The following is a 113,045-nucleotide window of genomic DNA, read 5'->3' on the forward strand; positions in this document are numbered from 1 at the left end:
AAGGCCGGGGTCCACCGCCTGACCGAGGCCCTGGCCGAGGAACTGAAGTCGACTTCGGTGACAGTCAACGCCGTCCTGCCCTCCATCATCGACACGGCGGCCAACCGCGCCGACATGCCGGACGCCGATCCGTCGAAATGGGTCGCGCCCGCCGATCTGGCCGCCGTCATCCTGTTCCTGGCCTCGCCCGAGGCGCGGGCGGTGACCGGCGCCCTGATCCCCGTCACGGGCAAGGTCTGATGCGCGCGCGCAGCGTCCTCTACCTGCCCGCCTCGAACGCGCGAGCCGTCGAGAAGGCCCGCACCCTGCCCTGCGACGTGGCGGTGCTTGATCTGGAAGACGCCGTCGCGCCCGAAATGAAGGCCGAGGCCCGCGCAGCCGCCGTCGCGGCGGCGCATGAGGGCGGCTTCGGCCCGCGTCTCGGCGTGCGGATCAACGGTCTGGACACGCCGTGGGGCGCCGACGACCTGAAGGCCCTGAAGAGCGCCCCCGTCGACCTGATCGTCGCGCCCAAGGTCGAGAGCGCGGCCATGGTCCAAGCCCTGTCGGCGGCGCTGCGCCCCGGCGTCGATCTGTGGGCCATGATCGAGACGCCGCGCGCCTTGGTGGAGCTTGGCGACATCGCCGGGGCGGACGGCGCGCTGAGCGGCCTGATGCTGGGCGTCAACGATCTGGCCAAGGATCTGAAGACCGGCCCCGCGCCGGATCGCGAACCGCTGAAACCGTGGCTGGCGGCCGTCGTGGCCCATGCCCGCGCCAACAGTTTGAGCGCCATCGACGGCGTGTTCAACCGCATCAAGGACGAGGCCGGTTTCGCCGCCGAGTGCGCGCAGGGGCGGCTGTACGGCTTCGACGGCAAAAGCCTGATCCATCCCTCGCAAATCGAGGGAGCCAACGCCGCCTTCGGCCCGTCTCCCGCCGAGATCGAATGGGCGCGCAAGGTCGTGGCCGCCTTCGCCGCGCCCGAAGCTGCCAGTCTGGGCGTCATCCGCGTCGAGGGCGAGATGGTGGAGCGGCTGCATCTGCACGCAGCCGAAACGCTTCTGGCCGACCTCACTATCCGCTCATCCCGGCGGAGGCCGGGACCCAGTGAGAGCAACGCGCTCCGCATCCAGCCATAAGGGGGCGCTGGATCAAACCTGTGCGTTTGAAGCCAAAGCACTGGGTCCCGGCCTCCGCCGGGATGAGCGGTCGTGGGGGTGGCGCCTTGTCACCGCAGACCTTAGACAACCCTCATGACCGCACCGCTTCCGCCCCTGTCGAAAATCCGCGCCTGGGTCTGTGCGCCGGGGGTGCTGAAGGTGCCGTTCCTGTCCGCCTTCCTGCCCGATTACGACCTGTCCGCCCTGCCGGGATCGTCGATCGAGGCCGTCCTCGGCTGGGGCATGAAGCCGACGGCGGAAGCCGGGCGACGCTGGGCGGCCAAGCACGGCAAACCCTACATCGCGCTGGAGGACGGCTTCCTGCGCTCGGTCGGGATCGGCGAGAGCGGGGCGACCAGCCTGAGCCTGATCGTCGATGATCTGGGCGTCTATTACGACGCCACCCGGCCCAGTCGGCTGGAGCAACTGATCCAGACCGCCCCAGACTGGTGCGACGCCGCCATGAAGGCCCGCGCGCGCGGTCTGATCGACCGCATCGTCGCCTCCGGCGTGTCCAAGACCAATATGGGCGGGCCGCTCGACGCCGCCCTGCTGAAGCCCGGCCGCCGGGTGCTGATCGTGGACCAGACCTTGGGCGACGCCTCCATCGGCTATGGACTGGCCAGCGAGCAGAGCTTCTCCGACATGCTGGCCACCGCCCGGCGCGACGAGCCGGACGCCCAGCTGATCGTCAAACGCCACCCCGCCGTGGCCGCAGGGCGCAAGCAGGGCTGCATCCCGGCGGACCAGCTTCAGGGCGTCACCCTGATCGACACCGACGTGCGGCCCGCCGATCTGCTGGCGGCGGTGGATGCGGTCTATGTCGTGACCTCGGCGCTGGGGTTCGAGGCCCTGCTGCGCGGCCTGCCGGTACGTTGCTTCGGCGCCCCCTTCTATTCGGGCTGGGGGCTGACGACGGACGCCGTCCAGACCGGCCGGCGCGGCGCCCTGCGTGATCTGGAGCAGGTCGCGGCGGCGGCGCTGATCGCCTACACCCGCTATGTCGATCCCGTCACCGGCCAGCGATGCGAGGCGGAACAGGCGCTGGAACGGCTGATCGCCCTGCGCGACCGCGCCGACCGGCTGGCGGGCGACTGGGCCGCCGTCGGCTTCGCCCCGGCCAAGCGGCCGCCGGTGCGCCGCCTGCTGAACTCGCCCAAGGGCCGCGTCCGCTACTTCTGGCGCTCATCCGCCGCCGTCGCCCATGCACGGGCTACGGGCGGCAGACTGATCTGGTGGGCCGGCAAGGAGACGCCGCAGATCCGCGCCGCCGCCGACGCCTTCGAGGGGCCGGTCGTGCGCATGGAGGACGGCTTCATCCGCTCGCGCGGGCTGGGGTCCGACTTCTTCGGCGCCCTGTCGGTCGCGCTGGACGATCAGGGCGTCTACTACGATCCGACCCGGCCCAGCCGTCTGGAAAGCCTGATCGAGGCGGGCGAGCCTTCGCCGGATCAGGCCGCGCGGGCGGAAGCCCTGCGCGCCCGCGTGGTCGAGGCGGGCCTGTCGAAATACAATCTGAAGGGGGCGGGCGTCCCGGCGCACTGGCAGACCGACAGGCCGATCCTGCTGGTCGTCGGTCAGGTGGAGAACGACCGCTCGATCCTGATGGGCTGCGGGCCAGACTTGCGCACCAACTCCGGCCTGGTGAAGGCGGCGCGGGCGGATCATCCGGATGCCTTCCTCATCTATCGCAACCACCCGGACGTGACGGCGGGCAACCGGCCCGGCCTGCTGGACCATGCGGCGATGGAGGAGGTCGACGCCTCGGCCGACGATCTGGACATCGTGGACTGCCTGAACGCCTGCGACCGGCTGGCGACCCTGACTTCCCTGACCGGATTCGAGGCCCTGATGCGGGGCAAGCCGGTCAGCGTCTATGGCCGTCCCTTCTATGCCGGATGGGGCCTGACCGACGACCGGCTGGCGTTTGATCGCCGCACCCGTCGCGCCAGTCTGCAAAGCCTGATCCACGCCGCCCTGATCGGCTATCCGGTCTATGTCACGCCGGATGGCTGGCCGTGCGAGGCCGAGGATCTGGTCGAGGCCCTGATCGCCGCGCGCGACCATCCCCTGCCCGCCCCGCCGCGCGGCCGCATCAATCGGTGGTGGCGCGGCATAAAGGCCAGTCTCGACCGCAGCCTTCCCCCGGCCTATTGAGGGCGTTCGTCATCGCTACGGACCGAGTCCGGCTCGCGAGGCGCCCGAACTTCGCCGCGAGGCGCTGACATAAGGCTTGTCGAGCGCCGGGGACTCCCTGTTCCCTCATGCAGCGAGGCGCCGCGCGCCGAGCGTTAGGGAACTATACAGTGCAAAAAGCCGTCATCTCCGCCACCAGCCTGTTCACGCCGGAACAGTCGATCTCGAACGAGGAGCTGGTCGGCGCCTACAACGCCTGGGCGGAGAGCTGGAACGCCGCCAACGCCGCGGCCATCGCCGCCGGAGAGGTCGAGGCCAAGACGCCCTCGTCCGAAGCCTTCATCGAAAAGGCCTCGGGCATCAAGGCGCGCTATGTCATGGACAAGTCGGGCATTCTCGACCCCGAGCGGATGCTGCCGCACCTGGCGGCGCGCGGCGACGACGAACTGTCCATCCTGGCCGAAATGGCGGTGAAAGCCGCCGAGGACGCCATCCGGGCCTGGGGCAAGCCGGTCAGCGAGATCGGCGCCGTCATCTGCGCCGCGTCGAACATGCAGCGCCCCTACCCCGCCATGGCCATCGAGGTGCAGCAGGCGCTGGGGATCGAGGGCTTCGCCTTCGACATGAACGTGGCGTGCAGCTCGGCCACCTTCGGCATCAAGACGGCGGCGGACTTCGTGGCCTCCGGCTCGGTCAAGGCCGTGCTGATGGTGAACCCGGAAATCTGCTCGGCGCACCTGAACTTCAAGGATCGCGACAGCCACTTCATCTTCGGCGACGTCGCCACCGCCGTCATCATCGAGGCCGAGGATCAGGCCGGGCCCGGCGGCTGGGATATTCTGGGCACGAAGCTGCAGACCAGCTTCTCCAACAACATCCGCAACAATTTCGGCTTCCTGAACCGCGCCGCCCTGCCTACCGACGGGCATGAGCCGGTGTCGTCGGACGGCCTGACCGACAAGATGTTCGTCCAGCATGGCCGCAAGGTGTTCAAGGAGGTGGTGCCGATGGTCTCGACCATGATCCTGGACCACGCCGCCGAGCTGAAGCTGGACACCCACGGGCTGAAGCGGCTGTGGCTGCACCAGGCCAACATCAACATGAACACCCTGATCGCGCGCAAGGTGCTGGACCGCGAACCGGCGCCCGAAGAGAACGTCATCATCCTGGACGATTACGCCAACACGTCCTCGGCCGGCTCGATCATCGCCTTCCACCTGCACCATGACGGGTTCGCGCCCGGAGAGGCTGGTCTGATCTGCAGTTTCGGTGCAGGTTATTCAGCGGGAACGGTTTTTGTCCGCAAACGCGCCTGAAAAAGGTTAATGCATACCTTTGTTCCGGGACCCCCTTGCACTGTTCGCGTTTTTTTGCAAATCGTATCGCCTTGTCGGGAACCAGGGGGAGGATATGCCCGCATGATTCAGACAGACTTCACATCGCCCTGGGCTGAAAAGCTGAAAGATCCGCTGGCGCACGACGTGGCCACGGTGCTGCAACGCATGGGCGGCGCGGCCCATCAGGATATCGTGGTCGACTGCGTCGCCGCCCTGAAACGCCAGCGCGGCGAGTCCGTGACGCAGGACCTGAAGACCCGCGTCATCGAGGTGTTCGAGCGTTATCGCGACTTCTTCTTCCGCCCCTTCGGCGAAGGCTCGATGCGCTGGGCGCTGAAGGCGGAACCGGCCTGATCCAGCCCTGACGGCAGGACAGCCAACGAAAAGGCCCGCTCTGTCGCCAGAGCGGGCCTTCGTCGTTTCAGGGCGCCAGACCCTGAGGTCGCGACGCCTTAGAAGCGGCGGATGTAGCTGAGCGAGTAGGCGTCAGCTTCGCCGCGATCGTCGCGGAAGTCGCGGCGGGTCCAGTCGGCGCGCACGCCGTTGACGCCGTCCAGGTAGTAGTTGGCGCCGACGCCATAGTTCCAGCTGTCGCCGCCGACCTTGGTGTTGGCGTTGACCAGGTCCTGCTTCAGCTCGGTGTGGCCGTAGCCGCCGCGAGCGAACAGCTCCAGCTTGTCGCCGACCGGGTATTTGCCGACGACGTAACCGGCGGCGTCCCACTCATGCTTGATCTTGCCGTCGACGCCGCCGACGGTGATGTCCTTGTTCTTCACGCCGACACCGACTTCGGTTTCCAGCGCGAAATAGCGGTTCAGGTTGACGCCAAGGCGGCCGCTGACGGCGCCGGTCTGGGCGGCGTCGCCCTCCATATGAGTATAGCCCAGCGAGCCATAGCCACGCGATTCAGGATTCGATTGAGCAAAGGCCGGTGCAGCCAGAACAGACATAGCGGCGGCGGCGAGAAGAACGTTACGCATTATTTCAAACTCCTTGGATGATGTGACTTCTTTGGTCACATGCCCCATCTGACACAGGGATAAATGGCGACGACTGCCTGTGCGTTCCATAGGTCAGATGCGGAACCATCATGAATGTTGCGGAAAATCCACACACACTGTTACATGAACGCCTCAGTAAAGAAGGGCGCGCCCCACAGGAGCGCGCCCTGACAGGCTTTCGTCCGTTTCCGGATCAGAAGCGGCGGACGTAGTTCACCGAATAGACGTCGACCTTGCCTGCATCGTCGCGGAACTCACGGCGGGTCCAGTCGCCGCGCAGGCCGTTCTGGGCGTCGAAGAAATAGTTGGCGCCCGCGCCATAGTTCCAGCTTTCGCCGTCAGCCTTGCGCTCGACGCCGGCCAGTTCAGCCTTCATGCGGGTGGTGCCGTAACCGCCGCGCGCGAACAGTTCGAAGTTCGGCGTCACCGGCACCGTGCCGACCACATAGGCGGCCAGATCATAGTCGTGCTCGATCTTGCCCTTGGCCCCGGCGATGGTGAATTTGTCATCGCGAACGCCGATCGAGCCTTCGCCCTCGACGCCGAGGTAGGGATTGAACCTGGCGCCCAGACGGCCGGTGATCGCGCCCAGGTCGCCATCGGAATGGTCCAGCTGCGAATAACCGAGCGTGCCGTAATAGGTCGGGCCGCCCGGCTGCATCACCTGCGCCGCAGCCGGCAGGGCGAAAGCAGAAAGGGCGGCGGCGGCGAGAATAACTTTACGCATGAGCTTCACTCACTCCTTGTTGCGATGAACAGGACAGGCCTGACCACCTTGCGGAGAAACAAAGCATGGGCGCGAAGCGGCGTTCCCTGTGCTTGATGAAGCTTTCAATGACTGTGCGAGCGGAAGCACACACCGCGTTCCGTCAAGAATGACTATTCCATGACATGAAAAAGGCGGATGATTTCTTGGCCGTCATTTCGTGAGGGACGGCGAAGGGCAGGAAAGAAGCGCGCCCGCCTCACCCTCCCCGTCCCGGGGAGGGTGGCTGAGCCCGACAGGGCGAAGTCGGGTGGGGGCGGCAAGGCTGATCAAGCGCCGAGGGCCGATCACCTGGCCCTCCCCACCCGGTTGCTTCGTAACCACCCTCCCCGGGACGGGGAGGGAAAGGTTGAGCCTCAGCGGTCTTTTTCGCGTTCTTCGCCGGAGCGGGCGGCCAGCGCCGCCTGCGCCGCCGCGAGGCGCGCGATCGGCACGCGGTAGGGCGAGCAGGAGACGTAATCCAGCCCGACCTCTTCGCAGAAGGCGATCGACGAGGGGTCGCCGCCGTGCTCGCCGCAGATGCCCATCTTCATGCCCGGCTTGGCGCCGCGGCCGCGTTCCTCGGCGATGCGGATCAGGTCGCCCACGCCGCTCTGGTCCAGACGGACGAAGGGGTCGTTCTCGAAGATGCCCTTGTCCAGATAGGCCTGCAGGAAGTGGCCGGAATCGTCGCGGCTGATGCCGAAGGTCGTTTGGGTCAGGTCGTTGGTGCCGAAGCTGAAGAACTCGGCGTGTTCGGCCAGATCGGCGGCGCGCAGGGCGGCGCGCGGCAGTTCGACCATGGTGCCGACCAGATATTCCACGCTGTCCCCGGCGTCCGCAAAGACGGCTTTGGCCGTGCGGTCGGTCAGTTCGCGCAGATACTTCATCTCCAGCCCAAGGGCGACCAGCGGGTGCATGATCTCCGGGATCGGGGCGACGCCGGTGGCGGCCTTGACCTGCAGCGCCGCCTCAAGGATGGCGCGGACCTGCATCTCATAGATTTCCGGATAGGCCACGCCCAGACGGCAGCCCCGGTGGCCCAGCATCGGGTTGGTTTCGTGCAGTTCGCGGGCGCGGCGCTTCAGCTTGGCCGCGTCCAGCCCCTGCGTCGTCGCCAGGGCGTCGATGTCGGTGTCGGTGTGCGGGATGAACTCGTGCAGCGGCGGATCCAGCAGGCGGACCGTCACCGGCAGGCCGCTCATGATGGTAAACAGCTCGACGAAGTCGGCCTTCTGGAACGGGGCGATCTTGGCCAGGGCCACGCGGCGGCCCGCCTCGTCGTCGGCCAGGATCATCTCGCGCACGGCGGCGATGCGAGCGTCGTCGAAGAACATGTGCTCGGTGCGCGACAGGCCGATGCCCTCGGCCCCGAAGCCGCGCGCGGTCTTGGCGTCCAACGGGGTTTCAGCGTTGGCGCGGACCTTCAGGCGGCGGATGCCGTCGGCCCAGCCCATCAGGGTCTGGAAGTCGCCCGTCAGTTCCGGCTCGATCATGGCCACGGCGCCGTCCAGCACCTCGCCCTTGCCGCCGTCGATGGTGATGACCTCGCCCGCCTTGAAGGTACGGCCGCGCGCGGTGAAGGTTCCGGCCTTCTCGTCGATCGAGATTTCGCCCGCGCCCGAGACGCAGGGGCGCCCCATGCCGCGCGCCACCACCGCCGCGTGGCTGGTCATGCCGCCGCGCGCCGTGACGATGCCGCGCGCCGCGTGCATGCCGTGGATGTCCTCGGGGCTGGTCTCGTCGCGGACCAGGATGACGGCGTCGCCATTCTGACCCAGACGCTCGGCCTCATCGGCGTCGAAGACGATCTTGCCGGTCGCCGCGCCCGGCGAGGCGGGCAGGCCCGCCGCGACGACAGTGCGCGCCGCCTTGGGGTCCAGCGTCGGGTGCAGCAGTTGGTCCAGCGCCGCCGGTTCGACGCGGCTGACCGCCTCGTCCTGAGAGATAACGCCTTCAGAGGCCAGATCCACGGCGATCTTCAGCGCCGACTTGGCCGTGCGCTTGCCGTTGCGGGTCTGCAGCATCCACAGACGGCCCTGCTCGACCGTGAACTCGATGTCCTGCATGTCGCGGTAGTGGCTTTCCAGCCGCCCCACCACGTCGACGAACTGGGTGAAAACCTCGGGCATGGCCTCTTCCATCGAAGGCGCCGTCTCGCCCATCTCCTCGCGGCCCGCCTTGGTCAGGGACTGCGGCGTGCGGATGCCCGCCACCACGTCCTCGCCCTGAGCGTTGATCAGGAACTCGCCGTACAGCTTGTTCTCGCCGGTCGAGGGGTTGCGGGTGAAGGCGACGCCCGTGGCGCTCGTCTCGCCCATATTGCCGAACACCATCGACTGGACGTTGACGGCCGTACCCCAGCTTTCGGGAATGTCGTGCATGCGGCGATAGAATTTCGCCCGGTCGTTCATCCAGCTTTCGAACACGGCGCCGACCGCGCCCCACAGCTGGGCCTGCGGGTCCTGCGGGAAGGGCTGGCCCAGTTCACGCTCGACCAGAGCCTTATAGTCCGCGACCACCTTCTCCCAGTTCTCGGCGGTCAGTTCGGTGTCGACCGAGACGCCCAGACGATCCTTATGGTCGTCCAGCACCTCTTCAAAATAGTCGTGGCCCAGACCCAGCACCACGTTGGAATACATGGTGATGAAGCGGCGATAGGAATCGAAGGCGAAGCGGCGGTCGCCCGACAGCTTGGCCAGCCCCTCGACCGTCTGGTCGTTCAGGCCCAGGTTCAGGACGGTGTCCATCATGCCCGGCATGGAGGCGCGGGCGCCCGAGCGCACCGACACCAGCAGGGGGTTGGCCGCGTCGCCGAAGGTCTTGCCCACCACGCCCTCGACGTGGGCAAGGGCCGCCTTGACCTGATCGGTCAGGTCGGTCGGATAGGTTTCCTGATTGGCGTAATACCAGGTGCAGACCTCGGTGGTGATGGTGAAGCCGGGGGGCACCGGCAGGCCGAGGGACGACATCTCGGCCAGGTTCGCGCCCTTGCCGCCGAGAAGGTTCTTCATCGACGCGTCGCCGTCAGCGGACCCGCCGCCGAAGCCATACACCCACTTGGTCATTTCGCAGTTCCTGAACCGTGGTCTGTCTGCAGGCTTTGACGCCCGCATGAATGTGGAAGCGCGCGGGGCCTGCTGAGTCCCGCCCGATGCGGGCTTTCACTAGCGCGCTGCACCTGCGAAGGCGAGGCCGCAGGCGTAACAATCCGTGAGAGGATGTATCGATTTGCGCCCCCTGCCCGCCCAACCGCCGCCCAAACCCCGGAGCGGGCGAAGGAAAATGCCCGCTCCTTAATCAGATGCGGGTCTTGCCCTTTTCATCTCCGCTCATCCCGGCGGACGCCGGGACCCAGTGAGTAAGCCAAGCTGAGGCCTGACAGTGGAGCCCGGAGCCTGAAGCCAAAGCACTGGATCCCGGCGTCCGCCGGGAGGAGCGGTTGAAGGGGGCGCGCCCGCGCACACGGCCAGTCTGGCCAAAGAAAAACGCCCGCCGGTTTCCCGACGGGCGTTTTTTCCGACAGCCCTGAGTGGAGGCTCAGGACGGATCTTTTCAGGCGGCGACGGTGATCGCGCCCTCGGCGGGGTCGCGCAAGACATAGCCGCGGCCCCAGACGGTTTCGATGTAGTGCTTGCCGCCGGCGGCCGTCGCCAGCTTCTTGCGCAGCTTGCAGATGAAGACGTCGATGATCTTCAGTTCCGGCTCGTCCATGCCGCCGTACAGGTGGTTCAGGAACATTTCCTTGGTCAGGGTCGTGCCCTTACGCAGGGAGAGCAGCTCCAGCATCTGATATTCCTTGCCGGTCAGATGCACGCGGTGGCCGTTCACCTCGACCGTCTTGGCGTCCAGGTTCACCGCGATCTCGCCGGTGTGGATGATGGCCTGGGCGTGGCCCTTGGAGCGACGGACCACGGCGTGGGTGCGCGCGATCAGCTCGTCCTTGTGGAAGGGCTTGGTCAGATAGTCGTCGGCGCCGCCGCCGAAGGTCTTGACCTTGGTGTCGATCTCATGGCTGCCCGAGAGGATCATCACCGGGGTGTTGATCTTGCCGTTGCGCAGCTGGCGCAGAACCTCAAGCCCGCTCATGTCCGGCAGGTTCAGGTCCAGCAGAATGAGGTCGTAGTCATAGATCTTGCCCAGATCGATGCCTTCCTCACCCAGATCGGTCGTATAGACGTTGAAGCCTTCCGACTTGAGCATCAGTTCGATGCTTTGGGCCGTCGCGTGGTCATCTTCGATCAACAGGACGCGCATTCATGCCCCTCCAGGCAAAGCTTGGGATGGCCGCGTTTGAAAAACGGCCGGGTAACCTTGTTCCAACGTTAACGGGCCAAAACCTTAAGAAGGGTTAACGCATCCCGATATGGAACGCCTAAGCTGATTTGCGAATCGCCGTCCAGAGTCCCGAGTCAAGGATTCGTTAATTTCTGCGGCGGCGCCCTCTCATTCCCCTGTTGACCCCTGACGCGTCTTCCACAGGCGCCGTGCATATGTGGCCGGATCAATGCCGGTCCCGGCCTGGGGAAGCGACCGTTTCTGACGTTTGATAGGACAACATTCCTAACCCGGTCGCCGAACAACGTCATGATGGCGACATCCACAGGATTAACGGGAGGAAGCGCATATCATGGAACCCTATCGCGTGCCGGTGACGGAGGGCGACCGCATCCGGGCGGACGCCGCCCTGGCGCTGGCGGCCCTGGCGCTGGGCGTGCCCATCGCCGAAATGACCCGGCGCGAGCGGGTGCGGCCGCGGGCCTGTCGGGCGCGCTGGTCGGCCATGTATGTGGCGCACGTCTCCTATGGCTGGCCGCTGGAGCGGGTGGCCCACGCCTTCGGCCTGAACCGGGCGACGGCGGGCGCCGCCTGCCGCTGGGCCGAGGATGAGCGCGACCGGCCCGACTACGACGTGCTGATGGACGGGCTGGAGGGGTCGCTGCGGGCGGTGATGGAACTGCCGCTGGTCGATCTGGCGCCCGAGACCGGAGCCCGCCGATGAGCCGCCAGCTGGAACGTGCGCGCAGTCTGCTGCAACGACCCGGCGCCTGGCTGGATCAGGCGGGCGGCGCCTACACCTTGCGCCTCGGCGGCGACCGGCGCAGCCGGGTGGTGCTGACGCTGGACGAGGCCGTCTTCCGCGCCGTGATCGAACAGCCCGGGCTGAAGCGGCGTCAGGGCGGCGGCTGGCTGCCCCGCGCGGCCAACGACCATGCTCCCTCTGCGCTCCCGCCCGGCCGCCCCGGCGTCATCGACGGCGAGCGCGCGGTGATGGAGGCCGACGGCCGCCTGACCACCCGCCGCGCCAATCTGGGCGAGAGCCCGGTTCTGTGGCTGGCCCGGCGCAAGGACCAGTCGGGCCGCCCGTGGCTGACCCCGGCCGAGGTCGCGGCGGGCGAGCGCCTGCGCGCCGAGGCCGAGATCGCGGCCGCCGGTCCGTCGCTGACCATGCGCTGGGACGCCCTGCCGCGCACGGACTCAGGCGGCGGCGCGGCGCGGGTCGAGCCGGGCGACCGCGCCCTGTCGGCCTCTGCGCGGGTCAAGGCGGCGCTGGACGCCTGTGGTCCGCGCCTGCGCGCCATGGTCGAACAGGTCTGCATCCACGGCACCTCGCTGCAACTGGCCGAACAGGCGCTGTGCCTACGCCGCCGACAGGGCAAGACCCTCTTGAAACAGGGACTTCAGGCGCTGGCCGAACACTATGGCCTGATGTGAGGGGGCGGCCGGACGGTTGCGCCCCGGCCGAAAAAGCGCGCCGTCAGGTTTCTGATCCACGATTACTTAAGTATGGCTGACCTATGTCAAAGACGACCCTCCAAGGCCGACGAGAGTATATCTGCATGACGTTCCTCCGCCCCGCCTCGCTTCTTTCTGCTCTGGCGCCCGCCGCCCTGATCGCCGCCTTCGCCGGCGCCGCGACCGCCCAGACCAGCGCCGACGACAAGTGGAGCGTCACGGTCAGCCCCTATGTCTGGGCGACCTCGCTGGACGGCAACATCACCATGGCGGGCCACAAGGCGCCGGTGGACGTGTCCGCCTCGGACGCCTTCGACCAGCTGGAAAGCGTCGTCATGGGCGACATCGAGGTGCGTCGCGGCCGCTGGGCCGGTTTCGTCGACTATCAGTATTCCCGAACCAATGAGGGCGTGTCCCTGATGGGCGTCCCGGCCGAGCTGGGCACCCGTTCGACCACGGTTTCGGCGGGCGTCCTCTATCGCATGGTGGACGATCCGCTGGGCGGCAGCACCGCCTTCGGCGACGCCCGCAGCTTCCGCGTCGAGCCGCTGGTCGGCGCCCGCTGGAGCAAGCTGCGCGCCGATCTGAACACGCCGCTGGGCGCCACGCAGAAGGGCGCCGAATGGACCGACCTGCTGCTGGGCCTGCGGGTCGAGGGCGATGTCTCCGAACACTGGACCCTGCGCGCCCAGGCCGAGGCCGGGGGTCTGGGCGACGACGATCGCCACAGCCTGTCGTGGCAGGCGCTGGCATCATACCGCACGCCGCTGGCGGGGGGCGCCGTCTCGATCAACGCCGGTTATCGCCTGCTGCACCAGAACTATGAGCAGGACGACTTCACTGGCCAGCGCTTCGACTGGAAGGTGACGCGCCACGGCCCGGTGCTGGGCCTGTCGCTGACCTACTGATCCCTTTCCTGACGATCCCCCCATCCCAAGGAGACGACATGCGTAACGGAATGAAGAAGGGCGTCGCCGCCCTGGCCGCCGCCTTCATGATGGCCGTTCCGGCGGCCGAGGCGTGCACGCGCCTTGTCTACCACGGCCACGACGGCGCGGTGATCACGGCCCGGTCGATGGACTGGAAGGACGAGATCATGACCAACCTCTGGATCTTTCCGCGCGGCATGGCGCGGGACGGGTCCGGCGGTCCCAACTCCCTGACCTGGACGTCCAAATACGGCAGCGTCATCGCCAGCGGCTATGACATCTCGACCGTCGACGGCGTGAACGAAATGGGTCTGGTCGCCAACGTCCTGTGGCTGGTCGAGTCGCAATACCCGACCTATGACCCGAACAAGCCCGCCCTCAGCATCGCCGCCTGGGCGCAGTACGCGCTGGACAACTACGCCACCGTGGCCGAGGCCGTCGAAGGTCTGCGCGACGAGCCCTTCGTTCTGGTCAGCGACAATGTCCCGGGTCAGGAACGCCTGACCACCCTGCACCTGTCCCTGTCGGACAGCAGCGGCGACAGCGCCATCTTCGAATACATCGACGGCAAGCTGGTCGTGCACCACAGCCGCGACTATCAGGTGATGACCAACTCGCCGACCTTCGACCAGCAGCTGGCGCTGAACACCTATTGGCAGGGCATCGGCGGCACGGTCATGCTGCCGGGCACCAACCGGGCGGCCGACCGCTATGCGCGGGCCTCCTTCTACGCCAACGCCATTCCCAAGTTCGAAGATCAGAACATGGCCGTGGCCAGCGTGTTCAGCGTGATCCGCAACGTCTCGGTGCCGTTCGGCATTTCGACCCCGGACCAGCCGAACATCTCCTCGACCCGCTGGCGGACGGTCGTGGATCACAAGCGCAAGCTGTACTTCTTCGAGTCGGCCCTGACGCCGAACACCTTCTGGGTGGACCTGAAGAAGATCGACTTCTCGGCGCGCGCCCCGGTCAAGCGGCTGGAGCTGGGCGAAAACCAGATCAACACCCACGCCGGCGACGCCACCGCCAAATTCACCAACGCGCGGGCCTTCCCCTTCCTGGGCCCGCAGGAATAGGCCGAACGCAGCGCCTCTCCCTCCCCGTCCCGGGGAGGGTGGTCGCGATAGCGACCGGGTGGGGAGGGCTTGACCCGAGGATCCAGCCTTGCAGTCCGCGCAACGGTGCGTGAATAGCCTGGCCGCCCCCACCCGGCCTCGCCTTTCAGGCTCAGCCACCCTCCCCGGGACGGGGAGGGAGAGGCGTGCCGTTCTTTTCTCGCGTCAGCCTGCGGCCAGCGCGGCGGCCTCGCGGATGCGGCCGACCATGCTGTTCAAACCGTTGGCGCGCTGGCGCGTCAGGGCCGAGGGCAGGCCCAGCCGATCCAGAGCGGCCTTGGCGTCGAACGCCAGAATCTCATCCGGCAGACGCCCCGAATAGAGCCGCAGCAACAGGGCGATATTGCCCTTCGACAGGGCGCTGTCGCTGTCGGCGTCGAAGAACAGCCGCCCGCCCTCGGGCCGCAGGGACAGCCACACCTGAGCGGCGCAGCCCGGCACCTTGTTCGCCTCGATCCGCGCCGGTTCCGGCAGGGGCGGCAGGTCCTTGCCCAGATCGATGACGTATTCGATCCGGCCTTCCCAGTCGCCCAGCAGGTCGAATTCCTCGACCAGTTCGGCCAGTGTCTCGTCGATGGAGCGGTCGGGGATGGCGTGCGCTGCGGTCATGGCGGGCGACATAGGCCCCCGCAGCCGCGATCACAACCGCCGCCGCGCAAGGCCCCACGCTCGCCCCACACGCCCCCCGCACTCCCCTCACAGGCGAGCGGTCTAGGGCGGACGGGCGACGCAGCCTAGATTGAAGTCTCCGATCCACCCCTTGCCGAACAGGCAGCCTTGAAGCCTCGCGCCGCCCTGCTTGACCCCATCCGCCGCCCCGAGGCCCACGACGCCGGGGACGGCGCCGCCGTGGCCGCATGGCACGCGGCCTGGGCGGCGGCGGTCGGCGCGACCGCCCTGACGGCCGCCTTCAGCGCGGGCGGCGGCCTGTTGCTGGCGCTGGCGGTCATGGCGGCGCCGGGGCTGGCGGGACTGGCGCTGCTGCGGCGCGACGACGATGAGGCGCGCTCGGCCCTGATGGTGATGTGGGCGCTGTCGGCCCTGACGGCGGCGACGCTCAGCGGCGGCGCGGGCGGCCCCCTGCCCGGCTTCATCTTTGCGCCGCTGGCCGCCGGTCTGGCGCTGGGCGGACGGCGCCGGGTGCAGGTTTCGGCCGTCGCCGTCGTCGGCGCGGCGGCGGCGGGCCTGTTGTCCGGCTGGCTGCTGGGCCCGCCCGCATCCGCGCCCCTGACCGCCGGCGTCTCCATGCTGGCCAGTGCAGCGGCGGCCTGTCTCGCCCTGATGCTGGGCGCGCGGCGCGCGGCGCGGCGGCTGAACGCGGCGCAGGTCGATGTCGCAGGCATAGAGACTTTGCTGGCCGGACAGCCCGGCCTGACGCTGCTGCTGGATGCAGACGGCGCGGCGCCCGGCTATCGCGCCCGGGCCGCCTATGGCGCGGCGCCCGCCGCCCTGCCCGTCGACCTTCTGTTCGGCGAAGGCCTGCTGGCGGCGGTGGACGAGGCCGACCACGCCGCCGTCCTGACCGCCCTGACGCGCGCCCGCAACGGCGCCGAGGCGCAGGTCCGCTTCACCCCGCGTCTGGCGCTGGACCGGCGCATCCTGCTGGTCGCGCGCAGGCTGGACGGCCCCGGGACGGCCGACGGGTCGCGCCTGATCGTTCAGGCGCTGGACGCCACCCTGCAACACGCGCGCGAGGCCGAACTGGACGCCGCCCGCGCCGAGGCCGAGGCCCAGAGCGCCGGCAAGACCCGTTTTCTGGCCCATATGAGCCATGAGCTGCGCACGCCCCTGAACGCCGTCATCGGCTTCTCGGACGCCATGCGGCAGGAGCTGTTCGGCCCCGTCCCGCCGCGCTACGCCGACTACGCCCGCTCGATCCATGAGGCGGGCGGGCATCTGCTGGACCTGATCAACGACGTGCTGGACGTCAGCCGCATCGAGGCCGACCGCTATCAACTGTCGCTGGAGCGTTTCGACGCGCGCGAGCCGGTGCTGGCGGCGCTGGCGCTGGTGCGCATTCAGGCCGACGACAAGGGCGTCGAACTGGCCGCCGTCCTGCCGCCCGAGGCCCTGAGCGTCCGCGCCGACCGCCGCGCGCTTAAGCAGATGACGCTGAACCTGCTGGCCAATGCGGTGAAGTTCACCCCGTCCGGCGGAACCGTCACCGTCTCGGTGCAGGCGGCCGACGACGCGCTGGAGGTGACGGTGGCCGACACCGGCGTCGGCATCCCGGCCGAGGATCTGGCCCGTCTGGGCCGCCCCTATGAGCAGGCGGGCGACGCCGAACAGCGGGCGCAGGGGTCGGGGCTGGGGCTGGCGCTGGTCCGCGCCCTGGCCGGACTGCACGGCGGGACGCTGACGCTGGACAGCACCCCGGGCGTCGGCACAGCGGCGACGGTGCGCCTGCCGCTTGAGACGCTGGACGCCTGACGCCTCAGACCTTCGAGGCGGCCAGCTTCAGCCCGAAGCCGATGAAGACCACGCCCACCACCCGGTCCATCGTCCGCACCACGGCCGGACGGCGCAGGAACCGGCCCAGCGGCGCCGTCGCCAGAATCAGCCCTGCGAACCAGACGATGGTCAGCGCCACATGCACCCCGACCAGAAAGAAGGTGAAGGCCGCGACGTTGGCCCCGTGCGGCACGAACTGGGGCAGGAAGGTCACGTAGAAGACGCCGACCTTGGGGTTCAGCAGATTGGTCAGCAGGCCGCGCCGAAAGGCGACCGGACCGCTGGGCGGCAAGGCGGCGCCCGCCTCGCCCAGGCTCCTGCGCGGCTTGAACAGCATCTGCGCGCCCAGCCAGACCAGATAGGCCGCCCCCGCCCACTTCACCACCGTATAGGCCAGCTCCGACACCCGCAGCAGCGCCCCGAATCCCAGCGACACCGCCGCGCCCCAGACCAGACAGCCCAGCAGGATGCCCGCCCCGGCGAAGACGGCCGAACGCCCGCCCTCGGCCGCCGCCGATCTCAGCACCATGGCGGTGTCCACCCCCGGCGTGATGGTCAGCAGGGTGATGGCGACCAGAAAGGCGGCGAACAGGGTGGGATCAAACATGGGCGAGGCGCTGGGATACTGTGGCGAAACAGCCGGCACTGGAACACGCCGCCCGCCCCTGCCGCAACCGCCAAACTGGACGGCGGCGCCGCGCCCGGCATAGGAAAGACGCCTCCGGCCCAACGAGGATGCTCATGGACGAAACCGCCTATCGCACCGCCCTGCGCGCCACGCTCGACGCCCACGACGGCCCGGCGCTGGAGCGTATCGGCGCCCTGCTGACCGCCCTGCCCGAGGCGGCGCGCGAAATCCACGTCGTCGTCTTTCCCGATCAGGACGGCGAAGGCGCCTTCAGCGTCCACGTCAGTCTGGACGGTCCCGACCTCTACGTTCTGAACAAGGCGATCGAGCCGCACCGCACCCTGTTCGAGGTCATCCACGGCGAGGAAGGCTTCGAGCCCGACCTGCCCATGTTCGGACGCGATCCCGGCTTCAGCGTTCAGGACGCCATCGTCGATACGGCCGCCGACTGGATCGAGGCCCTGTGGCCCCGCGCCGGACGCGCGCCCGTCCCCGTCATGATCTACGGCGACGAGGATTACGGCCCCTCTACCCCGCGTCGGCTGGAGCCCTAGACCGGCCCCATCGCCAGAAAGGCGCGGGCGGCGGCGAAGTCGCCCGCCTCGAACCGGGCGGTCGCCACGCTGTCGTCGCGGAACAGGAACTCGATCAGAAAGGGCTCGCGCGGGTCCAGCGCCGCCAGAGCCTCGGCCGCGCTGTCGGGAAAGCGCCAGACCTCGCCCGCCCGCGCCCCGGACGCCAGAAGGTCGCGCGGCGCCAGATCGGACCCGGCGGCGAAGACGGCCCGGCGCGCAGCCTCGGGCGGCAGGCCGTCCCCCGCCAGCCACGGCCGGGGCGAGCGCGCCGCATCGCGCATGACGATGCGCGCGGCATAGGGTCGGGGCTTGCCGACGAAGGAGACGACCGCCGCCGGATGCGCGTCCTGCGGCGCCCGGCCAGTCAGGCCGAACCGCACGGGCGAGGCGCCGGTCGCCCCGTCCTGAAACAGGCGCCAGCCGTCGCGGGCGCTCTCGAAACGGTCGGCGCTCCAGTCGGCCTTGTCGCCGGGGAAGTTGATCCGCGCCGCCCGCGACCAGCCGGCGAAGGCGTGGCGCACCCGCGTCTTGACCTGATTCAGCTCGGCGTCGTTGCAGGGAGTGGCCTCGGCCCGCGCCGTGGCCCGCGCGGCCGTGGCGGCCAGTTCGGTCGCCGGGCGTCCGGCGCGCAGGGCCGCGCCGCGCGCCTGAAGGGTCGCCGCCTCCAGCGCCTGGGTCAGGCGCGGCTCGAACAGGCGGCACTTGTCCTGCGCCGCCCGCACGAAGGCGCGCTCATAATAGACGTCGCCAGCAGCGGTCGCCGTCCCCGCCGCGAGGGTCAGGGCGACGATCGCGGCCAGCGTTCTGCTGACTATGCGGGGCGACGGCGCTATCTTCATGGCTCCACCCTAGCCGCCGCCGGTTCCGGGTCCGTGTCCAAACAGGGTGAACCAATTGCTTCTTTCCACTGACGTCTGGGTCGGCGCCCTGATCCGCCGCGCCGAGCTTGAGGGCGCCAACGCCGTGGTGGTGAAGAAGGGCGACGCCCGCGCCGGGGCCGTCATCGTCAAGGCCTATGACACCGCTGCCCGCACCGCCCGCCTGTGGACCGAGGCGACCGGCCAGGACGGCGAGCCCTTATGGATCCAGCCCGTCGCCAGCGAGTTCGAGAGCGAACTGGACGCCTATCTGGACCGCCAGCGCCGCTACGACCCCGACCTCTGGATCATCGAGATCGAGGACCGGCAGGGACGGCATTTCCTGACCGAAAAAACACAGGGCTGATCGTTCAACCCTCTCCCGATGGGAGAGGGCTTGAGGCTCGGAGAGCGGCATTGGGTAGCAAACACACCTAAAGCCCAAAACAGATAAGGGCACCGTCTTGGAGGTCGCATCTATGGGGCGGTCTGAAGTTTTGACACAGCCATTTTCAGCTTGAGCGGACCCTTCATCGGGCCTAGCGACGAGCACCATGAAGGAACAATGGCTGAAGAAAGCGCTGATCAGCGAGTACGCGAAGCTGCTGGGTGAACTGCAGCGTATTGAGAAGCCACCGAAGTATGAAACGCGCCTCAAGCCGGATAGGGACCGGTTTCTAGCCGAGGCGCCTCAGAGAGAGGCTAGGCGGCAACAAATCCACGAAGGCTTGCCTCACATCGCCTACGTGATCCGCATGTTCGAGCCGGAGTGGGATGACACGACGGTGAAGCCGATTAGGCCGCGTGCAGCCAACACCGGCTTGCCGCCTGAGGGTATCGGCGGCGCGGCGATGGATATCTTAAGAGAGGCATCTGGACCGCTTACCATCGCCGAAATTGTGGACCTGATAGCGGACAAGAACGGTTTCGTTCTCGATACCGTCGATCTCCGTCAAAAGTATCACACGGCCGTCAACAACCAGATCAAGAAGACATACCAGCCCTTCGTCCGTCGGATTCCCGGCAAACCGGATCAGTTCATCGCGCACATAGATTAGTGGCGCACTCGCTTCAACGTACGCGTCGGCAGAGGCTCCCAGCGCGCGATCACCTCGTTCCGAAGTCGTTCACGCAACGCCTTCAGTTCGGTAGCCGAGGGAGTGGCGACGCGCCGCGCGATATTCAACGGACTGGCGGTCCAACTGAGAATGTCAGCCTCATAGTCGCGCACGTAGGCGCTTTGTTTATAGCCGATCACGACCTCGCGCTTCAGCCACTCAGAAAGGCTATCCTCGGTCCGCCCACGATCGTCAGTCACAACAAAGTCCGCGCTGCCCCAGGCCTTGGCGAAGTGCAATGCGAGCAGCGATTGTCGCAAACTGGTGCCTTCTGAACTGCCGGTCATGTGCTCGGTCAGACGAGTTCGAAGGCCGTAGGTCTCACCCGTATAAACATGTTGGCAGCCGCCGCGCGTCCAAAGAGGGCGCCCAGGGCTCTCTATGAAGCCAATTTGGCTGAGCATCCGTTCTGTGTCCTTCAACAGGACCACGTACACTCCGGGTCGATCCGGAACGGTCGCAGGCGTCTCGATAAAAGTGGCTGCATCGATGAAGTGGAAGTCGTCTTGCCAGTTCTTGCTATTGCGAGACGAGCGCAGAGGCCCGCTGTGAACCTGCTTTCCATTTGCCAGCCTGGCGTTGTCCCGCTCCTCGCGCGTAGGAGGGCGCCATCCTGCAATGTCACCTTCTTTGGTGACATAGGAGCACAGTCGCTTTCGTCCCTGAAAGTAGCCAGCCAACTCTGACCGCCCAGGTCGGCTCATAGCCGACATCAGACTGCCCGCACGCTGTTTCTTCTTCCCCTTCGCCCGGCCAAACTCGACGCGCCATCCGGCCTCGGCCGTGTAAAAATCGAAGTAGTTCTGGGTGATATGACGGTAATTGTTCTCGGCGGACCGGATCGTTCGGATCAGGCTTTCAGCGCCATTCGTGCAGGCCTCCGGTGTCGCGTAGGAGACGGAATGGTTCACTTGGAACAGCTTCCATTTCCCGCGAAATCGATTCCAGCTGGCTGCCTTGTCAGTGAACAAGACGGCGTCGTTCGCAAGCACTTTTTCGATTTGGGTGCGCGGATGGCTTTCGTGTTTTGCCACCCAAGTCAGGATAGGGCCGTCACGGGACTTACAGACAACGGCGTGCATCGTTCTATCAGCAGCCCGGTAGGGAAATTTCCGATGGTCTTCCCGTTCCTTTTTCAGGTTCTTCGGACGGATGAAGCCACCGAATTCTCCACCGTCGATCTCGACCTCGCCCGTCAGGATACGTGACTGGGCAAACTTAGAAATCGCATCACGGAACTTGTGAAACCATGTGAAAACTGTCTTGTAATGTACTCCCATGCAGTCGGCCATACTTGTCGCGCTGAGACCGTCTGCCTCTTCACAAAAGCGCGCAATCATGAAGATGATTTTATCGTACGGAAGTTTTCTGTACGCCCAGAACGTTCCAGACGTCGGTGAGAACTGGTGACTGCACCTCTTGCACTTATAGAGATCGCGGGTCTTGAACGTATATACTGCATCGCAGCTGCATTTGGGGCACGCGGGACGGCCATTCGTATCGGAAAAGCGCATCCGCACGAACAGTTCTCGCGCCGCCACGGGGTCGCGCGGCGCGTTGAACGGCGTCAAGGCTTTCGCCTGGCCAATCTCCGACACCGCCTGAGACAATCACCTTCCCGCTACAAAAGTCGCATATGTGCGATTTTGTAGCTTCTCGATGATGGTGCCGGTCAAGACTTTTATCGCATATATGCGATATCAACCTCTGACATGTGGCGCAAAAGTCGCATTTTCGATGCGTTTAGAGGTGGTTTGTCTTGTCAGATGATGAGGATTGACTAGGCTACCGACATGCCGGTTCAGACGCTGACGCCCTCGTCCAACACTCCATTGACCGACGCTCAATGGCGCGATCTCGCCAAGGGCATGTTGAAAGCGGAATTGAAGCGACAGAATTTGACGTACGCAGAACTGTCCGATCGCCTAGCCGCTCTGGGTGTAGATGAGAGCGAAGCCAGCATCCGAAACAAGATCAGTCGCGGGTCCTTCTCTTTTGTTTTTGCGCTTCAGGCCACCAAAGCCATAGGCCTCGATCTAATCGCGTTCCGGCCTGACGTCAGCTATGTGGTTCAGCCGCCCTCTGAGCTGTTTCATCAAAGATAAAGCCGTAGCGCTTGATCATCTCACGATGGAGGACCTTTCCGGTCCTGCTTCGCAGCCTCTCCTGAAAGCCAACATCTATTCGGCCTGCGCTGGCCCCAGGGCCTCGATGATCAGACAGGTCGAGATTGTGCCCTGCCAGCATCGCGACAGCAGGTTGTCGGTTCCACGACGCGGGCCCTCTAGGTCGGCGATCTTGCGCTCGACCTCGGTCAGATGCGCGCGCGTCAGTTCGTCCACTGTGGCGCACGACTGATCGCGGCGGTCCGCCAAGGCCAGCAGATCGCGCACCTGTTCGATGGCGAAGTGCAGATCGCGGACGCGGCACCCTGCGTACGCGCCCCTCCTGACGTGGAATATCCAGGGTTGCGCCTGAGTAGGCGAGGGGTACATGTCCCAACGCACGGCTTTCATTGATTCGCGTTCTTCCAGGGGGATTTGTGGCGGACCTCGTTCTTAGATCATCCAACCTCGATAATCTCGTCGCCGGTCCCCTCACCGCGCGCTGGAACGCCGCCGGCACGCGGATCCTTCGCTACTACATCGACCTGCGCCATTCGAAGATGAACCTGCATCGGGAGCTCAGCGCGCCGGAGAGGTTCATTCTCCAGAGCAAGGTCGACGCCCTCCTCGCCGCCTGGGACGAGAAGTGGGAGCAGCATCAGATCAAGGCCCTGCTGCAGTCCGGCAAGGAGTCGGCGGACGAGATGACGGCGGACGCCCTTCAGCGGCTCGACAGCCTGGGCCTCATCCTGGCCCACACTCTCTCGGTCAATGACGCTGTCGACTGGGAGGCGCTGAAGGACCGTAGCGCCTATCCCATGCCTCTGCGCTTCCCGCAGGCCAAGCCCGTCTTCACCCCTTTCCCCGCCCCGACCTTCACGGCGCCGACCATCTCTTTCTGGAGCCGTTTGATCGGCAAGGCAGAGCGCATCCGCGAAGAGGCAGCCGGCAAGCATCGCGAAGCTGTGGCCGCCTGGGAGGCCCAGGAAGCGCTCGGCCGCGCCCGCCACGCCGCCGAGGTCGGTCACTGGCAGAAGGCCGAGAAGGACTTCTGGGACGAGCACGAGGTCGCCAACAACGCCTTCCTCGCCGAACAGGCCGAAGCCAACGCCAAGGTCGACGCCCTGCGCATGTCGGTGTCAGCGGGCGACCCCGAAGCGGTGGTCGAACACGCCAGCCTCGTTCTGGAGGCCTCCGACTACGACGGTCTTTTCGAGAAGTCCTACGAAGTCCAGTACCGGCCTGAGGATCGCCTGCTGCTCGTCAGCTACGATCTGCCCGCGCCGGACGCCCTGCCGGGCGTGAAAAACGTGCGGTTCGTCAAGGCCACCGGAGAAATGAAGGAGACCCTGATCTCCGAACGCGATCGCAAGGGCAATTTCGAAAGCGTCGCCTATCAGATCTGCCTGCGCACGCTGCACGAGCTGTTCGAAGCGGACGTCGACCACAATATCGATCGCATCCTCTTCAACGGCCAGGTCGAGTACGTCGACCCCCGCACCGGTCAGGAAGCCCGCGCCTGCCTGCTGTCGGTCCTGGTCGATCGCGCCAGCCTCGAGGCGATCGATCTCGCCCGTGTCGATCCCAAGGCCTGCTTCAAGAGCCTCAAGGGCGTATCCGCGGCCAGCCTGGCCTCGCTGACCGCCGTGCCGCCTGTCATGGAGATGGACCGCGAAGACCGTCGCTTCATCGAGGGCCGGGACGTCGCGCAGACCCTTGATGAAGGCACGAACCTCGCCAGCATGTCGTGGGAGGACTTCGAGCATCTGGTCCGCGAACTCTTCGAGGAGGAATTCCGCTCGCGCGGCGGCGAGGTCAAGGTCACGCGCTCCAGCAGCGACGGCGGCGTGGACGCCGTCGCCTTCGATCCCGACCCCATCAGCGGCGGCAAGATCGTTATCCAGGCCAAACGCTATACCCGCACGGTCGGCGTCGCGGCGGTGCGCGATCTCTATGGCACGGTCATGAACGAAGGCGCCTCCAAGGGGATTCTAGTCACGACCGCGGACTATGGGCCCGACGCCTATCAGTTCGCCAACGGCAAGCCTCTCACCCTGCTGAACGGGGCCAACCTCCTGCACCTGATGGACAAGCACGGCCGCCGCGCCCGGATCGACCTTCGCGAAGCCAGACAGGCGGCGTCCTGAGGCGCGGCAACACCCTGCTAAGCAGCCGCCCCTGTTGATGACAACTGGAAGGACGAAAAGGCCTGATCGAATTGGTGCGATTTGATTGAACGCCGAACGGATAGAGCCCTGGCCGAAGGCGGATATTGGATGCTCCCTGTAGTCCTAGCGCGGCAACGCCTTCAGGAGACTGGCCTTCAGCATCGCATCGGGCCCCAAAAGCGGCTTCGGCGGCTGGGTCTCGGTCAGCCCCAGCATGTTCGCTACCGCGTATATCAGTCGAAGACTGCCGTGGGCGCGGAACAGGTTCCACATGCCGGCGAAGGCGGCGTCGCATCGGTCCGCTTCCTCGCGATCGCCTCTGACAGCCGCCGCCGCGAGCGCGGCGGCTTGTTCAGGAAACAGCCCGCCAGCCACGCTGTACCAGCAGTCGGCGCCCGCCAGCAGCGCTGCCTTGCAGCCCCAGTCGCCGCTGTAGCCGACGGACAGGCTCGGCGCCGCCCACCTCGATGCGCCGGGCCAACCGCTGCAGGTCAGGCGCAATGACCTCGCCTTCGGGCGTCATCGGGGTGATGGGAAAGGCTGAAAGGCCCGAAAACAGCGCCATGCTTCTGCTCCAGAATATCGCCCCAGTGAGGCCCGACGCAGCGGTCGACTCAAATCAGGCTTGGCTTCAGTCTGTGACGGACGGTCGGTCAGTCTGCGCGTTGAAGGAGAAAACTGCTCGCCTGCAGCGACGGACTGAGACGCTTCAACCCAGCGATCAGGTCGTCGCCCGCCTGCAGCAGGGCGGGTATCGGCATGGGGTCCAGGCGCTCAAGGATGAACCACATGGCGGTGCTGTCGTCGGTGATCCGCGTCCGTACCCCCTGCCGCCAGTTCCATCGCCGGCAGGTCGCACCGTGATCATCGCGCCAGATGACCTCGCCGGGATCAATCATCTCGGTCTTCGGTTCGCCGTTCTGGGCCGTGTCGAAGGCCTCGCCGCCCTGGGCGACGACCAGCCTGGGCGTCCCGGCGTAGGCGTCCGCATCCTCGCCGCCGATCGGAAGGGCGTACCGAAGGCTGATCGCATTGTAGAGATCGACGACGGCGTTCACCGGCGGCAGGGTCCCATCCCGCTGCGCCCGCTTACGCAAGGCCTCAACCGAGCATGGCGACCGCTGCGGCTTGGCGCCGAAGGCGCGGTAGGCGTCCCGCCAGGCGTCCAGATGCGCCTCAGCCCACTCAGGCTCCTGCGCCTCACACGCTAGCTGCAACTGTTCTGCGCCATACGGATCGCTCGGCCCATTGCGCGCACAAGTGACAAGGATGCTGAGCGCCGCGAAGTCCGGGCGCAGGGCGTAGATTTCCGGGGTGATGACGGGCGGATTCATGGTGACCTCGATGTTCTGAAATGGCGTCAGGCGAAGACGCCGCGCACCAGGACCACGGCGATGACGGTCATCATCAGGCCCGTGACGACATCCAGCACGCGCCAGGCGAGCGGGCGTGCGAAGAGCGGCGCCAGAAAGCGCGCGCCAAAGCCGATGGACGCGAACCAGACAGCGGCGAAGGTCGAGGCGCCGATGATGAAAAACAGGCGCTGGCTCTCGGGCAGGCTGGACCCGACGGCCCCCATCAACATGACGGTGTCGATATAGACATGCGGGTTCAGCAGGGTGAAGGCGGCGGTGGCCGCCAGCGCCGCCCCGAGCGACAGACCTGCGCCGTCCTGAACGACCAGAGCCTCCGAGCGCATTGCCCGCCGAAAGGCCCCTACGGCGTACCAGGTCAGGAAGGCGGCGCCGACGAGGCTCAACGCCGCCGATAGACCGGGAACCGCCGCCAGCAACCGGCCTAGACCATTCACGCCGGCGATGACGAGAACGGAATCCGCCACGGCGCAGAACAGGACGACCGGCAGGACATATTCGCGCCGCAGCCCCTGCCGCAGCACGAACATGTTCTGGGCGCCGATGGAGACGATCAGGCTGGCCGACAGTGCGAAACCCTTCGCCAGGGACGGAAGAATGGAAACGATCATGGGGTGCTGATCGCATGGCGCGGGATCGTAGCCGAACTAATCCTACTTATGCTAGATTAGCTATCCTAATGTTAGACTATCCCGCCCTCGCGGCCCTTGCCGCCGTCATCCGCACCGGCTCCTTCGATGCGGCCGCCGAAGCCCTGTCGGTCACGCCCTCGGCCGTGTCCCAGCGCGTGAAAGGATTGGAGGAGCGGTTAGGTCTGCCCTTGGTCATTCGCGCGACGCCGTGCCGACCGACCGAGGCAGGGGCGCGGCTGGCAGCCCACTTCGATCAGGTGGCTCTTCTGGAGCACGACATGATGGCGGGCGATCCCGTCTGGGCCGCCGCGTTCGGCGGCGCGCGCCCGACCTTGAAGATCGCCCTCAACGCCGACAGCCTCGGCACCTGGTTCCCTGGCGCGGCCGCCCGCTTCGCCGCCGCCCAGCCGAACACCCTGTCCCTGGTGCTCGACGACGAGGCCGACACCGCAGAGCGCCTGCGCGCAGGCGAGGTGATCGCCGCCGTGACCACAGCGGGAAAGGCCGTCGCAGGATGCCGCACCCTGCCGCTGGGGTCGCTTCGCTACTTGGCCGCCGCGACGCCGGACTATCGCGATCGCTATTTCCCGAGCGGCGTGACGACGGCGCGGCTGACGGAGGCGCCGGTGCTCCGCTTCAGCCCCCGTGATAGGCTGCAACTCCAGTGGACTGAAAAGGTCGTTGGAAGTCCGGTCGAAGGGTCGACCCACTGGGTGCCGTCCACCCAGGGGTTTCTGGATTTCACTCTGGCTGGCGTCGCCTGGTCCCTGACGCCGGAACGCCTTGCCGCTCCGTTGATCGCGTCAGGCCGTCTGGTCGATCTTGCCCCCGGCATCATCGTCGACGTACCACTTTTCTGGCAGCACCTACGCATCACCACACGCCTGATCGAAGACCTGACCAAGGCGGTTCGCGCTGGGGCGGCCGACTGGCTGCAAACCGCCTGACGTCAATGCGCCACGAGCGGTCATTGCAGACCGTCCCGAAAGGCGACATTCAGTGACCGCGATTAGTGCCTGCTCCTCAGACTGGCGATAAGGTCGTCGATCGACCCGTTAAGGACCTTGTGTCCCGCCGGACCGCGCGGGAAAAGCGGGGATGGATTTGGACAAGCGCGCTTCGAGCATTCTGCTGAATACGTACTGGTCGCCGAGCGGTTGGCGACGAGATCCGGCCGTTGCGCCCGATGATTTCACCTATGCCAGATCACAAGGTCTGATGTTTGATCCTGTCCGGCTGTCCCACGAACAAGCCATTCACACATCCCTGAAGGCGGCTAGCACGCTGAGCCAGGCGGAGGTTGCCGACGCCTTCGTCGCGAGCCTTGGATCAAGGCGTCTGGATCTACGCTCCGGCCTTGGAAGCTATGCGGTAGTCCGCCATTTGCGAGAGCACAGGATGTCCGCGCAGAATAGTCCGAGCTGTGCTTACTGCGGAGAGTATGACCATGACAAAACCGATCTCGACCTTAACATCCTGAGTTTCGAGCGCATCAAATGGGGCGGAATCCGCCACACCCAGCCCACTTACATTGCTTTCGATCTCGACACGCTTCGAAAGACCTCACGCCCGTCGCCTGAGCCGAGGGATTTCGCCATCCTCAAATCGATCATCGAGGTAGCGGCGTCCATGACAGCCGCTGCGCGACTGAGTGACCTGGACAAGGCGCTGGCAAAAGTCCTGCCATCGAACAGCGCGGAGCGCAGGATTCTGATCGGAATCTTAGGCTACGCTGGGATCCTTATCGATCCCTCACGACCTGATTTCCGGCGGCAGTTTGTGCCTTGTGACAAGCGGGAGCAAACGCCGTGGCACAAGAATGATTGGCCATACCCGGTCCAATGGTGGGTTGGTTCGCATGGGGTTCAAAAGGCTGCCGTGGCTGACTGGTTTCCGCGATTAGGAGAATTCTAAATCTACCTCCGCGATCTCAGGGGAAATGCCCGTTTCCCGCTCTAGCTGAAGCCGAGGCCGCCTGCTGTCGGGATGCTTGGCCAAGGTCCGGTTTCAGGCAGGAGGCCTACGATACAAACCAACTTTGGGTAGATTTACGGTATCGATAGACGGCGACGTTCGGAGGCCTTGATGAAAGCGTTGATTTTCGCCGTTCTGCTCGCTGGGCATCCGGATGTCGGTCAGTCCGATATCGCGATCCAATTCTGCCCGAAGGCGCAGGTGCGCCCCTATCCCCTTGATGCCGACGGCCGTCAGCAGGGCCTTCTGCTCCAGGCCTTCACTATCGTGAACCGCAGCCCGCATGACGTAGACATCCAACGGGTTGACCTGTCCTTATTGGACGAAGGTCAGGTCATCGACACGCGCATCCTGGACAGGCGGCAGATTAAGCGATGGGGCGGTAACGGACCGCCGCTTCAGGAGGCCATGTCCTCCGCACCATTCCTGTTCTGCGGCGAGACAATAATTCCAGAGGGGGTCTCCCTGAGCGGCCCCCGCCTGGCACAAAATCAGGGCCTGATCGTCGCCAATCAAATCTTCGCTTACGATAGAGAGCGTGACGCCTTGCGAGTCGACGTTTACGCTCTCTCCGAAGGTAAGGACGTGTTGGTAAGCGCGACGATCCCGATACGTAGCGGGTTTGCCCGCGCCCGGTATTCCTTCCCATTGAAAGGCGAATGGTACGTCGAATGGGGTGCGAGTTTCCATACCGGCCATAGATCGTTGCCATTCCAAGAATTCGCGCTTGATCTGGTACGGGTTGGGCCTAGCGGCTCCACCCATAATGCGGGCGGCGCCGACTTCGAAGACTACTACGCCTATGGAGAGCCCGTTTTGGCTGCCGCTGATGGCAAAGTGGTTCGTGCAGTCGACGGACGTCCCGAGCATTCTCAGACGATGCGACGCGATGATGAAAGCATCGAGGATTACAGCGTCCGGCACGCCGCCGGGCAGGCTGCGCTCGCTTCCTCAGCCCGCGACGGGATGGCCGGAAACTATGTCGTCATAGACCATGGCGGCTCAGAGTTTTCGTTCTACGCGCATCTACAGCCCGGCAGTCTCGCCGTTAAGGTCGGGGACGTGGTCAAAGCCGGTGACGTTCTCGGCGCCCTTGGCTCCTCTGGTCAGTCCACTGAGCCCCACTTGCATTTTCATGTTTGCGACAACGAAGATTTAGTCATCTGCGCAGGCATTCCGGTCAACTTCGAAGACGTTCATCTCCGTGGGGATGAACAAAATCGCGCAATCCAGAGCGGTGATTTCATCGCAACTAACTGAGCAGGCGACGTCCGCTTCCGACCCGTTGCGAACCTTCAGCGTTGAGCGAAGAGGCCGTTAAAACTTCTCAGTTCAAAACGCTCAACCGAACTAGGGCCGCTGTTTGTGGGAATGGAAAACTCCACCAAGCCCACAATCGGGCAGACCACGCTTGTCGTCGTGCCTCGTTCGGAAGTGGCGCTAATCTCGTTGCACGGCCACGTCCAATACGTCTTGGGACGGGCGGAATAGCGGAACTCGCCGTTCAAAAAATCGGGCGGCGGCAGTGACGACAATAGCGGTTGTCCACTCCCTGTCCGATAGCAACTGATCGAGCCTCGACTGCATAGTGTAAGAGGGTCGCCGAACCCGCCCTTCGCGACGGCTTCTCGATCGTCTCTGTACTCAGACCATGTTTCACCCGACGCTGGATCAGCGAAGAGGTACATGCCCTGAAGACCGCCTTCCGTGACTTGGTAAGCCACATCAAAGGAGGTGTCGGTCCGGCTGGGTGCTGCTTCAAGATCTGGCGCAGGCGATGGTTCAGAACAACTCGCCAGCGCAACCAGAAAGATGACAATCAGAGCGTTGCGCATTCCCGAAAGTTGACACCGATTAGGCCCGCTTTCCACCCTTAGGCGACAATGACCGGGCCCGCTATCGGACCCGGTCGAGAGTCACAGATCGATCTGTTCTGACATCTCCAAGGCATCATCCACCTCGATGCCGAGGTATCTGACGGTGCTCTCCAGCTTCCTATGGCCGAGCAAGAGCTGACAGGCCCGGAGATTGCCGGTCTTCTTGTAAACGAGCGAAACCTTCGTCCGCCTGAGACTGTGGGTCCCATACCCCTGCGGTTCCAGGTCGATCATCTGAACCCAACGATCAACGAGCCGCGCGTACTGACGGGTGCCAATGTGCTGACCTGGTCGGCTGCGGCTCGGAAACAGCCAGTCATCGTCTCGCTGTCCGCGGATCGACAGCCAAGCGGCGACGGCGTCGCGCGCAGACTCCGTGATCTCGAAAGGAACAGGCCTTCCGGTCTTCTGCTGGATGACAATCGAGCGCTGGCGAAGCACGCCGCTGGGCGCCACATCGCTAACCCGGAGCCGAACTATGTCACAGGCCCGCAGCTTAGAGTCCAGGGCGCAGTTGAACATCGCAAGGTCACGCACTCTCCTGGCGACCTTCAACTGCTGTCGAATTGCCCAGACGTGCTTCGGTTTCAACGGTGCCTTGGGACCAATGAGACGGCCGGCATTCCACGGCCGCTTGGGTTGAATGAACAGGTCAGACTGGCGCATGGCCAACCTCCATTAAGGTCGCCTCCCTGTGTCAGTTGCCAGTCTACGCTCTCAGCATCTCCTCAGCGCCAAGGTGCGGACATTGGCCCGCGGCCGAACAGCTGACCTACAGAGCTTCTACAGCCAAGCCGCAGTTCCCGTCGGCCGGTCGCTCGGACTGCAGCGTTAGCATCAAATCGGGGGCGCTAGGTTGAGCCTATAGGAGGGCCCTCTTCATCATCCTGTCCGACGACAACGTGCCCTTCAACGCCCAGGCCTTGATGCAGGCCGCTACCGCCTTAATGGCCGCCGCCGAATGGGAGGTCTTCTGCGCATTTATTCACTCCGCAGCCCCAGCCTCCTCTGCGCGCTCGGCCATGAACTTGTCGAGCCAGCGGGTAAGTCGACCGGTGTTGTTTTCCCCGGCGATGCGCCTGCCGTCCGGCAGAAGCACGCACCCGCACTCGGTGGTGATTAGCGTCAGCGCGTCTCCTCTCAATGCCACCAGCCTTGTGTCGACAAGACCCCGAACGAAGGCGTCGAGGGACTGGCCGTCAGTGTCGGCCGCTTGGATGAGATACTGGTCGCTCAAGGAAAGGTCGCCACGGCACAAGGCGCTCACCACAAGGAACTGCCCCTCCTCCAGGACCGCGGGCATCCAAGGCTGCGTGGACGGGCCGTTGGCCAGCTGCGCCTTGGTGAGGTTCCTGAAGTGGTAGGTCCACCCCCAGCCCACCAGGCTGGCTCGACGACGCCGTGGGGACCGCCTCCAGGAAATCGGAGATGCCCTCGAGTTCCAAGTCGTCGCCAAACAGGCTCGCGACGGGATGAGCGTAGGAGAAGCGGGTCCAGAGCAGCTCGAGAATGAAATGGATCGGATTGTCGGGCGTGCTGCCCATGATCGGCCAGCGCCCCTTGGCGGTGAGCGGCGCCCGGTAGGGGCCGACAACCAAGGTTCGATATAGCGTCGGGACCGCTCAATGAACTTCTCAAGATCTTCACCCGCAGGTAGATCGTCGACGGCCTCGAGGTGCGAGCCGGCCCTGTAACAATGCGGTTTCCAATCCATCGCCTAACCCTCCTGGATTTCCCGATGTTGGAGGTTCGGGCCCTCTACGACAAGTTGAACGGTAAAGTGTGCGAGACTCAAGGTCGGTCGCTATTGGTGCGCCGCGACGGATGATGCCGAGAACTATTGTGCGAGCGTCCTGCTAGTGGGCTGATGTCTCGAAGGTGCCAATTGCAGCCGTCAGTATCCCGCCGGAGGCCGGACCCCCTTACGGAGGCGGACAAGCGACGAGCGCAGTCGACTAAGGTAGGCCAGTCGCACGGCCGCGGCTGATCTTTTAGGCTCACACCTCAATCCCCATAAGGGCGAAGGCTCCCGTGCCGACGGAAAGGTCCGCTCCTATAACCCGCTTCTGGCTTACGCCTCCGCCCAATGGCGTCCCTCTTGGCCGGCTAGACCAGTGACATCATCGCCGAGCTTCGACGGCGGGATGAACAGAAAGTGGGACCTCACGTCCATCTGCGCACACTGTCGTGCTGCTTCGACTACGCGTAGCGCCTCGTTGAAAACATCCTGCGGCTTCATCGGCCAATGACCTAGGTCACCCTTCCAAATATCCTCGTCGGGATCGACGTGGGCCGAAAACTTGTTCCTGTGCTCTCGCCACCTCTCCAATTCCGGATGGGGATGAGCCTCAAGTGCCTCTAGACAGTCTGCGCCCTTCCAGCCGCCCGCCCTCCAATGCGCCAACAGGGGTTGGTCAGCCTCGCCATGCTCGTTTCGGACGTTGGGGCTGAAGAGCAACTCCCAAAGCGCCAAGAGGTCGTTCAACGCGATCTCAGAGAGAAGTCGGTCTACAATAGAACCCGGCGCGACCACCTCCCAAATGAGTCGTACTTGGCGAATGAACGTAGCCACGCCGACGGCCCTGATCACTGCGTCTTGGGCCGGGTGACCGGCTGGCAATGGGCTAACGATTCCAGCGGTCGCCAAGCCGGGATAAATCGTCGCTAAACGGGGCTGATCTGCGGGGCCAAGTAAGTTTGTTTGGGCCCAGGCTCGCGGCCAGATTGGGTCGACCAAGCCCGTGGGTGCAGCCACATACGTGCTGCAAAGCCGCTTCAACTCAGCATCGATCTCTGCCAGGTCCTCACGGAGGACGCCATACGTCGTCGCTCCCATCGATTTCCAGGTGTCGCAGATCCTTTCAAGATCGAGCTTCAATGCATGGGACGTGACCGCATCACGCCCAGTCTCCATATCGCTGCCGACGTAGTCCCGGCGCAGACGTGCAATCAGTCTGGTCAGTTCAGCAACCGGCCCGCTTTGCCCATCGAACTGGGCAAGCCGGATTTCGTTCTTCAGCCTGGGCAACAGCTGAAGCAAGGCGTCCAGCTTCGCTAAGCCGTGGCGAGCAAGGATCCTCTTTTCGAGTTCATGCTCAATAAGGCCGACTAGGTCGCAGATGGTGGCAAAATCGCCGATTAGGCGGGAAATTTTACCGGGAAGGTGTCGTGACATTGCGTTTTCGTGTTGGGTCGCGTGGATTCTGAGTAAATCATAAGTCTCGACATGGTGCCAGGAGCCAACATCGCGTCCGCTTCTGAAATCAGACATTCGGCGGAGGCAATCGGAGTGGAAAAGCTAGGCCAAGAAACAGTGAGCGCTCTGCCACCATCGCTCTGTAAAGTTGCAAATTTCGATTCTTTGCTAGGATCGCGCGAGCTTAGTGGGGGCCTTCCTTTTTGCCCGGACATGCTTCAATGGCATCGGATCGTAGGTTGATCTGGAGCTGCCTCGCGGGCCTCACCTTACCGCCCTATCGGCCCCAGCGGAGGACAACGCCATTTCTCAGGAACGCGACGGCGCGACGAACGACCTGTCCCTCCTATCGCCCCAGGAGTTCGAGGGCGTCGTCGGTGCCCTTCTGGCCCGGACCGGTTTCCAGATGGTCCGCCGGGCCGAGCGCGGGACCCGGGGGCCGGATTTCGAACTGGCCAGTCCCTCAGATGAGCGGGTCTATGTCGAGGTGAAACACTACCGCCAACCTGTCCCTCGCGCGGTTGTCCGGGAGATCGCGTCCGATATCGAGCGTTACCGCATTCAGTTTCCGGCAGCGAGGGGATTGATCGTCGTCTCCGGGACGATTTCCGCCCAGGCCTTGCAGGAGATCGAAGCCCATCCCGAGCTCGAGGTCTGGACAGGCGATGACGTCCGGACCCGGTTGGCTGCCCACCCAGAGATCATGCTAGCGATCCGCGACAGTGCGGCGGCCCAGAACGCGCTTCGGGCACTGGCGATGTTGCCGTCCGAACAGGCTCCGACTCCCGAATCCTTCGCCTACACCCGGCGCATCGCTGCTATCGCCGCCGGACGCGACGACTGGCGGGCGTTCGAAGTCTGGTGTGCAGATATTCTCACCGATATCTTCAAACCTGATCTCGGGCCTCCCGACCGTCAGAACCGCACCGACGACGGTCTCGATATCATGGACGCTATCTTCCCCATCCGGAGCAGCAATCCACCTTGGTCGCAGGTGCGCGCGGAGTTCGCGACGCGGTTCGTCGTCGGCGAGTTCAAGAATTTCGTCGACCCGATCGGACAGAAGCAGGTCGAGTCCATTGCGCAATATCTGTGGGCAGGGGCCAAGCGGCAGTTCGGAATCCTAGTGTCGCGCGCGCCCCCGTCCGACTCAGCCCTCGCCCAGCGGCGCCGCGCTTGGATCGATCAGCAGAAGATGATCGTTTTCGTCACCGATCAGGAACTGATCGAGATGCTGCAAGTCCGTGAAGCCGAGGGCGAGCCCTACGAGGCCCTCGACGCGCAGGTCGAAGAATTCCTTCGTACGCTCACGCCCTGAAGGGACGGCATGCGCGCGAGCGATCAGAAACTGGTGTCGCTGAAAGCGATCTTGTCTGCGCGCGCGTCACGAGATAGCGCCTCGCATCGAGGCCGCTTGAGGCGAGCCGGGCTTCAACTTCATGGTTGACAGATTTACGAGCTCATCAACGGGCGTGTTCTAGCTTTTAAACGAAATTGAGGTCTTCGCCCGAACATCTCCTGGCAAGTTCCGTGCGGTAATTTGCATCTCGACGACGGCGGGGAGACCCTGTTCGACATCGTTGGAAGTGCCTCCAGTCTGCTACCTGCAACTAACGAAAGCAGCCGTTCCCAACGGCCGCATTGAGGCAGGTTCAGTCGTTCAATATCGCAGTTTAGCGCGCCTTGGCTGGCTCGGACGCGCCGCGACGGATAATGCCGAGAACTATTGTGCAAGCGTGGCGCTGCGAGCTGACCTCCGGAGTGCGCCGGAAGGCGTCCGGCGCGATCGCCGCGAGGAGTTTTACGAATGCTTCGCTGACCTTCGACGTGATGGCGGATGAGACCGGCAGTGCCTTCTCCAACTTCTCACTCGCTGGCCGGGGGCAGGCACAGAAAGCGATAGCCGGGTTTAGTCGAAGTAAGCGACGAGAGGTGCAACGATAGACACCCCCCAGCTACAAGCTTCACCGTAAATGTTCAGTGCTGACCGGAGGTTAGTGCGACATCGATCAATCGACCCAGTAACGGTATTAAAGCGCACTGCCGTATACATCGTTCAGACTAGCGCCGCGCAGTGATCCAGCATGCGTATAGGCTCTAGCCTGGCGTCGCCGGGCGCTGCTTTTTGCCAGTAGATTCGCCCTAGCCATCACAATGTGACGCGCCAATCCCGGCAAATTCTTGAGATTGGTGCGCCGTAGGTTCCATGTGGCTCGCCCCAGGTTCTTCTTAGTCCAGGCTGGTCGTCAAGGAGGCCAGCCATGTCAACTACAACCCGAAAGCATCATCGTAACTACGATACCACCTTGACGAGACTTTCAATCCAGAGAACCATGATTCATGAAACTGGAGGGGCCCGAATGTTCAAGCGTTCCGTAGTCGCCGCCGTCTTCACTTTGCTCGCCGCGCCCTCGTTGGTTCAGGCGCAGCAGACAGAGGCATATTTCTACGACGTCCATGGTCGGGTTCAGGCCGTGACCCGCGCGCCGGCGAACGGCGGCTATCGCTCCCGTTATGGATTGGACGACGCCGACAACCGATCGTCGCGAAACATTGAGACGGCCGTCGCTCACGTCACGCCGAACGAACTGCGGTCGAACGAGTCCATTCTGCCCTCGCAGTCGCTCTGGTCGCTCGACGGCCGTTTTCGGCTGGTCGTACAGCACACCGATGGGAACTTAGTTTTATACGGACCTTCAGGCGCGTTGTGGGCGACCAGCACGACTACCGGTCAAACGACGATCCTGACCATGCAGTCGGATGGCAATCTCGCCATTCGAGGGCCAGCCAATGAACTCGTCTGGTCGAGCGGCACGGGCGGCTATCCCGGAGCCCTCCTGCGGGTCCAGAACGACGGCAACCTCGTCATCTATTCCGGTGCCACGCCCGTATGGGCGACCAACACCTGCTGCCATTGAGTCGGAGGACGTCATGAGAACCGTTATGAACCGCTCCGGCGGCCGTCCGTATGCGCATGCTCGTCTGCTTCATACGGCGGGATGGAGCGCGATGCTCTTGGCCTTATCGACGCCCGCCTGGGCCCAAGACCAACTCCACGCTCCGCCGCCCAACCACTTCACGCTAGACGAGCGCGGCGTCGACCTGATCTCGGGCGCATTCAATCTGACCAGCACCGATGTGGTGATCGGTCAGCCGGGCGCCGGCGGCATGGCCTACTCGCGTGCTTATGTCGGCCCTGGATGGCGCGACAGCATCACGGGGACCATCTCCAACACCGGCGGCATTGTGGAGGTCAGCCTCGGCGGTGCCTCAGAGCGCTTTACCCTGTCGGGCGGTATCTACACCCCGACTAACAATGTCGGTTCGACACTGACGCCAAACAGTTTGAGCGGGCTGACGTACACGACCGCCGATGGCGTCGCCTATGTGTTTCGGCCTGCCATCAATGATTATGTTAGCCCCACAGACGCGAACTCAGGGCGTCTCGTGTCTGTCGTTCGCCCCAACGGCGAGACCCTGACCTACAACTACGTCACGGTCATCGTGAACACGGGCAACCCCAACGACCCCCGCGTGCCCGCCACAAGGGTTCAATCGGTGTCGAGCAACTTCGGTTATCAACTGCAACTTCAGTACGCCCACAACAACCCCAGTTCGCTGTCGACCCTTCCTAGCTTCTATCGCATAATTAAGGTCACCGGCTTCAACACTTCGGTGGACGGCTGTTCTCCGACCGCTTTCAGTTGCACATTCTCGCGGACCTGGCCCAGCGCCGACTATGGCGTCACGGGAAGCACCCAAACGGTGACTGACCAGTCAGGTCGGACGACCACCTACACCTTTTCGGGCAATCGTGTGTCGACCATTCAGGCCCCAGGTGCCTCGAGTCCGACCTTGACCGTTGGCTACGACGGAAGCGGACGCGTGAGTTCGGTGTCAGATGGCGTGGGTTCCTGGGGCTACGGCTATTCCGGATCGGGATCGACCCGGGTCACGACCGTCACCGATCCATTGTTCAATCAATCGGTCGCGACGTCCAACCTGTCGACCAATCGTCTAACGTCCTGGCGCGATTCTTTGCTGCGGACGACGTCGTACCTGTATGATGGTCAGGGACGGACCACGCGAGTGACCCGCCCCGAAGGCGACTACGTCGCCTATACCTATGACGCGCGCGGCAACGTCACCGAGACGCGAGCCGTTGCGAAGCCCGGTTCGGGCCTGGCCGACATATATGTCTCATCCAGCTTCCCAGCGACCTGCGCGAATCCTGCCACCTGCAATCTGCCCACGGCCACGACGGATGCACGCGGCGGCGTAACCGACTATCTTTACGGCCCACACGGCCAGCCGATTTCTATCACCCAGCCTGCGCCGACCCCTGGTGCTGGACGTCCCCAGACCCGCATCGCCTATACGACCATGCCAAGCGGACCGATCCTGCCGACGGAAGTCTCCGTTTGCGCGACGACGGCCTCCTGCATCGGCACGGCCGATGAGATCAGGACGACCCTGACCTACGGCCCGCTGGCGACGACCAAACACCTTCTGCCGGCGACGGTCACCCAGGCATCCGGCAATGGTCTCCTCAGCGCGACGACGGGCATCGCCTATACGCCTGATGGAGATGTCGCCTCGGTTGACGGGCCGCTGGCCGGCACGTCGGATACGACAACCTATCGTTACGACAACGCGCGCCAATTAGTCGGCATCATTAGCCCGGACCCCGACGGCGGCGGTCCGCTACTGCGAAGGGCTGTCCGCAACACCTACAATCTTCGCGGCCAGGTGATTTTGGCTGAGCAGGGCACCGTGACGGGTCTGACCGACCCGAACTGGGCCGCCTTCGTCAGCTTGCAGCAGCAGGCGATGACCTACGATGCTCAAGGCCGCCCAACGCATCAGCGCGCCCTGGCCGGAGGGACGACTTACGCTCTGACACAGGTCAACTATGATGCAGCAGGCCGGACGGATTGCGTTACCACGCGGATGAATCCATTGACCTTCGCCGCGCCGCCGATTTCTGCCTGCGCGGCGGCGTCAGTCGGCATCTACGGTGCCGATGGCATTACTAAATACGGTTATGATTCTGCGAGCCAACTGACGTCGGTGACCGCCGGTTACGCCTCAGAGTCCGCCATCGTCGAACGGGCCACCTACACCAGCAATGGCCAGCCTCTGACCTTGATTGACGGCAAGAACAACGTTTCGACCTTTGAGTATGACGGACACAATCGGCTGAAGAAGCTGCGCTACCCCAATCCCTCGAGCGCCGGCTCATCGACGACGGATTACGAGGAGTACGGCTACGACGCCGCCTCGAATATCGTCACCATGCGCACCCGGGCCAATCAGACCTTCAGCGCGACCTACGACGCCCTGAACCGCCAGACGGCGCTGAACGCCCCGTCGGGCACGCCAAGCGTCACCTACGCTTACGACAATCTGGGACGGCTGACCTCAGCGTCGATCCCTGGCCAGACTACAACTCAGACCTGGGATGCGCTGGGTCGGCTGACCTCGGAGACAGGGCCTCTGGGAAGCATGTCCTATCAGTACGACCTGGCGGGACGACGCACGCGCCAGACGTGGCCGGACGCTTTTTTCGTCACCAACAGTTGGAATCTGACCGGCGAGATGACCGCCATCCTGCAGGGCGGGACGACCCAGATCATCGGCTTCGGCTATGACAATCTGGGCCGTCGCACGGGAATCACGCGCGGCAACGGCGTGACCTCAGCCTACGGCTATGACGGGATGGGGCGCCTGACCAGCCTGAGCCACGATGTCGGCGGGACGGCCGCCGACGTGAGCTTTGGCTACAGTTATAATCCTGCAGGGCAGATCGTCACCAAAACCACATCGAACGCCGCCTACGTCTACAGCCCGACGGCGGGGTCGACGGCCTACGCCAACAACGGCCGCAACCAGGTGACGAGCGTGGGCGGCGCGAGCGTCGGCTATGACGCCAACGGCAACATCACCCACGACGCGACGCGGGCCTTCACCTATGACGCGACCAACCGGCTGACGGGCGCCAACGGCGGGACCTCGACACTGAGCTACGACGCCCTGGGGCGGCTATATGACTATGTCGGCACGAATGGTGGGCGCTTCCTCTACGACGGAGCTGAAACCGTAGGCTTTGCCCCCGTGGGGTCCACCGCGTTGCAGAACCGTTTCGTGCGCGGCCCCGGCGTGGATGAGATCGTAGCCAACTTCACCACGACGGGTTCGGTCCCGGCACAGTACTGGGCGGCGGACGAGCGCGGCTCCCTGGTCAACCTTTCCGAGGGCGCGACTGGGACGAGTACCGTGATCAACACCTACGACGACTACGGCAACCCCGCCCCGACTAACCTGGGCCGGCTTCAGTACACCGGTCAGCTCTGGATGCCGGATTTCGGTGCCTACCACTACAAGGCCAGAGCCTATCAGCCCGAGCTGGGACGGTTTCTGCAGAGTGATCCTATCGGGTATCAAGCGGGCACAAACCTTTACGCCTATGTCGGAGCTGATCCGATCAATCTGATCGATCCGCTGGGTTTCATGCCCTCCAGTCGTGTATGCACATCGTTTGTTGGCCGGTCCTATACCGACGTCAACGGAGATTGGCGCCCTGGCGACGTGTCCTTTTCTTGTCATGTCGGCACATCGGGAAGCATGCCGAACTATGGCGAGCGTAGGCTACCCCAGCCGCTTATAGAGAGAGGACCTTCGTCGCCACAAAAAGAGGGCGACGACATTGTCACTACTGCGCAGAAGTATAGCAAAAAGGCTCTTGATTGTGCTGCCTCTCATTATGGATTGGGATTCCTAACAGCAGGGGCAGGAGTTGGTGCCGCAGCGGCGGGGGCGAATATCATCGATACACGAGGAAAGTTAGGTGGCGCAACGCCAGGCACATCTTGGGCTGGCCGGGCTGCGAGTTCAATTTTCGGAAAAACGCCGCTTCCACGAGCGCTCCCAACGCTGACCGGCTTTCCTGGAATAGGAAATGGCCTAAGAGTTTCATCGACGCTGAGCGCCGCGAGATTTGCTGGTAGAGCTGTTCCGGTAGTTGGTTACGCGCTGCTTGCCGCTGATGCCCTTGCGATCGGATACTGCACGGTGAGCGGAGATGAGTAAGTTTGGTATATATCGCTTTTTAGCACCGTTCAGATCGCGGATGCAGGACCGGCTTAGGAAAGAGCGATTGAGCGCAAACGTGAATGGCTTCGCACGTGACCTAGAAGACAGTGATCGTCATCCGGAGATTGCCATTGCGCTCTGGAAAATTCTTCAAGAACGGGCATTCGTTGATGATTTCAGGCCAGAAGTTGACGATGATCTATACAAGATTTTCGCAATGGACCCAGAAATCGTTCGTGATGAGCTTGTTGACGTGATGTTGTCTAGGTTGTCTTTGAGTGTGGAAGGGATTGATTTTTCAGGTTTTGATTTCGCTTCAATTAAGACTCCTAGAGACGTGAGTAGATTTGTAGTGAAGGTCGCAGATGCTCAGAGCAAAGCGGGCAAACATCCAATTGGAGATTTGGCAGAATAAGCCCAGCGGAAGCCTGCTTAACCATGAGGCATAAGGTCGGTCTTGTATCGATGAAACTCTGGTTATCCGTCCACCCCATGTCCTTGTCCATCATTCCGTCGATGGCCCCGACCTATGCCCCGTTGCGCAGGCCAAGGGCCTCGGCGAGCTTGGCGCGGCTATCGGTTTAGAGGGCAGTATGGGACCGCGCTCGGCTGATGGCCACATAGGCGTCACGGGCATCGACGGTGTTGGTGCGGGCGGTCGGAGTCGAACCGACCCGACTTGCGTCGCGCTCGAAACGATACGAACGTCCGATCCTCAGATTCGTAGTTGGATGCCATCAGCGGACGCTCCCAAAGTCCGACATGAGTCAGGAGCGGCCCTATTGGCCGACGGCATAAAAATCCGTCGGAAGGACGTCCAACACTTCAGCCAACTTGCCCAAAATCGCCACCGTCGGATTACCCTCGCCGCGTTCAATGCGCCCCAGATGACGCATCGCCAATCCCGCTTCTCCTGCCAACGCCTCCTGGCTTAGGCCGCGTTCCTTGCGGAGGCGCCTGATATTTGCGCCGACGATCTGCTCCCATTCCATCGGCGCGATGGTGTTAGCGGAGCGGTAACCTCTCTAGGACATCTATGTCCTATTCTTCACGAGGGGCGATTATGGGGTGTCTGGCGGGTCTGATGTTCGGCGCGGTCGGCTTTTTCGTTGCAGGACCGATAGGCGCGATCATCGGTTTGCTCATCGGCATCCTGGGCGCCGTAGGAGCGAAACGCCGATGAAAAGGCTGCTTATCCTGGCAAGCGCCGGCGCCCTGCTGACCGGCTGCGCTGCCACCACGCCGCCGACGGAGGTGCGGATGATCCCCACCGCCGATCACGGCGTGGGCGTGCGCTTCTCGCGCGGCAACGCCCTGATGGTGTCAAACGGGCCGTCAGGGGCGATCATGCTGCTGCCGGTCCGTTACAACGACACCCAGAAATTCTACTTCTCGATCGCCGCCTTCAACACCTCCGGCTATCCCATCAACATCGGCTCAGAGGACGTGCGCCTCTATCTGGATGGGCAGCCCTACAGCGTTCAGGACTTCGACTATCTGCGCCACACCGCCCGTATGTCCGCCCAACGGGAGATGAACCTCGCCTGGGCCAACGCGGCGGTGGAGTATTTCCTCACTCTCCAGGAGATGGAGGATCACCCGCGCCGCCACGACATCGCCTACCGCAGCGCCTCAGGGCAGTTACAGGCGTCGCACGACCACATCCAACGACGCCTTCGCCAGACCATCTCCACCCTGGGCCGAACCATGCTGGAGACGACGACTATCGACCCCGGCACAGCCCACGGCGGCGCCATCCTGGCGGAACAGATCGTCATCCCCGAGGGCATGGTCCGCGACATGGTGATCGAAGTGCGCTTCGGCGGCTTCCCTCATCGGTTCCGACTGAACCTGGCGCCGTCGGGGACCTACGCCCCCACGCCGGTCGACATCCCGGCCGTCCCCGCCCAGGTCACGCAGGAGCTGATGCGCACCCGCGAGACCTGGCACTGGACCGACGGGCCACCTCCGTCGCCCGCGATCTTCAAGGGCATGCCCGTGATCGAATAAGCCGCGTTGCCGTTGAGATCAGTTGCAACCGATCAACGCACGCAACACGAGCGCCGTTTCGCTGCCGCGAACGACAGGGCGACCATTATGGAGCCCGACGAAGCTGGCGCTATCGGCAGGGTCCCGTGTGATTTCCAGATGATTGTCTCCTTTGGTCAGAACCATGGGGTAGGGGTACGGATAGGTCATTGAACAATATCCCATAGTTGAACGAGCCCATCCTTTCCGACGGGATGGAGCACGCCTTGAATTCTTTGTTTCCTCAGGCTGGCGCGGACGCGTTTCAGCGTGGCGTCAAATTGCACCGCGTCTTCGGTGCATATTCCGCGCCGTCTCATGATGCGTGTGGTGATCGTCCTAGGCGGCAGCGGCTCATCTGCCTCCCGAAGCACATCCAACAGGATGCTGGTTACCCCGCCCTTCTGCGAGCGTCTGGATGCCGCACGATTGAGTCGGATCGCGCTGATGTCGACAGAAGAGTCGAGAAGTCGAATAGCCCCTTCGATGTGGGTCAGGTCACTCGTCAATCTCTGTAGAGCTGATCGGACTTGATCGGCTTGGGTTGCGATCTCTGCGTATTTGCGAATGAGCGCATGAAGCGCGAGCGGGTTGGCGGCGTCTAGAGGCACCAGGTCTTGGTTTGTCGGCATATCTCCTGTCCTACGGCACGCTCCCGGATCAGATGCGTGGCGGCTTGACGCTTCCTGATAGGCGTCACCTGCAGAACAGAATGTACAGAAAGTCGTTTTGATTCAGAAATTTATTTAGGTGAGTTTGCTACCCAATGCCGTCGGAGAGCCGAAGGCGATCCGCCAGCCGAAAGGGTGAGGGTTCGCGGGTGAAGTCGCCGCAGGCCGTGGCTGATCGTCGACGCGACGGCTTGCGCCGACGGACAGGACAAGCCCCTCACCCTTTCGCGCAAGGACGACGGCTGCGCCGTCGTGCGCTCAAGCCCTCTCCCGCCGGGAGAGGGTTCGCCTGCCGATAGGGCCGCTTTAAAAAAGCCCTCAAGCAGCGCGAAGCGCGTTAGGGCGACCTAAAGAATGGTAACCGCGCCGTTCACCGCGTTCGTGAACCGGACCGCAAGCGCAGGCGCTCTAAAACCCGTCGCATAGGGTCAGAACGGCCCGGCAAACGGGCGTGGCTGGATGCTGTTTCTCTTGAACGACGTCGTCTTCGATCTGGACGAGGCCTGCCCGGCCCCGAGCCATGACGTGCGCCGGTTCGAGAACCTGTCCTTCGACTATGTGCTGGAGATGGGCTGCGAACTGTTCGCCGAAGAGCCCCTGCTGCACCGCACCGATCCGGCCCGCGCGCGTCGTCTGGCCTGGCTGATCGCGCACAGGGCCGAGGGCGTCAACGCCGCCCTGTTCGCCGCGCCGCAGGCGGGTTGCGCGCCCGAACTGGTCGGGCCGCGCTTCTGCGCCCTGCCCGAGGTCGTGCTGCGCCATCTGCAACAGCGCGCACGTCGCGGCGCCCTGAACGCCGTCGCGGCGGACAAGGCTGTGTGGAGCCGCCTTGCGGCCTGATCGTCGCGGCGTCGCCTCGGCCTAGAGGATGATGCCGAACACCGTGTGGACCACGGCGGCTGCGATGACGATCAATGCGAACCCGGCCAGAAAGCAGACCAGCGGATGAATCTTGCCGCTGTGCTGAACCGGCGCGGCCTTGTCCGGGTGAACCAGAGCCATGACGTTTCCTTCCCTGTGGCGCAGCGAACTCATGGATCGCTGTCTTCCGAAATCCACCATGACTCGAATAACCCTTCCTGGCGAGGGGTCTCTCACGGCATCGTGAACGTCGACAATCGGGCCGTGGCGCGCTAGGTCGCGCGTCCTGAAGGAAGCTCCATGTCCAAACTGACTCTCGCCGACGAGGCCCTGCGCCGCAGGACCTTCGCCATCATCGCCCACCCGGACGCCGGTAAGACGACCCTGACCGAGCACATCCTGCTGGCGGGCGGCGCTGTGCGCGCGGCTGGCGCGGTCAAGGCGCGCGGGGAAAACCGCCGCGCCCGTTCGGACTGGATGAAGATCGAGAAGGAACGGGGCATTTCGGTCACCGCCTCGGTCATGACGTTCGAGCACGACGGCAAGATGTTCAACCTGCTGGACACGCCGGGGCACGAAGACTTCTCGGAAGACACCTATCGCACCCTGACCGCCGCCGACTGCGCCATCATGGTGCTGGACGCCGCCAAGGGCATCGAGCCGCAGACGCTGAAGCTGTTCGAGGTCTGCCGCCTGCGCGACATCCCGATCATCACCTTCATCAACAAGCTGGACCGCGAGGCGCAGGACCCGATGGCCCTGCTGGACGAGATCGCGTCCCGCCTGCAGCTGGACCCCGCGCCGATCTGGTGGCCGGCCGAGAGCGGCAACCGCCTGCGCGGTCTGGCCGAGGTCGGCGGTCAGGGCCGGTTCCAGCCCTATACGCGCAAGACCGCCGACAACGACGGCGAACACCCCGCCCCCCTGCCCTTCGATCAGGCCGCCGACTTCTTCCAGGGGACCGAGCAGGCCGACATGGTCGATGCGCTGGAACTGGTCGAGGCGGGCTATAAGCCGTTCGACCATCAGGCGTTTCTGGAAGGCCACATGACGCCCGTGCTGTGGGGCTCGGCCCTGCGCCACTTCGGCATCGAGGAGTTGCTGAAAGCCATCGGCGAATGGGCGCCGCCGCCCAAGACGATGAGCGCCCGCAAGGAGGCGCCGCCCGAAACCCGCAACGCCCCCGCGCCCGAAGACATCACGGTCGAGCCGAGCAAGGACGAAGTCACCGGCTTCGTCTTCAAGGTTCAGGCCAACATGGACCCCAACCACCGCGACCGCATCGCCATGTTCCGCATGGCCTCGGGCAGCTTCAAGCGCGGCATGAAGCTGAAGGTCCAGAACACCGGCAAACAGCTGTCAGTGAACGCCCCCATCATGTTCTTCGCCTCGGACCGCGAACTGGCCGAAGATGCCTATGCGGGCGACGTCATCGGCATTCCAAACCACGGCGTGCTGCGCGTCGGCGACAGCCTGTCGGAGAGCGGTCTGGTGCGCTTTGCGGGCCTGCCCAACTTCGCGCCGGAAATCCTTCAGCGCGTCCGCGTCAAGGATCCGCTGAAGGCCAAGCACCTGCAGAAGGCGCTGGTCGGTCTGGCCGAGGAAGGCGTGACCCAGCTGTTCCGCCCGGAACTGGGCGCGGACTTCATCGTCGGCGCCGTCGGCCAACTGCAGTTCGAGGTCATGGCCGACCGCCTGGGCGAGGAATACGGCCTGGACGTCATCTTCGAGCCGTCGCCTTACGCCGAGGCGCGCTGGGTGTCGGGGGCCAAGGCCGACCTTGAAGACTTCGCCGGCAAATACCGGCCCCAGATGGCGACCGACATCGACCAGAACCCGGTCTTCCTGGCCAAGTCGGCGTGGGAGACAGGCTATGTCTCCGAACGCTTCCCCAAGGTCGCCTTCAGCAAGACCCGCGAACGGGGCTGATCGCCCGATCTGCCTCACCTGCCGTCATCCTCGGGCTTGACCCGAGGACCCAGCGGAGGCGCTCAGCCTTTCGAATGTCGCGCAGGCGGACAACTCGATCCTCGGGTCAAGCCCGAGGATGACGAGGCGAAAACCCTTGCGCCTCAGGTCTTGCTGATCGACACCCCGCCGTCGACCAGCATGGCCGTCCCGGTCATGAAGCTGGAGGCGTCCGACGCCAGAAACAGGGCGGCGCGGGCGATCTCATCGGGGCTCGCCATCCGCTTCAGGGCGTGCATCCCCTCGACGAAAGCGATGATCTCGGGCGTGTGGGCGAACTCGCGCCCGGCCTCGGTGTCCGTGCCGCCGGGCAGCAGGCAGTTGCTGCGGATTCCCTTCGCCCCATACTCGGCCGCGATGACCCGCGACAGGCCCACCAAGCCCGCCTTGGCCGCTGCATAGGCCGCCATGCCGGGCATTCCGATGGCGTGACCGACGAAAGTCGAGGTGAAGATCAGCGACCCGCCGCCACGCGCCAGCAAGGCCGGGATCTGATGTCTGGCGCCCAGAAAGGCGGCCGTCAGATTGACCTCCAGCGTCTCGCGCCAGCGGTCCGACGCGATCTCATGCGTCGGCTCATTGGCGCCGATGGCCCCCGCATTGTTGAAGGCGATGTCCAGCCCGCCGAACCGCTCGACCGCCGTCTGCACCAGCCGCTCGGCCAGCCTCTCGTCGCGAATATCGCCAGACACGGCAACGGCGCGTCCGCCCTCAGCCTCAATGGCCGCGACAAGAGCCGCCAGCTCCGCCTCACGCCGGGCGGTGACCACCACCGCCGCGCCCTCTCGCGCGAACAGGCGGGCAGCGGCGGCCCCGATGCCGGAACTGGCCCCGGTGATGACGGCGACTTTGTCGGACAGTGCGGGCATGGCGGCCTCCTTCGTTCATGAAGGCGCCTTCCTTTCACGCTCTCGCCGCGCGGTCTGGCGAGGTTCGGACGCTGAAACGCCTCTGCGGCCCTCCTTCGTTTTGCGACTGTCATGAACCACGCATAAGCTATGAAAACACAGAGGGGTTCTCATGTCGTTTCAGCGCCAGAACACCGCAGGTCGCCATCACGTCAAAGTCTTGTCGGCCATTCTTCTTAGCGCGGGCCTGACCCTGACCGCGCCATCGGCCCAGGCTGAGTGGCGCCGGGCGGAAACGGCCAACTTCATCGTCTATGGCGAGGGTTCAGAAGCTGACCTGCGCCCCCATGCCGAAAAGCTGGAGCGTTTCGACGCCGTACTGCGACGCCAGTTCAACCGCCCGGCGCTAGAGGGCGTACGCAAACTGCCCGTGTATCTACTGCATACCCGCCGCGATCTGGCCGAAGTGTTTCCGGCGGTCGCTGAAGGCAAGGCCGCGGGCTTCTATTCAGCTTCCGAAATCGACGTCTACGCCGCCTTGAACCGGCGCAGCGGCGATGACCTGCTGTTCCACGAATACGCCCACCACTTCATGTACCAGAATTTCCCCGGATTCTATCCGGGATGGTTCGTCGAAGGCTTCGCCGAGTTCTTCATGACGGCCCAGGTGAATGACCCGCAGCGTGTCGAACTGGGCGGCTTCAATCCGGGGCGGATCTACACGCTGAACCAGTCGCGATGGCTTGCGATCGAGGATTTGCTGTCCAAACGGCCCCGCGACTTCAGCCAACGCGAACAGCGTGGGGTCTTCTATGCCCAATCCTGGCTGCTGACCCACTATCTGTTAGCCGATGCGGAGCGCCGGCAGGGTCTGGACGCCTATCTGGCTGACGTCGGGCGCGGGGTTGCACCAGTAGAGGCCTTGCAGAACCGCCTCGGCCACACGCCCGAGAGCCTGACCGCCGCCCTGCGCGCCTATCTGCGCGGCGAGATGAAATACGTCCGCTTCTCCATGACGGATACTCAACCCTCTGTGCAGATAGAAACCCTGCCGCCCAGTGCGGATCGTATGCTGCTCTACAGCCTACGCAGCCGCTATCCCCAGTCGCCCGAAGACGCCGCCGCCTTGCTGGAGCGCACGCGGGCGGACGCGGCCCGCTATCCGCAGGACCGTCTGGCCCTGGTCACCCTGGGCCGGGCGGAGCTTCAATGGGGCGACACAACAGCCGGCGAGGCAGCGCTGAACAGCGCCTTGACGGTCGCCCCCGAAGACGCCGAAGCGCTGAGGCTGCTGGCCGACGCCCGCCTTAAAGCATCCGATGAAAAACAGGATCCGGCGGAGCGCGCCCGCCTGGTCCGTGAGGCCCGAGGCTATCTGGCGCGGGCGCTTGATGCTGATCCGACCGACTACCGCATCTTCGCCGCCCTGGCGCGCTCACGTCGCGACGCCGTCGACTATCCCAACGCCAATGATCTGGAGACCTGGCGATTAGCGGTCGCTTTCGCGCCCCAGGTCATGCGCCTGCGCCTCGAAGCCGCCGAAGCCATGACCAAAGGAGGCGAAGTCGAAGAGGCGGCGGAACTCCTCGCCGTCGTCGCCAATAGTCCGCACGAAGCAGGCGCAGACAGGGACGAGGTCCCCGACTGATCGCTCGCGTCGTCAGACCCGCGCCGCTCGCCGTTCGCCGCGGCCCAGCGCCTGGAACCACGGCAGGAAGAACTGGACCAGCGGGCCGATGGCGACGGCGAAGGCCACGGTGCCCAGGCCGACCGAGCCGCCCAGCAGCCAGCCCCCGGCCAGGACGCTGATCTCGATCAGCATGCGCGACACGCGGATCGACCAGCCGAACCGCTGGTTCAGGCCGATCATCAGGCCGTCGCGCGGTCCCGTGCCCATGCCTGCGCCGATGTAGGCCGCCCCGCCCATGCCCGTCAGCAGCACGCCCAGCGCCATGAAGGCCAGCCGCAGCGGCAGGCCCGTGATCTCGGGCATGACGGCCAGGGCCGCATCCATCGACAGGCCGATGACGAAGATGTTGCACAAGGTGCCCAGCCCCGGCTTCTGGCGCAGCGGGATCCACGTCAGCATCACCAGCACCCCCATCAGGATGGAGGCGGTCCCCAGGCTCATGCCCGTCTTCAGCGACAGGCCCTGATGAAAGACGTTCCACGGGTCCAGCCCGAGGTTGGAGCGCACCATGGCGGCGGCGGCCACGCCATAGAGGCACAGGCCCAGTTGAAGCTGGATGAAACGACGCATGAACATGCGCCGTTGATCGCACAACCGGCCTTGTTTTACAGGGCCGCTTTCATCACGATGGCCCTATGCGCGACCTGCTGATCCATCCGGCCTCGCTTTCACGGCTGTTGAACGGCTGGCGCGAACCGGAAGGCGAGCCGGCCTATCGCCTGCTGTCCGAGGCGTTGAAGCTGATGATCCTGGACGGGCGACTGTCGCTGCACGCCCGCCTGCCGGGCGAGCGGCGGCTGGCCGAAACGCTGGGCGTCAGCCGCATCACCGTCAGCACCGCCCTGGACCGGTTGAGGGCGGACGGCTTCATCGTCAGCCGCACCGGATCGGGCAGTTTCACCGCCCTGCCCGCCAGCCCGGCGTCGCGGCCGGTGCGGCGGCTGGACGGGCCGATGCAGATGGACGATGCGCCCGGCGTGATCGACATGGCCTCGGCCGCTATCGCCGCCGATGAACAGGTCCACGCCGCCTATGCCCGCGCGGTCGAGGCCCTGCCCGCCCATCTGCCGGGACATGGCTATGAGCCGATGGGGCTTGAGGTGCTGCGCCGCGCCGTGGCCGATCGCCATACGGCCGAGGGGGCGCCGACGACGCCCGATCAGATCGTCGTCAGCGGCGGCGCCCTCAGCGGACTGGCCCTGCTGCTGCGGGCGGTGACGCGCCCCGGCGACCGGGTCATCATCGAGCATCCGGCCTATCCCCATGCGCTGGACGCCCTGCTGCAGGCGGGCCTTCAACCCAGCCCCGTCGCCATGACGCCGCACGGATGGGACATCGACGGGATGCTGGCCGCCATCGCCCGCATCCAGCCCCGGCTGATCTTCCTGACCGGGGCGCATCACAATCCGACCGGCCATGTGCTGTCGGCTGAGGACGAGGCCGCCATCGCCGCCGCCGCGGCCCGCGCGGGCGCCCTGCTGGTGCTGGACGACGCCCTGCGCGAACTGTGGTTCGACCGTCCGCCGCCCCCGCCGGTCGATCATGGGCCGCACGTCGTCAGGCTGGGTTCGACCAGCAAGCCCTATTGGGGCGGACTGCGCGTCGGCTGGATACGCGCCCACGCCGATGTGGTCGACGCCGTGGTGCGGCGCCGCCCGTCGCTGGATCTGGGCGTGCCGGTGCTGGAGCAGCTGGCCGCCGCCGTGCTTCTGGCCGGACCGCCGGGGCCGCTGGACGCGCGACGTCAGGCGCTGGCCCGGCGCGAGGCCCGCTTGAGGACGCAGTTGGCCGAACGCCTGCCCGAATGGCGCACGCGTCGCCCCGAAGGCGGCCTGTCGCTGTGGGTCGAGCTGCCCCGGCCGGACGGGGTGCGGCTGGCCATCGCCGCGCCCGATCATGGGGTGCGGATCGCGCCGGGCACGCGCTTTGGCGTCAACGGCGCCTTCGACCGCTTCATCCGCCTGCCCTTCAGCCGCGAAGAGGCCGAGCTGGATCTGGCCGTCGACCGGCTGGCCGCCGCATGGAGCGGGCTGGACCGCAGCCCGCCGCGCAGAGCCGCGCCGGACCCCACCGCCCGCGCCGTCCTCTAGACCGCGCGCTTCAGGCCGAACGTCATGGCGAACATGACCATGCAGACCCCGCTGGAGATCAGCAGGGCCAGCCCCGCCGACCGGTCCAGCGCCATGCCGTACAGCGCCGGGGCCGCCGCCTGGGCGAAACGGGCGGGGGTCAGAACCAGAGCCTGTCGCGCGCCATAGTTCTCGCGGCCGAACAGATGCAGCGGCAGCACGCCCGACGCCACGGCCAGCAGGCCGTTGCCCGCCCCCTGTCCCAGCGCCACGGCCCCCGCCGCTCCCTTGCCGCCGATGAAGGCGATCAGCGCCCCGGCCGGGTGCAGCAGGCTGGCCCCCTGCACCGTCGCGACGGGCGAACCCCGGCCCGGCGCCATCAGGGCGATCAGGCGCACGACGATGGCCGCCCCCGCCATCAGCCCCGCCGCCAGCGCCGCCTCGGCCGCGCTCAGGCCCAGCCGCGTCAGCAGGCGCGGCAGGTGGGCGCCCATGGCCGTCGCCACCCACCATGCCCCGGCGAACAGGACGGCCAGCCGGATCATGGTCGCATCCCAGCGCACGCGCCCGGCCGCAGGCGCACGTCCTCCGGCCCGGCCGTCCGGCAGCACCGCCCGATACAGCGGCAGGCACAGCAGCAGATGCGCGCCCGCCCAGACGAAACAGGCGCCGCGCCAGCCGAGCATGTCGATCATCAGCAGCGTCAGCGGCCAGCCCACCGCCCCGCCGAACGCGCCCAGCAGGGAGACGGCGGTGATCGGCTTCTTCGCCGCATCGCCGTGCAGTACCACCAGAACGGCGTAGGCCGGGCCGTAGAGCCCGACCCCCATGCCCGCGCCCAGCATCAGGACGCCGGCGATCATGACGACCGGATCGCGCGCCAGCCCCAGCACGATCAGGGCCATGGCGAAGATGACGGCGGAGGCCGATAGCACCTCGCGCCCGCCCCGCCGGTCGATCCATCGCCCGCCGAAGGGACTGAGCGCCGCCGAGATCAGAAAGGCGCCCGACAGGGCCGTGAACACGGCGCCCGGCGTCGTGCCCGCCCCCGCCGCCAGCGGCTCGGCCAGCACCCCCATCAGATAATAGCTGGAGGCGAAGGAGACGATCATCCCCAGACCCAGCACCGGAACGATCAGACGGGAAACGGCGGCTTGCGACATGGCGCGCCGTTTCGCCGGATTTGCCTGGGCGAAGAAATCGACCTATCGAACATCGTATGTTCGAAAACCTCACAGGCACGGGACCGCTGCCCTCGCTGAACGCCCTGCGCGCGTTCGAGGCCATGGCGCGCACCGGCAGCGCCACCCGCGCGGCGGCCGAGCTGAACGTGACCCACAGCGCCGTCAGCCGTCAGGTCAAGGCGCTGGAGGCGCAGCTGGGCCTGCGGCTGTTCGAGGGTCCGCGCCACGCCCTGTCCCTGACCGATGCGGGGCGGCGCCTGCTGCCCGGACTGACGGCCGCCTTCGACCGGATCGCCGCCGCCGTGGGCGAGGCGCGCGGGACCGGCAGCGACCTGCACATCGCCGTCAACGCCAGTCTGGCGGTGAAGTGGCTGATCCCGCGGCTGGCCGATTTCAGCCGCCTGCATCCGCAGATCCGGGTCCATCTGGTCGAACTGGCGTCGCACGCCGTCAGCCGTCGCGGCGCCGACCTGCTGCTGCGGCTGCTGGATACGCCGCGGATCGAAGCCCTGGGCGCCGTTCCTGTCATGCCCAACGCCATAGGGCCGGTGATCGCGCCCGATCTGGCCGCATCGCTGGCTGCATCTTCGGCCGCGCAGGATGTCCGGGACGCCGTGCTGGCGGCGCCGCGTCTGACGGCCCGCACCCATGTCACGGCGTGGAGTGACTGGGCCGAAATGAGCGGCCATGACCTGCCCGAGGCGCCCGGCCGCGTGGTCGCCCACCTGCATTTCGCGCTGGACGGCGCCCTGTCCGGCTGGGGCGCGGCGGTCCTGCCGTGGGCGCTGACGGCCGAGGCGGTGACGCAAGGGCGGCTGCTGGCGCCCTTCGGCTTCGTGCGGGATGAAGGCGCGGTGGCGGCGATTCCCGGCGCAGGCGAAATGTCGCGGAACCGGCGCCTGTTCCTGAACTGGCTGATCGATCAGGGCCGGGCGATGCAAAACGTCCCGGATCCAAGCTGAAGCCCAGCTGAACAGCGCTTTCATCCATCGCGCGGACGTGGTTCTGTATGGGTCGCAAATCGCTTTTTCGCGATGTCATGACACAGGCTCGTGCGTTTGCGGTTCTGTGTGGAGTTCAGATGCTGTTCATCGCCATCACTGCCGCTATGGCGCTGGCGCAAAGCCAGTCCGAGGCGCCGGCGCCGGCTCAGCCTCCACGGCTCGTCTCCTATAATGAGGCGGTGCTGTGCGCCGGCCTGACGCAGGCCGCATCCGAACTGGAAGGCGGCGAAAGCCGCTATGGCCGCGAACTCTATGACGCCGCCCTCTATTGGTCGCTGGCCGCCATGCAGGCCGCGACGACGGCCGGACGCAATCCGGCCGTGGCCGAACAGGACCAGACCCGCGCCCGCCTGCAGTCCGTGCGCCGCCTGTCCGCAGGCGAAACCGAGGCCCGCAGCAGCCTGCAGCGCTGTCGCCGCGCGGCGCCCAAGCTGGGCTGAGGCCGCCGCCCGACCGGCGGGCGCGAAAAATCTGACTATATGGTTAAGCTGAACCGCTTTTGCGGCGCTGCGTTTGCTTGTCTCACCCCCGGATCGCCTTCGTGATCCCGAAGCGGGACGATGAGAGCAGCATGTTCGAATTCGGCAGAGATCTGAGACGGCTGTTCGAGAAGGCGCGCGACAGCGACGATCTCGGCTGGCTGGAGCTGATCAGCGCCCGTCTGGTCGAGACGGAGGCCCGCCAGCAGGCGACCGATGCAGGCCGCGTCTCCTGCGCCCGCCCCCATGACGCCGCCCTGCGCGCCGCCGCCCTGTGGCGCGAACACGCCCGCCGCTGCGGCGCCGCCGCCAGTCTGGAGCGCGCCGAGGCCGCCGGGCGCGACGCCGCCGGGGCCGCAGCGAACGACGATCAGGCCGTGCGCGCCGCCCTCGATCTGGCTCAAACCGGGATGATGGCGTTCGACCTGCGCGGCGATCCCGAACGGCTGAACGCCGCGCTAGATTTGTTGAGCGGACTGCCTGCGCCGCGCCGCGCCGACACGGCCTCGGCCATGGCCGCCCTGCACGCGCGGCTGCGTGCGCGTCAGGCGCTGTTGTCCGGCGTCCTGCCCGAACTGACCGAGGCGGCCGGACTGCTGGACGCCGCCGTAGCGCGGCTGAAAGGCGGCCGCGCGGCCGAGGATGACCTGCGGCTGGAACGCGCCGCCCTGGCGCTGGAGACCGGGCTGATCGCCCGCGACCCGCGCCTGCTGGATCAGGCGGGCCACGACCTGCGCGCCCTGGTCGAGGCCGCCCCGCCTGAACAGCGCCCCTTAAGCCGCGCGCGCGCCCTGGCCCTGTGCGCGTCCGGCATGGCCGCCCTGGCCGCCGTAGCCGCCGACGATCCGGCGCAGGATCAGGCCCGGACCCTGTTCGACGCCGCCGCCCAGCTGTTCACCCCCGACCACAGCCCGCTGGACTGGGCCGCCATTCAGGTGATGCGCGCCGAGCGCGAGACCCTGCCCCCGCTGGCCCTGGCCCAGGCCGAGGCCGTGACCGAGGGCGGCGGTCTGATTCTGGGCGCCCTGGCCCATGAGCAGCGCGTGGCGCAGGAAGCCGCCCACGCCGCCTCCATCGGCGATCTGGACGCCCTGCTGGAGATCGAGACGGCGCTGCGTCGGCGCCTGACGCGGCCCTCGGTCGCCGCCACGCCGCTGGACTGGGCGGCCGAGCAGATCGGTCTGGCGCGCATCGCCCTGGCCCGCGCCCGCTGGACCGGCGAGACGCCCCGCGCCGTCGGTCTGATGCTGGCCGAGGCCGCCCAGACGGCGCGCGAACACGGCGCCGCCCGGCTGGCCGAACGGGCCGAACGGCTGATCCCGCGCCCGCAAACCGCCTGAGCCCGGCGGGACCGGACGCCGCACGGCCTTGACCCGGCCCCATTGGGCGCCTAGCTCACGGGCTTCGCAGAAGGGTTCCGACACAGTGACCGAACAAACCGCCGCCGATCCCGTCCACGCCTTCATCGCCCAGACGGTGGCCGAGCATGACGTGGTGCTCTTCATGAAGGGCACGCCGGATTCGCCGCGCTGCGGCTTCTCTTCGGTGACGGTCCAGATTCTGGACCATGTGGGCGCGGCCTTCGTCGGCGTCGACGTGCTGCAGGACGAAGCCCTGCGCGAAGGCATCAAGGCCTTCACCGACTGGCCGACCATTCCCCAGCTTTATGTGAAGGGCGAATTCGTCGGCGGCTCGGACATCGTGCGCGAGATGTTCCAGTCCGGCGAACTGGCCGCCCTGATGTCCGAAAAGGGCGTCGCCCTCGGCGAGGCGTAAGCCAGATGGCCCGGCCGCAGCTCCAACCGCGTGAGGACCGCGAGGTCTTCGTCGTGCCCCTGGACGTGCGGCCGGAGCACATCGACGAGAACAACCACGTCAACAACGTCGTCTATGTCGGCTGGCTGCAGGACGTGGGCACGGCCCACTGGAACGCGCGCTTCGACGACGAGACGCGCGCGAAATGGTCGTGGATCGCCCTGAGACACGAGATCGACTACTTACGCGCCATCGAGCCGGGCGCGACCGGCGTCTTGGCCCGCACATGGGTCGGCGACCCGCAGGGCCCGCGCTTCAACCGCTATGTCCGCATCGAGGACGCCGAAGGCCGTCTGTGCGCGCAGGGGCTGTCGGAGTGGTGCCTGGTCGACGCAAAGACCCTGCGCCCCGCCCGCATCCCGGCGGACATGCTGGGACCGTTCACGGCTTAAGCGCATCAGCCTTGCCCTTTCCTCCCTGTTGCGCAGCAATGGGGAGGGGGACCGCGAAGCGGTGGAGGGGGCGACGCCATGCCGGACGGCCTGAGTTATGAGCGCGCAAGAAAGATGCGCCGCGCCCTGACGCCGCCTGAGGCGCAACTGTGGGCTCAGCTAAAGGGGCGCAGCCTCGAAGGCCTGAGGTTCCGGCGACAGCATCCCATCGGCCCCTTCATTCTCGACTTCTATTGCGCCGAACTGAAACTGGCGGTGGAGGTCGACGGCCTCATTCACGGGCTGGACGATCAAGCGCGTCATGATGAGCGTCGGACGTGCTGGCTGACGGCGCGCGGCGTTTCAGTGCTGCGTCTTCCCGCCTGCGACGTTCGTGATGACATGGAGGGTGCGCTGAATGCGATCAGGAACGCAGCGCGTCATGCGCAAACGTAGCGCCGCCCCCTCCACCGCTTCGCGGTCCCCCTCCCCACACCGTGGGGAGGAAAGGGGTGGTTCGATTACAGGCTGACCGGGTTGATCACGCGGACGCTCTGGCCAGACTTCAGGCCCAGTTCGTCGTAGGTCCAGCTGACGGTCTTGCCGTCGGGGACCAGCGCCTTGCACAGGTCGGGCGCGCGGCGGATCAGGCTGAGTTCCGCCGGTTCGTCGTCCTTGATGCGGACCTCGAAGCTGGACGCCTCGGTGCAGCCGTTGGAGCCGACCACCACGCTCAGGCGCTGGCCGTCGAAGTCGACCTTGCGCACGGCTTCCAGCGCCTCGGGACGGGCCGAGGCGCGGTCGGAGACGTTGACCGAAACCTTCTCGCCGCCCTCGTTCGAATAGATGATGCAGCCGCCCAGCAGCGGCAGCAGGGCGACGACGGCGGCCAGAACAGGAACGATCCGCATCAGGCGTCGTCCGCCGGCGTCGAATGGATCACCCGCGTGGTCGGCTTTTCGGTCGAGATGATGATGCAGCCCGACAGGACCGGCGCGGCGACGGCCGCAATGGCCAGGGCGATGATGATGCGGCGCATGAGGCGTCCTCTTGGTCTTGAATTGCGGCGAACCTGCCAGCACGGACCCGCCGGGTCATGTGAATAATCGGCAAGGTGTCGCTCAGGCGGCCTGTGCGGCGTCGCCCAGACGCGCCACGCCGTTGGTCAGGGCGTCCGCCTCGGGCTGGGGGCGGCCCAGCAGATAGCCCTGCACCTCATTGCAGCCCTGGGCGCGCAGGAAGGCCAGCTGCTCCGGGGTTTCGACGCCCTCGGCCAGCACCGGGATCGACAGGCTTTCGCCGATGGTCAGCACCGCGCGGATGATGGCCCGCGACTGGGGCGCGGCGCCGTCCAGTTCCTGCATGAAGGAGCGGTCCAGCTTGATCTTGTCGAAGGGGAAGGCCTTCAGCGTCGACAGCGACGAATAGCCCGTGCCGAAATCGTCCATGGCGATGGTCACGCCCAGCGTCTTCAGCTGACGCAGGACATGGGTGGTGCGCGCCATGTCGGTGATCATGGCCGTCTCGGTGATCTCCAGCTCCAGCCGCGAGGGCGACAGCCCCGTCTCCAGCAGGATCTGATGCACCAGACGCGGCAGGTCGACGTGGCTCAGCTGCACCGGCGACAGGTTGACGGCGATGCGGTGCGGCTCGGCCCAGGCGGCGGCCTGACGGCAGGCCTGACGCAGCACCCATTCGCCGATCGGCAGGATCAGCCCCGTCTCCTCGGCCACCGGGATGAAGTCGGCCGGCGAGATGTAGACGCCCGCGTCGTTCTTCCAGCGCAGCAGGACTTCATAGCCCGTCGCCCGGCCCGTCTCGACCGAGGCCTGCACCTGATAATAAAGCTCGAAACGTTCGTTCTCCAGCGCCTCGCGCAGGGCCTGGGTGACGCGGCGACGGGCGCGGACGGCCTGATCCATGTCCGCCTCATAGAAGCAGATGTCCTGCGTCAGCGACGCCTTGGCCCGATACATGGCCAGGTCCGCATTGTTGATCAGGGTCGAGACGTCCTGCGCGTCCTCGGGCCACAGGGAGACGCCGATGCTGGCGCCGCACGACAGGTCGGCGTGGTCCACCGTCACCGTCCCGATGACGGCCTGGCGCAGACGCTCGGCCACGGCGTGCGCCTCGTCACGGCTGGCGACCGGGGCCAGGGCCAGGAACTCGTCCCCGCCCTGACGGGCGACGAACTCGCCCTCATGCAGGATCGCCTTCATCCGTTCGGCGATGACGCACAGAAGCTGGTCGCCGACCGCGTGGCCGTACAGGTCGTTGACCTCCTTGAACCGGTCCAGATCCAGGGCGAACAGGGCCAGAGTCTCGCCCTCGGCCGCCGTCTGCTGCTGGCGGGTCAGCCGTTCGAGGAAGGAGGCGCGGTTGGGCAGGCCGGTCAGGCTGTCGTTGCGCGCCAGATGGGCGATGCGGCGCTCCTGCGCCATGCGCGCGCGCAGGTCGCGCACGGCGTAGATCATGGTGCGCCCGTTGGCCGTATGGTCGCGCCGCGCCGACAGCTCGACCGGGATCTCCTCGTCACCAGCCGTCAATATGGTCTGGGTCACAGCGCCGTCGTCCAGACGGTGGGCGTCCTGCACCCACTGATCCAGACCCGCACCAACCAGAGCGCCGCGCCCGGCGCCGACCAGATCGGCCAGCACCTGATTGGCCGCGACGATGACGCCGTCGCGTTCGATCGCCATGCCGTCGACGCCGGTTTCGATCAGATACTGCTGACGCTCGCGGTTCAGGGCCAGGGCCTCGCGGTCCAGCGCATGGCTGGCGGCGCCCGCCCCCAGCACCAGCAGGCCGACCCCGGCGACGCCCAGCGCCAGCACGCTGCGGGCGTCCTCGCCGGTCAGCATGCCGTCCAGCGGCGCCAGCGGGATGACCGTCATCGCCGCCATGGCCGTGAAGTGCAGGCAGACGATGCCCAGCACCATGGCCGCCCCGCCCTTCAGCCGCGCGAAACGCTCTTCGTCCGAGGCCAGACGGAAGGCCAGGGCGCCGAACGCCACCGACCCGATGACCGACGCCGCCAGATAGGGCGCCGACCAGTGGACCAGCCCCTCGACCGACAGGGCGGCCATGCCGACGAAATGCATGGCGGCCACGGCGGCCCCGAACAGGGCGCCGCCCGCCTCGACCGCGAAACGACGGCCGACGGATGCGATCGCCAGCGCCAGACCGACGCCCAGAATGGCGACGGCCAGCGACACGCCCGTCAGCATCGGCGCATAGGCCGTCTCGACGCCCGGCCGATAGGCGATCATGGCGACGAAATGGGTGCACCAGATGGTCGCCCCGCCCGCCACCGCGCCCAGAAACAGCCAGGACAGGCGCGACAGCCCGCCGTTCTCCCTCACCCGTCGCAACAGCCCCGTGGTGATGAAACTGCCCAGAAGGCAGATCAGGGCCGCCAGGGCGACAAGCCCCAGATGGTGCTCGTCGGTCAGACAGGTCAGGACACGCATGGAATACGCCGTGAAGAAAGGTTACGCGCCGTCCTAGAAGCCCAGGCGTTAACCCTGCCTGTCCCGATATGAATAATGGAATCTGAAGAATCGGGGCCGTTGCGATACGGCGGCCGGAACGTCTGCGCCCTAGTGGCCGACCGCCGCGTTTTCCCCATCCATCTGATAGGGATTGTTGACCACCACCGTGACCCCCGGCGGCAGGCCCAGCTCCTGGAAGGTCCACTCCATCTGCACCCCGCCCTTGACCGGACGGGCGCAGCGGTCCTCGCCCAGACGGCGCAGGGTGATGACCGCGGAATCCTTCAGCCGGGTGATGAAAGGCTTCACATCGGCCTTGTCGGTGCAGCCGTTGGAGCTGACGCGGAACACGGCCAGATCGCGGGTGAAGGCGACGGCGTGGATCGGCTCAAGCTGGCCGGGCATCCCCTCGGTGCGCACAAGGGCGCCCGGCGCGCGGGCGCAGCCGGACAGGCTGACGACGAAAATCGTCACGGCGCAGAGGGCGATCCGACGTTTTATCTCTGGCCTCCCGCGATTTCAGCCTGACAATTGACGCATTGTGGCCCGGTTTGGCCAAAAAGGGAACAACCGCAGGTTTGCACGCGGCCAAAGAAAAGAGCGGATTCTCATGAGGGTCAGCAGCGCCCCTTCCCTACCGCTCATCCCGGCGTCCGCCAGGATGAGCGGAGTTCATGAAGCGGCCAAACCTCAAAGGCTGAACTCGCCCCCAAAGAAAAAGGAGGCCCCGGCGAACCGGAGCCTCCCTTGTCCTGAACCGCAGCCCGACGGATCGGGCGGGATCGTCGCTCTTACGAGGAGTAGTATTCGACGACCAGGTTCGGCTCCATCTTCACCGGATAGGGCACGTCGGACAGTTCCGGCACGCGGCCGTAACGGACCGAGAAACCACGGTCGCCCAGTTCCAGATAGTCAGGCAGGTCACGCTCGGCCGACTGCTGGGCTTCCAGCACCAGGGCCATGTTGCGCGACTTTTCCTTGACCTCGACGACGTCGCCGACCTTCACGCGGTAAGAGGCGATGTCGACCTTCTTGCCGTTGACGGTGACGTGGCCGTGCGAGACGAACTGACGGGCGGCCCAGACGGTCGGCACGAACTTGGCGCGGTAGACGATGGCGTCCAGACGCGATTCCAGCAGACCGATCAGGTTTTCCGAGGTGTTGCCCTTGCGGCGGGCGGCTTCGGCGTAGGTCGCCGCGAATTGCTTCTCGGTGATGTTGCCGTAGTAGCCCTTCAGCTTCTGCTTGGCCTTCAGCTGCAGACCAAAGTCAGAGACCTTGGACTTGCGGCGCTGACCATGCTGGCCGGGGCCGTAGGAGCGCTTGTTGACAGGAGACTTGGCGCGACCCCACAGGTTTTCACCCATGGCCCGGTCGAGTTTGTACTTGGCGCTGTGGCGCTTGGACATATGTCACTCTTCATCATGATGCGGCCCGGCTGCTCCCCGATTGGAGCGGCGATCTCAACGGCGGTTCACGCATCGTCCGTAATGGACATCGCGCCTCGGGACGAACCCGGTGCGAGAAGGGCGCGCTTATGCGGCCGCGCCCTTCCTGAGTCAAGCGGCGCGGGCGTTTCAGCCTGCGGGCGGCGCCTCGGGCGTCCAGACATAGGCCTCGCCGCGGCGCTCGATCTTGCCCAGCCCCGGGAAGGGGAAGTGGACGCCATAGTAGCGCAGCCCGCCCTGCGCGCCCTGATCCAGCAGGGTTCGGCGCGTTGCGACGCCTGCCGCGCGATCATTGTCCCAAACCAGAGTCAGATCCGGCCGGGGAACCGAGATGACCGAACTGTGCAGGGCGTCGCCGAAATACAGCAGCCGCTGCTGACCCGATGCGATCTCATAACCCGTATGGCCCGGCGTATGGCCCTTCAACGGCACAGCGCGGATCGAGGGCGTGACCTGTGCGCCGGGCTGGAAGACCTCGACGCGCGGCGTGATGGCCTGAACCAGGGCGGCTTCATCGCCCGTGGCGCCCGCCTTGGCCGCGTTCCATTCCGGCGCGCTCATGCGGATGACCGCCTTGGGGAAGACCAGCGCGCCGGTGGCGTCGACCAGACCGCCCACATGGTCGCCGTGGCTGTGCGAGATCAGGATGTCCGTCACCTGATCCGGCTCGACTCCGGCGGCGCGCAGAGACGCGACCAGCAGGTTCTGCGTGCCCATCTGGCCGCCCGCGCCCGTGTCGATCAGCACCACCCGCTCGCCGTCGCGCACCAGCAGCGGCTGGACCGGCAGGTGGACCGCGTCCGTCGGCGCCCCGGCCGCCGTCAGCAGGGCGACGATGTCTTCAGCCTTGGCCCCTGCCTCGACCCACGGGGTCTGCGCCACCGGCACGACGATCTCGCCGTCGCGCAGGGCCGCCAGCTTCAGATCGCCGACGGTGAAGGGATACACGTCCGGCGAGGTCGCGACGGCGGCGGTCGTCGCCTGCGCCTGCTCGCCCGCCTTCGACTGCTTCTGGGGCTGCTGCTGACAGGCGCCCGCGCCGATCAGGAGGCTCAGGACCAGCCCCAAGGCGGCCAGTTTCAGAGAGGGAGTCATCATCATCTCCTGCGGGCGCGGCCCGGAATGAAAAACGCCCCGCCGTTTCCGGCGGGGCGTCTGCTGCATCAGCCCTTGGCGGCTTCGTACAGTTCGTTGACCTTGTTCCAGTTCACCACGGTCCAGAAGGCCTTGAGGTAGTCGACCCGGCGGTTCTGGTACTTGAGGTAATAGGCGTGTTCCCACACGTCGGCGGCCAGAAGGACGGCCCCCTTCTCGGGCGCGTCGTCCATCAGCGGGTTGTCCTGGTTCGGGGTCGAGACGACCTTCAGCTTGCCGCCCTGCAGGATCAGCCAGGCCCAGCCCGAGCCGAACTGACCGGCGCCGGCGGCGTCGAAGTCGGCCTTGAACTTGTCCATGCCGCCCAGTTCGGCGTCGATCTTGGCGGCCAGTTCAGCCGAGGGCTCGCCGCCCGTGCCGACCGGGGCCAGCAGTTCCCAGAACAGGCTGTGGTTCCACACGCCGCCGCCGTTGTTGCGGATAGACTTGGGCAGCTTCGACATTTCGGCGAACAGCTCTTCCATCGACTTGCCCTGCGCGGCGGGCGTGGCGTCGACGAACTTGTTCAGGTTGTCGACATAAGTCTGATGGTGCTTGTCGTGGTGGAAGGTCATCGTCTCCTTGTCGATGGCCGGCTCCAGCGCGTCATAGGCGTAGGGCAGCGGGGGCAGGGTGAAGGCCATGGGAGACTCCTCGTTACGGCGTGTGATTCCTCTGGACCCTATCTAGGGCCGCGCGCGCCATACCCAAGCCTTGAACGGCCCCTTTGTTCAGTTTTTGCCGTTTTCCGGTGAATCGGAACGGAAACAGGGTCCATCCGTTGCCTTCCATTGGCCTGAACCGCGTGGAGACCGTGATGCCTGAGCATGACCGACCGCCGCGGATGACCGACGACGAGGTCGAGATGCTGCGCCTTCGCCTGCTGGAGATCGTTCCCCGGCTGGAGCGTCGTCATATGCTTGAACTGGCCGACGCCCTGCACGACGCCGCCCGCGAACGCCGCTGGAACGACGGCCACGTCGATTTACGTATCTGAAATCAGGCGCCCGGCCTCTCCCTCCCCGTCCCGGGGAGGGTGGCTGAGCCTGCAAGGCGAAGCCGGGTGGGGGCGGCAAGGCTATTCAAACGCCGAGGCCAGGATCACCAAGCCCTCCCCCCCCCGGCGCGGGGCGACCCCCCACCCCCGGACCGGGAGGGGGGGGGGGGGCGCGGTAAACCCCCTGCAGTTCCTGCTTCACCCGTTCGGCCAGAGTCTTGATGTCCAGCGGCTTGGGCAGGAAGGACACCCCGACCTCGTCCTGCAACAGGTCCGAGAAATCGCTCTCGGCATAGCCCGAGATGAACATGACCGGGGCATCCCCAAGGAAGGGCCGGGCCTTCCTCAGCAGCGACGGCCCGTCCAGTCCCGGCATGATGACGTCCGAGATCAGCATGTCGATCTGGCCCGCCCATTCCTCGGCCAGGATCAGGGCCTCCTCGCCGTCTTCGGCCTCGATCACCTCATAGCCGCGCTGGCGCAACAGGCGGGCCGCGATGCCGCGCACAGCGGCCTCGTCTTCCACGAACAGGATGCGGCCCGCACCCGACAGGTCGCGCGGCGCCTTGACGGCCTTCTCGACCACGGGAGCCTCGACCAGTTCTTCAGCTGAGGCGGCGGGCAGGAAGATGCGGAAGGCGGCGCCCGCGTTTTCCAGATTGGCGACGGTGATGTGGCCGCCCGCCTGCTGGGCGATGCCGTAGACGGTGGCCAAGCCCATGCCCGTCCCCTCGTTTACCGCCTTGGTGGTGAAGAAGGGCTCGAAGATCTTGTCCAGCAGGGCGGTCGGCACGCCGGGGCCGGTGTCCGACACCTCGATCAGGGCGACCTCGTCCGTCGCCTCATGCCAGCCCATGTCGCGGGCCTCGGCCCCCGTCAGGCGGCGGGTGCGGATGGTGACGACGCCCGCGCCCGGCTCGACCACGCCGCGCATGGCGTCGCGGGCGTTGACGGCCAGGTTCATCACCGCCGTCTCCAGCTGGCTCTTATCGGCCAGCACCAGGGGCAGGTCGCGGCCGTAGTCTGTCTCCAGCCGCACGTCCTCGCGCAGCAGACGGCGCAGCAGCACCGCGAACTCGCCGACCAGCTCGCCCAGGTCCAGCCGCTCGCGCCGCACCGTCGACTTGCGCGAGAAAGCCAGCAGCTTACGCACCAGATCGGCGGCGCGGATGGCCGTCTGGCGAATCTCGTTCAGCCCCTCATAGGAGGGATCGCCGACCGGGTGCCGCTCCAGCAGGCCCGACAGCTGCAGCTGGATCGCCGTCAGCAGGTTGTTGAAGTCGTGCGCCACCCCGCCCGCCAGCTGGCCCACGGCCTGCATCTTCTGGGCCTGCGACAGTTGCAGCTCCATCGATTTCTGCGCCGCCACGTCGAACAGCCAGACGCGGCGCTTGTCGCCTTCCAGCGCGACATAGAGGTGCAGCTGGCGATCCGGGTGGGCGCGGGCGATCAACTCGATCGGGCCGGACGATCCGGCCTCCAGCTTGGTTCTGGCCTCGGCCACGCCCGCCGGGTCGAACAGATGGCCGAAGGCCGCGTCGCCCGAGGCCGCCGGGCCAGTCAGTAGGGCCAGGGCCGCGTTCGGCTCCTCGACCCGGCCCGCGAACAGGTCTTCGCCGCCGATCACGGCCGAGCCGAAGGGCGCGCCTGCGGCCATGGCGCGCGCCTCGCCGGTCGGGGCGGCGGGCTGGGGCGCGGCGGGTGCGGACGGCGCCAGCGGCAGGACAGCCTCCGGCGCAGCGCGGACGAGAAAACGCCCCTGCCCCGCCTGACCGATCAGCACCTCGATCTCGCGCGCGCCGATCTGGACGATGGCGCGGCCCTGATGGCCCCCGCGCGCCTGCGCAAAGGCCATGTAGAGGGCCTGAGCGGACTTGCCGCCGCCCTTGCCGGCTCTGGGCAGGGAGGTGACGGTCCCGTTCTCCTCGGCCCAGGCGGCGTTATAGGCCAGCACCTGCCCCGACGGCTGCACCAGTGCGGCGGGCTCGGCCATGGCGTCCAGCATCTCGACCGCCGTATCGCCTGAAGGCGGGCGCCGCTCTGACCGGCCGAACGCCGACAGCCAGATCAGCGCCGTCGCACCCGCTGCGAAAATCAGGATCAGCCCCGGCGTGGTGAAGGCGCTGGCCCGGAACGCCGGATAGGCGATGGCCGCGATCGCCAGCGCAAAGCCGACCGCCATCACGACCAGCCACGGGTCGAAGCGCGGGCGGCGGGCGGCAGGGGCTGCAGCGCGCGCCTGCGGCCGGTCTTGCGTCAGACGCTCCATCGGGCGCCCGGGCGGTCGGGGAATGGTCATGGAGTCTCGCCCGCTCGAATCAGGGTTCGTCAGCATACCGAAGCTCTTTCATGCGCCCTAACGCGCAGGTGGCGCGACGTCTCTCCCTCCCCGTCCCGGGGAGGGTGGTCGCGCAGCGACCGGGTGGGGAGGACGAGATGATGCCGGATGCCGCGCCTGACCAGCCAAGACGCCCCCATCCGGCTTCGGCCTGACGGCCTCAGCCACCCTCCCCATAAAGGGGAGGGAGAAACGGCGCCTTGGCCCCTCACCGCCGCTTCCTCTGCTGCATGACGAAGCCGATAACCTTGGCCGCCGCCTCGAAATGTTCGCGTGGAATGATGTCGTCGACCTCGACCGCCGCATAGAGGGCGCGGGCCAGCGGCACGTTCTCGACGATGGGCACCTCGTGCTCCTTCGCCACCTCGCGGATGCGCAGGGCCAGCGCATCGACGCCCTTGGCGACACAGACCGGCGCCCCGTCGCCCTGATCCGGCTCATAACGCAGGGCGACCGAATAGTGGGTCGGGTTGGTGATGATGACGGTGGCGTCCGGCACCGCCTGCATCATCCGCTGGCGGCCGCGCTGCATACGGATCTGGCGCAGCTTGGCCTTTACGTGGGGGTCGCCTTCGGACTGTTTGAAGTCTTCCTTCAGCTCTTCCTTGGTCATCCGCATCCGCTTGGCGAAGCGCATCCGCTGCCACAGATAGTCGCCCCCGGCCGTCAGCCCCAGAAACACCAGCGCCGACATCATCAGCGCCAGCGCCAGATCGCGCGCGAACGGCAGGATGGAGGCCGGGCTCATGGCGGCCAGATTCTCAAGCTCGCGCGCGTGCGGCTTCAACACCCAGAAACAGACGCAGCCGATGGCGACCAGCTTGATGAAGGTCTTCAGGAACTGCGCCACGCCGTCCGGGCCGAAGATGCGTTTGAAGCCCTCCAGCGGGTTCACCTTGGACCATTTCGGCTTGATCTTCTCGGTGGTGAAGATGAGGCCCGACTGCGCCAGATTACCGCCGACCCCGCCCAGAACGACCGCGAACATCAGGGCCGCCAGAAACGGCGCCGCGGCCCAGACCGCCTGCATCCCGATCTCGACGCCCGCGCCCGCCTGCAACCCGCCGATCATGGCGTGCGGCTGGGCCAGAAAGGGCGTCAGCCCCTCGGCGATCCGGGTCGAGAACCAGCCGCCGCCCGCCAGCAGCACCCCCGCCGCCCCGGCCAGAGACAGCGCCGCCGCCACGTCCGGCGATTTGGCGACATCGCCCTTTTTGCGCGCATCCTCAAGTTTTCGTGGGGTGGCGTCTTCTGTTTTCGACTCGGGATCGGGACCGTCAGCCAACGGCGCCTCCCGTGAAGAAGGCCGCCACCGAGCGGTAGCGGTCTATGAAGACGGTCCCCAGCACGCCCAGGCTCAGGGTGAAGACCGACAGGCCCAGAATGACGCTGAGCGGCGCGGCGGCGAAATAGACCTGAAAGCTGGGCATGACCCGCGCCACCAACCCCGAGGCCAGATTGAAGATCAGGGCGAACACCAGCACCGGCGCCGCCAGTTGCACCCCCAGCATGAAACTCTGGCTCAGGGTCTTCACCGCCATGGTCGTGAAGTCGGACACGATCAGCGGCTTTGCCGGGGCGATGGCCTCATACGATCCGACCATGCCGCCGATGAAAAGGTGATGGGTGTTGGTCGCGAACACCAGCGTCACCCCCAGCAGCATCAGAAAGGCCGACAGGGTCGTGCCCGGCTGGGCCTGCATCGGGTTGGCCGTCTGCGAGAAACCCAGCGTCGTCTGCATGGAGACGATCTCGCCCGCCGTGGTCATGGCGGTCATGAAGCTGCGCAGAATGGCGCCGATGGCCAGACCGGTCAGAACCTCCCGGATCACCCAGCCGACCGTGGCGCCCAGCGTCGCGGGCAGGCCCGGCAGACTGGCCCCCACGATGGGCCACAGCGCCAGCGACAGCACCAGCGCCAGCGACAGGCGCACCCTTGGCGGCACATAGGATTCGCCGAAGCCGGGCAGCAGCATCAGGATCGCCCCGACGCGCGCGAAGATCAGCCCCCCGGCCCAGACCTGTTCCGCCGTGGCGTAAGGCTCCATGTCCCTGCCCCGGTTTCCTGACCTACATGCCCGCGATACGGGCGGCGATCTCGCGCATGAAGCCGCCCAGCAGGGCGCCCATCAGCGGCAGGAACAGCAACAGGGAAACAAAGACGGCGACGATCTTGGGCGCATAGACCAGGGTCTGCTCCTGAATCTGGGTCAGGGCCTGAAACAGGCCGATGGCCACCCCGACCACCAGCGCCACGATCAGGGCCGGCAGGCACAGCTGGATCGTCAGCCACAGGGCGTCGCGCCCCACATCCAGAACTTCCGCGCCGTTCATCGCCGCTCCCCGCCACTCGCGCACACACGCGCAGACACTGGGCAGAAAATGCCGACAGGATGGTTAACGGGACGTTAGGACGGATGAAACCCGATGCAGGCCTTGCATACGAAACGTTGAAATTATTACAGATTATCTCGCAGCCACCCGGCCGCGCGCGCCACCATGCCGCCGCGGTGGACCTTGGGCGCATCCGCAGCCGTGATCTGGCGGGACATCAGCTTGCGGGCCGAGACGGCCTCGCGCGGGCCGTAGGCGGCGCGGAGCAGGACGCCGGCGGCCGAGCAGAAGGCCGGGCCGGCGGCGGCGTCGGCCAGGTGGGGCGCGCGTTGCGGGCGGCCCAGGCGCACAGGGCGGTCAAAGACGCGCACGGCCAGTTCGCGCACGCCGTTCAGCTGGCTGGCGCCGCCGGTCAGGACGAGGCCCGCGCCGGGTTCGAGCCCCAGCCCGGCGTGCTTCAGGCGGTCGCGCAGCAGCTCCAGCGTCTCTTCCACGCGCGGGGCGATGACGGTCTTGAGCATGGCGCGCGGGACGATGACCGGACCGGCCGAGGCGTCCTCGCCGCGCGGCGGAGCTTCCAGCATTTCGCGGTCTTCATTGGCCGACGCCATGGCGGAACCGTGCAGGGTTTTCAACCGCTCGGCGCCGACGCGCGAGGTCGACAGGCCGCGCGCGATGTCGGCGGTCACATGGTCGCCGCCGACGTTCAGGCTTTCGATGTGCAGCAGGGAACGCCCGCCCCAGACCGCCGCCGAGGTCGAGCCGCCGCCCATGTCGATGCACAGGGCGCCCAGCTCCATCTCATCCTCTTCCAGCGCGGCGAGGGATGAGACGACGGGCGCGGCGGCCACGCCCTGAAGATCCAGATGCGCCAGTTCGAGGCAGTGGCTGAGGGCGTTGAACGAGCCCTCGGACATGGAGACGACCAGCAGGTCCAGCCCCAGCGAGCCGCCGCGCATCGAGCGCGGGTCGTGGACGCCACGCGCCCCGTCGACCGACCAGGCGATGGGCAGGACGTGGATCGGGCGCCGGTTCGGCAGGCGGATCTGGGCCAGGGCCATGCCGATGGCGCGCGCCAGATCGGCGTCGCTGATGGGGTGTGAGCCCAGCGAGACGCGCGCCTGCACCCGGTGGCTGGCCATCTGACCGATGGCCGTGGTGACGACGACGCCCGAGACAGGGGCGCCCGCCGCGCGCTCAGCGCGTTCGACCGCGTGGCCGATAGCCTGGGCCGTCTCGTCCATGTTGACGATGGCCCCGCCCTTGACGCCCCGCGACTGAACGTGACCCGCCCCGGCGACGCGGATGGTGCGGTCGGCGTGGCGCACGCCGTCGGGCTTCATGATGAAGCAGGCGACCTTGGACTGGCCGAGATCGAGCGCGGCCACGACCGGCGCGCGCGGCGCGCCCCTGCCCTGTTCCGGCTTGATGTCTCGGCTGCGTCCAACCATGGGTCGTGTCCTAAGGCTTCAGGGTGTCAGGCCGCGCCTTCGGAAGGGCGAACGGCCACTTCTTCCGGCGTGCGAAGGTCGATGCGGGCGAAGCCCAGGTCCAGCAGGCGTTCGCGCTGGTCCAGAGCGTCGAGGCGGATAAGGGCGGATTCCTGATCCACGGCGGGCAGCTGGATCAGGGCGCCATCCTTGAGGCGCAGGTCCCAGCGGCGCTCGTCCACGCGGACAAGGGCGTCGATTTTCGCCATCAGGCGCGGGCGCTGGGCCAGCAGGGGCAGAACGTCGGAGGCGGCCTGATCGGCGCCCTTGCCCACCACAAGCGGCAGGCGCGGATAGCGGCCCGCGTCGGCGCCGTTGATCACCAGCCCCTGCGCGTCGATGACGTGGGCCTTGCCGCCCACCTGCCAGACGGCGAGGCGGTCGTGTTCCTTGACGTCGACGATCAGGGTGTCGGGCAGCAGGCGCACCACGCGCGCCTCCTTGACCCAGCCGACCGACTGCACCCGCTCGCGCACGGCGGCCAGATCCAGGCTGACGATGGGCTGATCGGCATGGACGCCGACGGCGGCGCGCACGGCGGCGGCGGCCTCGGGCGAGGCGCCGGTGACGTGGACCTGACGCACCTTCAGGCCCATGCCGGTCGTCATGGCGTCAAAGCGTTCGGAAACGGCGGTCGAGATGCGCTCGGCGCGTGCGCCGGTGGCCAGTACGGCCGCCAGTATGCCGACGCCGACCACAAGGGTCGCCGCCACGACGCGCGGCGACATGTCCAGACGGCCGATCTCGGCCGCGCGGCCGGACGGAGCGCCGCGCGCGCCGCCCTTGCCCGAAGACTGTCGCCGACCGCCGCGCACTACCGCGGGCATGAGGCGTCCTCCACCATCCAACGAACCAGTTCGCGATAATCCATACCGACGAAGGCCGCCTGCTCGGGGACGAGCGAGGTCGGGGTCATGCCGGGCTGGGTGTTCACCTCCAACAGAACGAGAACGTCGTTAACATCGTCATAACGGAAGTCGGCGCGGGAGACGCCCCGACACCCCATGGCCGCGTGGGCCAGCTCTGACTGACGTAAAGCCTTGTCAAAAACGTGCGGCGGCAGTTCGGCGGGCAGGACATGGCGCGATCCGCCGGGCGCATATTTGGCTTCGTAGTCATAGAAGCCCTTGGTCGGGGTGATGTCGGTGATGGTCAGGGCGCGCGGGCCGGTCGCCTCGCCGATCACGCTGACCGCCAGTTCCTTGCCGGGGATGAAGGGCTCGACCATGACCTGATCGCCATAGGTCCAGTCGTCGGCGCCGACCTCGACCACGGGGCGGTTGGCGCCCTCGCGCACCACATAGACGCCGACCGACGAACCCTCGGCGTTCGGCTTGACCACATAGGGCGGGTCGATGACGTGGCGGCGGGCGACCTCGTGCCGGTCGAACAGGCCGCCGCCGGGCACGATGACGCCCGCCGCCTGCAGCACGGCCTTGGACTTGTCCTTGTCCATCGCCAGCGCCGAAGCCAGCACGCCGGAGTGGGTGTAAGGAATCTTCAGCGTCTCAAGGACACCCTGAACGCAGCCGTCCTCGCCCCATTTGCCGTGCAGGGCGTTGAAGACCACGTCGGGCTTCAGCGCCGTCAACACCTGAGCGAGGTCGCGCCCGGCGTCGACGCGGGTGACCCTGGCCACCTGCCCCTCAAGCGCATCCGCGCAGCCGCGCCCCGAGGACAGGGAGACCTCGCGTTCCGAAGACAGGCCGCCCATCAGGACAGCGACATGGAGGGTGTTCAGGGGCGCACGCATGACCACATCCGAAGACTAGCCCGTCCCTATGCCCTGAATACGGTTAACCGGTTGGAAACGATCCGGGGTCGTGGAAGGAAATTCGCAAGACCTTCTCCCTCCCCTTCATGGGGAGGGTGGTCGCAGCGAAGCGAAGACCGGGTGGGGAGGGCCGGGCGATACGGGACTCGGCGCTTGAATGGCCCTGCCGCCCCACCCGGCTTCGGCCAGGCGGCCCGCTGCCCCCTCTCCTGATGGGAGAGGGCTTGAGCCTCCAGGAGCGAAGCGATTGGCGAAGGCGAAAGGGTGAGGGTCCGCGGGTGAAGTCGGCCAAAGGCCGTCGCGCGACGGCTTACGCCGACTGACAGGACAAGCCCCTCACCCTTTGGCTGCTACGCGCCGCCCTTCGGGTCGCGCAAGAACGATCGCTGCGCTCTCGTGCGCTCAAGCCCTCTCCCGCCGGGAGAGGGTTATTTCCGCCCGATCCGCTTAATTTCCCAGTTCAGCTGCACGCCGGTTTTTTCCAGCACATCCGCGCGAACCGCTTCACCCAGCCCCTCGATGTCGGCCGCCGTCGCCTCGCCCGGATTGATCATGAAGTTGGAGTGCAGTTCGCTGAACTTCGCGCCCCCGCCGGTGACCGCGTGCAGCTTGCCGCGCCAGCCCGCGTCATCGACCAGCTTCCACGAGGAATGGCCGTCCGGGTTCTTGAAGGTCGAGCCGCCGGTCTTCTCGCGGATCGGTTGGGTCTTCTCACGGCGCTCGGTGATCTCGCTGATGCGGGCGGCGACGGCCTCGGGCGCGTCGGGCGTGCCGCGATAGGTCGCCTCGATCCAGATGATGTCAGCCGGGGCGTTTGAATGGCGGTAGGTATAGCCGAAGTCAGCCAGCGCCAGTTCGACCCGCTCGCCCCTGCGGTTCAGGCCCCAGGCGGACACCAGTACGTCCTTGGTCTCCGAGCCGTAGCAGCCCGCGTTCATCGTCAGGGCGCCGCCGATCGAGCCGGGGATGCCCGCATAGAACTCCAGCCCGGCGATGCCCGCCTTGGCCGAGGCGCGCGCCACCATGCTGTCCAGCGCGCCTGCGCCCGCCGTGACCGTGACGCCGTCGGCCGTCACCTGGCCCCAGGCGCGGCCCGCCAGACGGATCACCACGCCCTCGACCCCGCCGTCGCGCACGATCAGGTTGGAGCCGACGCCGATCGCCGTCACCGGCACATCTTCAGGCAGGACCTTGAGGAAGTCGGCCAGATCATCGGCGTCCGCCGGTATGAACAGGGCGTCCGCCGCGCCGCCCACGCGGAACCAGGTGTAGGGCCCCAGCGGCTCGTTCAGCAGCAGCTTGCCGCGCACGGCGGGGAGATTGTCAGTCCAGGCCATCCGATAAATCCGCTCATCCCGGCGGACGCCGGGACCCAGTGCTTTGGCTGCATCCAGCCGTTTTGACGTTCAATCCGATGTAGGGCGGCAAGGCTTCGTCGTGAAGCTCTCACTGGATCCCGGCGTGCGCCGCCGGGATGAGCGGGAGCGTGAAATTCAGCCCAGCGCCTCCAGCTGAGCCGGCAGGGCGTAGGCCCAGCTGGTGATGTCGCCCGCGCCCAGCAGGACGACCAGATCGCCCGGCTTCGCCTCTTCGCGGATGACGCGCGGCAGGGCGGCGGCGTTCTCCAGCGCGGCGACGTGGCGGTGGCCGTAGCGGCGGACGCCCTCGACCAGAGCGTGCTTGTCGACGCCGTCGATCGGCTGTTCGCCCGCCGGATAGACATCGGCGACCAGAACGCTGTCCGCGTCCGAGAAGCAGGTGGAGAAATCCTGCATCAGATCACGCAGGCGGGTGTAGCGGTGCGGCTGGACCACGGCGATGACGCGGCCGGGATTGTCGGCGTTGTGGACCACCTGACGCGCGGCCTTCAGCACGGCGGCGATCTCGACCGGGTGGTGGCCATAGTCGTCGATGACCCGCACCCCGTGGGCCACGCCCGTGGTGGTGAAGCGGCGCTTGACCCCGCCGAACCCGGCCAGACCGGCGCGGATGGCGTCGTCGTCCACGCCGATCTCGCGCGCCACGGCGATGGCGGCCAGGGCGTTGGAGACGTTGTGCCAGCCCGCCATCGGCAGGTGCAGGTTCTCGATGCGCGCGGGCTCTTCCAGAGCATCCATGCCCTGACGCTGGATCACTACATCGAAGCGCGAGCCGTCCGGGTCCATCCGCACATTGTCGGCGCGGACCATGGCCTGCGGATTGAGGCCGTAGGTGACCAGGCGGCGGTTATCGATCTGGGCCGCCAGCTTCTGCACCTCGGGGTGATCCAGACAGACCACGCCGAAGCCGTAGAAGGGAATGTCCTTGATGAAGTCGCAGAAGGCCTTCTTCACCGCATCGAAGTCGCCGTAGTGGTCCAGATGCTCCGGGTCGATGTTGGTGATGATCGCCACGGTGCATTTCAGGCGCAGGAAGGAGCCGTCGCTCTCATCCGCCTCGACCACCATCCAGTCGCCGCCGCCGACCTTGGCGTTGGTGCCATAGGCGTTGATGATGCCGCCGTTGACCACCGTCGGGTCCAGCGAACCGGCGTCCAGCAGGGCCGCGACCATCGAGGTCGTCGTCGTCTTGCCATGGGTGCCGCCGACGCCGATCGAGAATTGCAGGCGCATCAGCTCGGCCAGCATCTCGGCGCGGCGCACCAGAGGAATGCGGCGTTCGCGCGCCACGATCAGTTCGGGGTTCGTCGGCTTGACCGCCGTGGAATAGACCACCGCCGAGACGCCCTCGGTCACATGGGCGGCGTCGTGGCCGATGTAGATGCGGGCGCCCAGCTTTTCCAGCCGCTCGGTGTTGGCGCTGGTCTTGGCGTCAGAGCCCTGCACCTGATAGCCGATCTTCAGCATGATCTCGGCGATGCCGCTCATGCCGATGCCGCCGATGCCGACGAAGTGGACAGGCCCGAGGGCGAACGGAACGGGGCGAAGACGACGGATCATCTTCGCCCCATAGCTCAAACAGGATGCGATTTGCACCATGCCTTCGCCAAGGCGGGCGGCTTTATACCGCCTGGACCTCCGCCCGCTCGCGCCAGAAGGCGTGCAGGGCCGCGATGTCGCCGCTGCACAGCAGGGGCATGGCCTCGCCCAGACGCGCGTCGTCCCAGTCCCACCACTTCATCTCCAGCAGCATGGCGATGCTGTCGTCGTCGAACCGCTTGCGGATGACCCGGGCCGGATTGCCGCCGATGATGGCGTAGGGCTCGACATCGCGCGTCACCAGCGCCCGCGTGCCGATCACGGCGCCGTCGCCGACCTTCACGCCCGGCATGATGATGGCCTCGCTGCCGATCCAGACATCGTGGCCGATGACGGTGTCGCCCGCCTTCTGAAAGGCGTCGACCGCCCCGGCGAAATGCGTGACCTCCGGCATGTAGAAGAAGGGGAAGGAGCTGGCCCAGTCGTTCCGGTGCCCCTGATTGCCCGCCATGATGAAGGCGGCCCCGCTGCCGATCGAGCAGAAGTCGCCGATGATCAGCCGGTCCACGCCCGGCTCGGTCATCAGATAGCGGGCGCAGTCGTCAAAGCCGTGGCCGTGGTACCAGCCGGAATAATAGCTGTAGCGCCCGACGATGATGTTGGGATTGGTCACCAGATCGGACAGCAGTCGGCCCTTGAACGGGCTTTCGAAAACCTGAGTCATGGAAATCTCTATGTGCGCGGCCGCAGCCGGTCAGCGCCGGGCGGCCTTGGAATTTTTACTGAAGGCTATGAAGCGCGCAGCCTTGATGCGCCGGGCGAAACCGGGTCGCTCAGGGCGCGCCGCTCGGGGGCGTCAGGCCCGCACGGACGCTATCAGAAGGGTCTGACCGCCATTTCCATACGCGGATTATGGCCCCTGCCCCGCCCCGGCGCAATCAACACAATCGCCGCCGCGTGAATCTTGGTTACTCCGCCTTAACCGTAAGGATTCACCATAAGCGCCTGATCCGTCTGGGGGCCGCTTTTCCATGTCCGAGTTGAAGACCGACGTCATCCTGCGTGGCGACTGCATCGAGGTGCTGAAGGGCCTGCCTGACAAGTCGGTGGACATGGTTTTCGCCGACCCGCCCTATAACCTGCAACTGGGCGGCGACCTGCTGCGTCCCGACAACTCCAAGGTCGACGCGGTCGACGACGACTGGGACAAGTTCGACAGCTTCGCCGCCTATGACGCCTTCACCCGCGCCTGGCTGGGCGAGTGCCGCCGCGTGCTGAAAGACGAGGGCAGCCTGTGGGTCATCGGCAGCTATCACAACATCTTCCGCCTGGGCGCGGCGATGCAGGATCTGGGCTTCTGGGTGCTGAACGACATCATCTGGCGCAAGTCCAACCCGATGCCGAACTTCAAGGGCACGCGCTTCACCAACGCCCATGAGACGCTGATCTGGGCCGCCAAGTCGCGCGAACAGAAGCGCTACACCTTCAACTACGACGCGCTGAAGGCCTTCAACGAAGACACCCAGATGCGCTCGGACTGGACGCTGGCCCTGTGCACCGGCCACGAGCGGCTGAAGGACGACGACGGAAACAAGGCCCATCCGACCCAGAAGCCCGAGGCCCTGCTGCACCGCGTGCTGCTGTCGGCCAGCCGCGTCGGCGACGTGGTGCTGGACCCCTTCTTCGGCACCGGCACCACGGGGGCCGCGGCCAAGCGTCTGGGTCGCCACTTCATCGGCATCGAGCGCGACGAGACCTACGCCAAACTGGCCGAGAAGCGCATCAAGGCGGTCATCCCCGCCGCGCCGGAAGATCTGGTCGTCACCGGCTCCCGCAAGGCCGAGCCCAAGGTGCCGTTCGGCGCCCTGGTCGAAGCCGGACTGCTGGCGCCGGGCGACAAGCTGTATTGCCCCAAGGGCGAGCGCGAGGCGCGGGTGCGGGCCGACGGTTCGCTGGTGTCCGGCGCCCTGACCGGCTCGATCCACAAGCTGGGCGCCCTGCTGGAGAACGCCCCGGCGTGCAACGGCTGGACCTATTGGCGCTTCAAGACGGACACGGGCCTGCGCCCCATCGACGCCCTGCGCGCCGAAATCCGCGCCGGGATGCAGTAAGAATAATCAGGCGAGGGCGCGTTCCAGCGCCTTTCTGAACACCGTCGGCAGGGCCTTCGCCGCCTCAGCCGACGGCGTCCAGACGAAGTCGCCGCCCTGCCCCGTCGCCCGATGCACCTCCAGCGTCAGGCTGAAGTGGGTGAAGACGTGCTCGACCGACCCGGCCGCGCGCCAGTCCGCAGCCAGCGGCGGCGCAGCCTCAGGCGCCGCGCTCCAGTCCGAGGTCGGCAAGCCCATCATCCCGCCCAGCAGCCCCCTGTCCGGGCGCCGCACCAGGGCGACGCGCCCCGCGCCGTCGGTCAGCACCCAGGCATGGCCGCGTCGATGCGGCCGCTCGGCCTTCTTCGTCTTCAGGGGATAGCGTTCGGGCGCGCCCGTCTTCAGCCCCTCGCAGCCGAAGGTCAGCGGACACCGCTCGCACAGCGGCGACTTCGGCCGACAGACCCCGGACCCCAGATCCATCAGCGCCTGCGCCCAGTCCCCCGGCCTGTGATCGTCCACGAACAGGGCCGCCAGCCGTCGCAGTTCCTGCCGGGCGGCGGGCAAGGGCGTCTCGAGCGCGAACAGGCGGCTCATCACCCGCTCGACATTGCCGTCCACGACGTTTGCAGGCTGGTCGAAGGCGATGGCGGCCACGGCGGCGGCGGTATAGGCGCCCACCCCCGGCAGGGCCAGCAGCTCGACTTCAGTCTGCGGAAAGACGCCGCCATGATCGGCCGCCACAGCGCGGGCGCAGGCCAGCAGATTGCGCGCCCGGGCGTAGTATCCCAGCCCCGCCCATGCGGCCATCAGCTCATCATCGGGCGTTGCGGCCAGATCATTCACGGTCGGCCAGCGGCTGGTGAACCGCTCGAAATAGGGGGCGGCGTGCGGCACGGTGGTCTGCTGCAGCATCACTTCGGACAGCCAGACGCGATAGGGATCAGTCCTGACCCTCGCCCCCGGCGGCGCGCGCCACGGCAGGCTGCGCGCATGGGCGTCATACCAGTCGAGCAGGGCGGCGCGGAGAGAGGGGACGTCGGGCATGGATCAGGCTATATAGACGAAATGCGCCGCACCCTGCCTACCGAAGCTGAAGCGCGTCAGATTCTGGCGCAGAGGCGCACGCGCCCGGCCCTGCGCCCGCCGCCGCCTGCAGGCCGGTCGCTGGCGCCGCTGATCAAGAAGCTGGACGCCCAGTTCGGGCGCGGCGCCTCGGCGCTGGAGCCGCGCTGGGTCGAGATCGTGGGCGAGCGGCTGGCCCGCGTCACCCGCCCGCAGAAGCTGACCAAGGGGCGCGGCAACGCAGGCGGGACGCTGGAGCTGCGCGTTGCAGGGCCCGCCGCCCTGCTGGTCCAGCATCAGTCGGCCGACATCATCCAGCGGGTGAACCTGTTTCTGGGCGCGGGCGCGGTCGAGAAACTGCGCATCGCCCAGGGGCCGGTGAAGCCCCTGCCCGCCTCGGGCGCCAAGCCGCGTCCGCGCGGCCGCGCCGTCCTGCCGCCCCTGCCCGCCGCGACGGAAGCGGCGCTGAACGCCTCGGTCGAGGCGGCGCCGGACGGGCTGAAGGCGGCGCTGAACAAGCTGGGCCGCGCCGTGCTGTCGCAGCCGCCGCGCGACGAGGGGCGTTGACAAACCCGCGCCATCGGCGTTCTCGACATTCAGGACGATTTCGCCTGCGCGCACGAATCGCGCGACGTTTCTGAATCTCATTTCTGACAAGGACCATCCGATGGCCCCGACCTTCAAATACGCCGCCATGAGCCGCCGCGCGGCCCTGTCCGCCGCCGCCCTGGCCTCGATGGCCGTGCTGGCCGGGTGTTCGGGCGGCAAGACGGGCGGCGCCGCCGAGGGCGACATGGCGCTGGGCGCGGCTGACGGCGCCAAGGTCACGGTAGTCGAATACGCGTCCGTCACCTGCGGTCACTGCGCCGTGTGGAATGAGGAAGTCTGGCCCGAGTTCAAGACCAAATACGTCGACAACAAGAAGGTCCGCTACGTCTTCCGCGAGTTCCCGACCCCGCCGCAGGACATCGCCGTCGCGGGCTTCCTGATCGCGCGCTGCGCCGGACCGGACAAGTATTTCGACGTCGTGGCCGACATCATGGCCAGCCAGAAGGAATGGATGGCGGGCGTCCAGCCGCGCACCACCCTGTTCCGCGCCGGTCAGGCCGCGGGTCTGAGCGAGCAGCAGATCAACGACTGCATTCGCGACAAGTCCGCCATCGACGCGATGGAGAAGCGCATTCAGGCCGGCATCAGCGCGGGCGTGACGGGCACCCCCTACTTCATGGTCAACGGCGTCAAGGTCGCCGACAGCTCCCTGTCCGGCCTGTCCGAGGCCATCGACGCCGAGCTGGCGAAGTAAGATGACGGGACGCCGCCTGATCCTGACGGCCGCATTGGGCGCGGCCATGCTGACGGGCGGCGTCGCCCAGGCGCGAGAAGCCGCCCCCGCCCCGGTTCCGGCCGTCACGGCGACGGACCGCGTGCTGGGCCGCGCCGATGCGCCGGTGACGGTGATCGAATACGCCTCCTTCACCTGCAACCACTGCGCCGCGTGGACCAACGACATCCTGCCGCAGTTCAAGACCCGCTATATCGACACGGGCAAGGTGCGGCTGGTGTTCCGCGACATGCCGACGCCTCCGGCCCAGATCGCCGCCGTCGCCGCCGGGATCGGCCGCTGCGCCGCGCCGGGCCGTTTCTTCGACGTGGCCCACAGCCTGATGAGCGGTCAGGCCGCCGCCTTTGAAAAGGGCGACGGAACCGACTGGTTCGCCGCCGCCATCGCCGTCAGCGGCCGCACTCAGGAACAGATCGAGGCCTGCCTGAAAGACCCGGCGACCACCCGCGCCCTTCAGGCCGAGGTCGACGGCGCCGTGGCGGCGGGGGTGACGGGCACGCCCTCCTTCTTCGTCAACGGCAAGCGGGTGGCCGATCCCTCGCTGGCGTCTCTGTCAGCGGCCATCGACCCGCTGATCCGGACGCGCTGATCGGGACGCGATGCAGTTCCAGCGCCTCCGGCTCGTCGGCTTCAAATCCTTCGTCGACCCGGCCGAGGTGCAGATCGAGGCCGGGCTGACCGGCATCGTCGGGCCGAACGGCTGCGGCAAGTCGAACGTGCTGGAAAGCCTGCGCTGGGTCATGGGCGCCAATTCGGCCAAGGCCATGCGCGGTCAGGGCATGGAGGACGTGATCTTCGCCGGCGCGGCAGGCCGCCCGCCGCGCAACCACGCCGAAGTCCAGCTGACCATCGACAACGCCCAGAAGCGCGCGCCCCAGCCCTTTACCGACAGCCCCATGCTGGAAGTCTCGCGCCGGATCGAGCGCGGGCGCGGCTCGACCTATCGCATCAACGGCAAGGAGGTGCGGGCGCGCGACGTTCAACTGCTGTTCGCCGACGCCTCGACCGGCGCCAACAGTCCGGCCCTGGTGCGGCAGGGCCAGATCAGCGAACTGATCGCCGCCAAGCCCCAGAACCGCCGCCGCATTCTCGAAGAAGCCGGGGGCGTGGCGGGCCTGCACACCCGGCGCCATGAGGCGGAGCTGCGGCTGCGGGCGGCGGAGACCAACCTCGACCGGCTGGACGACATCGGCAAGGAGCTGGAGTCGACGCTGAACAAGCTGAAGCGCGAGGCGCGTCAGGCGGAGAAGTACAAGAAGATCTCGGCCGAGATCCGCGCGCTTCAGGCGGCCCTGCTCTACGTCCGCTGGACCGACGCCAAGGCGGCGGCTGAAACGGCGGCGGCCGAACTGCGCGAGGCTGACCGGCTGGTCGCCGAAACGACCACGGCGGCGGCGGCGGCCCAGACAGCGGCCCTGAACGCTCAGGAAGGGCTGAAGCCTGCGCGCGAGGAAGACGCGGTCGCCACCGCCCTGCTGAACCGGGCCATCATCGAGCGCGACCGGCTGGACATGGCCGAACAGGCCGCCCGCGCCGAGGTCAACCGGCTGAAGGCCGAGGTCGCCCGCATCGAGGCCGACCGCGCGCGCGAGGACAGCATGGCCGCCGACGCCGGACGCGAACTGGAACGGCTGGACCGCGAGCTGGAGAAGCTGAAGGCCGAGATCGCCGCCGCTCCCGAGCGCGGCCCCGAACTGGAACGCGCCCTGCTGGAGGCCGAGGACGCCCGCAAGGCCGCCGACGCCGAGGTCGAACGACTGGCCGGAACGCTGGCCGCCGTCGAGGCCCGCGCCAACGCCGAAAGCGCGCGGAAGCGCGACGCCGAGGCCCGGCTGGCGCGCGTGAAGGGCCAGCACGAACAGGCCCGCCGCGAACGCGAGGCCCTCGGCCCGCTGGAGACGCCCGAGATCGAGACGGCCAAGGCGGCGCTGGAAACCGCTCAGACCGAACTGACCGCCGCACGCGAGGCGGTGGAGGCCGCCGAGGCCAAACGCAGCGACATCGCCCGCGCCGAGCAGGAGGCGCGCACCGCCGCCCGCGCCGCCGAGGACCGGCTGGGCCGTCTGCAGACCGAGGCGCGCGGGCTGGCGCAACTGCTGGTCACGGGCAAGCGCGAGCATCCCCCGGCGCTGGACAGGGTGTCGGCCGCCAAGGGCTATGAGGCCGCGCTGGCGGCGGCGCTGGGCGATGATCTGGACGCCGCGCTGGACGCCCGCGCCCCGGCGCACTGGGCGGGCGCCGACGCGGCGCCGCCCGACTGGCCGCAGGGCGTCGCGCCCCTGTCCGCCCATGTGACGGCGCCCGATCAGCTGGCGGCGCGTCTGGCCTTCTGCGGCGTGGCTCCGCGCGAACGGATCGCCGACCTGGCCCGGGCCCTGCCGCGCGGCGCGCGCCTGACGACGGTCGAGGGCGACCTCTATCGCTGGGACGGCTTCGTCAGCCGCGCCGAGGCGCCCCGCCCCGCCGCCGTGCGTCTGGCCCAGCGCACCCGCCTGTCGGAACTGGAAGCCGAGATCGACCTCGGCAAGCCCGCGCTGGAGACGGCGCAAGGCGCGCTGAAGGCGGCGGGCGAAGCCTTCCGCGCCGCCGAGGAAGCGGTGAAGACCGCGCGCCTGCGCCCCTTCACGCTGGACAAACAGGTCGTCTCGGCCCGCGACCGGCTGGAATCCCTGATGCGCGATCAGGCCCGCAAGGAGGCCCGCGCCCAGTCGCTGGACGAAAGCGTGGCCCGGCTGGACGGCGAGGTTCAGGAGGCCGAGGCCGCCTTCGCCGAAGCCAGTTCGGTGGAATCGTCCTCTGACGTGGTCGTCGGTCTGCGGCAGGAACTGACTGAGGCGCGCGGCGGGGCCGAACGCGCGCGGCTGGCGGCGCAGGCCGCCCGCTCGACCCGCGACGAGGAGGCCCGCGACCGCGCCATGCGCGAACAGCGGCTGGGCAGTCTGACCCGCGCCCGCGAGGGCTGGGTCACGCGATCCGGCGACAGCGCCGCCCGCCTCAAGACGTTGGAGCGCGATGCGGAGAAGGCGCAAATCGCCCTGACGAAGGCCGAGGCCGCGCCCGCCGGTTTCGCCGAGCAGCGCAACACCCTGATGGACTCTCTGGCCGAGGCCGAGAAGCGCAAGCAGGCGGCGACCGACGCCGTGGCCGTCGCCGAGGCGGGCGCGCAGGAAGCCGACCGCGTCGCGCGCGCCGCCGAAACGGCTGCGTCTCAGGCCCGCGAGAGCCGGGCGGGCCTGTCCGCCCGCGCCGAGGCCGCCGCCGAGAAGCTGGCCGAAAGCGCCGCCAACATCCGCGAGACGGCCCAGATGTCGCCCGAGGAACTGGGCCGGAAGCTGACCGACGACGCCATCGCCCGCCCGCCGGACGCGGCGGGGGCCGAGAGCCTGCTCTACGGCCTTGAGCGCGAGCGCGAGGCGCTGGGCGCCGTCAACCTGCGCGCCGAGGAAGAGGCGGCCGAATACGGCGACCGGCTCAGCGCCATGAAGACCGAGCGCATCGACCTGACGCAGGCGATCGCCAAGCTGCGCGACGGCATCGACGAACTGAACGCCGAGGGGCGCGAGCGGCTGATCGCCGCCTTCGACGTCATCAACACCAATTTCAAGACCCTGTTCGAGGCCCTGTTCGGCGGCGGTCAGGCCGAGCTGAAGCTGGTCGAGAGCGACGACCCTCTGGAGGCGGGGCTGGAGATCTACGCCTGCCCGCCCGGCAAGCGGCTGTCGGTGATGAGCCTGATGAGCGGCGGCGAGCAGGCCCTGACGGCGGCGGCGCTGATTTTCGGCGTCTTCCTGGCCAATCCGGCGCCGGTCTGCGTGCTGGACGAGGTGGACGCCCCGCTGGACGACGCCAACGTCGACCGCTTCTGCCGGATGCTGCACGAGATGCGGTCGCGAACCGACACCCGCTTCATCGTCATCACCCACAACCCGGTGACCATGAGCCGGATGGACCGCCTGTACGGCGTCACCATGCCCGAGCGCGGCATGAGCCAGTTGGTCAGCGTCGACCTGCAACAGGCCGAAGAGATCGTGACGGCGTAAGGCGCAGCGCCTTTCCTCCCCATTTCATGGGGAGGTGGATCGGCGGCGTAGCCGACGAGACGGAGGGGGCGTCTCATCGGTCGATGTTGCGTCGCCCCCTCCACCGCTTCGCGGTCCCCCTCCCCACTGTGTGGGGAGGAAAAATCGGCCTCTGCGTTTCCTCGCCGCGCGCAGATCGGCCAGCGCCGGTCCGATCAGGAACCACGGCTCGACGCAGTAGCGGGCAAACAGCCGCTTCGGGTCCGCGAACAGGCGGAACAGCCATTCGACGCCCAGCCGCCCCATCCAGCGCGGCGCCGCCTTCTGCACCCCGGCCTCATAATCAAAGGCGGCGCCCACCGGCAGGATCGGCGCCGCAGGCAAGGCTTCCAGATTGTCGGTGATCCACAGCTCCTGACGCGGCATGCCCATGCCGACGAACAGCACGTCCGGCGCAAAATCCCGGATCGCCGCCAGAACCGCCGCATTGCCCGCAGACCCCGGCGTCGCGTCGAAATAGCCGCTGAGCCCCCGGATCGTCGTAGCCGGATAGCGGGCCGACAGTCTTCGCGCCGCCTCTTCCGCCACGCCGTCGGCGCCGCCGATGTAGAGGACGCGCCAGCCCTTGCGGTTCGCCAGCGCCCAGAAGTCGTCGCGCCAGTCCAGATAGGTGCAGCGGTGCTGCGGCCCCGCCGGATAGCCCAACCGGCGCGCGAAATGGATCAGGGGCGTGGAGTCCAGTTCGATCAGGTCGGCGACCTCGTAAACGCGCCGCATCCCCGGCGTGCGGCGGATCAGATAGAGGCTGTGCAGATTGTGGTTGGCGATGACGCTGCGGGTCTTCGCCTCGGCGCAGGCCTCGACATGGCGCAACACCTGATCCGGCGTGACCAGATCCACCGGCTCGCCCAGCAGGGTGATCCGCGCGATGGCGCGCGGGTCGGGCGTGTCGCCGGACGGATGGGTAACTGAAGGCGCGTGATACATCTGAACGGCTCTAGCGCAGCCGTTTCAACGGCGGGTATGCGGACAAGGTTAACCGACCGCGCCCGTCTCGCCATGTAAAGGAGGTCATCATGACCCTCGTCCTCATACTGGCCGCCCTTCTCGCCTCTGTTCCAGCGCAGGAAGAGATGCAGATGGAGTTGGTCCCGACCGGCGTCGGGCGGTTCGCCGTCTTTGCTGACAGGGCTTCGATCACCGCCGATCAGGACAGCATCCGCATACGGGCGCTTCAGATCAGCGAAGACGACATGGTCATCGGCGATGTCGCCTATACTGGCGGCTGGACCTGGTGGCGTTTCGACTGCGCCGGGCGCATGGCCGAGCGGCTGGACTTTGCATCGCTGCGTGCGGACGGCGGCGAAGGCCCTGCGACGCCGGACGACAGCCCGCCCATGCCGATCGCGCCGGGCGGGGATGCGGATGAACTGGCCGCCGTCGTCTGTGAAGGCGCCGCTGCGCCTGTAGTCGCGCGCACGACAGCGCAGGCTGTCCAGATCGCCCGCATGTGCATGCAGGACGATCAGGCGGCGATCTGTCGACCCGTTTCAGTTTCGCCCAAATAAAACGCCCGCCCCTCGATCGAGGGGCGGGCGTTTCAGATGCGGTATTCCCGAAGGATTACTTGCGCGGGGTGCGGGCAGGCTTACGGCCGCCTTGGCCCAGACCCATCTGCTTGGCCAGTTCCGAACGCGCCTTGGCGTAATTCGGGGCGACCATGGGATAGTCTTTCGGCAGACCCCACTTGGCGCGGTATTCCTCGGGGCTCATGTTGTATTTGGTGCGCAGGTGACGCTTCAGCGACTTGAACTTGCGGCCGTCTTCCAGGCAGATCAGGAAGTCAGGCGTAATGGACTTGCGAACCGGGACGGCCGGTTCCTGGGGCTCGGGCTCAGGCTCAACCGGAGCGAGCGAAACGCCCGAGAGTGCAGCGTGAATTTGTGCAATCAGTCCCGGCACGGCGTCGGCCGAAACGGTGTTGTTGCTGACATAGGCCGACACGATGTCGGCGGTCATCTCGAGCAGTTCGGGTTTTTCTTCCATCTGTATCAGCCTTTTGCGTGTACGAAATTCAATCGACTGATCTGATTTGACCCGCCGCCGTCCGGTTTCATACGTATGTTTGCAGTTGAAAGCAATGCAACGCAGATTAATCACGCTTAACGCGAAACTTGCGCATGAATGCAGCACATAAAAGGCGAGATTCCCTTATCGACCAAAGTTATCTGCAAGCGCCAGTGCTGCGGCACGCTCAGACGCCGAGTATTCGTCGATCATCTGGCTGTCGCCGTCGCGGATCGCCTGCATCAAAGCCGGGGTCAGGGCCGAAGACAGCGACCAGTTCCAGTAACGCAGAACCGTCTGGGCGCGATCGACCGCCAGCATTTCATAGACCAGTAAAACCCGGCTCCAGTCCGGGTGGGCCGCGCCGTCAGGCGTTGTTTCCGGCCGCCGCATGGATCGCCACAGCGTCTGAAGATCACGGCGGCCCAATCCCGTCGCCTTGCACAGTATAGCGACAGCCTCTCCGGCCGGATCGCCCATAATCTTGGCGGCGGTCAGCGGCTTGATGCCGGACAGATAGCCGATTTCAGACACCAGATCGCGCGACAGGCCGCTGCGCCCGGCCGCCTCTACGGCCCCCTCCAGATCAGCGAACGGGCTTTTCTCTATGGCCGCGCGGTTTCTCTGTCTTCGCTCGATGAACTGCAGCGCCTTGCGTGAAACGGGGTCCTGCCAGCCCTCGGCGGCCGCCATGGCGAAGACGTCTTCGACGCTGGTCTGCATCACTTCGCGCGACACGGCGAAGCGTTGCAGGATGGTGCGCCGCTCATCCGGTCCGCACCACCAGAACATGATGTAGGCGGCCGAAGGTCGTAACTCGGGGCGCTTCAACAGGGCCGCGCACAGTTCAGGACGCTCGCGGCTGAGCGCGACCACGCTTTCGAGGCCGGCCTGCGTCAGTTGCGCCGACGGATTGGCCAGCAACAGCCCGATCACCGCCTCTTCCTCGCGGCTCAACAGGGCGTCCGTCACGGCTTCCGACAGGTCGCGGCGTCCCGCCATCATCAGGCGATGCTCGGGCCCGGCGTCGCGCGCGCAGCCGATCAGGTCTGCATCGGACAGGGCCGCGCACTCCTGCAACAGAGGCGCAGCGACGGAGGGTTCATCGCGCAGCAACAGCCGCTTCAGCATATCCGGCAGGTCGCCCAGAGGCGCCAGGCGGACGGCGACCTTGCGCCGGTCTTCCAGCGGCGCAGGCCGCAGCACATCGACCAGCAGGTCGCCGACCACCGAACGCTCAAAGGCGTTGATCCGGCTGGCGGGCAGGCTGACGACATCCGCCAGACGACGCAGCAGCACACGCCGCGCCGTCCGTCCGCCGGATGGATGTTCTTCCTGCTGACCAGACTGCGTATCGCCCATGGCGACAGCCTAAACCGCAGCGGTTAACCGCTGGTGCAGACCGACCGGCGGTTCGCGGCCCTACAGCCCCTCGAACAGGGCGGTGGACAGATAGCGTTCGGCGAAGCTGGGAATGATAGCCACGATGGTCTGGCCCGCATACTCATCCTGAGCCGCCAGGCGGAAGGCCGCCGTCAGGGCCGCGCCCGAACTGATGCCGACGGGGATGCCTTCCTCGCGCGCGGCGCGGCGAGCCATGTCGAAGGCGTCTTCGTTGGACACCTGTTCGACCCCGTCGATGACGCCGCGGTCGACCACGGCGGGGACGAAGCCCGCGCCGATGCCCTGAATCTTGTGCGGGCCGGGCGCGCCGCCCGACAGCACGGGCGAGGCGGTCGGCTCGACCGCGATCATCTTCACCGAGGGCTTCTTCGCCTTCAGCGCATGGCCGACGCCGGTGATGGTGCCGCCGGTGCCGACGCCGGACACCACCACGTCCACAGCGCCCGCCGTGTCGTTCCAGATCTCCTCGGCCGTCGTGACCTCATGGATGGCGGGGTTGGCCAGGTTCTCGAACTGGGCCGGGCTGACCGAGCCGGGGATTTCCGCCAGCAGTTCCTCGGCGCGGGCGATGGCGCCCTTCATGCCCTTTTCAGCGGGCGTCAGCTCCAGCCGCGCGCCCAGCAGGGCCAGCATCTTGCGACGCTCGATCGACATGCTCTCGGGCATGACCAGGATCAGCTTATAGCCCTTGGACGCCGCCACGAAGGCCAGGGCGATGCCGGTGTTGCCGCTGGTCGGCTCGATCAGGGTCGCGCCCGGCTTGATCCTGCCCAACTGCTCCAGCGCCTCGACCATGGCCACGCCGATCCGGTCCTTGACCGAGGCGATCGGGTTGAAGAACTCCAGCTTGGCCAGCACCGTGGCCTTGGGCTTCAGCGCCGCCGTCAGATTGGGCAGCCGCACCAGAGGAGTGTCGCCGATGGTGTCGACGATGCTGTCATAGACCCGGCCCCGCCCCGCCTTCTTGTGGCGGCTGGCGTCATAGGCGGCTTTGGAAGCGTCGGACATGGGAGGTCTCCGTGCGGTGTCGGCTCAACAGATAGGTCTTATACGTCGCGGACAAACCCGACCGGCGCAGGAATTCTGAATCAGGGTTTAGAAAACCTCATCGCACCAGCGCGCGTCGCGCCGGGTCGAACGGCAGGACCTCGCGGATGGAGATCAGGGTCTTGAAGGCGCGGACGCGGGCGTCGTCGTTCAGCATCTCGCGCGTGAAGCCCTCATAGGCCTCCATCGTCGGCACCACGACATAGAGGATCAGATCGGTGTCGCCGGTCACATACCAGGCGGCCTGAACCTCGGGCCGGGCGGTCAGCTTGTCGATCAGGGCGTCCAGAACGGCGGTGCCCTCGCGCTCCATCTCGACCAGGACGTGCATGGTCAGGGCGCGCGCCAGACGGGCCGGATCGACCACGGCGACATCGGCGATGATGACCCCCTCGTCGCGCAGCCGCCGCAGCCGCCGCGACACCGCCGATTCCGACAGGCCGACCTTTTCCGCCAGCACCCGCGCCGGCTGAAGATTGTCGCGCCGGACCAGATCCAGCAGGCGACGGTCAAAGGAATCGAGATCGACGGTTTCTTGCATGGCGGGCCATTATACGCCCGTTTCTTGCATCACGGCAGGCGAAATCGGCGGGAAACGCAGGGCGTTTTTGACTAGGTTCCCGGCCATGTCCTCCCTCGCCGTCGCCCTTCGTCATCCCCGCCTGACCGCGGCCCTGCCCTATCTCGCCATGGTCGGCGGGATGGTGTCGCTGTCGGCCGGCACCTCCTTCGCCAAGACCCTGTATCCGATGGTCGGACCAGCGGGCACGGCGGCCCTGCGCGTCGGGCTGTCGGCGATGGTGCTGCTGGCCGTGTTCCGGCCGTGGCGGACCGCCTTCACCGGCAACGATTTACGCGCCCTGGCCATCTATGGCGGCGTGATGGGGCTGATGAACCTCAGCTTCTACATGGCGCTGAACACCATTCCGCTGGGCGTGGCGCTGGCGATCGAGTTCATGGGGCCGCTGTCGGTCGCCCTGTTCAACTCACGCCGCCTGATCCACTTCGTCTGGATCGGACTGGCGGTGCTGGGACTGGGCCTGCTGCTGCCGCTGGACGGCAATGTGTCAGGGCTGGACCCGGTCGGCTGCGCCTATGCGGCGGCGGCGGCGGTGTTCTGGGCGGGCTATATCGTCTTCGGCAAGCGGGTCAGCCACCTGCCCAGCGGTTCGACCGTCGCGGTCGGCATGACCTTCGCCGCCATGACCGTGGTGCCGTTCGGCGCAGCGGGCGCGGGCATGAGCCTGCTGGACCCCAAAATTCTGGCGCTCGGCCTTGTGGTGGCGATGGTGTCCAGCGCCCTGCCCTATACGCTGGACATGATCGCCCTGCGTCACATCCCCAAGCGCACCTTCGGCGTGGCGGTCAGCGGCGATCCGGCCATCGGCGCCCTGGCGGGCCTGTTCGTGCTGGGCGAGCATCTCAGCACCCAGCAGTGGCTGGCCATCGGCGCCATCATCGCCGCCTCGGTCGGCGCCGTCCTGACCTCGCCGTCCGACGAACAGCCGCTGCAGGACCCGGCCGCGCCCGCCTGACGCAGACGCCTTTTCGATGAAGTTCCTGCTGTCCCGGCTGCAAAGGCCGGTCCCCAACCTGATCGCCTGTCTGATCTTCGGCGCCCTGCTGGCCCTGTTGATGCGCGCGGCGATCAGGCTGCTGGCCTGAAGGTCAGAACTCGGCCCATTCCTCGGTCGGGGGGCCGTTGGCCACGGCCAGCAGGCGCGCGCGCTGAGCCTCCAGCGCCGGAGGCGGACCGCCGCGCGGCTTCAGTTCGCGCACCACGCCCCTATCGGGGCCCGTATCGGCGCCCGTGCGGAACCGGCCGACCAGTTCAGCCAGATGTTCGGCCTCGGTCTTCAGATTGGCGGCCGCCGCCGTGGTCTGCTCGACCATGGCTGCGTTCTGCTGAGTGACCTGATCCATCTGGTTCACCGCCTGATTGACCTGTCCCAGCCCAGACGCCTGTTCCTGGGCCGAGGCCGCGATTTCAGCGACCAGGGCGTCCATTTCATCGACCTGTCCGGCGATAGCGCCCAGCGCGCGGCCAGTTTCGGCGACCAGTTCGACGCCCTGCGCCACCTCGGCGCCGGAGGCCGAGATCAGGGCCTTGATCTCCTTGGCCGCCTCGGCCGAGCGCTGGGCCAGCGCCCGCACCTCGGAGGCGACGACGGCGAAGCCGCGCCCGCTGTCGCCCGCCCGCGCCGCCTCGACCCCGGCGTTCAGGGCCAGCAGATTGGTCTGGAAGGCGATTTCATCGATCACGCCGACGATGTCGCTGATCTCGGACGAGCGGCGGCTGATGCCGTCCATGGCGGCGACCGCCTGACGCATGACCTCGCCCGAACGGTCCGCCTCGGCATGGGCCTTTGAGGCGACCGACGCCGCCTGACGGGCGCCCTCGGCGCTGCGCTGGACGGTGGCGGTGATCTGGTCCAGCGCCGCCGCCGTCTCTTCCAGACTGGCCGCCTGCTGCTCGGTGCGCCGCGACAGGTCGTCCGACGCCTGACTGATCTCGTCAGAGCCGCCGCGCAAGGTGGTCACCGCCGCCAGCACCTGCTCCATAGCCGTGCGCAGACTGGTCACGGCGCCGTTGAAGTCGGCCTTCACCGTCTGATGGGCGCCTTCCATCTCTTGCTCGATGGCGGCGCGCAGGTCGCCGTCCGACAGGCGCGACAACTGTTCCGCCAGCGCCCCGACCAGCTTGGCCTGCGCCGCCTCGGCCGCCAGACGTTCGCGTTCGGCGCGCTGCGACGCCTGCTCCGCCTCGGTGATGTCGACAGCCAGTTTGACCACCTTCAGCGGCCGTCCGTTTTCATCCAGCACGGGATTGTAGGACGCCTCCAGCCAGACCTCGCGCCCGCCCTTGGCCATGCGGCGGAACTTGCGGGCGACGAAGCGCCCCTCGTTCAACTCGCGCCAGAAGGCGGCGTAGTCGGCCGTCGACGCCTCGGCCGGGTCCATGAACATCCGGTGGTGCTGACCCCGAATTTCATCCATGCCATAGCCCATGGTCTGGAGCAGATTGTCGTTCGCATCCCGGATCGTGCCGTCCAGGTCGAATTCGATCACCGCCTGTGACCGTCCGATCGCCGCCATCCGGCGATCCAGTTCCGCCAGCCGCTCAAGATCCGCAGCCTGCTTTTGCCGACGACTTCCACTGAACATCCGAACCGATCCCTCTGAGAATAACGGCGATGGGCTAGATAAGTCTGTGGATAACTACGGCACGCCAAAGGTTTCATCTTCGTTACCTGCAATCCATGGTTGTGAAAATAAGCTCAGTTTCATGGCTCATTAACCATGATCAGCTATGAAAAAGACGAACGGCTGCGCCTTCCGCGGCCCGGGGGCCTTCTTTGCGCAATCTCGTCGCCGCCGTCGAAGCGATCGACCCGCTGGTCGTCACCGGCAAGGTGGCGGGCGTCAGCGGCCTGCTGATTGAATCACGCGGCGGCCTGTCCCGTCTGGCCGTCGGCGCCCGCGCCGAGATCGAACGGCGCGGCCAGCCGCCCCTGCCCGCCGAGGTCGTCGGCTTTCGCGAGGCCAAGGCCCTGCTGATGCCCTTCGGCCCGGTCGAGGGCGTGGCGCCGGGCGCCGACATCCGCATCATCAACGCCGCCGCCAGCGTGCGCCCGACGACGGCGTGGCTGGGCCGGATCATCGATTCCTTCGGCGAGCCGATCGACGGCGCGGGGCCGCTGACGCCGGGCCTCGTTCCCTACCCCTTGCGCGCCCCGCCGCCGCCCGCCCATTCGCGCGGCCGGGTGGGCGAGCGGCTGGATCTGGGCGTGCGGGCGATGGACGTCTTCACCACCACCAGCCGGGGCCAGCGTCTGGGCATTTTCGCCGGTTCCGGCGTGGGCAAGTCGGTGCTGCTGTCCATGCTGGCGCGTCAGGCGACGTGCGATGTCGTCGTCGTCGGCCTGATCGGCGAACGGGGCCGCGAGGTCCGCGAGTTCATCGAGGAGACGCTGGGCGAAGAGGGGCTGAAACGCGCCGTCGTCGTGGTCGCCACCAGTGACGAGCCGGCGCTGAAACGGCGTCAGGCGGCATACATGACCATGGCTGTGGCCGAGTTCTTCCGCGATCAGGGGCTGGAGGTGCTGTGCCTGATGGACAGCGTGACCCGCTTCGCCATGGCCCAGCGCGAGATCGGCCTGGCGGCGGGCGAACCGCCGACGACCAAGGGCTATACCCCCACCGTCTTCACCGAACTGCCCAAGCTGCTGGAGCGCGCCGGGCCGGGGCCGATCCGGCCGGACGGGACCGAAGCAGGACCGATCACCGCCCTGTTCACCGTGCTCGTGGACGGGGGCGACCACGACGAGCCGATCGCCGACGCCGTGCGCGGCATCCTGGACGGCCACATCGTCATGGACCGCAAGATCGCCGAGCGCGGCCGCTTCCCCGCCATCGACGTGCTGAAGTCCGTCAGCCGCACCATGCCCGGCAACCAGTCCCCGCCCGAGCGTGAACTGAACCGCCGCGCGCGCCAGTGCCTGAGCGCCTATTTCAACATGGAAGAACTGATCCGCATCGGCGCCTATCGCACCGGAGCCGACCCCATCGTCGACCGCGCCATCGCCCTGAATCCCGCCCTGGAAGGCTTTTTGACCCAGGACAAGGACGATGTGACGCGCCTGGCCGACAGTTTCGACAGACTTGAAACCATCCTGAACCAGGGCATGGTGGACCAATGATCACGGGTGACGACGCATGACGACCTGGGCCCAATCCCTGATCCGCATCTCCAACTATGAGGTCGAGACGCTGCAGAAGCGTCTGGCCGAAATCACCACCCGCAAGGCCGAGGCCGAGATGCGCCTCGCCATCCTCGACGCCGAGGCCGAGGCCGAGCGCGAGGCCGCCCGTCATGACGGCGCGGCGGCCATGATGCTTCAGGCCTATCTCAACGGCTGGAAGCAGCGCCGCGCCGACGCCGAGGCCGAAGTCGCCGCCATCGCGCTCGAGGAAGACGGCGCCCGCGACGCCCTGACCGGCGCCTTCGAGGAACTGAAGAAGTTCGAGCACGTTGCCGAAACCACCCGGCTGAACAAGCTGACGGCCGCCGCCAAGCGCGAGGCCGCCGCCTATGACGAAATGGGCCTGCGCCGCCGTGGCTGAAACAGCCATCACTCTGCTTTCCTCCCCACGTCGTGGGGAGGGGGACCACGAAGTGGTGGAGGGGGCGACGCCGACACTCGCCGCCGAGACGCCCCCTCCGTCACGTCCGCTATCGCGTCCGCGCCACCTCCCCATGAAATGGGGAGGAAAAAACGCATGATCGACCGTCGCGCCCTGCTGGCCTCGACCCTCGCGCTTGCGTCATGCGGCGCGGGCGAGGCGCCCGTTCCGCCACAGACCGGCCCTGTCCGCCCGCTGAAATCCGTCGCCCCCTTCCCCGTCGGCACGGTCGCCATGTCGGGCCAGCTGTCGGATCAGGACTGGTTCCGCCTCGTCTCCACCCACTTTTCCCAACTCACGCCCGAGTGGGAGATGAAGATGGAATACATCCTCCAGAAGGACGGCTCCCTGCGCTTCGACGCGCCGGACCGCATCGCCTATTTCGCGCGCGATCTGGGCATCCGCCTCTTCGGCCACGCCCTGATCTGGTATGCGCAGGATCATCCGTGGTTCACCGCCCTGGTCGACGACCGGGCGCGCTTCATCGCCGAACACGACCGCTATATCGCCGAGGTCGCCGGGCGCTGGCGCAGCCAGATCGTCGGCTGGGACGTGGTCAACGAACCGGTCGAGGACGACGGCAGCGGCTATCGCGACTGCGTCTGGAGCCGGGGTCTGGGCGGCATCGACGCCTATATCATCCGCGCCTTCGAACAGGCCCGCATCGCCGCGCCCGAAGCGACCCTGTTCCTGAACGACTACAACCTCGAGAATACGCCGAAGAAGGGCGCGGCCTTCCTGCGTCTGGTCGAGCGGCTGCTGAAGGCGGGCGCCCCGGTTCAGGGCATCGGCATCCAGTCCCACCTCGACATCGAAATTCCGGGCGGCCAGATCGCCGCCTTCATGAACGAGGCCCGCCAGTTCGGCCTGCCCATCCATGTCTCCGAACTGGACGCCTCGCTGAAACGCGGCGGACGGGCGCCCGACCTGCGCTCCCGCGCCCAGCGACGCGAGCAGCAGACGGCGCGCGTGGCGGAACTGGCCGGGGCCTTCATGAGCCTGCCCCCCGCCCAGCGGTTCGCCTTCACCGTCTGGGGCGTGCGCGACAGCGACTCCTGGCTGCGTCGCGGCAAGAACGACGACGGACAGGACAGCCCCCTGTTGTTCGACGACAAGGGCCAGCCCAATCCGCTGTTCGGCGTGCTGACCGGAGCGTTCGCGCAGTAAAGCCCTTCTCCCCTTGTGGGAGAAGGTGGCCCGTCAGGGCCGGATGAGGGGTGTCTCCTCGACACAAAAAAAGGGGCCGCGCGACCTGACGTCCCGCAACCCCTCATCCGAGCGCCTTCGGCGCCCACCTTCTCCCACAAGGGGAGAAGGGTAATTGTCGTGTGCTAGCGCGTCAGCCCGCGATCTGGCCGAAGTCGGCGACCCGGTTCATGACGCCGCGCACCTGAACCAGCAGTTTCAGACGGTTTTCGCGCTCTTCGGCCACGTCGGAGTTGACCATGACGGCGGTGAAGAAGGCGTCCACCGGGCCGCGCAAGAGCGCCAGCGCCGTCATGGCGGCGGCGAAATCCTCGGCCTCCAGCGCGGCGTCCACGGCCGCAGCCGCCGCCGTTGCCGCCGAGGCCAGCGCGACCTCTTCCGCGGGCTGGTTCGGCAGGCCTGTGGCGACGGCCCCCTCGGGCAGCGGCCCCTTCTTCTCTTCGGCCTTGAGCAACTGGGCGGCGCGCTTGTAGCCCGCCAGCAGGTTCGCCCCGTCGTCCGTCGCCAGGAAGGCGGCCAGCGCCTCCACCCGACGCACGATCCGCACCAGATCGTCGTCGCCCAGCGCAAAGACGGCCGCCACGAGGTCGTGACGCTGGCCCTTGTCGCGTAGCAGGACGGTCAGGCGGTCGGCGAAGAAGGCGAGAACATCCCAGCCAAGCTGTGTAAGGCCAGCCTGATAATCCAGCGCGCCATGTCGCCAGTCGGCATCATCGGCCCCCTCAAGCATGGCCGCGATACGGATGCGATCCGCTTCGACCTCTTCCTTGTGCAGAACCGCCTTACGAACCACAGAAGCGCGATCATAGTTCGGCAGCTTCTCAAGGTTGCGCATGCCTGACAGATATTCGCCAGCGACGAACACCATGCCCTGCAACGGCATCCGCACCGCGTTCTCCAGCACCAGCCGGATGACACCCAGCGCGGCGCGACGCAGCGCATAGGGATCCTTCGAGCCCGTGGGCTTTTCGTCGATGGCGAAGAAGCCGACCAGGGTGTCCAGCTTTTCGGCCATGGCGACGGCGACCGTGACCGGGGCGGTCGGGACGGTGTCGCCCGGTCCCTGCGGCTTGTAGTGGTCGCGGATGGCGTCGGCCACGGCGTCGGGCTGACCGGCCAGACGGGCGTAGTAGCCGCCCATGATCCCCTGCAGTTCCGGGAACTCGCCCACCATGCCCGAGGCCAGATCGGCCTTGGACAGGCGCGCGGCCTGTTCAGCCTGCGCCGGATCGGCGCCGACCAGCGGGGCGATCTCGCGCGCCAGCGCGGCGATGCGGTCCACCCGCTCGGCCAGCGTGCCCAGCTTGGCGTGGAAAGTGATGTCCTTCAGCTTGGCGTTCCAGGCGTCGAAGCCGACCTTCTGGTCCTCGGTCCAGAAAAACTCGGCATCGCTGAGACGGGCCGACAGCACCTTGGCGTTGCCCGCCGCCAGAGCCTGCCCCCCGTCAGTCGCCTCGACGTTGGCGACGACGACGAAGTGAGGGGCGAGACCATCCTTGCCCGGTTCGCGCACGGCGAAATACTTCTGGTGCACCTTCATCGACAGCTGGACCACTTCCGGCGGCAGGGCCAGGAACTGCGGGTCCATGTCGCCCAGGATCGGCGTCGGCCATTCGGCCAGGCCCGACACCTCGTCCAGCAGCCCATCGTCATCGACCAGGGCCAGCCCCTTGGCCGCGCACACGGCCTTGGCGCCTTCGAGGATGCGCAGCTTGCGGTCGGCGGCGTCCAGCAGGACGAAGTTGCGCTCCAGCTTGGCGCGATAGTCGGCGAAGTCCTTGACCGCGAACGGCTGGCCCGCGCCCATGAAGCGGTGGCCCTCGGTCACGTCGCCCGAGGGGATGCCGTCGACCTCGAACGGGATCACCGCCCCGTCGTACAGGGCCAGAATGCGCTTGATCGGCCGCACCCAGCGCAGGGTTCCCGTGCCCCAGCGCATCGACTTGGGCCAGGGGAAGTGGCGGATGATGTCGTCGACGCTCTCGGCCACGACCTCGGTGGTCGCGCGGCCCTTGCTGCTGATTTCGGCGAACCAGACGCCGTCGCGCTCGACCAGCTGATCCTGCGTCAGGCCAGTCTTGCGCAGGAAGCCTTCCAGCGCCTGCGCGGGGGCCGAGGTCTTTGGGCCCTTCAGCTCTTCATTGCGGTCGGGCGTGGCGGCGGGCAGGCCGTCGATCACCAGCGTCAGTCGGCGCGGCCCGGCGTAGGTCGTCAGCGCGTCCCAAGTCAGGCCCGCGGCCTTCAGGCGCTCGGACGCCATGCGCTCCAGATCGCGCGCGGCGCTCTGTTGCATGCGGGCGGGGATTTCTTCGGAGAAGATTTCGAGGAGAAGCTGGGACATCAGGCGGTCGCCCGTTCGTGTTCGACTTGAGCGAGGGCGCAGGCTTTGCACAGGTCGCGGATGCGGCCGATGTAGCTCTGGCGTTCGGCGACGGCGATGGCGCCGCGGGCGTCCATCAGGTTGAACAGGTGCGAGGCCTTCAGCACCTGGTCATAGGCGGCCAGAACCAGCGGCTGCCCTTGCGGCCCCTTCATCTCAAGGAAGTGCGCGGCCTCGCGCTCCATGTCCTCGAAGCGGCGCTTCAGCGCGGCGACGTCATAGCCGTGGAAGTTGGCTTCCGACTGCTGGCGCTCGTTCTCGAGGAAGACCTCGCCATAGGTCAGGCCCTCCTTGTTGAACTTCAGATCATAGACGTTGTCGACGCCCTGAACATACATGGCCAGACGCTCCAGCCCGTAGGTCAGCTCGCCCGAGACCACGTCGACCTCGATGCCGCCAACGCCCTGGAAATAGGTGAACTGCGTCACCTCCATGCCGTCGCACCACACCTCCCAGCCCAGGCCCCAGGCGCCGACGGTGGGGTTCTCCCAGTCGTCCTCGACGAAGCGGATGTCGTGCAGGCTGGGGTCGATGCCGATGGCGCGCAGGGAGTTGAGATACAGCTCCTGCAGGTTGTCGGGGTTCGGCTTCAGGATGACCTGATACTGGTAATAGTGCTGCAGCCGGTTGGGGTTCTCGCCATAACGGCCGTCGCCGGGACGGCGCGACGGCTGGACGTAGGCGGCCTTCCACGGCTTCTTGCCCAGCGCCCGCAGCACGGTGGCCGGGTGCAGGGTGCCGGCGCCGACCTCGATGTCATAGGGCTGCAGAATGGCGCAGCCCTGCTCGCTCCAATAGTGGTGCAGGGTCAGGATCAGGTCCTGAAACGATAGAGGTTCAGCAGCGGCCACGGTCGACATTTCGGTCCGATTTCGGGAGGCGCGGACCATAGGGCCGCCACGCTTCGCCAGCAAGGCGAGGCGATGCAATCCTTCATCCTTCTGCAAGCGCATCTGCGCTAGAAGGCGCCCATGATGCAGCAACGGATCGATCAGATGCGCCGCCGGGCGGCGCGCTATATGGGCGTCAGACCGGTGACGGTGGCGCCTGCGCGGGGGATTCTCAGCCTCAGCTTCGACGACTTCCCCGCCAGCGCCTGGACCGAGGCGGGGCCGATCCTGGCCGAGCACGGGATCAGGGCGACCTATTACGTCGCGGGCGGTCTGTGCGGCGGCGAGAACATCGGCAAGGCCCAGTTCGAGGTCGAACACCTGCAGGCCGCGCATGAAGCGGGGCATGAGGTCGGCTGTCACACCTTCGACCACGTCAGCGCCCTGCGCCTGAGCCCCGCCGAACTGACGGACCAGTTGGCGAAGAACGCCGAATGGGTCAGCGATCGGCTGAACGGCCACGTCATGACCACCTTTGCCTGGCCCTTCGGCGACGTAGCCCTGGGCGCCAAGGCGGTGATCGACGAGCGCTTCCTGCTGGGACGCGGCGTGCGCGACGGGGTCAATGCCAGACGCGCCGACCGGACCAACCTTCAGGCCATCGGCCTGGAGTCGCGGCGCCTGCCCCACTACGATCTGGAGGCTCTGATCGCCCGCGCGGCCGAGGCGCCCGGCTGGCTGATCGCCTATGGCCATGATGTCGAGAGCGCCCCTACCCCCTACGGCTGCACCCCCGAGGATCTGGACCGCCTGATCCGTCTGGCCAAGGCGGCCGGACTGGACATCCTGCCGGTCGGCGAGGCGTGGGAGCGCGTGAGCGGCGGCCTCTAAACTCCGCTCATACCGGCGTCCAAATAAAACGCCACCGCCCGGTGAGGGCGACGGCGTCTGTCCGTCGGGATGACCGGGACCGAAGCCCCGGCGCCGCCCGATCAGAACCGGAAGCTGATGCGGCCGGTCAGACGGTGGTCCTTGTAATCGTCGTTGAAGACGCCCGAATAGCCGACCTCGACATTGGTCGACCGGTTCGCCTCAATGTTGAAGCCAAGGCCCGCCAGCAGCGAGCCGGAGTTCAGATCCGCACCTTCGATGCGGAACACCGGGCCGTCGGCAAAGGCCGCATTGAAGATCGGACCGTCGCCGCTCAGATCCTCGCTCCAGGCCAGATGACCGACCGCCGACAGCGCCGGACGGCCGTTTCCACCGGCCAGACGAGTTTCGCTACGCAGGCCCGCCGTCAGCAGGTCCGACGTCTGCGACGCCTCGCCCGACAGGGCGGCGTCGCCCCCCAATTCCACAACATCGGCGTCATATTCGATGCGGGTGTAGTTCAGGTAGGGCTCCAGAACCGTCGAACCCGCCACCGCCTTGCGCCATGACACCTCGCCATAGGCCTGCCAGGCCTCGCCGTCATAACGGCCGGTCAGATGCTCGTTGAAGCGGTTCAGCGAAGCCGTCCGGTCGGTGCGGACGCGCGAATCCATCCATGCCCCGCCCAGACGGAAGTCGAAATCGCCGAGGCTGGCGGCGCCGTAGAGGCCGATATGCCGGTTCTTGACCTCGCCGGTGGAAGACAGGCGGCTGGCGCGGATTTCCGACTCGCTTTCGCCAACCGCGACGCCGATGTGGGCGCGCCCGTCGAAAGTCTTTTCGACACCGGCCATATAGCCGCTGGTTTCGCTGCGGAATCCGGCGAGATCGCCATTGTCCTGACGCCCGCTGCCGAACACGCCTGCCGCCCAGACGGCGACGCCACGGCCGTCGTTCGGCTCGATCGTGCCGTTGCGACCGCGCGTCAGCATGGCGTCACGGATAAAGCGCGAGTCGCCCGACGCCACGCCTGCCAGGGTGGCATGAACCTCGCCCGTCAGGCTGTTCAGGGCGCCGCGGACGTTGTCGACGCTGCCGTCCAGGATGGCGTCTTCCAGAGAGGTGTTGCGGCCTGCCGGCGGATTGACCATGGCCTCGCCGGTCATGACGTCCAGCGCCGCACCGACCGACTTCTGGTTCGGCGTCACCCCGACCGAGGCGATGGTCACGTCATTGCGCGCCAGTGTCAGTTGAACAGCCTTGTCGCTGTAGGTCAGGATCGGCTTCAGGAAGGCCAGATCGCTTTCGGCCCCTGCGAAGGCGCCGGTGACGCCGCCCTCGGACTGCAGGATGTTCATCCGGGTGCGCAGATTCCATTCGCCCTGGTCGGCCTTCAGGATGACCTTGCCGCCTTCCAGCGTCGTCTTGCCCTCCACCGCCACGCGCGAATGCTCGGCGCCGTTCAGGCTGGAGCGGATCCACAGATAGGAACCGTCCTTGAAGACCAGATTGTCGGCGATGGTCAGCGTGCCGAACGGATTGTCCTTGTCGCCCGGCGCCAGGACGCCGCCCTTGTCGACGATCACGTCGGCCAGACGGCCCAGACCGCCCAGCATGCCCAGTTCAGCCACCGTCGAGGTCGAGTTGAGCAAGCTGCCGTTGACGGTCAGCAGGCCGCCCTCGACGCGGGTCGCGCCGGTATAGTCATTGACGCCCGTCAGGATCAGTTCGCCGCCGCCCTTCTTGACGATGCCGCCGATATCGTCGGGATATTCCGCCAGAACTTCCGCGGAATAGCGATCGCGGGCGTCGCCGATGTCATTGCTCCACACATCGACCGTGCCGACGCGGACGTCCACGTCACGGACGGCGCGCAGGGCCGTCGGCCCTTTGAGCGCGACCTCCATCTGCGGCGCGCCCCAGCCGGACTTCAGATCCACGCCCGGCGCGTCCAGATCCAGCGAACTGGACACCAGGATGTCGGCGATCAGCGGCGTATTGTATTCCGGGAACTGCTCCATCAGCAGGGCCGCAAAGCCCGACACGTTCGGGGCCGCCATCGATGTGCCCGTATAGGCGGCGTAGTCCGGCCCCGTATAAGTGACCAGGCTTTCCAGCTTCTGCATCAGCAGGGTGTTGGCCTGCGTCAGCACGTCAGACGAAAAGTCCGGCGTCAGGATCGCCATATTGTTGGTCGAGGTCAGCAGACTGCCCAGTTGCGCGGTGAAGCCGTCCGGGTCGCCGAGACGGCCGCCCGCGATCAGGGTGATGGCCACAGCCTCCTCCGCCACGCGACGACGCGCAGCGGTTTCGTCGAACGGAAGACCGGCGTCCTCGGCCGTGGACTTGGCGTCCAGATAGGTGTTCAGGGCGTCGAGAAAACGGTTGACCGCCGCCCCCTGCAACGCTGCGACCGTCGTCGCCGCATACAGCGGACGATAGTCCACAGGTCGGTACTGAGCCACGATGGCGTCAAAATCGAATTCAAAGCCCGGCACGGCCGATACAATTTGATGGCCCGGCCCCGCGACGCACCACGTCGCGGACTGACCGCAGAAGCTCGTCGATGGGCTGGGAGTCAGATCACCCGTGTAATTGGCCACCGAGAGCCAATTTCCGCGGTAGGCGGGATCAGACATCGGGACCAACGCATCAATGCTGGCATGAACGCCATAGCCATTGCCTGCCGAAAAAACGACCAGGACGTCATTATCCAGGACAGGCTTGTAGAAGTCGCCGTACTCCTCGCTCAGCAGAGCCTTCACCAAGGCCGCCGGCGCATCATAAGGAACATCCGTTCCTGAACCCCAGCTGTTGTTGATGATTCGAACCTGACCTGTAGCGGCCAGATCGACGATGTTCGTCTGTGGCGTACTGACCGTAGCCTTGTTGATGTAGACATCACGGAACCACAGGAAATCGCCGGCGGCGAAATTGGTCGTGGCCGAATAGATGCTGGCGCCGAAGGCGTTGCCGAACATGGCTTCGCCGTCAATGCGACCGCCGCCGATGGTGCCGGCAACGTGCGTGCCATGGCCTTCCCAGCCGCGACGCGGGTTGATGCGGCCGTCATTGCCGTAATCCGCCGACACCACCGTATGAAGGCCCTTGATCTTGCCTTCGCCGCCGAACAGCGGGTGATCCATGTAAACGCCGGCGTCATTGACGCCGATCGTCAGACCTTTGCCGGTCAGGCCCATCGCATAGGCGTGTTCAAGACCCAGATACGCCTTGGAATAGTCCACCGAGAACTGCGCGTCTTCGCGCCACGACGCCAGCGCCGCCTGATAATCCGTCGTGCGCCCGCCATCCGCCATATAATAGCCGCCCGTCGGAGGCGTGGCGCTGGACTGGGCGGCGGCATCGCTGCCCCACATCATGGCGGACCCCGCCGCCGCGACAAGCAGGCTGGCCTTGAACGCGTTAATCATGAAACCCCGCATCAAATGAAATGGACAGGTCGAGAGAGCGCATCGAACCGTCCGTCATCTGACGGCCGCCTCACCATCCTCCCGCCACAATGGAGACGAAAGAATTGATTTACTGTCAATCATTGAACGAAGATAATTCTTTAAAACTGCATCAAACCACAATAGCTAAGCTTATATTCAAGTCACAGATACAGATACAATTGTATCAAAATACTCAATTTTAAATCTGAACTTGGATTCATTTTTTGGACAGTGAGTTTTTATTCAGAAATAAAAACTCACTGTTATTTATATATCCGCACGCCATAGGCACAATTACAGAAAACCTTTACTTCTCGCCCAGCGGATCAGCGGCTTGCGCGGCCAGCACAGCAGCCAGGAGCAGGCGGCGTATTCGCCCTTTTCGATCATGGCGCGGCGGGTGGGCGAAGAAGCCGAGGCGCGTTCGTCGTGGATGTCGCCGCCGCCCTGATGGATCATGAAGGCGCCGTTGTTCATCGGCGTGGTGCGCAGATAGGTCAGGCGCGGGCTGATCGTCTCCAGCGGCGGGTCGAAGAACCAGCTTGAACCGATGACGCCCGCCAGTTCCGGTCGCGTCTGCAACAGTGCGGCGGCGGCGGCCCAGTTGCGCTCCCAGCCCGCCTCGTTGAAGTCCGACAGGTCGCGCGCCTCGGTGTGCGTCTCCAGCCACGGACGCCAGCCGCCCGCCTGGACCCAGCCGATCAGCGGACCGGGACCGCGCCCGCCCAGCATGTGCCGCACCACCAGCCCCGGCCCGACGGGCGAGGACAGGTCCAGCATCTGGGTGTTGCTGCCCGGCACGCTGAGGGCCAGAGACACGCGCACGTCCTTGGCCCAATAGTCGGGGTCGTAGGGATCGGCTCCGCTATTCAGATAGGTCGCCAGTCGGTCGATATAGGTCGGATAGCCCGCCAGCACGGCCTGCGGCAGGCGCTCAGAGACGATGCGCCCCGGCAACTCCAGCGCCCAGGCGGCGATCAGGCCGCGTCTCTGGTCGTCGTTGGCGCCGTCGCCCAGCAGGCCGTCGACGGTGCGGGCGGCGAGTTCGAAATCCCAGTGCGGGGCGACCTCGGCGGCGGCGCGGGCGGCCTGATCCTTGAGAGCCTCGACGCGGGCGCGGTCGGCGGGCGACAGGCGCGACAGGGCGCGTTCAAAGGCGGCGGTCTGTTCGGACGAGAGCTGGGTCATGGCCGTCAGCTTGACCGCAGGGGCTGTAAATCCGGTTAAATTACCGCACGCGGTTCGATATCGGGCGCGCCCAGCACCACCGGCCGCGACCACCAGCCCGGCCCGTCCAGCGCAAAGGCCGCCTCAATCGCCGCCGCACGGTCGTCGAACAGGCCGAAGACCGTGGCCCCCGACCCCGACATCCGCGTCAGGCGACAGCCCGGCGCCGCGCGCATGGCGGCCAGCGCGCCCTCTATCCCCGGCGTGACCGACAGGGCGGGCGCCTCCAGATCATTCCGCTGCGCCGCCAGCCAGTCGACGACCGCGCCGACGGACCAGTCACCCGGCGTCGTCGGGCGATCCGCCTGCGGCGCAGGCGCGGCGTCATAGGCGCGATAGACCGCCCCTGTCGGCGACGGCAGGCCGGGGTTCAGCAGGACGCCGTGCAGGGTCGGCAGACGCGGCTCATCCTCCAGCGTCTCGCCGACGCCGGACGCCCAGGCCGGACGCGCGCGCAGGCACATGGGGCCGTCCGCCCCCGCCGCCAGCGACAGCCGCTCCAGCTCAGCCTGCGCCAGATCAAGGCCCAGCAGGCGCGCGGCCAGCCGCAGCGCCGCGCCCGCATCCGCCGAGCCGCCGCCCAGTCCCGAAGCGATGGGCAGGCGCTTGTCCAGCGTCACGGCCACGGGCGGCGGACCGATCCCGACCGCCTCGCCCACGGCCCGCAGGGCCTTGAGGATCAGATTGTCGTCTTCGGCGTGCAACGCGGCGCCGAACGGCCCCTCGATCTCCAGCGACAGAGCTTCGGCGCGGCGCACCGTCACCCGGTCGCCGACGTCGGCGAAGGCGGTCAGGCTGACCAGCGGATGATAGCCGTCGGCGCGCACCGGCCCGACGTGCAGCAACAGGTTGATCTTGGCGGGCGCCAGCCCCGTCAGGGCGTCATGCTCAGACATGGCGTCAGTCGGCCGCGCCGCCCGCCGAGCCCAGACCATGATCCCCCGTCGGATCCTGTCCCAGACGATCGCGCAGCTTGCCCTCGACCTCGGCCCGGCGCTTGTCGTCGACCTCCAGCGTCAGGACGCGGTTCCACTGGAAGCCCGCCTCGCGCTGACGGCCCACGGCCCAATAGGCGTCGCCCAGATGGTCGTTGATCTCGGGATTGGCGGGCTGTTTGTCGACGGCGCCCTCAAGGTTGACCACCGCCGCCTCATACTGGCCCTGACGGAACTGGGCCCAGCCCAGCGAGTCCTGAATATTGCCGTCCTTGGGCTCGGCGGCGTGGGCGCGGGCGATCATGGCGGCGCCCTCCTCCACCCGGCTGCCCCGGTCGACCCACAGATAGCCGAGGTAGTTCAGCAGGGTCGGATTGTCCGGCTTCATCTGCAGGGCGGCCCACAGTTCGGCCTCGGCCTCGTCGTCGCGCTCAAGCGATTCATAGGCGGCGCCGCGCAGGAAATGAATCTCATAGCCCTGATCTTCTGTGTTCAGCAGCGGGCCGTTCAGCAGGTCCAATGCCTCCTGATGCCGCTCCATCTGCATCAGTTGACCGGCCAGCATATAGGCGACGGCGCTTTCATCAGGCTGCACGGCGGCGGCGCGGCGCAGTTCGATCAGGGCCTCTTCATCGCGTTTCGCCTTGCTCAGGCTCATGGCCATCTGGATGCGGGCGGCGGCGTAGAGGCCGGGCGAAGTCTCGCTGACCTCGGCCAGCGCCGCGCGGCCCGCCGGTTCGATGCCGCCCTGAATCAGGGTCTGGCCGATCAGCAGCTGCGTATTGTCGCTGGGCGACAGGTTCTGGGCCAGCCGCAGATAGACGGCGGCGAACTCATGCGCGCGCTGGGCCGTCATCTGGTCGGCGGCGGTGCGCAGGGCCTGTGCCGCGCCCTCGCGCATGTTCGGCAGGGCGGGCGGGTGCCCCTTGGCCAGCACGCGCTCGCGCCCCTGCATCACCCGGCGGTCGGCCGTTCCGGCGGTGACGGCGGCGTCATACTGAACCATGGCGTCGTCGCGACGGCCGCGCCGTTCCAGGAACTCGCCATAGGGCTGGCGGAACAGGGCGCCGGCGAGGGCGTGGCTGGTCAGATCGCGCCATTCGGCGTCGGCGTCGTCATAGCGGCGGCGCTGTTCCAGCAAGCGGGCGCGGTTGGCGCGCGCCACCAGACTGCTGACCGGGTCAAAATCGGCGGGCGGCATGGCCAGCGCCCGGTCCCAGTCGCGCGCGGCCGCCGCAATCCAGCCCTGCACATAGAAGCCCGCGCGATCATGCGGCTCGCCCACCGGCTCGGCCTTCAGCCGGGCGTCGGCGCCGCGCGCATCGCCCCGCGCATAGGTCTGAACCGCCTCGACCAGCCGCCCGGCCTGCACGATGACCGGCGAGACCTCCGGGTCGGTCGGCGCCATGCGGGCCGCCTCGTTCAGATCGCCCGCCAGCAAGGCTGCGGTGAAGGCCTGTTCGCGCACGCGCGGCTGTTCGGGCGTCAGGGCGTAGACGCGCGCCAGATAGGCGGCGCCCGTGGCGCTCTCGCCGCTGGTCAGGGCGTTGCGCGCCGCCAGATACAGGCCGTAGGCGCTGTTGTTCTTCGCATCCAGCGGGATCGGCGCCCATTCGGCGGGAATGGGAACGACGGGCGGCTCTTCAGGCGTCTCGGGCTCATCGGCGATGATGATGTGCGGCAGGGGGTCGCCGTTAGGTTCGTCGGCGGAGTTGTCCGTGTCCTGGGCCGCCTCCGGGGCAGGCTCATCGACCTGAACGGACGGCAGCGCGTCCTGCGCCGAGGACGGCGCGGCCAGCGCCAGCGCGAGGGCCGAAGCCGCGAGGAAAAGGACAGGGCGGGAAGAGACGAAACGCATGGCCGGACCCTTCACGCTTTCCCCTTCGCCCGCAAGATGATGTGCAGGAAAAGCAGTGCAATGCCTCTCCCTCCCCTTCATGGGGAGGGTGGTCGGCGCGAAGCGACGAGCGGGTGGGGAGGGCCAGGCGATCCTGGCCTCGACAGAATCCTGGCCTCAGCGCTTGAACAGCCTCGCCGCCCCCACCCGGCCTCGGCCTGACGGCCTCTGCCACCCTCCCCATGAAGGGGAGGGAGAATCGCTGACTTACATATTCGGATAGTTCGGGCCGCCGCCGCCTTCGGGCGTGGTCCAGACGATGTTCTGCGACGGGTCCTTGATATCGCAGGTTTTGCAGTGGACGCAGTTCTGGGCGTTGATGACGAAGCGCGGATCGGCGCGGTTCGCCTCGTCCGCATAGACGACCTCATACACCCCGGCCGGGCAGTACAGCCGCGCGGGCTCGCCATACTTGGGCAGGTTGACCTTGATCGGCACGGACGGGTCCAGCAGCTTCAGGTGCGCGGGCTGTTCCTCGGCGTGGTTGGTGTTGGAGATGAAGACGCTCGACAGCTTGTCGAACGACAGCTTCCCGTCCGGCTTGGGATAGGCGATCGGCTTGTGCTGCGACGCGGGCTCGGTCGAGGCCGCGTCGGTCTTGCCGTGGCGCATGGTGCCGAAGAAGGAGAAGCCGCCCGTCAGGTGGTTGACCCACAGGTCGAACATGCCGACCGCCCCGCCCATCATCGTGCCCAGCTTGGACAGCAGCGGCTTGGCGTTGCGGACGACCTTCAGCTCCTTATAGACCCATGAGCGCAGGTATGCCGCCTGATAGGCGCTCAGCACGTCGCCCTCGCGGCCTTCCATGACGGCGTCATAGGCGGCGTCAGCGGCCAGCATGCCGGTCTTCATGGCGTTATGGCTGCCCTTGATGCGCGGCACGTTCACAAAGCCCGCCGAACAGCCGATCAGGGCGCCGCCGGGGAAGGCCAGCTTCGGCACCGACTGGAAGCCGCCCTCGGTGATGGCGCGGGCGCCGTAGGAGACGCGCGTGCCGCCCTCCAGATGCTCGGCGATGGCCGGGTGGTGCTTGAACTGCTGGAACTCGTCGAACGGCGACAGGAAGGGGTTCCTGTAGTTCAGGTGGACGACGAAGCCGACGGACACATAGCGATCGCCGAAGTGGTACAGGAAGGATCCGCCCCCCGTCTTGTCGTCCAGCGGCCAGGCGGTCGTGTGCTGGACCAGACCCGGCTGGTGCTTCTCGGCCGGAATCTGCCACAGCTCCTTCAGGCCGATGCCGAACTTCTGCGGATCGGCGGCGTCGCACAGGTTGTGGCGGGCCATGATGGTCTTGGCCAGCGAGCCGCGCACGCCCTCGGCGATGAAGACGTATTTGCCGTGCAGTTCGATGCCCGGCTGGAAGTCGCCGGTCGGCTTGCCCTCGCGGTCGATGCCGAAGACGCCCGCGACGACGCCCTTCACCCGGCCCGTCTCTTCCTCCCAGACCACATGGCTGGCGGCCATGCCGGGATAGACTTCGACGCCCAAGCCTTCCGCCTGCTCAGCCAGCCAGCGCGCGACATTGCCCAGAGAGGCGATGTAGCAGCCGTCGTTGTGCATGAAGGGCGGCAGGGCGAACATCGGCAAGGACGCCTGACCCTGCGGACCCAGCACCAGGAACTTGTCCTTGGTGACGGGCGTCTCCAGCGGGGCGCCGCGTTCCTTCCAGTCGGGGAACAGCTCGTTCAGCGCCTTCGGGTCGATGACGGCGCCGGACAGGACGTGGCCGCCGATCTCGGCCGACTTCTCGAGCACGGCGACGGAAATCTCTTTTCCGTCCTTCTCGGCCCGCTGTTTCAGGCGGATGGCGGCGGACAGGCCGGCGGGGCCGCCGCCGACGATGACGACGTCATATTCCATGACCTCGCGCTCGACGCCCGACAGGGCTTCAAGCGGCGGCAGATTGTCGATGACGGCTTCCTGCCATGCGTTCTTGGCGCCGCCTTCGATCATTTCCTCGGCCATGTCCCCAGAATCCTTGTTATCATCGTGGTTATCCGCCTTATCGTGAGGTGACGCGGGGGCGGTCAAGGCTTATTGCCTGTGGTTTCATGAACGCTCTTTCCCCCGATATGGCTGCCGCAGAGGCGCTGTTCGCCTTCTGGAGCGATGCAGGCGTCGATGCCTGCTTCGGCGAGGAGCCTGTCGACCGCACCATTTTCGTCGCCCCGGTTCCGTCCAAGGGCCCCGCCACAGTCACGCCGCTGCGCCCGCCCGGCGCGGCGCCGTCCGCCGATGAGGCCGCCGCCGAGGCCCGCCGTGTGGCGGCGGATGCGGCCACTCTGGACGAACTGGCCGAAGCCATCGCCGCCTTCGAGGGTTGCCCCCTGCGCGGCATGGGCGCGCGTCAGGCCGTCTTTGCGCGCGGCAATCCGCAGGGATCGCTGATGGTCATCGGCGAAGGCCCCGGCGCCGAGGAAGACGCGCGCGGCCAGCCCTTCGTCGGTCAGGCGGGACAGCTGCTAGACCGCATCCTGACGGCGGCGGGCCTACTGGACGAGGCCTTCATCACCAACACCGTCTTCTGGAAGACGCCCGGCAACCGCACCCCGACACCGCAGGAACAGGCCGCCTGCGCCCCCTTCCTTGAGCGCGCGATGGCGCTGCTGAAGCCGCGCGCGGTGCTGCTGGTCGGGGCGGCGGCGACCAAGGCTGTGCTGAAGACCGACGACGGAATCATGCGCACGCGCGGCCAGTGGCGTGAATGGCGACTGTCCGAAGGCGGAATCGCCGCCCCCGCCATGGCGACCCTTCACCCCGCCTTTTTGCTGCGTCAGCCGCAGGCCAAGGGTCTGGTCTGGAAGGATATTCTGGATTTGTCCGCACGACTTCAGGCCGAGGCGGTTGAGCCGGGCGCCTGATTCAGGCATCCTGAACCCTTGGAGACCAGTCCGCAGAGCGTCGCAGAATCCCGGGTCAATTCGGGGCCGACGCCGACGAAGGGGGCCGCCGCGTCATGTATTCTGTCCGCCGGGCGCGTCGCGCGTCCCTGTTCGCCATGGCCCTGTGCGCCATGGCTGCGACCGCTGCTCAGGCTGAAGATGTCGACAGTTCCCGCCCTTACGCCGCCACCGGCGCCGCCACCGGCGCCGCCTCCGGCGAGTCCTCGCCCACGGCGCTGAGCAGCGAGGACCGCCTCAGCTACACCACCGCCTTCGACGCCCTGCGGCGCGGCGACCTGGAGCTGGCCCGCGCCTCGGCGCGTCAGGCCAAGGACCGCGTCCTGCTGGGTCAGGTCGAGTTCGAGCGCCTGTTCCACCCCAGCCACGTCGCCAACTATGACGAACTGGCCGCCTGGCTGGAGAGCTATTCCGACCTGCCGATGGCCGACCGGGTCTATACGCTGGCCATGCGCCGCATCCCGGACGGCGCGCCCGAGCCCAAACGTCCCGGCGGCCTGCTCAGCCGCACCTGGGCCAGCCTGACCAGCCCCGGCGACGGCGGCGTCAACGACCCGGCCAAGGCCGCGCGCGTGGCCCTGAACAACGACGACCTGTCCGGCGCCTATACGATGGGCCAGCAGATCGGCGACTGGTGGACGGCGGGCCTGGCCGCCTGGCGGATGGAACAGCATTCCGACGCCTTCAACGCCTTCGACCATGTGGCCCAGGACCCGACCGAGGATCCGTGGGTGCGCGCGGGCGGCGCCTATTGGGCCGCGCGGGCGGCGGGCCAGTCGGGCCGTCAGGAGCGCGTCGCCGATTATCTGCGTCAGGCCGCGCGCTGGCCCGCGACCTTCTATGGCCAGATCGCCCTGCGCCAGCTGGGCGAAGAACCGGTGATCGAGAACCTCGGCCCCCGCCCCTATGAGGCGACGGTGCAGCGCGCCTCCCTGTCGCATGAACCGCTGGGCGTCGACGCCGGGGCGCTGAACGCCTTCATCCAGTCGGACGAGGACGCCCGCCGCACCGTGGCCCTGTATGAAGTCGGCCGCCGCAGCGACGCCGAACTGGCCGCCCGCAACGGCCTGCGCTCGGCCAGCGGCGACAACGCCGCGCGCCAGATGTGGGCGGGCCTCTACCGTCTGGTCGCCCCCGGCCGCGCCGCCCAGTCCGAGGCCAGCCGCATCGACGCCGTCCGCTATCCGATGCCGGACCTGCAGCCGCTGGGCGGCTTCACCATCGAAAAGGCCCTCGTCTACGCCATCGCGCGCAAGGAGACGGACTTCAACGCCAACGCCCGCTCCGGCGCCGGGGCCTATGGGCTGATGCAGGTGATGCCGACCACCGCCGCCTATATGACCGGCGATCAGGGCTATGTCCGCACGCCCCAGCGCCTGCTGGACCCGGCGGTGAACATGAAGCTGGGGCAGGACTATGTGAACCGCCTGTTCCAGATCGAGTCCTTCCAGGGCGACCTGCTGAAGGCGGTGGCCTCCTACAACGCCGGGCCGGGACCGATGCTGGCGGCGATCCGCAAACTGGGCGCCGACGCCGACCCCCTGCTGCTGATCGAGACGATCGACGTGCCGCAGGCGCGCGAATACGTCGAAAAGGTCGTAGCGGCCTACTGGATCTATCAGCGCATGATGGGCGGGCCGCTGAAGACGCTGGACGCGCTGGCGTCAGGGGCGCGGGCCGTGCCGATCCATCTGGATTACGCCCCGCCTGCACAGCCCCTTCAGGTCGCCGAGGCGGCGCCCGCAAACACCCGCTAGGGCGTCAGATCAGGACGCTGGCCAGCGAGGTCCAGATCAGGGCCAGAACCACCGCCGCCAGCGCATAGGCCCGCGCCGTACGCGCCCAATTGGTGTTCCGGCTGATCGTCCGCATGGCCTCGCCCCTGCATCCCCGTCTGATGGTTCAGCAGCCATAGAACGACGCTCTTAAACCGCCGTTTTCAAGCGCGGTTAAGGGCGGTTAACCGGCACGGGATCTCAGCGCCTCCGCCTCCCACTCGTGGAAATGCGGCTGGTCCAGCAGGGCGGCGACATAGGCCGCAGCCGTGCCGTCGTCGCCGTGGGCCGACAGGTCGATCTGATAGTGGCGCACCCGCGCCGCCACGGGCGTGAAGAAGGCGTCGGCGATCGACCAGTCGCCGAACAGCCACGGCCCGTCCGCGCCGAAGCGCCCGCGCATCTGCGACCACAGCACAACCACACGCGCCAGATCGCGGTCCAGCCCCGGATCAGACGGCGCCGTGCTGCGCGCCCCGCCCGCGATCGGATGATCCGGCCCCATGCCGCACAGGTCGCGTAAGGCGGCAAAGCCCGCGTGCATCTCGGCCGCTGCCGCGCGGGCCAGGGCGCGCACGACCGGATCGACCGGCCACAGCTTCGCCTCGGGATAGCGTTCAGCCGCCCATTCGCTGATGGCCAGACTGTCCCACAGGGTTTCGCCCTCGACCTTCAGCAGCGGCACGAAGCCCGAGGGCGACAGGCGGCGCAGTTCGGCCTTTTCCGCCTCGGAGCGATACCAGACCTCGCGCGCCGTGAAGACGGCGCCTGCCCGCCTCAACACCAGCCACGGCCGCAACGACCAGGTGGAGAAGAGGCGCGGTCCGATGATCAGTTCCATGGCGAAGCTCCGAGGCTGTCGCCGTGATTAATGGCTGGAGGCGAGCTTCAGCACAACCAGTCCGCTGACGATCAGCACGGCGCCCAGCACCCGCATCGGCGTGACCGGCTCGCCCAGCACGGCGATGCCGACGACAAAGGCGCCGACGGCGCCGATGCCGGTCCAGATCACATAGGCGGTGCCCAGCGGCAGGGTCTTCATCGCGATCGACAGCAGGCCGAAGCTGACGATCATGAAGCCGATGGTGCCGATGGTCGGCCACGGCTTGGTGAAGCCCTCGGACGCCTTCATCAGGAAGGCCCAGACGATCTCGAACAGACCGGCGAAAAGAAGGAAAATCCAGGCCATGACGTGCTCCCATGCATGGCGTGCCGGGTCGTCCCGGCGTCATGCCCAATAACGGGAGAGGTCGTCCTCTGATCCCGCCTATCTGGGACAGGCGGGTTTCAAGTCAAGCCTTGCCGCGAACAGGCGCTTTCGCAGGCGCAAAAACCCCCTGCGATGGCGGCCATTTTGCATCAGTCGAAGGGGAGCAGGCGGCCCTCGCCTGCTCCCGCCCGTCATCAGCGCCCGTTATCAGCGTATAACGCGCAGAGTCACGCCCACCATGCGCGGCGCGCCCAGGAAGGCGCCCAGGGTCCCCGTCTGGAACGGCGCGCCGAAGGCCACCTGGCGGTAGTCCTGATCGAACAGGTTGCGGCCCCACAGTTCGACGCTCCAGGCGTCGTCGCGCGCCAGCGCAACGCGGCCGTCGACCAGCCAGAAGCCCGGCTGGCTCTTGGCCGGATCAAGGTCCGAGCCGGTATTGTATTCCGACGAATATTTGGCCGCCAGCGTCACCCGCCCGGTCAGCCCCGCCGCCACCGGCCGCTCATAGCTTCCGGCCAGCGACCCGCTCCATAACGGCGCGAAATTCATCCGCTTGCCCGCCAGCAGCGGCAGGCCCGGCACGGCGTCGTCGCCGTATTCCGTCTGGGCGTAGGTCAGGCCGCCCTGCAACGACAGGCCCTCGAACGGCAGGAACATGAAGTCCGCCTCGACACCCTTGGCCCGCACCTCGGGGATGGAGCGGACCAGGAAGGTCGTGCCCAGGAAGGTGTTCAGCTGGAAATCGTCATAGGTCTGGCGGAAGGCGGCGGCCGAAACCAGCAGGCGCCGGTCCAGCATCACGCTCTTCACTCCCGCCTCGAAGGCGTCGGCGCTCTCGGCCGGGAAGGCGCGCGAGGCGTCGGGGACCAGATTGGTCTGCCCGCGATCCAGGTTGAAGCCGCCGTTCTTGCGGCCCCGCGACCATGAGGCGTAGAGGCGCACGCCCTCCGTCGCCTTTAACTCGGCGCGGGCCATGCCGGTCCAGGCCTCGTCCTTGACCGTCTCCGACTGGCTCAGGCCGTTGAAGGCCGGGTTCGACCACGGCAGACACAGCATGACATTGCTGATCCCGTTGGCCAGCGCCGCCGCGCACGCCCGCCCGTCGTCGGTGTTGTGATAGGCGGCCGTCATCTCCTTCTTCTCATGGGTCCGGCGCAGGCCCCCGGTCAGGGTCAGGCGGTCGGTCACGGCGTAGGAGAGCTGGCCGAACAGGGCGGCGCTGCGGGCCGTCTGCCAATAGCGGTCCAGTTGGCCCTCGCCCTCGACGAAGCTCTGGCCGACGGGCAGGCCGGTCAGGCCCGACACAAAGGCCGGATCGCCCAGCGGGTTCGACGCCGAACGCGACAGCAGACGACTGACGTAGGCTTCGTAATCGGCGCCGTAGAACAGGCTGTCGCGCCGGGTCAGCTTCTCATCAGCGAAGAAGGCGCCCGCCGACCAGTCCAGCTTTCCGTTCTGGCCCGACAGGCGGAACTCCTGCGTCAGGGTGCGGAAGCGGTTCGACCAGCTGCCGTCGTCCGGGCGATAGGCCAGATCGGCCGAGGTGAAGTCCCAGTCCTGACTGATGACGCCGCGCCAGTCGCGCACCGCCGAGGTGCTCTCCAGCGTCGCCCAGCCCAGATCAGCGTTCAGGTGCAGGGCCAGTCCCTTGTCGCGGATGCGGGTGTTGGTGTCGCGGTTGGACCAGGCCACGCGGTCCCAGGGTTTCGGCGTCGCCGCCACGCCGCCGTCGGGCGCGAAGGTCGCCAGCAGGGGCGCCGTATCGCCACTGACCAGTTGCACGCCGACGCAGCAGCGCTCGTCCCGCTCGGTCCAGTCGGCGGTCAGGCGGGCCGTCAGGTTCGGCGTGGCGCGCCACAGCAACTGACCGCGCACGGTGTCGTAATTCTCGGTCTGATCGTCGGTCGAGGTGCGCGGCCCCTCCCCGGTCTTCACGTCATAGAGGCCGTCGCGACGGCGCGCGGCGACATACAGCCGCCCGGCCAGAACCTCGTCCACGATGGGGCCGGTCAGGGAGACGGAACCGCCGTGCGTGCCATAGTCGCCGAAGGTCGCCTCGCCCGCCATGCGCGCGTCGAACGACGGTGCGGCGGTGACGACGTTGATGACGCCCGCCGAAGTGTTCTTGCCGAACAGGGTCGCCTGCGGCCCCTTGAGCACTTCAACGCGCTCGACCTCGCCCAGATCGCCCAGGGCCGCGCCGTTGCGGGGGCGATAGACGCCGTCGATCATGACGCCGACCGAGCTTTCCACGCCCGGATTGTCGCCCACAGTGCCGACGCCGCGAATGCGGGCGGTGGTGAAGGTCTGGTTGGAGGTCGAGGCCACGATCAGGCCGGGCGTCAGAATCTGCAGATCCTTGATGTCGCGCACGCCGACGCCGTCCAGCAGGGGCTGGCTCGCCACCGTCAGCGACAGCGGCGTGGCCGCCAGAGGCGCCTCGCGGCGCTCGGCCGTGACCACGATCTCGGACACCTGGACCGGGCCGGCGTCAACGGGGGCGTCCGCCAGAACAGGGGCGGCGAAAGCGAGCACGGACACAGAGGCGGACGCGAGAGACGCGGCGCGAACAGCGAAATTCATGGGAGGAAAAACCGCTTTGCGGAGCGACGGCGCAAGGCTTCGTCGCGGACTGTCAACGGATGTAACAGTCAAGCCGGAGCGGAGAAACCCCGCCTGGGGATCATCCTGTGATGACTTTCAGGCACGCCCCGCCAGCGGCCCGGAGGCGCGCGGCGCAAAACTGTGTTCGATACGGCTGTGGTGCGAATCCACATCCTTGCGGACCGCCCCGCCAACCCGGCACAGGGCCTCCAGCCCGCGACCGCCGCCCGCCTGATGCGAAACGATCAGGTCCAGCAGGCGCTCGGCCTCGGCCAGGGTTTCGGGCCGCTGGTCCATCAGCCAGGCCTCGACCGCGTCCAGATCGGCCGTCAGGCCGCCCTTGCGCACCGACATCTCAACCGTGCGGTTGCTCCATTCCGTCAGCAGCGCCTGCGCCGCCTCCATCGACCATTTTCGAGCCATCATGCCCCCCAAGGGC

The 113,045-nt window shown here is 66.8% G+C and carries 105 protein-coding genes (2 of these 105 only partly in view); 47 read left to right on the plus strand and 58 right to left on the minus strand.

Going from position 1 to position 113,045, the window contains the following annotated elements; translation table 11 throughout:
• The 5 genes from ABE454_RS09220 to ABE454_RS09240 all read left to right on the plus strand — a co-directional run.
• Positions 1-240: the end of an SDR family NAD(P)-dependent oxidoreductase gene (locus tag ABE454_RS09220; RefSeq protein ID WP_346531053.1), read on the plus strand. It extends 438 nt beyond the left edge of the window; 240 of the gene's 678 nt are visible here — the last part of the coding sequence; the start codon falls outside the window, past its left edge; its stop codon occupies positions 238-240.
• A complete protein-coding gene (locus ABE454_RS09225) occupies positions 240-1,121 on the plus strand; it encodes an HpcH/HpaI aldolase/citrate lyase family protein (protein WP_346531054.1) in 882 nt (293 codons plus the stop codon). Before ABE454_RS09220 ends, ABE454_RS09225 begins: the two co-directional genes overlap by 1 nt.
• Before the next feature lie 114 nt (positions 1,122-1,235).
• Positions 1,236-3,299: a capsular polysaccharide biosynthesis protein gene (locus tag ABE454_RS09230; RefSeq protein ID WP_346531055.1), complete on the plus strand. Its 2,064-nt coding sequence runs from the start codon at positions 1,236-1,238 to the stop codon at positions 3,297-3,299.
• A 149-nt stretch (positions 3,300-3,448) separates the two neighbouring features.
• Positions 3,449-4,594 carry a beta-ketoacyl-ACP synthase III gene (locus ABE454_RS09235; protein WP_346531057.1) on the plus strand — a complete coding sequence of 382 codons (1,146 nt, stop codon included), beginning with the start codon at positions 3,449-3,451 and terminating at the stop codon, positions 4,592-4,594.
• Between the two features lie 102 nt (positions 4,595-4,696).
• Positions 4,697-4,969: a hypothetical protein gene (locus ABE454_RS09240; protein ID WP_346531059.1), complete on the plus strand. Its 273-nt coding sequence runs from the start codon at positions 4,697-4,699 to the stop codon at positions 4,967-4,969.
• A 98-nt stretch (positions 4,970-5,067) separates the two neighbouring features.
• Here the strand turns inward: ABE454_RS09240 and ABE454_RS09245 are convergent, their stop codons facing one another.
• The 4 genes from ABE454_RS09245 to ctrA all read right to left on the minus strand — a co-directional run bounded on the left by ABE454_RS09245 (position 5,068) and on the right by ctrA (position 10,618).
• Positions 5,068-5,595, minus strand: a complete 528-nt coding sequence (locus ABE454_RS09245; protein WP_346531061.1) for a porin family protein — start codon at positions 5,593-5,595, stop codon at positions 5,068-5,070.
• A gap of 214 nt (positions 5,596-5,809) precedes the next feature.
• Positions 5,810-6,343, minus strand: coding sequence for a porin family protein (locus ABE454_RS09250; RefSeq protein ID WP_346531062.1), 534 nt, complete (start codon positions 6,341-6,343; stop codon positions 5,810-5,812).
• A 395-nt stretch (positions 6,344-6,738) separates the two neighbouring features.
• Positions 6,739-9,429 carry a pyruvate, phosphate dikinase gene (gene ppdK, locus ABE454_RS09255; RefSeq protein ID WP_346531063.1) on the minus strand — a complete coding sequence of 897 codons (2,691 nt, stop codon included), beginning with the start codon at positions 9,427-9,429 and terminating at the stop codon, positions 6,739-6,741.
• A 487-nt stretch (positions 9,430-9,916) separates the two neighbouring features.
• Positions 9,917-10,618 (minus strand): response regulator transcription factor CtrA, encoded by a 702-nt coding sequence (ctrA, locus tag ABE454_RS09260; protein ID WP_003165857.1) that lies wholly within the window; start codon positions 10,616-10,618, stop codon positions 9,917-9,919.
• A 373-nt stretch (positions 10,619-10,991) separates the two neighbouring features.
• Here ctrA and ABE454_RS09265 point away from each other — a divergent pair, with 373 nt between their 5' ends.
• From ABE454_RS09265 to ABE454_RS09280, 4 genes are all read left to right on the plus strand, one after another.
• The gene (locus ABE454_RS09265) at positions 10,992-11,363 is read left to right on the plus strand and encodes a chromosomal replication initiator DnaA (protein WP_346531065.1); all 372 of its coding nucleotides are present in this window, start codon (positions 10,992-10,994) and stop codon (positions 11,361-11,363) included.
• Complete coding sequence (locus ABE454_RS09270) at positions 11,360-12,076, plus strand: DUF6456 domain-containing protein (protein ID WP_346531066.1); 717 nt, start codon at positions 11,360-11,362, stop codon at positions 12,074-12,076. The genes ABE454_RS09265 and ABE454_RS09270 overlap by 4 nt, the downstream gene beginning before the upstream one ends.
• 125 nt (positions 12,077-12,201) lie before the next feature.
• Positions 12,202-13,005, plus strand: coding sequence for a hypothetical protein (locus ABE454_RS09275; protein WP_346531067.1), 804 nt, complete (start codon positions 12,202-12,204; stop codon positions 13,003-13,005).
• 38 nt (positions 13,006-13,043) lie between these two features.
• Positions 13,044-14,102: a linear amide C-N hydrolase gene (locus tag ABE454_RS09280; protein ID WP_346531068.1), complete on the plus strand. Its 1,059-nt coding sequence runs from the start codon at positions 13,044-13,046 to the stop codon at positions 14,100-14,102.
• Positions 14,103-14,306: 204 nt separating this feature from the next.
• Here the strand turns inward: ABE454_RS09280 and ABE454_RS09285 are convergent, their stop codons facing one another.
• The gene (locus ABE454_RS09285; protein WP_346531069.1) at positions 14,307-14,750 is read right to left on the minus strand and encodes a SufE family protein; all 444 of its coding nucleotides are present in this window, start codon (positions 14,748-14,750) and stop codon (positions 14,307-14,309) included.
• Positions 14,751-14,918: 168 nt separating this feature from the next.
• Here ABE454_RS09285 and ABE454_RS09290 point away from each other — a divergent pair, with 168 nt between their 5' ends.
• Positions 14,919-16,571: a sensor histidine kinase gene (locus tag ABE454_RS09290; protein WP_346531071.1), complete on the plus strand. Its 1,653-nt coding sequence runs from the start codon at positions 14,919-14,921 to the stop codon at positions 16,569-16,571.
• A gap of 4 nt (positions 16,572-16,575) precedes the next feature.
• Here the strand turns inward: ABE454_RS09290 and ABE454_RS09295 are convergent, their stop codons facing one another.
• Positions 16,576-17,199: a LysE family translocator gene (locus ABE454_RS09295; RefSeq protein WP_346531072.1), complete on the minus strand. Its 624-nt coding sequence runs from the start codon at positions 17,197-17,199 to the stop codon at positions 16,576-16,578.
• Positions 17,200-17,333: 134 nt separating this feature from the next.
• Between ABE454_RS09295 and ABE454_RS09300 the strand changes: the two genes are divergently transcribed.
• Positions 17,334-17,774: a DUF6389 family protein gene (locus ABE454_RS09300; protein ID WP_346531073.1), complete on the plus strand. Its 441-nt coding sequence runs from the start codon at positions 17,334-17,336 to the stop codon at positions 17,772-17,774.
• Here ABE454_RS09300 and ABE454_RS09305 read toward each other — a convergent pair.
• Positions 17,771-18,634 (minus strand): hypothetical protein, encoded by an 864-nt coding sequence (locus tag ABE454_RS09305; protein WP_346531075.1) that lies wholly within the window; start codon positions 18,632-18,634, stop codon positions 17,771-17,773. The two genes, ABE454_RS09300 and ABE454_RS09305, sit on opposite strands and share 4 nt — an antisense overlap.
• Positions 18,635-18,689: 55 nt before the next feature.
• Between ABE454_RS09305 and ABE454_RS09310 the strand changes: the two genes are divergently transcribed.
• Positions 18,690-19,019, plus strand: a complete 330-nt coding sequence (locus tag ABE454_RS09310; RefSeq protein WP_076223735.1) for a DUF1491 family protein — start codon at positions 18,690-18,692, stop codon at positions 19,017-19,019.
• 187 nt (positions 19,020-19,206) lie between these two features.
• Positions 19,207-19,710: a hypothetical protein gene (locus ABE454_RS09315; protein ID WP_346531077.1), complete on the plus strand. Its 504-nt coding sequence runs from the start codon at positions 19,207-19,209 to the stop codon at positions 19,708-19,710.
• On the opposite strand, the gene ABE454_RS09320 is transcribed toward ABE454_RS09315, so the two are convergent.
• Positions 19,707-21,380 carry an IS1595 family transposase gene (locus ABE454_RS09320; RefSeq protein ID WP_346531078.1) on the minus strand — a complete coding sequence of 558 codons (1,674 nt, stop codon included), beginning with the start codon at positions 21,378-21,380 and terminating at the stop codon, positions 19,707-19,709. The genes ABE454_RS09315 and ABE454_RS09320 overlap by 4 nt on opposite strands.
• 183 nt (positions 21,381-21,563) lie before the next feature.
• Between ABE454_RS09320 and ABE454_RS09325 the strand changes: the two genes are divergently transcribed.
• A complete protein-coding gene (locus ABE454_RS09325; protein ID WP_200168613.1) occupies positions 21,564-21,875 on the plus strand; it encodes a DUF6471 domain-containing protein in 312 nt (103 codons plus the stop codon).
• Between the two features lie 75 nt (positions 21,876-21,950).
• Here ABE454_RS09325 and ABE454_RS09330 read toward each other — a convergent pair whose 3' ends face one another.
• Positions 21,951-22,286, minus strand: a complete 336-nt coding sequence (locus ABE454_RS09330; protein ID WP_346531079.1) for a MerR family DNA-binding protein — start codon at positions 22,284-22,286, stop codon at positions 21,951-21,953.
• 26 nt (positions 22,287-22,312) lie between these two features.
• On the opposite strand from ABE454_RS09330, the gene ABE454_RS09335 reads away from it, so the two are divergent.
• A complete protein-coding gene (locus ABE454_RS09335) occupies positions 22,313-24,022 on the plus strand; it encodes a restriction endonuclease (RefSeq protein ID WP_346531081.1) in 1,710 nt (569 codons plus the stop codon).
• A 144-nt stretch (positions 24,023-24,166) separates the two neighbouring features.
• On the opposite strand, the gene ABE454_RS09340 is transcribed toward ABE454_RS09335, so the two are convergent.
• From ABE454_RS09340 to ABE454_RS09350, 3 genes are all read right to left on the minus strand, one after another.
• On the minus strand, positions 24,167-24,544 hold the full coding sequence (locus ABE454_RS09340; protein WP_346531082.1) for a hypothetical protein: 378 nt from the start codon (positions 24,542-24,544) through the stop codon (positions 24,167-24,169).
• Between the two features lie 152 nt (positions 24,545-24,696).
• Positions 24,697-25,377, minus strand: a complete 681-nt coding sequence (locus tag ABE454_RS09345; protein ID WP_346531084.1) for a B3/B4 domain-containing protein — start codon at positions 25,375-25,377, stop codon at positions 24,697-24,699.
• A gap of 26 nt (positions 25,378-25,403) precedes the next feature.
• Complete coding sequence (locus ABE454_RS09350; RefSeq protein ID WP_346531086.1) at positions 25,404-26,027, minus strand: LysE/ArgO family amino acid transporter; 624 nt, start codon at positions 26,025-26,027, stop codon at positions 25,404-25,406.
• A 68-nt stretch (positions 26,028-26,095) separates the two neighbouring features.
• Here ABE454_RS09350 and ABE454_RS09355 point away from each other — a divergent pair, with 68 nt between their 5' ends.
• The 3 genes from ABE454_RS09355 (at position 26,096) to ABE454_RS09365 (ending at position 29,282) form a co-directional block, all read left to right on the plus strand.
• Positions 26,096-26,995, plus strand: coding sequence for a LysR family transcriptional regulator ArgP (locus ABE454_RS09355; RefSeq protein ID WP_346531087.1), 900 nt, complete (start codon positions 26,096-26,098; stop codon positions 26,993-26,995).
• 151 nt (positions 26,996-27,146) lie between these two features.
• Positions 27,147-27,962, plus strand: coding sequence for a hypothetical protein (locus ABE454_RS09360; protein ID WP_346531089.1), 816 nt, complete (start codon positions 27,147-27,149; stop codon positions 27,960-27,962).
• Between the two features lie 171 nt (positions 27,963-28,133).
• On the plus strand, positions 28,134-29,282 hold the full coding sequence (locus tag ABE454_RS09365; protein ID WP_346531090.1) for a M23 family metallopeptidase: 1,149 nt from the start codon (positions 28,134-28,136) through the stop codon (positions 29,280-29,282).
• Between the two features lie 656 nt (positions 29,283-29,938).
• On the opposite strand, the gene ABE454_RS09370 is transcribed toward ABE454_RS09365, so the two are convergent.
• The 3 genes from ABE454_RS09370 to ABE454_RS09380 all read right to left on the minus strand — a co-directional run bounded on the left by ABE454_RS09370 (position 29,939) and on the right by ABE454_RS09380 (position 33,170).
• The gene (locus tag ABE454_RS09370) at positions 29,939-30,565 is read right to left on the minus strand and encodes a tyrosine-type recombinase/integrase (RefSeq protein WP_346531091.1); all 627 of its coding nucleotides are present in this window, start codon (positions 30,563-30,565) and stop codon (positions 29,939-29,941) included.
• 319 nt (positions 30,566-30,884) lie between these two features.
• A complete protein-coding gene (locus tag ABE454_RS09375; RefSeq protein ID WP_346531093.1) occupies positions 30,885-31,202 on the minus strand; it encodes a hypothetical protein in 318 nt (105 codons plus the stop codon).
• A 768-nt stretch (positions 31,203-31,970) separates the two neighbouring features.
• A complete protein-coding gene (locus ABE454_RS09380) occupies positions 31,971-33,170 on the minus strand; it encodes a hypothetical protein (protein WP_346531095.1) in 1,200 nt (399 codons plus the stop codon).
• 262 nt (positions 33,171-33,432) lie between these two features.
• Between ABE454_RS09380 and ABE454_RS09385 the strand changes: the two genes are divergently transcribed.
• A complete protein-coding gene (locus tag ABE454_RS09385) occupies positions 33,433-34,413 on the plus strand; it encodes a restriction endonuclease (RefSeq protein ID WP_346531230.1) in 981 nt (326 codons plus the stop codon).
• A 355-nt stretch (positions 34,414-34,768) separates the two neighbouring features.
• Here ABE454_RS09385 and ABE454_RS09390 read toward each other — a convergent pair whose 3' ends face one another.
• The gene (locus ABE454_RS09390; protein ID WP_346531096.1) at positions 34,769-34,957 is read right to left on the minus strand and encodes a hypothetical protein; all 189 of its coding nucleotides are present in this window, start codon (positions 34,955-34,957) and stop codon (positions 34,769-34,771) included.
• 498 nt (positions 34,958-35,455) lie between these two features.
• Between ABE454_RS09390 and ABE454_RS09395 the strand changes: the two genes are divergently transcribed.
• The 3 genes from ABE454_RS09395 to ABE454_RS09405 all read left to right on the plus strand — a co-directional run bounded on the left by ABE454_RS09395 (position 35,456) and on the right by ABE454_RS09405 (position 40,602).
• Entirely contained in the window at positions 35,456-36,013 is a 558-nt protein-coding gene (locus ABE454_RS09395) for a hypothetical protein (protein WP_346531097.1), read from the plus strand.
• A gap of 25 nt (positions 36,014-36,038) precedes the next feature.
• On the plus strand, positions 36,039-40,184 hold the full coding sequence (locus tag ABE454_RS09400) for an RHS repeat-associated core domain-containing protein (RefSeq protein ID WP_346531098.1): 4,146 nt from the start codon (positions 36,039-36,041) through the stop codon (positions 40,182-40,184).
• A gap of 67 nt (positions 40,185-40,251) precedes the next feature.
• Positions 40,252-40,602 (plus strand): hypothetical protein, encoded by a 351-nt coding sequence (locus ABE454_RS09405; protein WP_346531100.1) that lies wholly within the window; start codon positions 40,252-40,254, stop codon positions 40,600-40,602.
• 364 nt (positions 40,603-40,966) lie between these two features.
• Here ABE454_RS09405 and ABE454_RS09410 read toward each other — a convergent pair whose 3' ends face one another.
• Positions 40,967-41,179, minus strand: coding sequence for a helix-turn-helix domain-containing protein (locus ABE454_RS09410; RefSeq protein WP_346531101.1), 213 nt, complete (start codon positions 41,177-41,179; stop codon positions 40,967-40,969).
• 187 nt (positions 41,180-41,366) lie between these two features.
• Here ABE454_RS09410 and ABE454_RS09415 point away from each other — a divergent pair, with 187 nt between their 5' ends.
• Positions 41,367-42,197, plus strand: a complete 831-nt coding sequence (locus ABE454_RS09415) for a hypothetical protein (RefSeq protein WP_346531103.1) — start codon at positions 41,367-41,369, stop codon at positions 42,195-42,197.
• Between the two features lie 185 nt (positions 42,198-42,382).
• Here ABE454_RS09415 and ABE454_RS09420 read toward each other — a convergent pair whose 3' ends face one another.
• Positions 42,383-42,847: a hypothetical protein gene (locus ABE454_RS09420; RefSeq protein WP_346531105.1), complete on the minus strand. Its 465-nt coding sequence runs from the start codon at positions 42,845-42,847 to the stop codon at positions 42,383-42,385.
• 510 nt (positions 42,848-43,357) lie between these two features.
• Between ABE454_RS09420 and ABE454_RS09425 the strand changes: the two genes are divergently transcribed.
• Entirely contained in the window at positions 43,358-43,726 is a 369-nt protein-coding gene (locus tag ABE454_RS09425; protein WP_346531106.1) for a hypothetical protein, read from the plus strand.
• A 21-nt stretch (positions 43,727-43,747) separates the two neighbouring features.
• Here ABE454_RS09425 and ABE454_RS09430 read toward each other — a convergent pair whose 3' ends face one another.
• Complete coding sequence (locus ABE454_RS09430) at positions 43,748-43,888, minus strand: hypothetical protein (protein WP_346531108.1); 141 nt, start codon at positions 43,886-43,888, stop codon at positions 43,748-43,750.
• A gap of 159 nt (positions 43,889-44,047) precedes the next feature.
• Between ABE454_RS09430 and ABE454_RS09435 the strand changes: the two genes are divergently transcribed.
• Positions 44,048-45,676: a peptide chain release factor 3 gene (locus ABE454_RS09435; RefSeq protein WP_346531110.1), complete on the plus strand. Its 1,629-nt coding sequence runs from the start codon at positions 44,048-44,050 to the stop codon at positions 45,674-45,676.
• 143 nt (positions 45,677-45,819) lie between these two features.
• Here the strand turns inward: ABE454_RS09435 and ABE454_RS09440 are convergent, their stop codons facing one another.
• Entirely contained in the window at positions 45,820-46,584 is a 765-nt protein-coding gene (locus tag ABE454_RS09440; RefSeq protein WP_346531112.1) for an SDR family oxidoreductase, read from the minus strand.
• Between the two features lie 151 nt (positions 46,585-46,735).
• Between ABE454_RS09440 and ABE454_RS09445 the strand changes: the two genes are divergently transcribed.
• Positions 46,736-48,211, plus strand: a complete 1,476-nt coding sequence (locus ABE454_RS09445) for a tetratricopeptide repeat protein (RefSeq protein ID WP_346531114.1) — start codon at positions 46,736-46,738, stop codon at positions 48,209-48,211.
• Between the two features lie 12 nt (positions 48,212-48,223).
• On the opposite strand, the gene ABE454_RS09450 is transcribed toward ABE454_RS09445, so the two are convergent.
• Positions 48,224-48,823, minus strand: coding sequence for a YczE/YyaS/YitT family protein (locus ABE454_RS09450; protein WP_346531115.1), 600 nt, complete (start codon positions 48,821-48,823; stop codon positions 48,224-48,226).
• A 65-nt stretch (positions 48,824-48,888) separates the two neighbouring features.
• On the opposite strand from ABE454_RS09450, the gene ABE454_RS09455 reads away from it, so the two are divergent.
• Positions 48,889-50,343: a PLP-dependent aminotransferase family protein gene (locus tag ABE454_RS09455; protein ID WP_346531117.1), complete on the plus strand. Its 1,455-nt coding sequence runs from the start codon at positions 48,889-48,891 to the stop codon at positions 50,341-50,343.
• Here the strand turns inward: ABE454_RS09455 and ABE454_RS09460 are convergent.
• The gene (locus tag ABE454_RS09460; protein WP_346531119.1) at positions 50,340-51,485 is read right to left on the minus strand and encodes an MFS transporter; all 1,146 of its coding nucleotides are present in this window, start codon (positions 51,483-51,485) and stop codon (positions 50,340-50,342) included. The two genes, ABE454_RS09455 and ABE454_RS09460, sit on opposite strands and share 4 nt — an antisense overlap.
• A gap of 56 nt (positions 51,486-51,541) precedes the next feature.
• On the opposite strand from ABE454_RS09460, the gene ABE454_RS09465 reads away from it, so the two are divergent.
• The 6 genes from ABE454_RS09465 (at position 51,542) to ABE454_RS09490 (ending at position 55,631) form a co-directional block, all read left to right on the plus strand.
• The gene (locus tag ABE454_RS09465) at positions 51,542-52,468 is read left to right on the plus strand and encodes a LysR family transcriptional regulator (RefSeq protein ID WP_346531121.1); all 927 of its coding nucleotides are present in this window, start codon (positions 51,542-51,544) and stop codon (positions 52,466-52,468) included.
• Between the two features lie 119 nt (positions 52,469-52,587).
• Complete coding sequence (locus tag ABE454_RS09470; protein ID WP_346531122.1) at positions 52,588-52,950, plus strand: hypothetical protein; 363 nt, start codon at positions 52,588-52,590, stop codon at positions 52,948-52,950.
• Between the two features lie 131 nt (positions 52,951-53,081).
• Positions 53,082-54,329, plus strand: a complete 1,248-nt coding sequence (locus ABE454_RS09475; RefSeq protein WP_346531123.1) for a hypothetical protein — start codon at positions 53,082-53,084, stop codon at positions 54,327-54,329.
• Between the two features lie 85 nt (positions 54,330-54,414).
• Positions 54,415-54,765: a Grx4 family monothiol glutaredoxin gene (gene grxD, locus ABE454_RS09480; RefSeq protein ID WP_125902132.1), complete on the plus strand. Its 351-nt coding sequence runs from the start codon at positions 54,415-54,417 to the stop codon at positions 54,763-54,765.
• Positions 54,766-54,770: 5 nt separating this feature from the next.
• The gene (locus ABE454_RS09485; RefSeq protein WP_346531124.1) at positions 54,771-55,196 is read left to right on the plus strand and encodes an acyl-CoA thioesterase; all 426 of its coding nucleotides are present in this window, start codon (positions 54,771-54,773) and stop codon (positions 55,194-55,196) included.
• Positions 55,197-55,274: 78 nt separating this feature from the next.
• Positions 55,275-55,631, plus strand: a complete 357-nt coding sequence (locus ABE454_RS09490; RefSeq protein WP_346531126.1) for an endonuclease domain-containing protein — start codon at positions 55,275-55,277, stop codon at positions 55,629-55,631.
• A 65-nt stretch (positions 55,632-55,696) separates the two neighbouring features.
• Here the strand turns inward: ABE454_RS09490 and ABE454_RS09495 are convergent, their stop codons facing one another.
• The 7 genes from ABE454_RS09495 to ABE454_RS09525 form a co-directional block, all read right to left on the minus strand.
• The gene (locus tag ABE454_RS09495; RefSeq protein ID WP_346531128.1) at positions 55,697-56,086 is read right to left on the minus strand and encodes a hypothetical protein; all 390 of its coding nucleotides are present in this window, start codon (positions 56,084-56,086) and stop codon (positions 55,697-55,699) included.
• Positions 56,086-56,214: a hypothetical protein gene (locus ABE454_RS09500; RefSeq protein WP_346531129.1), complete on the minus strand. Its 129-nt coding sequence runs from the start codon at positions 56,212-56,214 to the stop codon at positions 56,086-56,088. The genes ABE454_RS09495 and ABE454_RS09500 overlap by 1 nt, the downstream gene beginning before the upstream one ends.
• Positions 56,215-56,296: 82 nt before the next feature.
• The gene (locus tag ABE454_RS09505) at positions 56,297-58,645 is read right to left on the minus strand and encodes a bifunctional diguanylate cyclase/phosphodiesterase (protein WP_346531130.1); all 2,349 of its coding nucleotides are present in this window, start codon (positions 58,643-58,645) and stop codon (positions 56,297-56,299) included.
• A gap of 129 nt (positions 58,646-58,774) precedes the next feature.
• Entirely contained in the window at positions 58,775-59,140 is a 366-nt protein-coding gene (locus ABE454_RS09510; RefSeq protein ID WP_346531132.1) for a hypothetical protein, read from the minus strand.
• A gap of 317 nt (positions 59,141-59,457) precedes the next feature.
• On the minus strand, positions 59,458-60,075 hold the full coding sequence (rpsD, locus tag ABE454_RS09515; protein WP_346531134.1) for a 30S ribosomal protein S4: 618 nt from the start codon (positions 60,073-60,075) through the stop codon (positions 59,458-59,460).
• Between the two features lie 168 nt (positions 60,076-60,243).
• On the minus strand, positions 60,244-61,209 hold the full coding sequence (locus ABE454_RS09520) for an MBL fold metallo-hydrolase (RefSeq protein ID WP_346531135.1): 966 nt from the start codon (positions 61,207-61,209) through the stop codon (positions 60,244-60,246).
• 68 nt (positions 61,210-61,277) lie between these two features.
• Positions 61,278-61,892 carry a superoxide dismutase gene (locus ABE454_RS09525; RefSeq protein ID WP_346531137.1) on the minus strand — a complete coding sequence of 205 codons (615 nt, stop codon included), beginning with the start codon at positions 61,890-61,892 and terminating at the stop codon, positions 61,278-61,280.
• A 173-nt stretch (positions 61,893-62,065) separates the two neighbouring features.
• Between ABE454_RS09525 and ABE454_RS09530 the strand changes: the two genes are divergently transcribed.
• Positions 62,066-62,245 carry a hypothetical protein gene (locus ABE454_RS09530; protein ID WP_346531139.1) on the plus strand — a complete coding sequence of 60 codons (180 nt, stop codon included), beginning with the start codon at positions 62,066-62,068 and terminating at the stop codon, positions 62,243-62,245.
• Positions 62,246-62,330: 85 nt separating this feature from the next.
• Here the strand turns inward: ABE454_RS09530 and cckA are convergent, their stop codons facing one another.
• The 10 genes from cckA to catB all read right to left on the minus strand — a co-directional run bounded on the left by cckA (position 62,331) and on the right by catB (position 73,823).
• Complete coding sequence (gene cckA, locus ABE454_RS09535; RefSeq protein ID WP_430826075.1) at positions 62,331-64,514, minus strand: cell cycle histidine kinase CckA; 2,184 nt, start codon at positions 64,512-64,514, stop codon at positions 62,331-62,333.
• Between the two features lie 277 nt (positions 64,515-64,791).
• Positions 64,792-65,868, minus strand: coding sequence for a flagellar biosynthesis protein FlhB (gene flhB, locus ABE454_RS09540; RefSeq protein ID WP_346531141.1), 1,077 nt, complete (start codon positions 65,866-65,868; stop codon positions 64,792-64,794).
• Positions 65,861-66,631, minus strand: coding sequence for a flagellar biosynthetic protein FliR (gene fliR, locus ABE454_RS09545; protein WP_346531142.1), 771 nt, complete (start codon positions 66,629-66,631; stop codon positions 65,861-65,863). Before fliR ends, flhB begins: the two co-directional genes overlap by 8 nt.
• A gap of 22 nt (positions 66,632-66,653) precedes the next feature.
• A complete protein-coding gene (fliQ, locus tag ABE454_RS09550) occupies positions 66,654-66,917 on the minus strand; it encodes a flagellar biosynthesis protein FliQ (RefSeq protein ID WP_291778108.1) in 264 nt (87 codons plus the stop codon).
• 125 nt (positions 66,918-67,042) lie between these two features.
• Positions 67,043-68,368 (minus strand): cell division protein FtsA, encoded by a 1,326-nt coding sequence (gene ftsA / locus ABE454_RS09555; RefSeq protein ID WP_346531144.1) that lies wholly within the window; start codon positions 68,366-68,368, stop codon positions 67,043-67,045.
• Positions 68,369-68,394: 26 nt separating this feature from the next.
• A complete protein-coding gene (locus ABE454_RS09560) occupies positions 68,395-69,234 on the minus strand; it encodes a cell division protein FtsQ/DivIB (protein ID WP_346531146.1) in 840 nt (279 codons plus the stop codon).
• The gene (locus tag ABE454_RS09565; protein ID WP_346531148.1) at positions 69,222-70,160 is read right to left on the minus strand and encodes a D-alanine--D-alanine ligase; all 939 of its coding nucleotides are present in this window, start codon (positions 70,158-70,160) and stop codon (positions 69,222-69,224) included. The genes ABE454_RS09560 and ABE454_RS09565 overlap by 13 nt, the downstream gene beginning before the upstream one ends.
• Positions 70,161-70,609: 449 nt before the next feature.
• Positions 70,610-71,518 (minus strand): UDP-N-acetylmuramate dehydrogenase, encoded by a 909-nt coding sequence (gene murB / locus ABE454_RS09570; RefSeq protein WP_346531149.1) that lies wholly within the window; start codon positions 71,516-71,518, stop codon positions 70,610-70,612.
• 156 nt (positions 71,519-71,674) lie between these two features.
• Positions 71,675-73,120 (minus strand): UDP-N-acetylmuramate--L-alanine ligase, encoded by a 1,446-nt coding sequence (gene murC / locus ABE454_RS09575; protein WP_346531150.1) that lies wholly within the window; start codon positions 73,118-73,120, stop codon positions 71,675-71,677.
• A 61-nt stretch (positions 73,121-73,181) separates the two neighbouring features.
• On the minus strand, positions 73,182-73,823 hold the full coding sequence (gene catB, locus ABE454_RS09580; protein ID WP_346531151.1) for a type B chloramphenicol O-acetyltransferase: 642 nt from the start codon (positions 73,821-73,823) through the stop codon (positions 73,182-73,184).
• A 307-nt stretch (positions 73,824-74,130) separates the two neighbouring features.
• Between catB and ABE454_RS09585 the strand changes: the two genes are divergently transcribed.
• Positions 74,131-75,210, plus strand: a complete 1,080-nt coding sequence (locus tag ABE454_RS09585; RefSeq protein ID WP_346531152.1) for a site-specific DNA-methyltransferase — start codon at positions 74,131-74,133, stop codon at positions 75,208-75,210.
• Between the two features lie 6 nt (positions 75,211-75,216).
• Here the strand turns inward: ABE454_RS09585 and mutY are convergent, their stop codons facing one another.
• Positions 75,217-76,236 (minus strand): A/G-specific adenine glycosylase, encoded by a 1,020-nt coding sequence (gene mutY / locus ABE454_RS09590; RefSeq protein ID WP_346531153.1) that lies wholly within the window; start codon positions 76,234-76,236, stop codon positions 75,217-75,219.
• Positions 76,237-76,257: 21 nt separating this feature from the next.
• Here mutY and ABE454_RS09595 point away from each other — a divergent pair, with 21 nt between their 5' ends.
• The 4 genes from ABE454_RS09595 to smc all read left to right on the plus strand — a co-directional run bounded on the left by ABE454_RS09595 (position 76,258) and on the right by smc (position 81,636).
• On the plus strand, positions 76,258-76,821 hold the full coding sequence (locus ABE454_RS09595) for a DUF721 domain-containing protein (RefSeq protein ID WP_346531155.1): 564 nt from the start codon (positions 76,258-76,260) through the stop codon (positions 76,819-76,821).
• 100 nt (positions 76,822-76,921) lie between these two features.
• Entirely contained in the window at positions 76,922-77,557 is a 636-nt protein-coding gene (locus ABE454_RS09600; protein WP_346531157.1) for a DsbA family protein, read from the plus strand.
• 1 nt (position 77,558) lies between these two features.
• Positions 77,559-78,185: a DsbA family protein gene (locus ABE454_RS09605; RefSeq protein WP_346531159.1), complete on the plus strand. Its 627-nt coding sequence runs from the start codon at positions 77,559-77,561 to the stop codon at positions 78,183-78,185.
• A 10-nt stretch (positions 78,186-78,195) separates the two neighbouring features.
• Complete coding sequence (smc, locus tag ABE454_RS09610; protein WP_346531161.1) at positions 78,196-81,636, plus strand: chromosome segregation protein SMC; 3,441 nt, start codon at positions 78,196-78,198, stop codon at positions 81,634-81,636.
• Positions 81,637-81,660: 24 nt separating this feature from the next.
• Here smc and ABE454_RS09615 read toward each other — a convergent pair whose 3' ends face one another.
• Complete coding sequence (locus ABE454_RS09615; protein ID WP_346531163.1) at positions 81,661-82,602, minus strand: WecB/TagA/CpsF family glycosyltransferase; 942 nt, start codon at positions 82,600-82,602, stop codon at positions 81,661-81,663.
• 89 nt (positions 82,603-82,691) lie between these two features.
• Between ABE454_RS09615 and ABE454_RS09620 the strand changes: the two genes are divergently transcribed.
• Positions 82,692-83,183 carry a hypothetical protein gene (locus ABE454_RS09620; RefSeq protein WP_346531165.1) on the plus strand — a complete coding sequence of 164 codons (492 nt, stop codon included), beginning with the start codon at positions 82,692-82,694 and terminating at the stop codon, positions 83,181-83,183.
• A 55-nt stretch (positions 83,184-83,238) separates the two neighbouring features.
• Here the strand turns inward: ABE454_RS09620 and ABE454_RS09625 are convergent, their stop codons facing one another.
• From ABE454_RS09625 to ABE454_RS09640, 4 genes are all read right to left on the minus strand, one after another.
• Positions 83,239-83,661: a MucR family transcriptional regulator gene (locus ABE454_RS09625; protein WP_346531167.1), complete on the minus strand. Its 423-nt coding sequence runs from the start codon at positions 83,659-83,661 to the stop codon at positions 83,239-83,241.
• Between the two features lie 165 nt (positions 83,662-83,826).
• Positions 83,827-85,044, minus strand: coding sequence for a DUF2336 domain-containing protein (locus tag ABE454_RS09630; protein WP_346531168.1), 1,218 nt, complete (start codon positions 85,042-85,044; stop codon positions 83,827-83,829).
• Between the two features lie 60 nt (positions 85,045-85,104).
• Positions 85,105-86,094 carry a cysteine synthase A gene (gene cysK, locus ABE454_RS09635; protein ID WP_346531170.1) on the minus strand — a complete coding sequence of 330 codons (990 nt, stop codon included), beginning with the start codon at positions 86,092-86,094 and terminating at the stop codon, positions 85,105-85,107.
• A gap of 97 nt (positions 86,095-86,191) precedes the next feature.
• Positions 86,192-86,674 (minus strand): Lrp/AsnC family transcriptional regulator, encoded by a 483-nt coding sequence (locus ABE454_RS09640; protein ID WP_346531172.1) that lies wholly within the window; start codon positions 86,672-86,674, stop codon positions 86,192-86,194.
• 85 nt (positions 86,675-86,759) lie between these two features.
• Between ABE454_RS09640 and ABE454_RS09645 the strand changes: the two genes are divergently transcribed.
• A complete protein-coding gene (locus tag ABE454_RS09645; RefSeq protein ID WP_346531174.1) occupies positions 86,760-87,668 on the plus strand; it encodes a DMT family transporter in 909 nt (302 codons plus the stop codon).
• A gap of 133 nt (positions 87,669-87,801) precedes the next feature.
• Here ABE454_RS09645 and ABE454_RS09650 read toward each other — a convergent pair whose 3' ends face one another.
• Complete coding sequence (locus ABE454_RS09650; protein WP_346531176.1) at positions 87,802-89,298, minus strand: methyl-accepting chemotaxis protein; 1,497 nt, start codon at positions 89,296-89,298, stop codon at positions 87,802-87,804.
• Positions 89,299-89,489: 191 nt separating this feature from the next.
• Here ABE454_RS09650 and fliI point away from each other — a divergent pair, with 191 nt between their 5' ends.
• The 3 genes from fliI to ABE454_RS09665 all read left to right on the plus strand — a co-directional run bounded on the left by fliI (position 89,490) and on the right by ABE454_RS09665 (position 92,484).
• Positions 89,490-90,833 carry a flagellar protein export ATPase FliI gene (gene fliI, locus ABE454_RS09655; RefSeq protein WP_346531179.1) on the plus strand — a complete coding sequence of 448 codons (1,344 nt, stop codon included), beginning with the start codon at positions 89,490-89,492 and terminating at the stop codon, positions 90,831-90,833.
• Between the two features lie 16 nt (positions 90,834-90,849).
• Positions 90,850-91,257, plus strand: a complete 408-nt coding sequence (locus ABE454_RS09660) for a flagellar FliJ family protein (RefSeq protein WP_346531181.1) — start codon at positions 90,850-90,852, stop codon at positions 91,255-91,257.
• Between the two features lie 156 nt (positions 91,258-91,413).
• A complete protein-coding gene (locus ABE454_RS09665) occupies positions 91,414-92,484 on the plus strand; it encodes an endo-1,4-beta-xylanase (protein ID WP_346531183.1) in 1,071 nt (356 codons plus the stop codon).
• Between the two features lie 172 nt (positions 92,485-92,656).
• Here the strand turns inward: ABE454_RS09665 and glyS are convergent, their stop codons facing one another.
• Both glyS and ABE454_RS09675 read right to left on the minus strand, forming a co-directional pair.
• The gene (gene glyS, locus ABE454_RS09670; RefSeq protein WP_346531185.1) at positions 92,657-94,864 is read right to left on the minus strand and encodes a glycine--tRNA ligase subunit beta; all 2,208 of its coding nucleotides are present in this window, start codon (positions 94,862-94,864) and stop codon (positions 92,657-92,659) included.
• Positions 94,864-95,763: a glycine--tRNA ligase subunit alpha gene (locus tag ABE454_RS09675; RefSeq protein ID WP_430826063.1), complete on the minus strand. Its 900-nt coding sequence runs from the start codon at positions 95,761-95,763 to the stop codon at positions 94,864-94,866. Before ABE454_RS09675 ends, glyS begins: the two co-directional genes overlap by 1 nt.
• Before the next feature lie 111 nt (positions 95,764-95,874).
• On the opposite strand from ABE454_RS09675, the gene ABE454_RS09680 reads away from it, so the two are divergent.
• Entirely contained in the window at positions 95,875-96,624 is a 750-nt protein-coding gene (locus ABE454_RS09680) for a polysaccharide deacetylase family protein (RefSeq protein WP_346531186.1), read from the plus strand.
• Positions 96,625-96,725: 101 nt separating this feature from the next.
• Here the strand turns inward: ABE454_RS09680 and ABE454_RS09685 are convergent, their stop codons facing one another.
• The 5 genes from ABE454_RS09685 to ABE454_RS09705 form a co-directional block, all read right to left on the minus strand.
• Positions 96,726-100,034: an autotransporter domain-containing protein gene (locus ABE454_RS09685; protein WP_346531187.1), complete on the minus strand. Its 3,309-nt coding sequence runs from the start codon at positions 100,032-100,034 to the stop codon at positions 96,726-96,728.
• A gap of 315 nt (positions 100,035-100,349) precedes the next feature.
• Positions 100,350-101,243, minus strand: coding sequence for a hypothetical protein (locus ABE454_RS09690; RefSeq protein ID WP_346531189.1), 894 nt, complete (start codon positions 101,241-101,243; stop codon positions 100,350-100,352).
• A gap of 35 nt (positions 101,244-101,278) precedes the next feature.
• Positions 101,279-102,178, minus strand: a complete 900-nt coding sequence (locus ABE454_RS09695) for a 4-(cytidine 5'-diphospho)-2-C-methyl-D-erythritol kinase (RefSeq protein ID WP_346531192.1) — start codon at positions 102,176-102,178, stop codon at positions 101,279-101,281.
• 4 nt (positions 102,179-102,182) lie between these two features.
• The gene (locus ABE454_RS09700) at positions 102,183-104,075 is read right to left on the minus strand and encodes a tetratricopeptide repeat protein (protein ID WP_346531194.1); all 1,893 of its coding nucleotides are present in this window, start codon (positions 104,073-104,075) and stop codon (positions 102,183-102,185) included.
• A gap of 246 nt (positions 104,076-104,321) precedes the next feature.
• A complete protein-coding gene (locus ABE454_RS09705; RefSeq protein ID WP_346531236.1) occupies positions 104,322-105,977 on the minus strand; it encodes an electron transfer flavoprotein-ubiquinone oxidoreductase in 1,656 nt (551 codons plus the stop codon).
• 191 nt (positions 105,978-106,168) lie between these two features.
• Here ABE454_RS09705 and ABE454_RS09710 point away from each other — a divergent pair, with 191 nt between their 5' ends.
• The gene (locus tag ABE454_RS09710; RefSeq protein ID WP_346531196.1) at positions 106,169-106,978 is read left to right on the plus strand and encodes a uracil-DNA glycosylase; all 810 of its coding nucleotides are present in this window, start codon (positions 106,169-106,171) and stop codon (positions 106,976-106,978) included.
• A 95-nt stretch (positions 106,979-107,073) separates the two neighbouring features.
• Positions 107,074-108,774, plus strand: a complete 1,701-nt coding sequence (locus ABE454_RS09715) for a lytic transglycosylase domain-containing protein (protein ID WP_346531198.1) — start codon at positions 107,074-107,076, stop codon at positions 108,772-108,774.
• Between the two features lie 202 nt (positions 108,775-108,976).
• On the opposite strand, the gene ABE454_RS09720 is transcribed toward ABE454_RS09715, so the two are convergent.
• The 5 genes from ABE454_RS09720 to ABE454_RS09740 form a co-directional block, all read right to left on the minus strand.
• The gene (locus ABE454_RS09720) at positions 108,977-109,633 is read right to left on the minus strand and encodes a glutathione S-transferase (RefSeq protein WP_346531200.1); all 657 of its coding nucleotides are present in this window, start codon (positions 109,631-109,633) and stop codon (positions 108,977-108,979) included.
• Between the two features lie 27 nt (positions 109,634-109,660).
• The gene (locus ABE454_RS09725) at positions 109,661-109,981 is read right to left on the minus strand and encodes a DMT family transporter (RefSeq protein WP_346531202.1); all 321 of its coding nucleotides are present in this window, start codon (positions 109,979-109,981) and stop codon (positions 109,661-109,663) included.
• A 228-nt stretch (positions 109,982-110,209) separates the two neighbouring features.
• Positions 110,210-112,585, minus strand: a complete 2,376-nt coding sequence (locus tag ABE454_RS09730; protein ID WP_430826069.1) for a TonB-dependent receptor — start codon at positions 112,583-112,585, stop codon at positions 110,210-110,212.
• 117 nt (positions 112,586-112,702) lie between these two features.
• The gene (locus tag ABE454_RS09735; RefSeq protein ID WP_346531207.1) at positions 112,703-113,032 is read right to left on the minus strand and encodes a hypothetical protein; all 330 of its coding nucleotides are present in this window, start codon (positions 113,030-113,032) and stop codon (positions 112,703-112,705) included.
• Positions 112,962-113,045, minus strand: partial view of a hypothetical protein gene (locus ABE454_RS09740; RefSeq protein WP_346531208.1) — the final stretch only. Its footprint extends 405 nt past the window's final position; the window shows 84 of its 489 coding nt (coding positions 406-489); the start codon falls outside the window, past its right edge; the stop codon is at positions 112,962-112,964. Before ABE454_RS09740 ends, ABE454_RS09735 begins: the two co-directional genes overlap by 71 nt.

Source organism: Brevundimonas diminuta, from assembly GCF_039673845.1.
Lineage (GTDB): Bacteria > Pseudomonadota > Alphaproteobacteria > Caulobacterales > Caulobacteraceae > Brevundimonas > Brevundimonas diminuta_E.

Excerpts from the sequence above, each read along its gene's own strand:
- ABE454_RS09225 (WP_346531054.1), top strand. The coding sequence starts at position 240 with ATGCGCGCGCGCAGCGTCCTCTACCTGCCCGCCTCGAACGCGCGAGCC.
- ABE454_RS09230 (WP_346531055.1), top strand. The coding sequence starts at position 1,236 with ATGACCGCACCGCTTCCGCCCCTGTCGAAAATCCGCGCCTGGGTCTGT.
- ABE454_RS09240 (WP_346531059.1), top strand. The coding sequence starts at position 4,697 with ATGATTCAGACAGACTTCACATCGCCCTGGGCTGAAAAGCTGAAAGAT.
- ABE454_RS09245 (WP_346531061.1), bottom strand. The coding sequence starts at position 5,595 with ATGCGTAACGTTCTTCTCGCCGCCGCCGCTATGTCTGTTCTGGCTGCA.
- ABE454_RS09250 (WP_346531062.1), bottom strand. The coding sequence starts at position 6,343 with ATGCGTAAAGTTATTCTCGCCGCCGCCGCCCTTTCTGCTTTCGCCCTG.
- ppdK (WP_346531063.1), bottom strand. The coding sequence starts at position 9,429 with ATGACCAAGTGGGTGTATGGCTTCGGCGGCGGGTCCGCTGACGGCGAC.
- ctrA (WP_003165857.1), bottom strand. The coding sequence starts at position 10,618 with ATGCGCGTCCTGTTGATCGAAGATGACCACGCGACGGCCCAAAGCATC.
- ABE454_RS09265 (WP_346531065.1), top strand. The coding sequence starts at position 10,992 with ATGGAACCCTATCGCGTGCCGGTGACGGAGGGCGACCGCATCCGGGCG.
- ABE454_RS09270 (WP_346531066.1), top strand. The coding sequence starts at position 11,360 with ATGAGCCGCCAGCTGGAACGTGCGCGCAGTCTGCTGCAACGACCCGGC.
- ABE454_RS09275 (WP_346531067.1), top strand. The coding sequence starts at position 12,202 with ATGACGTTCCTCCGCCCCGCCTCGCTTCTTTCTGCTCTGGCGCCCGCC.
- ABE454_RS09280 (WP_346531068.1), top strand. The coding sequence starts at position 13,044 with ATGCGTAACGGAATGAAGAAGGGCGTCGCCGCCCTGGCCGCCGCCTTC.
- ABE454_RS09285 (WP_346531069.1), bottom strand. The coding sequence starts at position 14,750 with ATGACCGCAGCGCACGCCATCCCCGACCGCTCCATCGACGAGACACTG.
- ABE454_RS09295 (WP_346531072.1), bottom strand. The coding sequence starts at position 17,199 with ATGTTTGATCCCACCCTGTTCGCCGCCTTTCTGGTCGCCATCACCCTG.
- ABE454_RS09300 (WP_346531073.1), top strand. The coding sequence starts at position 17,334 with ATGGACGAAACCGCCTATCGCACCGCCCTGCGCGCCACGCTCGACGCC.
- ABE454_RS09305 (WP_346531075.1), bottom strand. The coding sequence starts at position 18,634 with ATGAAGATAGCGCCGTCGCCCCGCATAGTCAGCAGAACGCTGGCCGCG.
- ABE454_RS09315 (WP_346531077.1), top strand. The coding sequence starts at position 19,207 with ATGAAGGAACAATGGCTGAAGAAAGCGCTGATCAGCGAGTACGCGAAG.
- ABE454_RS09325 (WP_200168613.1), top strand. The coding sequence starts at position 21,564 with ATGCCGGTTCAGACGCTGACGCCCTCGTCCAACACTCCATTGACCGAC.
- ABE454_RS09330 (WP_346531079.1), bottom strand. The coding sequence starts at position 22,286 with ATGAAAGCCGTGCGTTGGGACATGTACCCCTCGCCTACTCAGGCGCAA.
- ABE454_RS09345 (WP_346531084.1), bottom strand. The coding sequence starts at position 25,377 with ATGAATCCGCCCGTCATCACCCCGGAAATCTACGCCCTGCGCCCGGAC.
- ABE454_RS09350 (WP_346531086.1), bottom strand. The coding sequence starts at position 26,027 with ATGATCGTTTCCATTCTTCCGTCCCTGGCGAAGGGTTTCGCACTGTCG.
- ABE454_RS09355 (WP_346531087.1), top strand. The coding sequence starts at position 26,096 with ATGTTAGACTATCCCGCCCTCGCGGCCCTTGCCGCCGTCATCCGCACC.
- ABE454_RS09360 (WP_346531089.1), top strand. The coding sequence starts at position 27,147 with ATGGATTTGGACAAGCGCGCTTCGAGCATTCTGCTGAATACGTACTGG.
- ABE454_RS09365 (WP_346531090.1), top strand. The coding sequence starts at position 28,134 with ATGAAAGCGTTGATTTTCGCCGTTCTGCTCGCTGGGCATCCGGATGTC.
- ABE454_RS09370 (WP_346531091.1), bottom strand. The coding sequence starts at position 30,565 with ATGCGCCAGTCTGACCTGTTCATTCAACCCAAGCGGCCGTGGAATGCC.
- ABE454_RS09375 (WP_346531093.1), bottom strand. The coding sequence starts at position 31,202 with ATGCCCGCGGTCCTGGAGGAGGGGCAGTTCCTTGTGGTGAGCGCCTTG.
- ABE454_RS09380 (WP_346531095.1), bottom strand. The coding sequence starts at position 33,170 with ATGTCTGATTTCAGAAGCGGACGCGATGTTGGCTCCTGGCACCATGTC.
- ABE454_RS09395 (WP_346531097.1), top strand. The coding sequence starts at position 35,456 with ATGTTCAAGCGTTCCGTAGTCGCCGCCGTCTTCACTTTGCTCGCCGCG.
- ABE454_RS09400 (WP_346531098.1), top strand. The coding sequence starts at position 36,039 with ATGAACCGCTCCGGCGGCCGTCCGTATGCGCATGCTCGTCTGCTTCAT.
- ABE454_RS09410 (WP_346531101.1), bottom strand. The coding sequence starts at position 41,179 with ATGGAATGGGAGCAGATCGTCGGCGCAAATATCAGGCGCCTCCGCAAG.
- ABE454_RS09415 (WP_346531103.1), top strand. The coding sequence starts at position 41,367 with ATGAAAAGGCTGCTTATCCTGGCAAGCGCCGGCGCCCTGCTGACCGGC.
- ABE454_RS09420 (WP_346531105.1), bottom strand. The coding sequence starts at position 42,847 with ATGCCGACAAACCAAGACCTGGTGCCTCTAGACGCCGCCAACCCGCTC.
- ABE454_RS09430 (WP_346531108.1), bottom strand. The coding sequence starts at position 43,888 with ATGGCTCTGGTTCACCCGGACAAGGCCGCGCCGGTTCAGCACAGCGGC.
- ABE454_RS09435 (WP_346531110.1), top strand. The coding sequence starts at position 44,048 with ATGTCCAAACTGACTCTCGCCGACGAGGCCCTGCGCCGCAGGACCTTC.
- ABE454_RS09440 (WP_346531112.1), bottom strand. The coding sequence starts at position 46,584 with ATGCCCGCACTGTCCGACAAAGTCGCCGTCATCACCGGGGCCAGTTCC.
- ABE454_RS09445 (WP_346531114.1), top strand. The coding sequence starts at position 46,736 with ATGTCGTTTCAGCGCCAGAACACCGCAGGTCGCCATCACGTCAAAGTC.
- ABE454_RS09450 (WP_346531115.1), bottom strand. The coding sequence starts at position 48,823 with ATGCGTCGTTTCATCCAGCTTCAACTGGGCCTGTGCCTCTATGGCGTG.
- ABE454_RS09455 (WP_346531117.1), top strand. The coding sequence starts at position 48,889 with ATGCGCGACCTGCTGATCCATCCGGCCTCGCTTTCACGGCTGTTGAAC.
- ABE454_RS09460 (WP_346531119.1), bottom strand. The coding sequence starts at position 51,485 with ATGTCGCAAGCCGCCGTTTCCCGTCTGATCGTTCCGGTGCTGGGTCTG.
- ABE454_RS09465 (WP_346531121.1), top strand. The coding sequence starts at position 51,542 with ATGTTCGAAAACCTCACAGGCACGGGACCGCTGCCCTCGCTGAACGCC.
- ABE454_RS09470 (WP_346531122.1), top strand. The coding sequence starts at position 52,588 with ATGCTGTTCATCGCCATCACTGCCGCTATGGCGCTGGCGCAAAGCCAG.
- ABE454_RS09475 (WP_346531123.1), top strand. The coding sequence starts at position 53,082 with ATGTTCGAATTCGGCAGAGATCTGAGACGGCTGTTCGAGAAGGCGCGC.
- ABE454_RS09485 (WP_346531124.1), top strand. The coding sequence starts at position 54,771 with ATGGCCCGGCCGCAGCTCCAACCGCGTGAGGACCGCGAGGTCTTCGTC.
- ABE454_RS09490 (WP_346531126.1), top strand. The coding sequence starts at position 55,275 with ATGCCGGACGGCCTGAGTTATGAGCGCGCAAGAAAGATGCGCCGCGCC.
- ABE454_RS09495 (WP_346531128.1), bottom strand. The coding sequence starts at position 56,086 with ATGCGGATCGTTCCTGTTCTGGCCGCCGTCGTCGCCCTGCTGCCGCTG.
- ABE454_RS09500 (WP_346531129.1), bottom strand. The coding sequence starts at position 56,214 with ATGCGCCGCATCATCATCGCCCTGGCCATTGCGGCCGTCGCCGCGCCG.
- ABE454_RS09505 (WP_346531130.1), bottom strand. The coding sequence starts at position 58,645 with ATGCGTGTCCTGACCTGTCTGACCGACGAGCACCATCTGGGGCTTGTC.
- rpsD (WP_346531134.1), bottom strand. The coding sequence starts at position 60,075 with ATGTCCAAGCGCCACAGCGCCAAGTACAAACTCGACCGGGCCATGGGT.
- ABE454_RS09520 (WP_346531135.1), bottom strand. The coding sequence starts at position 61,209 with ATGACTCCCTCTCTGAAACTGGCCGCCTTGGGGCTGGTCCTGAGCCTC.
- ABE454_RS09525 (WP_346531137.1), bottom strand. The coding sequence starts at position 61,892 with ATGGCCTTCACCCTGCCCCCGCTGCCCTACGCCTATGACGCGCTGGAG.
- ABE454_RS09530 (WP_346531139.1), top strand. The coding sequence starts at position 62,066 with ATGCCTGAGCATGACCGACCGCCGCGGATGACCGACGACGAGGTCGAG.
- cckA (WP_430826075.1), bottom strand. The coding sequence starts at position 64,514 with ATGGAGCGTCTGACGCAAGACCGGCCGCAGGCGCGCGCTGCAGCCCCT.
- fliR (WP_346531142.1), bottom strand. The coding sequence starts at position 66,631 with ATGGAGCCTTACGCCACGGCGGAACAGGTCTGGGCCGGGGGGCTGATC.
- fliQ (WP_291778108.1), bottom strand. The coding sequence starts at position 66,917 with ATGAACGGCGCGGAAGTTCTGGATGTGGGGCGCGACGCCCTGTGGCTG.
- ftsA (WP_346531144.1), bottom strand. The coding sequence starts at position 68,368 with ATGGTTGGACGCAGCCGAGACATCAAGCCGGAACAGGGCAGGGGCGCG.
- ABE454_RS09560 (WP_346531146.1), bottom strand. The coding sequence starts at position 69,234 with ATGCCCGCGGTAGTGCGCGGCGGTCGGCGACAGTCTTCGGGCAAGGGC.
- ABE454_RS09565 (WP_346531148.1), bottom strand. The coding sequence starts at position 70,160 with ATGCGTGCGCCCCTGAACACCCTCCATGTCGCTGTCCTGATGGGCGGC.
- murB (WP_346531149.1), bottom strand. The coding sequence starts at position 71,518 with ATGGCCTGGACTGACAATCTCCCCGCCGTGCGCGGCAAGCTGCTGCTG.
- murC (WP_346531150.1), bottom strand. The coding sequence starts at position 73,120 with ATGATCCGTCGTCTTCGCCCCGTTCCGTTCGCCCTCGGGCCTGTCCAC.
- catB (WP_346531151.1), bottom strand. The coding sequence starts at position 73,823 with ATGACTCAGGTTTTCGAAAGCCCGTTCAAGGGCCGACTGCTGTCCGAT.
- ABE454_RS09585 (WP_346531152.1), top strand. The coding sequence starts at position 74,131 with ATGTCCGAGTTGAAGACCGACGTCATCCTGCGTGGCGACTGCATCGAG.
- mutY (WP_346531153.1), bottom strand. The coding sequence starts at position 76,236 with ATGCCCGACGTCCCCTCTCTCCGCGCCGCCCTGCTCGACTGGTATGAC.
- ABE454_RS09595 (WP_346531155.1), top strand. The coding sequence starts at position 76,258 with ATGCGCCGCACCCTGCCTACCGAAGCTGAAGCGCGTCAGATTCTGGCG.
- ABE454_RS09600 (WP_346531157.1), top strand. The coding sequence starts at position 76,922 with ATGGCCCCGACCTTCAAATACGCCGCCATGAGCCGCCGCGCGGCCCTG.
- ABE454_RS09605 (WP_346531159.1), top strand. The coding sequence starts at position 77,559 with ATGACGGGACGCCGCCTGATCCTGACGGCCGCATTGGGCGCGGCCATG.
- smc (WP_346531161.1), top strand. The coding sequence starts at position 78,196 with ATGCAGTTCCAGCGCCTCCGGCTCGTCGGCTTCAAATCCTTCGTCGAC.
- ABE454_RS09615 (WP_346531163.1), bottom strand. The coding sequence starts at position 82,602 with ATGTATCACGCGCCTTCAGTTACCCATCCGTCCGGCGACACGCCCGAC.
- ABE454_RS09620 (WP_346531165.1), top strand. The coding sequence starts at position 82,692 with ATGACCCTCGTCCTCATACTGGCCGCCCTTCTCGCCTCTGTTCCAGCG.
- ABE454_RS09625 (WP_346531167.1), bottom strand. The coding sequence starts at position 83,661 with ATGGAAGAAAAACCCGAACTGCTCGAGATGACCGCCGACATCGTGTCG.
- ABE454_RS09630 (WP_346531168.1), bottom strand. The coding sequence starts at position 85,044 with ATGGGCGATACGCAGTCTGGTCAGCAGGAAGAACATCCATCCGGCGGA.
- cysK (WP_346531170.1), bottom strand. The coding sequence starts at position 86,094 with ATGTCCGACGCTTCCAAAGCCGCCTATGACGCCAGCCGCCACAAGAAG.
- ABE454_RS09640 (WP_346531172.1), bottom strand. The coding sequence starts at position 86,674 with ATGCAAGAAACCGTCGATCTCGATTCCTTTGACCGTCGCCTGCTGGAT.
- ABE454_RS09645 (WP_346531174.1), top strand. The coding sequence starts at position 86,760 with ATGTCCTCCCTCGCCGTCGCCCTTCGTCATCCCCGCCTGACCGCGGCC.
- ABE454_RS09650 (WP_346531176.1), bottom strand. The coding sequence starts at position 89,298 with ATGTTCAGTGGAAGTCGTCGGCAAAAGCAGGCTGCGGATCTTGAGCGG.
- ABE454_RS09660 (WP_346531181.1), top strand. The coding sequence starts at position 90,850 with ATGACGACCTGGGCCCAATCCCTGATCCGCATCTCCAACTATGAGGTC.
- ABE454_RS09665 (WP_346531183.1), top strand. The coding sequence starts at position 91,414 with ATGATCGACCGTCGCGCCCTGCTGGCCTCGACCCTCGCGCTTGCGTCA.
- glyS (WP_346531185.1), bottom strand. The coding sequence starts at position 94,864 with ATGTCCCAGCTTCTCCTCGAAATCTTCTCCGAAGAAATCCCCGCCCGC.
- ABE454_RS09675 (WP_430826063.1), bottom strand. The coding sequence starts at position 95,763 with ATGTCGACCGTGGCCGCTGCTGAACCTCTATCGTTTCAGGACCTGATC.
- ABE454_RS09680 (WP_346531186.1), top strand. The coding sequence starts at position 95,875 with ATGATGCAGCAACGGATCGATCAGATGCGCCGCCGGGCGGCGCGCTAT.
- ABE454_RS09685 (WP_346531187.1), bottom strand. The coding sequence starts at position 100,034 with ATGATTAACGCGTTCAAGGCCAGCCTGCTTGTCGCGGCGGCGGGGTCC.
- ABE454_RS09690 (WP_346531189.1), bottom strand. The coding sequence starts at position 101,243 with ATGACCCAGCTCTCGTCCGAACAGACCGCCGCCTTTGAACGCGCCCTG.
- ABE454_RS09695 (WP_346531192.1), bottom strand. The coding sequence starts at position 102,178 with ATGTCTGAGCATGACGCCCTGACGGGGCTGGCGCCCGCCAAGATCAAC.
- ABE454_RS09700 (WP_346531194.1), bottom strand. The coding sequence starts at position 104,075 with ATGCGTTTCGTCTCTTCCCGCCCTGTCCTTTTCCTCGCGGCTTCGGCC.
- ABE454_RS09705 (WP_346531236.1), bottom strand. The coding sequence starts at position 105,977 with ATGGAATATGACGTCGTCATCGTCGGCGGCGGCCCCGCCGGCCTGTCC.
- ABE454_RS09710 (WP_346531196.1), top strand. The coding sequence starts at position 106,169 with ATGAACGCTCTTTCCCCCGATATGGCTGCCGCAGAGGCGCTGTTCGCC.
- ABE454_RS09715 (WP_346531198.1), top strand. The coding sequence starts at position 107,074 with ATGTATTCTGTCCGCCGGGCGCGTCGCGCGTCCCTGTTCGCCATGGCC.
- ABE454_RS09720 (WP_346531200.1), bottom strand. The coding sequence starts at position 109,633 with ATGGAACTGATCATCGGACCGCGCCTCTTCTCCACCTGGTCGTTGCGG.
- ABE454_RS09725 (WP_346531202.1), bottom strand. The coding sequence starts at position 109,981 with ATGGCCTGGATTTTCCTTCTTTTCGCCGGTCTGTTCGAGATCGTCTGG.
- ABE454_RS09730 (WP_430826069.1), bottom strand. The coding sequence starts at position 112,585 with ATGAATTTCGCTGTTCGCGCCGCGTCTCTCGCGTCCGCCTCTGTGTCC.
- ABE454_RS09735 (WP_346531207.1), bottom strand. The coding sequence starts at position 113,032 with ATGATGGCTCGAAAATGGTCGATGGAGGCGGCGCAGGCGCTGCTGACG.